An 88565-nucleotide genomic window follows, 5' to 3' on the forward strand; every position below is an offset into this window, starting at 1 on the left:
ACTTTATCAGGTGGGGCCAGCACCGCGATCTTTGGCTTGTTCGGAGCCTTTTTAGTGGTTGGTTTGCATTATCGTGATAACGGTGCGATACAAGCGTTGACTCGCCAATTTGCTTTGTTTATCATGATGAATCTCGTCTTCGGTTTGTTTGATTCAACAATCGATATCTGGGGGCATCTAGGCGGAATTATTGGAGGCGCATTGTCAGGCTGGGCGCTAGCCGTTCCTTATGCACAGGACCGATTTACTACACGTGCGCGAGTTACTTCAGTTTTATTCTTTATTTTTGCCATTGTTGTTTTTGTTTTCTTCGGTTTGAGAAAATTTAACATGTTTCTATGATCGCGGACAAAGCTGTCCGCTTTTTTGTTAGAAAGTATTTAACCTTATTAGAACAATAATCTTGATTCATTTGCGAGTGAGGAGCGAATACTATAAAATATAGGGTGGACAAAATAATCTATTTTAAAAAATAAACTAGGAAATTAAAAATAGGCTATAAAAAAAGTTTTTTTTTCTGTATAATACTAGGGATGTGGTTTGATGGAAAGTTTGTATGATGTGCAGCAGCTATTAAAACAATTTGGCATCTATGTTTACGTTGGAAAACGGATTTATGATATCGAATTGATGCAGATCGAATTGAAGAATTTATATGAGAGTCGCGTAATTGATCGGGACACTTATTTGCAAGGTTGGGGCATTTTAAAACGAGAACATCACATTGAAGAAAGTCGAGAAGGTGACTAGAGTGGATAAAAAATTATTAGGTATTGACTTAGGCGGAACGACAGTTAAATTTGCGATTTTGACTGAAGCCGGCGAAATTCAACAAAAATGGAGCATCGAAACGAATATTTTAGATGATGGGTCACACATAGTGCCAGACATTATCGATTCAATCAATCATCATTTGTCTTTATATGATATGAAGCCTGAGCAGTTTATCGGTATCGGTATGGGAACTCCTGGTAGTGTCGATATTGAAGCAGGGACTGTTATTGGTGCGTACAACCTGAACTGGACGACTCTACAACAAGTCAAAAGTGAGATTGAAAAGGGTACGAAAATTAAGTTTAGTATCGATAACGATGCCAATGTGGCAGCTTTAGGCGAACGTTGGAAAGGCGCTGGCGATAATGAACCAGATGTTGTCTTTATGACCTTAGGCACAGGCGTCGGCGGCGGGATCGTAATGAACGGCCAACTGCTTCACGGGATCGCAGGATGTGCAGGTGAAGTCGGTCACGTAACCGTTGATCCAAACGGCTTCGAGTGTACCTGTGGTAAACGCGGTTGTTTAGAAACTGTGGCGAGTGCAACAGGTGTCGTTCGCGTCGCTCGACAACTAGCTGAAGAATACGCTGGCGGTTCAGAATTGAAAGCTCGTTTAGACAATGGTGAAGACATCACTAGTAAAGATGTTTTTGAACTAGCTGAAAAAGCAAATGACGACCTTGCCTTAATGGTAGTTGATAAAGTAACGTTCTATTTAGGCTTAGCTTGTGGAAATATCGGAAACACATTAAATCCTTCAACGATCGTAATTGGTGGCGGCGTTTCAGCAGCTGGAGAGTTTTTACGCAGCCGGATCGAAAAATATTTCAAGGAGTTTACTTTCCCGCAAGTTCGCGAAAGTACAAAAATCAAACTAGCAGAGTTAGGAAATGAAGCTGGTGTCATCGGCGCGGCTTCATTGGCTAAATAGACTAAAGGTAAGAGAGGAATCAAGTAATGTCAATTTGGTGGAAAATTAATATTGTACTAATCTCGGTGATCGTCTTATACGGTCTTTATGAGCTATTTGTGCGGATCATGATGAGACGCTCAGCAAAAATTATTCCGCAAGAAGAATTTCAAGCAGGAATGCGCAAAGCACAAATCATCGATGTTCGTGAACGTGATGAGTTCAATGCAAAACATATTTTAGGAGCTCGTAGCTTTCCTTATAGTATGCTGAAAGAAACTTACAGCTCTTTAAGAAAAGACCAGCCTGTTTATATCTATGACCATAATAAAGCGGTCAGTGCTCGTGCAGCCAATCTGCTTCGTAAAAAAGGCTACAAAGATTTGTTCATTCTTAAAGGCGGCATGCAGGAATGGACTGGAAAAGTCAAACAGAAAAAAATCGATTAATCAGTGACGGCTGGATGCTTATCTAGCCGTTTTTTATAATTATCATTTTAGTAATAGTAATCCGGCTAGATTGATCGTTCAGTAGAAGATCAAAAGATAAAAAATTGAATCAATCTGCAGTTTTCAATAAATTGACTCAAAGTTGAATTACAATTATGATGGACTTTGGAGACTTTACAGAAAATATCATTGGAAAATGAAACGCTTTTTTTTTTTTTGAAAAGGCAAATTTTTATTAGAGACAGGAGAAACTTATGAGTATAAAACTTGTTGCCATCGATTTGGATGGAACACTATTGAATGACCACCACGAAATCAACCAACCAGTAGTCGACGCTATTAAGACCGCTCGCGAAGCAGGAGTCTATGTCGTTCTTTCGACGGGACGTCCGTTATCGGGAACAAGAGCCCAATTAGATGTTCTAGAGTTGAATCAAGCAGACGATTACATTATTACCTACAATGGTGCTTTGGTTTTAAATACGAAAACGTGGGATATTGTTTCTGAGCATAGCTTAACGCGGGAAGACTATTTAGAGATTGACCACTTAGCTCGATTATTAGATGTTCATCTTCATCTCGCGGATAAAAAAGAAATGTATACGTCAAATCGGGATATTAGTCCTTATACAATTTTGGAATCTTATTTGGTAAACATGCCTTTGCATTATCGGACACCTGAAGAGATCTCAGCTGAAAAAATTCTTCCAATCAAGATGATGATGATCGATGATCCGGAAATTTTAAGCGCAGCCTTCAAAAAAATTCCAGCTGAGTATTTTGAGAAATACACGATTGTTCGGAGTACCCCGTACTTTCTTGAAGTCTTAAATCCTAATGCAAGTAAAGGACTAGCATTGAAGGATTTAAGCGAACATTTAGGAATCAAGCAGTCTGAAGTTATGGCGATCGGCGATGCAGAGAATGATTTGTCAATGATCGAGTTCGCTGGAACTGGTATTGCAATGGGAAATGCCAGTGAAACAATTAAAGCTGCTGCTGATTACACAGTTGCAACAAACTTAGAAGATGGTGTCAAAGAAGCTTTTGAACGCTTTGTATTAAAATAGTTACTATGAATTTCTGGTGAAATAGTCATCAGAAATTTTTTTGTCTCAGACATAGCTGAGAATCAAGCTTTGCAAGATATTTCTGATCTAGCAATCAATTGTAGATCATGAGGTTAATCAGAATCCATGAAAAGAGAAAAATGATGTATCGAATCTAAGTTAGTCATTGCTTATTCGTTCATTTTTCACTACTCTAAAAGAGACGAAACTATATACAATGGAGAAAACCTATGAAAAAAATTGCAATTATTGGGGCGGGCCCGTATGGATTGATCGCATTAGATCGGTTAATCAAGCAAGCACCCAAGAGTGAAAAAATTGACTTGCTGCTTTTTGATCCAGATGGGCCAGGCGGCAATGTTTGGCGTAAAGATCAGAGTGATCAAGTTATCATGAACACGGTTATGCAGTATGTGACTTTATTTTCCGAGGATGAAGGGCCGAATTTGGCAGAATGGAATCGGAAAGAAGCACCTAGTTATTTAGAAACTTTCGAACGTGGAGAGGAATTCTTATCTGAAACAAATCTAGAAAAAAATGATTATTGTCAGCGGCGTTATTATGGGGTCTATCAATGCTGGTTTTTTGACGAACTACAAAAAAATCTACCGGTGAATGTCACAGTTCATCTGATTAAGGAAAAAGTCATAGATCTGACTTTTTCAAAAGGAACTGTAACTATTCAAACCAATAAGGATTATCAAGTAACAGATGTCATTTTAGCGACAGGACATTCTGCAAATTATTTGACTAGCGAGGAAGCAAAAAATCAAAATTTTGCTGAAGAAAATGGACTTTTCTATCAAGGCCCAGGAAATCCATCAGATACTCCGCTTGACTCTTTAGTGGATGGGGAAAACGTGGTTCTGCGCGGGTTAGGATTAAGCTTTTTTGATTATATTGCGCTATTCGTTGCCAAATGGGGTGGAAGTTTTATTGAAGAGAATGATTGTTTGCGTTATGAACCATCAGGAAATGAACAGCATTTGATTGTAGGATCTGGTAGAAGCTTGCCATATCATGCGCGTCCTAATAATCAGAAAAATCCTGGTGAAGACGCTAATCCGCAGATTTTGACAGAAGCATTTATGGAGCAGTTTCAGGGTAGTGCGGCAGAATTGTTTGATTTACTGAAAAAAGAAGCAGAGTTGGCCTATTATCAACAAAAACTAGCAGATGCAGAAATTGATTTAAACGAGTTTTTGAAAGATTATCGCACAGGAGATCGGGAAGTAGTTTTACAAAATTATCACATACCTATCGAGGATCGTCTGGACTGGACGGTACTATTTGACCCGGCGAAAGAAGTCGTTGCCCAAGATTTTCCAGCATTTATCCAAACATACTTGAAAAAGGACATCGCTGAGGCGGAGTTGGGTAATTGTAATGGGGCAGTTGCGACGGCCATCGACACCTACAAAGAAATACAAGACCCTTTTAACTACATGTTGGATCACGAAAAATTCTCTGCGAAAGAATATTATGATGATTTTTTTGGATCATTTAATCGAAGCTACAGTTTTCTGACGATTGGTGCCCCAGTGATTCGACAAAAACAATTACTTGCCTTGGTTGAGGCTGGAATTATCGAGTTCTTAGCACCAGAAATGGTTGTAGAAAGAAAAGCAGGTGACTTTTTTGTCTATAGTAAAAAGGATACTAAACGTTCATTTAAAACTAAAAACTTGATTGAAGCGCGTTTGCCTGCAACTACATTGAGGCGAACGAAGAATCCTTTATTGATTAAGATGCGGGAAAAGGGCTATATAGCACCGCATAGTTTAACTTTTGACGGTGAAGAACACGAGACCGGGGCCTTACAAGTTATGCGTAAAACCCACCAAGTAGTTGATCAAGCTGGGAATGTTCAGCCGCATATATTTTGTTACGGGATTCCCCTCGAAGGTTTGGACTGGTTGAACGCAGCCTCTCCTCGTCCAAAGAGCGATGATCGAGTTTTTTATTTAGCGAATCAAATTGTCTCTGGCATTTATCAATAAAAAAAAGAAAGCCGCGGGGCTTTCTTTTTTTATCGTGCGATTCGTTTTCTACGAGCTTTTTTACGATTTTCATCGATTTTTGATTCTTTTTCTTCGATCGGGTCGATCACTTTCTTTTTAACACCCATCACTACGCCCGCAACAACTGCTGCCGCAGCTAAAGTACCAGTAACGAATCCTGAAGCAAATTTACGCATCGTTTCATCACCCTTTCTTTCTATACCTTCATTATGAAGCAAAACTTCAAAAATGAAAAGTTTAACGAATGGAAAAACCACTTGATTTTATTTAGTAAACAAATTATAATTTGTTTACTAAATAAAAATAGAAATGACAGGAGTAGATCAAATGGCAATTTTAGTTTTAGGCGGCGCAGGGTACATTGGTTCTCATACGGTAGATAAATTGGCTTCACAAAAATATGATGTCGTAGTGGTGGATAATTTACTAACCGGTCATCGTGAAGCTGTACATCCAGATGCACGATTTTATGAAGGGGATTGTCGAGATAAAGCATTTATGAGGGAAGTCTTTACTAAAGAACCGATTGAAGGTGTTGTGCATTTTGCAGCTAGTTCATTAGTCGGCGAATCTGTTGAGAAACCTTTGAAATACTTCAATAATAATGTTGTTGGCATGGAAAGCTTACTAGAGGTGATGGAAGAATTTGGCGTTAAAAACATCGTCTTCTCTTCAACCGCTGCGACTTATGGCGAACCAGGTGTTTCACCGATTACTGAAGAAGTGCCAACGAATCCAACAAATCCTTATGGTGAGAGCAAGTTAATGATGGAGAAAATGATGAAATGGTGTGACAATGCTTATGGTATGCGTTATGTTGCCTTACGTTACTTCAATGTTGCTGGCGCAAAAGCTGATGCAAGCATTGGTGAAGATCACGATCCAGAAACGCATTTAGTACCAATCATTTTACAAGTTGCTCTAGGTCAAAGAGAGCATTTGACGATTTTTGGCGATGATTATGATACACCAGATGGTACTTGTATCCGCGATTACGTTCAAGTAGAAGACTTGGCTGCGGCGCATATCCTTGCTTTGGAATACTTAAAAGCCGGAAATCCAAGCAATTTCTTTAATCTTGGTTCAAACAATGGTTATTCAGTCAAAGAGATGCTAGATGCGGCTCGCGAAGTTACTGGCAAAGAGATTGCTGCGGAGATTGGTCCTCGCCGTGCGGGAGATCCAAGTCGTTTAGTGGCCTCAAGCGAGAAAGTCAAAGAAACATTGGGCTGGAATCCGGAATATACCGACATCAAAGCGATCATTGAAACAGCGTGGAATTGGCATGTCAGTCATCCACATGGGTATGAAGACTAGGAGGAAATTACGTGTCAATCAGTCAAACAATCAGAGATTTTATTTCGTTAGCCATTCAATCAGGCGGTTGGATGGAAATGGATCGTTTGTATTTAGAAAATCGGGTCATCGCTATGATTGGTGAAGATTCACTAGCAAAGGCAGAGGTTCAAGGTGTTTCTGCAAGTGCTGTCGAATTAGTGGATCAATTATTGATCCAAGCAGAAAAAAATAAAGTGATCAATGGCCTGCAGGCTGAAAAGGATATGCTGGAGGCGCAGCTGATGGATTTGATGACACCACCACCGTCTGTTGTGAATGCCTATTTCGCTCAGTATTATTCAAAAGATCCTGTTCAAGCAACAGATTATTTCTTCAAATTGAGTAAGGATAACGATTATATCAAGACTCGAGAGATCGCCCGCAACATTATTTTCCCAGCTAAAACAGCGTATGGCGAGTTGGAGATCACGATTAATCTGTCTAAACCTGAAAAGGATCCAAAGCAAATCGCGGCAGAACGACAAATGAAGAAGGTCGATTATCCCGAATGTATGTTGTGTATGGAAAATGAAGGTTATAAAGGCCGGATGAATTATCCAGCAAGGACCAATCATCGTATTATTCGAATGAATCTTGATGGCGAAAGCTGGGGTTTCCAATATTCACCTTATGCATACTATGATGAGCACTGCATTATCTTGTCAGAAGAACATCGTCCGATGAAAATCACAAAGGCAACGTTTCAACGTTTATTAAAAATTACTGAGGTCTTGCCGCATTATTTCGTCGGGTCAAATGCTGATTTGCCAATTGTTGGCGGTTCTATTCTTTCTCACGACCATTATCAAGGCGGACGGCATACATTCCCGATGGCTGTAGCTGAAATGGAACGAACGTTTGGACTGAAAGATTTCCCAAATGTCAAAGCAGGAATCGTCAAATGGCCGATGTCAGTCATTCGCTTACAAGGAAAAAATCAAAAAGACTTGATTGAAGCAAGTCAGATGATTTTTGAAAAATGGCAAGTTTATTCGGATGAAGCCTTGCAGATCGTTGCTCAGACAGCAGACGGAATCCCTCATCATACGATTACACCAATTGCTCGTCGTAAAGATGATTTATTTGAAATGGACCTGGTTTTACGTGACAACAATGTATCAGCTGAATTTCCCGATGGCATTTTTCATCCCCATCCTGATGTACAGCACATCAAGAAGGAAAACATCGGTTTGATTGAGGTGATGGGATTGGCTGTTCTGCCGCCGCGCTTAGAACCAGAACTAAAAGAGGTAGAAAAGTATTTATTGGCTGAAGAAAATGCGATCGCTGATTATCATGTAGAATGGGCCGGTCGATTGAAAGCTGAAAATCAAATAACATCTGAGAACGTGACCGAAATTGTAAAAAAAGCTGTAGGAGCAGTTTTCGCCCGGGTTCTAGAAGATGCGGGTGTCTTTAAGCGCGATGTTGAAGGTCAAGAAGGCTTTACACGCTTTATCCAAACTTTGTAGAAGGGGGCAGCGATGGCAACTATTCGAGATATTGCAAAGCTAGCGGGTGTTTCACCGGCAACGGTATCCCGTGTGTTGAATTATGATCAAGAATTATCCGTCGCTCAAGAAACGAAACAGCGCATCTTTGAAGTGGCGGAAGAATTGAATTATACCAAACATAAACGCGCCAACAAGATTGGCAAATCAGTGATTCGCTTAGTGCAATGGTATGATGAAGCTGAAGAGTTAGCTGATCTGTATTATTTGTCGATTCGTTTAGGGATAGAGAAAAAAGCGGAAGAGTTGAATATCCAGATTCGCAGAGAAGCATTGAACGAATTATCGGATATTCAGGTCAGCGGCACGATTGCTTTAGGAAAATTTGATGCGGAACAAATCCGTCAATTAAAGCAAATCGATGAAAATTTATTATTCGTTGATTTTGATGGAATGAATATGGGTGTGAATTCACTAGTAGTTGATTTTGATCAAAGTTTAGATCTTGTGATCGATTATTTTATCCAACAAGGGCATCAAAAAATCGGTATCCTTTCAGGCGAAGAAAAAACCAAACACAATTTACAGCCTATCGAAGATCCGCGTTTAAAAGCTTTCAAGACAAAGCTGAATCAGCTCAATCTTTACCGACCGGAATTTACTTTGTCTGCGGCCTTTTCAATGGAAGCGGGGAAAACGGCAATGGCGAAGTTCATTGCAAATAACCAAAAGCTGCCGAATGCGTTATTTGCTTCCAGTGATGCGTTAGCTGTAGGCGCCATGCAAGCGATCCAAGAAGCAGGTCTGCGTATTCCAGAAGATATTTCAGTAATCGGCTTCAACGATGTCAGTGTAGCGAAATACGTTTCGCCAGCTTTGTCGACGGTGAAAGTTGAAACTGAATGGATGGGAGAACTGGCTGTCTCGACGATTCTAGAGCTGGCTAAAGAATTTTCTCCAGTCCCACGAAAAATCATGCTGGGAACGAAGCTGATCCAACGAGATTCGACAAAATAATTTGATGTTGATTGTAAAGTTTTTTATGAGAAATACTTTACGAACGGAAACCGAATGTTCATATTACTATCTAATCGTATAGTATATGAACATTCGGCTTTTTTGCCAGTTCCACTTTCACAGTATATTGAGTGATAAAGTAAATAATGTTTTCTCGATGAATCATTGTTTAAGTGACATAGTGGAATGGTATGCGAAGCGAGAATAAGAGTATTTTTCACGCTTTTCGAAAAAAATCTCCTTACAAGGAGATAGCTGCCAGTTCCACTTTTCACAGTATGTTGAGTGATAAAATAAATAAAATTTTCTCGATGAATAATTGTTCTAGAAACTTAGTTGATTCCTTATCGCGAAGTGGCTGCGATTCAGGTGAAAAAAATTTAGCAGCAGAGTAATTTTCATAGGCTTTGAAAAATGATTTCATCATCACATGATAGCTGCATTTAAGGAAAGCAGAAATCTTTAAACAGTTAGTAGGAATGCAAATATACTTTGTGTTAAAATATTGCTATCTTATGTGCGAGGAAATGAATTTTATGAAGTTATTAGCGATGGATACATCCAATCAAACATTAGCCGTGGCAGTCTTAGAGGATGAGAAACTACTGGCTCAATTTCAATTAAATCGAAAAATGAATCACAGTTTAACTCTGATGCCGGCGATCGATTCAGTAATGCAGGCAAGTGGACTAAAACCAGCTGATTTAGATCGGATCGTTGTGGCGAAGGGGCCTGGATCATATACAGGTATCCGAATTGCTGTAACGACCGCTAAAACATTGGCGGATACATTGAAAATCGAGTTGGCTGCTGTTTCCAGTCTAGCTGTATTAGCTGGGAATACCGAAACCAGCAAATGGATCGTCCCACTGATGGATGCACGCAGAAATAATGTGTATGCAGGTGCGTATCGTTGGGAAAACCAGCAATTGATCACTGTTTTGCCTGACCAGCACATCGCGTTAACTAATTTGTTAGATCAAATCAAAGAACCAGCGATCTTTATTGGTGATACGGATAAATTCAAAGATCAAATAGCGTCCACATTACCAGAAGCGGAGATTTGTGAAGCAGACGAAGTGAATTTGCCCAATGGTATTGTTCTGGGGAAATTAGGGTTACATGCAGAACCGACTGAAAATATTCACGGATTGGTTCCAGAATATTTGAAACGAGTGGAGGCAGAAGAAAAATGGCTGGAGACACATCAGCCAGAGGACGATAATTATGTTGAAAAAATTTAGTGGTCTGGTAAGGACGATTCTTTATGGAAAGCAATATCCCTTTAATGAGAAAAATGTGACCTTAGGTGATGAAGATTTTTTGCTAAGGAAAATCATTGATCAGGATATCAAAGAATTGATCGCCTTAGAACGGGATGTCTACTTTGGAGAGACACCTTGGACGAAAAGCGCCTTTCTCTCAGAGATTCATTCACCGATTCCTCATCTCTACATCTGTATCGTCACTAAAACAGAAGAAATTGCCGGCTTTATCGGCAGTCGTCTTATTGGAAATGATACTCACATTACCAACATCGCGGTAGGAACAACGTTTCAAAATCGTGGGATCGGTAAGCTGTTGATTGACGAAGTAGAAAAATTCGCTATAATGAACGATTGTGAGACTCTATCTTTGGAGGTACGTCTCAGTAATACAGATGCCCAGCGACTGTATCGTCGACTTGGATTTTCAGCTCGTAATATTCGAAAGAATTATTACACTGAGAACAATGAGGATGCGCTGGACATGATCAAGCGTTTGGAAGTGAACTAATTGAAAGATGCAGCGAAAAGATTTTGGCAGATCAGTCAAAGAGCATATACGTTTGATTCTCCGTGGAACGAAGCTCAATTTGCTAGTGATTTAGAGCAGTCCCACAGCTTTTATTTCACAGAAGGCTCTGACATTACTGCATTTCTAGGTTTTCATCAAGTATGTGATGAAATTGAAATTACTAATATTGCCTCTGAAGAAAAAGGCCAAGGGCACGGCAGCAGGTTAATGGAACGTTTGATTGAGCATGCAGAATCGCAGGGAATAGCGAGTATTTTTTTAGAAGTACGTGCTTCGAATCAAGAGGCGCGTCTTTTTTATGAGAAGTTTGGCTTTCAGGTAGTTGGAAAGCGGAAAAATTATTATCAGCACCCCTCAGAAGATGCAGTGTTGATGTCTTTGAAAGTAGGAAATTCAAATGAATGAAACAGAACTTATTTTGGCGATTGAAAGCAGCTGCGATGAAACCAGTGTTGCAGTCGTAGAAAACGGCGAAAAAATTCTTTCAAATATTGTGGCGTCGCAAATCAAGAGTCACAAACGTTTTGGCGGGGTGGTACCTGAAGTAGCCAGCCGTCATCATGTCGAACAAATTACAATTTGTATTGAAGAAGCATTAGCTGAAGCTGATGTTTCCGCAAAAGACCTTAAGGCTGTTGCCGTAACTTATGGTCCAGGGTTGGTGGGCGCTTTATTGATCGGTCTAAGTGCCGCAAAAGCTTTTGCTTGGGCGAACGGACTGCCTTTGCTGCCAATCAATCATATGGCAGGGCACATTTATGCAGCTCGCTTAGTTGAGCCTTTAGAGTTTCCTTTAATGGCTTTACTTGTTAGCGGCGGACACACCGAATTAGTCTATATGGAGGAAGATGGTTCCTTTGAAATCATCGGCGAAACCCGGGATGATGCGGCTGGAGAGGCCTATGATAAGGTTGGACGTGTGTTGGGATTGAGCTATCCTAGCGGAAAAGAGATCGATGAATTAGCACATCAAGGTGAAGATACCTATGACTTTCCTCGTGCCATGATTAAAGAAGACAATTTTGATTTCAGCTTCAGTGGCTTAAAAAGTGCGTTTATCAATTTGACTCATAATGCCGAACAACGCGGCGAAGAATTGGATAGAAAAAATTTGGCTGCCAGCTTTCAGGCAAGTGTTGTTGAAGTATTAGTCACCAAAACGATTAAGGCCTGCAAAGCTTATCCAGTCAAACAATTGATCGTCGCCGGCGGTGTCGCAGCGAATCAAGGTTTGCGAGAAACAATGTCTGCTGTGATCAGCGCACAGCTGCCAGCTATGAAGTTGATCGTACCGCCATTACGCTTATGCGGCGACAATGCGGCGATGATAGGAGCGGCGGCTCATGTCGAATTGCAAAAAGGTCATTTTGCAGGAATGGGTTTGAACGCTGATCCAAGTTTAGCCTTTCAGCATATTTAATCGCTTGTTATAATGGAGCCGAGGAGGCGATTAGATGAACCAAACCTGGCAAGAAAAATACTCGATTGACACGCAACCGACATTGGATCAGATGAAAGAATTTGCGTCCGATACTTATTTTGAAAGATTATTGGACTATCTATCTGAAGAATACCAGCCAAAATTTTCCATTGAGTATTCAAAGGAAAAGGGGCGATTCGGTGGTTGGCATTTGAAGGCGAAAAAGTATGGCGTGAATTTTGGCACGATTTACCTTCAAGCGGACTATGTAAGAATGATGGTTGTCGTATCTGATCTTTTCGATGAGGAACTATCTAGAAATATTCCTTCAATGTCAAAATCAGTGCAGCAAACTTTTAATGAAAACAAAACTGTAATGGGTGGTCATTGGTTTGTCATTGAACTTGCTTCCGAACAAGATTTTACGGATCTAAAGTATCTGATTTCCTTGCGGGTTCGAAAACTGAGAAAAAAATAGTAGTTACAAGCAGCTTAAATTTTAGCTGCTTTTTTTTACGTGAAAAAATGATTTCACAAACTTATTCAAGCCTGACTGTTGCTATTGACGCAAGCCGATCTAAAGCTAGTACTCGATTCTTATGTCTAGAACATTCATCATTGCAAAATGACAATAATAAATTTTTTTGGAAGAGGTACTTTTTTTAATTTATAGATACGAAAAAAAGATGTGCTTTTTAGTGATAAATCTCTTATCTTAATTGTGTGATAGTTGTTATAGATTTATACTATTTTAGCAAGTGAGTAGTAATGGAATGGAGGATGAGAATGATGAATTTACGGCATCAGTGACTTTGATCAAAAGTAGAACTTAGAGTTTCTAAGGAAGTAGATTCATATTTTATAGATATCATTCATTATTTATGTGAAACAAATCACTTGCACGAAATGAAATCGCTTAAACAATGAAATGTTACCTCCTGTGGGAACTCAAATTGAAAGATCGGTGATCTTTATCAAACAATTTGAAATGGAGTGATTGGGTGTTATTAGCAGTATCGTTTTTAATCGTGTTGGCTTCTTTGTATGGATTAATCTACTTAAAGAAATTGAAATGGTCATTTTCTAAGCGAGTTGTCATTGCTTTAGCCATTGGGATTATTTTAGGTTTGGCTTTTAATCAAATTCTATCTGAGGCAGATGGTGTAGTTTTAGCAGATTGGATCGGAATTATTGGCAGTGTCTATGTAAAATTACTGCAAATGATCGCAGTTCCACTGATCCTTGTCTGTGTTCTATTGGCTTTTACGAAAATTGAAATCAAAACAAATGTATTGAAAGTCGGAATGTCGATTATTGGGACGTTGATTGTTACTGCCGGAGTTGCTGGAATGGTCGGAATCGTGACTGGCTATTTTTCAAATATTGATGGAAATTCCTTTAATATTTCTCAAACTGCGTTACATTCGGCTAACGAGATTCAGAAAAGTTATGTTTCTGGTGGAGAGCAGACATTAACGATGCCGCAAAAAATAATTGCGATCTTTCCATCGAATCCCTTCTTTGACTTAACGGGACAACGTGCTAGTGCTACTTTGGGTGTCGTGATTTTTGCTTTCTTCTTGGGGATCGCCTACCTGAAAATCAAAGATAAAAAAGTCAAAGAGGCACAATTATTCAAAGATTTTCTTGATAGTGCCTATGAAATTATTATGTCGGTGGTTCGTCTATTCATTTCCTATGCGCCGTATGCTGTTTTAGCGATCATGATTGCGACAATTGTCAATAATGATGTTACAGCGGTACTGAAGCTGGCGAAATTCTTTGCGGTTTCCTATATCGGAATGTTGATCATGTTCCTGATCCAGCTACTGATTCTATGGATTTGTGGACTGCCGCCAGTTCGATATTTGGCAAAAGCCTTCCCGGTTCTTTCTTTTGCCTTTATCACAGCGTCAAGTGCAGGATCGATGCCGATGAATATCGAGATGCAGGACGAATTGAATATTCCCCGCGGTGTATCAAGTTTGGCAGCTTCTTTTGCGACATCGATGGGAATGAATGGCTGCGCGGGTGTCTATCCCGGCATCATTATTGCGATTGTAGCTATGACACAAGGAATTAATCCGTTATCTCCGCAGTTCTTGCTTTATCATTGCTATGACTTCTTTTGGCATTGCAGGAACAGGCGGAGGCGGGACAGTAGCAACGATTATTTCTCTGTCGGCTTTAGGACTGCCTGTGGGATTAGTAGGTGTTTTTATCGCGGTAGAACCGCTGATCGATATGGGACGTACAGCAATCAACTTGAATGGCGGCGTGGTAGCTAGCGCGGTTACATGCAAGTTGAATCGCATTAAATTATCACAAGTAAAATAGATTGATGACTTCCTCGAATCTCATTGAGGAAGTTTTTTAAATAAATTGAAAAGGTGGGTTGCTACTTTCTTTTTATTCAGTTATTATGAATAAAAATGAATTATTATAAGATCGAGCGAATGAATATTCAAAAATGGAGGAGTTATGATGACGAGTATCTTTCAAGGAAAAAGTTTTTTAAAAGAGATTGATTTTACAAAGGATGAATTACTGTATTTGATTGATTTTGCTGCACACCTAAAAGGATTGAAGCAACAAAACATTCCGCATAAATATTTAGCGGGGAAAAATATTGCATTATTATTTGAGAAGACTTCTACTCGTACGCGGGCAGCCTTCACTACAGTAGCCACCGATTTAGGCGCGCATCCTGAATATTTAGGAAAAAATGATATTCAATTAGGTAAAAAAGAATCTGTTGAGGATACAGCAAAGGTTTTGGGCAGTATGTTTGATGGTATCGAATATCGTGGCTTTTCTCAAAAAGCGGTTGAAGCTTTAGCTGAGCATTCTGGTGTGCCAGTCTGGAATGGTCTGACTGATGAATGGCACCCAACGCAGATGTTGGCAGATTTTCTGACAATCAAAGAACACTTTGGCAAATTAGATGGGCTGACTTTAGCCTATGTGGGTGATGGACGAAACAATGTCGCGAATTCGCTTCTGATCACTAGTGCAATTTTAGGGGTGAATATCTCGATCGTTACACCAGAAAAATTATATCCAGAAAAAAGCTTAATCGCTATGGCTGAAAAATATGCCGAAGAATCTGAAGCAAAGGTTTTAATTACTGATGATATTGATCTAGGAGTCGTACAGGCGGATATTATTTATACAGATGTTTGGGTGTCGATGGGTGAAGAAGCTGCGTTTAAAGAACGCATCGACTTATTGCTGCCTTATCAAGTCAATCAAGAATTAATGGAGAAGACCAAAAAAGCTGAGACGATCTTCCTCCACTGTCTGCCAGCATTTCACGACTTGGAAACAGAGGTTGCGGAAGAAATCAAAGAAAAGTATGGGTTGGCTGAAATGGAAGTCACCGATGAAGTTTTTCGTGGAGAGAATGCACTGCAATTCCAACAAGCTGAAAATCGGATGCATACCATAAAAGCAGTAATGGCTGCGACTTTAGGAAATCTGTTTATCCCGAAAGCATAAAAATCTCCCCCTTGACTAGTCAGATGAAGATTTTTCTGTTAATATGAATGCCAGATAAATCATTCATCGATGATAAAGAGATATTTATGGTCTGTTTTGCAGCGAGTTCGGGCAGGTGAGAGCCGAGTAAACAAAAGTAGATGGCGCACTTTTGAGATGAAACGGCAGCTACCGTTATAGCCTGAGCTGGTCGTTTGACGACAATAAGAGTGGTACCGCGGGAATTCTCGTCTCTGATGTATTTATACATCAGAGACTTTTTTTGTGGTTTTGCTATTACTTTTAGTTCGAGTTGAATCGTTTTCCTTGAGCATACATTGCAGCGGTTGTTTGCTAGAATGATTTTCTCAAAGCCGGCTAGCTTTTAACAACCTAAAGGGAAGAATCAACCTTATTTTTGTAAACAGAGTCAAATATATAGAATATACTAGGGGGAATTTTGGATGAATAATAAAGAAATCGTCGCACAAGCTGTTTTTGAAGCCGTCAAAGAAAATTTGACGTTGTCGGAAGTAGAAGGGTTGTTGGAAAATCCTAAATCAGCGGATCATGGGGATGTAGCATTTCCAACTTTTACATTAGCAAAAGTATTCCGGAAAGCACCTCAACAAATCGCAGCGGAATTGGCAGAACAAATCAATCCGGAAGCATTTGAAAAAATTGAAGTCGTGGGTCCTTATCTAAACTTCTTCATGAAAAAAGAAGTCATTTCCAGCATGGTTTTGAAACAAATCGCAAAAGAGCAAAATCATTTTGGCGATAGCAATATTGGAAATGAAGGCAATGTGACGATCGATATGTCCTCACCAAATATTGCTAAACCTATTTCTATGGGCCATCTACGTTCAACCGTTATTGGGAATTCAATCAGCTTGATCCTAAGTAAAATCGGCTATAATCCGATCAAGATCAATCACTTGGGAGACTGGGGCACGCAATTTGGTAAATTGATCGTTGCTTATAAAAAATGGGGATCTGAAGAAAAGGTTAAGGCCGAACCAATCAATGAGCTGCTGCGTCTATATGTTGAGTTCCATGAAAAAGCAGAAGAAGAACCTGAATTGAATGATGAGGCACGGGCTTGGTTCAAGAAATTGGAAGAAAATGATCCAGAAGCTTTGGATCTATGGAAATGGTTCCGCAGCGAATCATTGAAAGAGTTCAATAAAATCTATGGCATGTTGGAAGTAGATTTTGATTCTTATAATGGTGAAGCCTTTTATAACGACAAGATGGATGAAGTCGTTACGATGTTAGAAGAAAAACATTTGTTGCAAACCAATGAAGGCGCAGAAATCGTTGACCTAGAAAAATATGATTTGAATCCAGCCTTGATTAAAAAATCTGATGGTGCAACCTTATACATCACGCGTGATTTAGCGGCAGCACTTTACCGTAAACGTGAATATAATTTTGTTAAATCATTGTACGTTGTAGGGAATGAACAAAGCGGACACTTTAAACAATTAAAAGCTGTCTTGAAGGAAATGGATTTCGATTGGTCGGATGAAATGATTCACGTTCCCTTCGGTTTGATTACCAAAGATGGTAAGAAATTATCGACTCGAAAAGGGAAAATCGTCTTATTAGAAGAAGTCTTGAATGAAGCGAACGGGTTAGCCTTGGCACAAATTCAAGAAAAGAATCCTGATCTGCCGGATAAGGAAGAAGTCGCTCATCAGGTTGGTGTGGGGGCAGTTATCTTCCATGACTTGAAGAACGATCGGTTGAACAACTTCGATTTCAGTTTAGAAGAAGTCGTACGTTTCGAGGGAGAGACAGGCCCTTATGTTCAATACACACATGCGCGGGCTATGACTGTTTTGGAAAAAGGAAACTTTACAGTTGATCCTGAAGCGGTTTATGCACTGAATGATCCCGATAGCTGGGAAATTATCAAATTATTACAAATTTATCCGGAAGTAGTTATGCAGGCAGCTAATCAATATGAACCGTCTGTAATTGCGAAACATTCAATCAGATTAGCTCAGGCGTTTAATAAGTATTATGCACATACGAAGATCCTAGTTGATGACGATCAAAAAGAGGCTCGATTGGCATTGGTACACGCATTAACTGTCATTTTAAAAGAAGACTTGCGTCTGCTAGGGGTTCACGCACCAAACAAAATGTAATAGAGTAAGAAAGTTGCAGGAGTGATTCTTGCAACTTTTTTTATTTTTTCAATCTTTTTTGCTGAAATATCATGATGTATGATACAATTTGAAAAAACATAATGTGTCAAGACATATGGAGGCGTATTAATGAAAAAATTCGTGTTAGGGCTAGGCTGTCTTGGTTTAGTAGGACTGTTAGCTGCTTGTGGCCAAGGTCAAGCTGAAAAGAACGCAGAGAAAGAAGAATCAAAGCAAAAGTTTGCTTTGATTTTGGGATTTGGCGGTGTTGATGATCGATCCTTTAACCAGGCTGGTTGGGAAGGCCTTGAAAAATGGGGAGAGGATAAGGGTCTGACCGCTAAAAAAGATTTTACCTATCTTGAAACAAATGACCCTCAGGAAAACAGTACGAATATCAGTCAGGCGGTTGAAAATGGCTTTACAACTGTTATTAGTTTGAGTTACCTGCAAGCCGATGCAATCAAGGAAGCTGCCGAGCAAAATCCAAAATTAAATTTTGCCTTGATTGATGGGGAGGTCTCTGATCAAAAAAATGTTGTTTCTGCGACGTTTAAGGACCAAGAAAGTGCTTATTTAGCTGGATTAGCGGCGGCTTATAGTACGAAGAAAAATCAAGTTGGATTCATAGGCGGGATGGAAGGGCCAGTTATCCAACGTTTTCAAAGTGGTTTTGAAGCAGGGGTGAAGGCCGGAGCGGAAGACTTAGGAAAAGAGATTTCAGTGAATGTGCAGTACGCTGCTTCTTATGACGCACCGGATAGAGGGAAAGCAATAGCCGCTTCAATGTATAAAGAAGGCGCGGATATTATATATCAGGCGGCAGGAAGTACCGGAGCAGGAGTTTTCCAAGAAGCAAAGGCTCGCAATGAAAATGACTATAGTCAAAAGGTTTGGGTGATCGGAGTAGACCGTGATCAAGCGGATGAAGGGGATTACCACATGGAAAATGGCAAAACTGGCAATTTCACTCTAACCTCTACTAAGAAGAATGTTGGAGCAGCAGTCACTGAAATCGCTGGAGCCGCGTATGACAACAAGTTTCCTGGCGGGGAGCATTTAGAATTTGGACTGAAAGAGGACGGAGTAAATCTAACCAAAGGTCAATTATCGAAAGAAGCCTATCAAGCTGTAACAACTGCTAAAAAACAAATTATTGCCGGTGAAATCACTGTACCGGAAAAATAGAAAATGCGTTCCTGATTGAATTCAGGAACGCATTTTTGCGCTGGTATCAAATTTAAGAGAAGATTGATTTTTGCGTCGGGTCTTGCAAAAAGGTAGTAACCTTCTGCGCATCTTCTGGCGTTCTTGAAATAATAATGATGGTATCAAAACTTGCCATCGTTGCTACGATCAGCTCGCTGGATAGGTCGTCTAAAACAGATGCCAATAGATGTGCATTGTCCGGCAAGGTGCTGACGATCGTCATAAATTGGACGGTATCCACTTTAACGATTACATTGTTTGTCATTCGAATCAAACGTTTGATGTCATCATCTTCGGTAGGCGCCTGTTGATCTTGGAACAACTCAAAGCGTGGTTTGCCTGTTTCATCGATTGTTTTAACGATTTTAAGATCACGAATATCCCGAGAGATCGTCGCTTGAGTCGCTGACACCTGGTATTGCTGCAAGTAATCCATCAATTCATTTTGGTTTCGAATGGGGTTCTCTGAAATGATTTTCTTGATTAGCTCGTGTCGATCTTTTTTTCGCATAAAAAAACTCCTTATTTATATGTAGTAGATTAATTTTTCAAAAAAATACTTTTAGTGTTAGGTCGAATAATGCTTGTCCGTCTTTTTCATTTTTAGAAAGAAGTCCGTAAAATGATAATTATGCACTCAGTATAGCAGAAAAAGTTTTTTTAAACAGTATTCCTTCATAAATATTAATCATAGAAAAGCAGAGTAAAAAAAGATTGATTTCTTAAAAATACTCTTGTATAATTACTAATTGTGTGTAGGCGACTACTCATAAAAAATCCACATTCTGGCTTGATTTATAAGGCGGTGCTGCTAGTCAGTTCCTTATAAAGAAGAGAGCAGGAGAGGAAAACAAAAAAACCAATTGGAGGAAACACAAATGTCAGTATTGTCTATGAAACAATTACTAGAAGCCGGCGTACACTTTGGTCACCAAACTCGTCGCTGGAACCCAAAAATGAAGAAATATATCTTCACAGAAAGAAACGGAATCTACATCATTGACTTGCAAAAAACAGTCAAATTAGTAGATGCAGCTTACGATTACATGAAAGATGTTGCTGAAGATGGCGGCGTTGCATTGTTCGTAGGTACTAAAAAACAAGCTCAAGAAGCAATCAAAGAAGAAGCTGTCCGCGCTGGTCAATACTATGTAAACCATCGTTGGTTAGGCGGAACTTTAACTAACTGGGATACAATCCAAAAACGTATCGCTCGTTTGAAACAAATCAACGCTATGGAACAAGACGGTACTTTCGAAGTATTGCCTAAAAAAGAAGTTGTTGGTTTGAATAAAGAACGTGAACGTTTAGAAAAATTCTTAGGCGGTATCGCTGATATGCCTCGCATCCCTGATGTTATGTATATTGTTGATCCTCGTAAAGAACGTATCGCTGTTCAAGAAGCACAAAAATTGAACATCCCGATCGTTGCTATGGTTGATACAAACTGTGATCCTGATGAAATCGACGTAGTAATCCCTTCAAATGATGATGCTATTCGTGCCGTGAAATTAATCACTGCTAAAATGGCTGATGCTTTCATCGAAGGTAACCAAGGTGAAGACCAAGTAGCAGAAGCAGACTTCGTTGCTGAAGATGGCGGACAAGCAACTTCAATCGAAGAAATCGTTGATGTAGTGGAAGGCGACAACGCTTCTACTGAATCAGCTGAATAATTTCGTAGCATATGCTGCTTCAAAGTAAATATTTTCCTTTGAAGCAGCTTTTTTAGAAAATCTAAGGAGGCCCTTAAAATGGCAGACGTAACAGCTAAAATGGTAAAAGAACTACGCGACATGACTGGCGTAGGGATGATGGATGCGAAACGCGCATTAGTAGAAGTAGAAGGCGACATTGAAAAAGCTGTTGATCTTTTACGCGAAAAAGGTATGGCTAAAGCAGCTAAGAAAAATGACCGTATCGCCGCTGAAGGTTTAGCTTCAGTTGCAATCCACGGAAATACTGCTGCAATCGTAGAAGTGAACTCTGAAACAGACTTCGTTTCTAAAAATGAAATGTTCCAAGATCTAGTTAAAGAAATCGCAGCATTAGTTGCTGAAAACAAACCTGCTGATATGGATGCAGCAATGAAATTAACAAACGCTAAAGGTGAAACTCTTGAAGCTGCGTTGATTGAAGCGACACAAGTTATCGGTGAAAGAATCAACTTCCGTCGTTTTGAAGTTGTTGAAAAAGAAGACAATGCAGCATTCGGCGGCTACCTTCACATGGGCGGACGCATCGCTGTTTTAGCTTTATTAAATGGCACAACTGACGAATCAGTGGCAAAAGATGTTGCAATGCACGTTGCTGCAATTAATCCTCGTTATGTAAACGAAAGCCAAATTCCAGAATCAGAATTAGAACATGAAAAAGCTGTTCTAACTGAACAAGCATTAAATGAAGGCAAACCAGCGAATATCGTTGAAAAAATGGTTATTGGCCGTTTGAACAAGTTTAAAGCAGAAATCGCTTTGGTTGACCAACCATTCGTTAAAGATCCTGATATGACTGTTGAAAAATATGTATCTTCTAAAGGTGCTACAGTTGCAAGCTTCGTTCGTTTCGAAGTTGGCGAAGGTATCGAAAAACGCGAAGATAACTTTGTTGAAGAAGTTATGAGCCAAATCAAAAAATAATTCTGTTTCTAAAAACAGTCGGGAACGCACGATTAAAAGTGCGCTCCCTTTTTTTAAGCAAATACAAATTTGGCTGGCTTCAAAGACAGAGTATGCTAAAATATCATTAGAGTGACAGTGGAGGTATTGAGATGAATGAACCAAAGTATAAACGTGTAGTATTGAAACTTAGTGGAGAAGCATTAGCGGGCGACGAAAAATTCGGTATTAATCCACCTGTGATCTCAGAGATCGTGGAAGAAATCAAAGAAGTTCATGATTTAGGAATCGAAATGGCAATCATTGTTGGCGGCGGAAACATTTGGCGCGGACAAATCGGTGCTCAAATGGGCATGGAACGTGCGCAAGCCGATTATATGGGGATGTTGGCAACTGTGATGAATGCTTTAGCGTTACAGGATGCGTTGGAAAACATTGATGTTCCAACTCGTGTTCAGACATCAATCGAGATGCGTCAAATCGCTGAACCTTATATTCGCCGTAAAGCAGAGCGCCACCTTGAAAAAGGTCGGATCGTGATTTTTGCTGGCGGAACAGGAAATCCTTACTTCTCAACAGATACAACAGCGGCTTTAAGAGCAGCGGAAGTGAATGCTGACGTGATCTTGATGGCCAAAAACAACGTCGATGGTGTTTATTCGGCTGATCCAAAACTTGATGTAAATGCTGTGAAATACGAAGAATTGACTCACTTAGACGTAATCGCGAAAGGATTGCAGGTCATGGATTCGACAGCAAGCTCATTGAGTATGGACAATGACATTCCACTTGTTGTCTTTAATTTGAATGAACCAGGAAATATTAAACGTGTTGTACTCGGTGAAAACATCGGGACAACGGTAAGGGGGAAATAACATGGCAGATGCAGTAATGAATGAAGCAAGAGACAGAATGAAGAAGGCTCAAGAAGCCTTGCAACGTCAACTAGGTCAAATTCGTGCAGGACGCGCGAATGCGAGTTTGCTTGATCGTATTACAGTTGATTACTACGGCGTACCAACACCTGTTAACCAAATGGCATCAATCACGATCCCAGAAGCACGCGTGTTAATGGTTACACCGTTTGATAAAAATATGATCAATGACGTGGAAAAAGCGATTATGGCTAGCGATATTGGCTTGAATCCAGCAAATGACGGCAACGTGATTCGTTTAGTGATTCCTCAATTAACGGAAGAACGACGTAAAGAATTGGCTAAAGAAGTGAAAAAAGAATCAGAAGGCGCAAAAGTTGCTGTCCGTAATATTCGCCGAGATGCGATGGATGATTACAAGAAGCAACAAAAAAATGGCGATCTAACTGAAGATGATCTACGCGACATGGAAAAAGAAATTCAAGCATTAACAGACGACAACATCAAAGCAATCGATTCGATCGTTGCCGAAAAAGAAAAAGAATTACTGGAAGTATAGTTTGTTGAAAAACCTGAAGAGCTACTCTTCAGGTTTTTTTGTGGAGATTTCGTGAACTAGAGATTGTCTGTAATTCATTGAAAAAGCCTAAAGGTATTTATTTTTCATAGGAATAACCGCATTTTATTGTTATAATGGCAGATGACTTTTCAAAAGTATTTTTAATTTGTTATCTTAATAGAGGAGGGAAAAACATGGTATTGCGATTTTTTCCGCAAAAACAAAAATATACACCGGAAGAAACGGCATTCGTTTTCGATCCTGATGGAGCTGTTCCAAAGCATATCGCGATTATTATGGACGGTAATGGTCGGTGGGCACAAAATCGCCGCCTGCCAAGAATTGCTGGCCATAAAGAAGGCATGGAGACTGTAAAAAAAATTACGAAGCATGCGAATCGTTTAGGTGTCAAAGTACTGACTTTGTATGCTTTCTCAACGGAAAATTGGAAGCGACCAGAAGAAGAAGTAAATTTCTTGATGCAGCTGCCGGTGGACTTTTTTGATACTTTCGTACCAGAGTTGATTGAGGAAAACGTTCAAGTCCATGTAATGGGCTACGAAGAATACTTGCCTGCACATACACAAGATGCCGTGAAACGAGCGATCGAACAAACGGCTCAAAATGATGGGTTAGTTTTGAATTTCGCTTTGAACTATGGCAGTCGCGCTGAGATTATTACGGCGATCCAACAAATGGCGCAAGAAGTCAAAGACGATAAACTTGCTATTGAAGCAATCAACGACGATATTGTCGGGGATCATTTAATGACTGGATTTTTACCAAAAGAGCTGAGAGATCCAGAGTTGGTTGTACGAACGAGTGGGGAAGAACGGATCAGCAATTTCTTGCTATGGCAGCTTGCTTATAGTGAGTTATATTTTACTAAAGCCTTATGGCCTGATTTTGATGGGGATCATTTAGAAGCGGCGATTGCTTCGTTCCAACAACGAAATCGGCGTTTTGGCGGCTTGGATAAGGGGGACAAAAAATGAGGCAGCGAGTTATTACCGCAGTTGTCGCGCTAGCAGTCTTTATTCCGATTCTTTATATTGGTGGAATTGCAGTTGAATTAGCAGCGGCTGTATTAGCAGGGATTGGTGTTTATGAATTATTCCGCATGAAGGGGCTTGCGATAGTCAGTTTTGAAGGTGTACTTTCGATCTTAGGGGCAGTTTTTCTAGTATTGCCAGCAGAACGATGGTTGCCATTTTTAAGCGGGGACAACAGCAATTTTCTATTATTCTATTTAACAGTCATGATCATTTTAGGTTTTTCTGTTGTTTCGAAAAATACTTATACGATTGATGAAGCTGGTTTTCCAGTTGTAGCTAGTCTTTATGTAGGTGTTGGTTTTCAAAATTTAGTTACAGCACGAGCTGAAGGATTAGCGATTTTGCTTTTCGCTTTCTTCGTGGTCTGGGCAACGGATATTGGCGCGTACATGGTTGGACGACAGTTTGGCAAGCACAAATTGTGGCCGGAAATCTCACCAAACAAAACAATTGAGGGTGCGTTAGGCGGGATCGCTAGTGCCGTTGTTGTTGCTGTCGTGTTTTTCTTAGTTAAGCCTGAGGTGTTTCAACATAATCTTGTGACGATGATTCTGTTCACGATCATCTTCTCTGTTGTTGGTCAATTTGGGGATTTAGTAGAGTCGGCAATCAAACGTCATTACGATGTTAAAGACTCAGGGAAAATTTTGCCAGGTCATGGCGGCATTTTGGATCGTTTTGACAGTATGCTGTTTGTCTTTCCAATGATGCATTTACTAGGGGTGTTTTAAAAGAGCGGTGACGCTCTTTTTTCTATCCGCTGTTTCTGAAATATTTTCTGAAAAGCTTTGAATCTATTCGGAGCTTTTTTTAAATTTTCTATGAATTGGTCAGGAAAGGAATATCTTTTTTAGAGACTGTGATAAACTATCTCTAAGAAACTAATGAAGGTAGGATAATTATGCGTACGATTATTACGTTTTTAATCGTTTTTGGTGTCTTAGTGATTGTTCATGAATTCGGACATTTTTTCTTTGCAAAACGCTCAGGAATTTTGGTTCGAGAATTTTCGATCGGTATGGGGCCAAAATTGATTGCTCATATGGGAAAAGATGGTACAACCTATACCTTGCGTCTGTTGCCAATCGGCGGTTATGTGCGGATGGCGGGCTTGGAGGATGAAGAGACAGAATTAAGTCCGGGTATGCCATTATCAGTTGAATTAAGTCCGAATAATGAAGTGCAACGAATCAATGTCAGTAAGAAAATCCAATTGCCAAATAGTGTTCCAATGGAACTGATTTCGGCAGATCTGATCGATGATTTAGTTATCAAGGGCTATGTTAATGGTGATGAGAGTCAAGAAACAATCTACAAAGTTCAGCATGATGCTACTGTGATTGAGGAAAGCGGTACGGAAGTGCGGATCGCTCCACGGGATGTACAATTTCAATCGGCGAAATTAAGTTCGCGTATCCTGACGAATTTTGCCGGACCAATGAACAATTTTATTTTGACGATCATCTTGTTTATCGCTTTAGCCTTTTTGCAAGGTGGCGTAGCGGTTTATGACACGAATCAGATTGGTGAGGTTCAAGCCGGCAGTCCTGCTGCCGAGGCTGGTTTAAAGGCGCATGATGAAATTCTTTCGATTGATGGAAAAAAGATCTCTTCGTGGGATGATTTAACGAATACTGTCACGAAAAAACCAGGAAAAGAACTAACAGTTGTCGTTGATCAAGACGGCAAAGAGAAAACTTTGCAAATGACACCGAAGACAATAAAGAGCAACGGTGAAAAGGTTGGGCAAATTGGAGTAGGACCTTATATGAAAACCGGATTTGGTGATAAAGTTGTTGGCGGCCTAACTCAATCATGGGATATGGTCACAAGAATCTTTGGTGCCTTAGGTTCGCTCTTTACAGGTTTTAGTTTAGATAAGCTGGGCGGTCCAGTAATGATGTATCAGATGTCAGCGGAAGCCTCACGGGCGGGAATTAAAACCGTCATTTATCTAATGGCATTACTCTCAGTCAACTTAGGAATTGTTAATTTGTTGCCGATACCGGCTTTTGATGGCGGGAAGATTCTATTGAATCTGATCGAAGGAATTCGCGGAAAACCGCTAGATCCTGATAAAGAAGGCATGATTACAATGATCGGTTTTGCCTTTATCATGCTGTTGATGATTCTCGTCACATGGAACGACATTCAGCGTTTCTTCTTTTAAATGAAAGGATCGAAATTTTTTCGATCCTTTTTCTAATGCAATCATAAAAGAAAACAGTTATACTGAAACATACTTGAAAAAGTGAAGGAGATGTCATTTTGTCTAAAAATCGCGAGCTATTTGAAAATTTATTACGACAAATTGAATTAGCCGAAACAGAGCAGCAGCATCCCATGATCCAAGCGTCAGAGATCAAGGAAGTGGTTGTTCACGAGAAATCCCGAGTGTGGGAATTTTTTATTCAAACACCGCAAATCTTACCGGCGAAATTATTTTATGCGTTTCATCAAAAGTTGCAAATTGCGTTCCAATCAATCGCGCAAGTGAAATTACATATTATTCCAGAGGACAATCAGTTTGAGGAGGAGCTTCTGCAAAACTATTGGCAATTAGCTTTGAGTGAACAGGATTGTGATACGCCGCTGGTCAAACAGGTTTTAAGCAAGCCGTTGCCAGTGATCCAAGGCAAACGAATCGTTTTACTGATTGATAATGAAACGGTTATTCCTTTTCTGAAACAGCAATATTTGCCGTTGATCGAAGAAAATTTAGTTTCTTATGGTTTCCCTCATTTGCGCGTCGATCCAGAAGTGGATAAAGAGCAGGCAGATAAGAAGTTGCAGGAATTTGAAGTACGGAAAGAAGCGCAAGCTCAAGCGATGCAGGAACAGGCAGCAGCTAGCTTGGCTCAGTATGAATCGAAGAAAAAAGAGCAGAAAGAAAATGCTGCTCATTTTGATGGACCGATTCAAATGGGACGGAATATTCCGGCTGACGAAGCCATTACACCAATGGGCAACATCATTGAAGAAGAACGACGGATCACAATCGAAGGATTTATTTTTGATAAAGAAGTTCGAGAATTACGTTCAAAACGTAAAATTTTGATCTTAAAAATGACTGACTATACGTCATCCTTCGTTGTGAAGAAATTTTCTAACGGTGAAAAGGACGAAGCAATCTTTGATGCGATTTCAAACAATAGTTGGATTCGTGTTCGGGGAAGTGTCCAAGAGGATACCTTTATGCGGGATCTAGTCATGAATGCTCAAGATATTCAAGAAGTGAAGCATCCGGAGCGACAAGATACAGCAAAGGAAAAACGTTCGGAATTACATTTACACACGAACATGAGTACAATGGATGCGATTAATAGTGCTAGTGATCTAGTTGCACAGGCTGGAAAATGGGAACACAGAGCTATCGCTATCACGGATCATGGTGGCGCGCAATCATTTCCGGAAGCTCATGCGGCAGGGAAGAAAGCCGGCGTTAAGATTCTCTATGGAGTAGAAGCAAATGTTGTCTCCGACGGGGTACCAATTGCTTACAATGATGCTCATGAATCGTTGACTGACGCTACTTATGTCGTATTTGACGTGGAAACTACTGGATTGTCGGCTGTTTATGACACGATCATCGAGTTAGCCGCGGTTAAAATGCATAAAGGAAATGTAATTGATACCTTTGAAGAATTTATCGATCCAGGTCATCCATTGTCAGAAACAACAATCAATCTGACCGGGATTACTGATGAAATGGTTCGAGGCTCAAAACCAGAAAAGGAAGTCATGGAATTATTTGAAAAATTCTGTGAAGGGACGATTCTGGTTGCCCATAACGCAACCTTCGATATTGGTTTTATCAATACGACTTATGTGCGACATGGGATGTCGGAAACACAAAATCCAGTCATCGATACGTTAGAATTGGCTCGTTTCCTTTATCCGGAGTATAAGCGTTTTGGCTTAGGTGTCTTAACGAAAAAATTCGGTATTAATTTGGAGCAACATCACCGCGCTGTTTATGATGCGGAGGCTACTGGACATTTAGGCTGGATTTTTGTCAAGGAAGCGATTGAAAAGCATGGAATGAATTATCATGACCAGTTAAACGATCATGTCGGTGAAGGCGATTCATATAAACGGGCGCGTCCATTCCATGTGACAATCTTAGCCAAGAACCAAGCTGGTCTAAAAGATTTATTCAAATTGATATCAATGTCTAACATTGATTATTTTGAAAGAGTACCACGGATTCCTCGCTCCCAACTAAATAAGTTACGAGAAAATCTATTAGTGGGATCGGCTTGTTCTCAAGGCGAGATCTTCGAAGCGATGATGCAAAAGGGTGTCGAAGAAGCAAAAAATCGAGCTGCTTTTTATGATTACATCGAAGTGATGCCTAAGGCGGTCTATGCCCCGTTAATCGAACAAGAATTAGTGAAGAACGAATCAGACTTGGAAGATATTTTACGCAATCTGATCCAGATTGGGAAAGATTTGAATAAAATGGTCGTTGCTACAGGGAATGTTCATTACTTGAACAAAGAAGACGCTATCTATCGGAAGATTCTAATTAGTTCTATGGGCGGTGCGAACCCGTTGAACCGTCACAGTTTGCCGGATGTTCATTTCCGTACGACAGATGAGATGCTGCAAGCGTTCAGTTTCTTAGGACCTGAGCTTGCTAAAGAGATCGTTGTTGACGGACCGAACGCCGTTGTTGATAGTTGTGAAGAGATTATTCCAGTCAAAGACGATTTATACACTCCGAAAATTCCGGGTTCAGAAGAAGAAATCAAAGATCTTAGTTATAATCGCGCGCGTGAATTGTATGGTGATCCATTACCGGATATTATCGAAAAACGCTTAGAAAAGGAATTGAATTCGATCATCGGGAATGGGTTTTCTGTAATTTATTTGATCTCACAAAAGCTCGTGCATAAGAGTAACGAAGACGGGTATCTCGTGGGTTCTCGTGGGTCTGTAGGCTCAAGTTTTGTGGCTACGATGACCGGGATTACCGAAGTAAATCCATTACCGCCGCATTACTATTGTCCTGAATGTCAATACTCGGAATTCTTCGAGGATGGGTCATATGGTTCAGGTTTTGATATGCCGGAAAAGGCTTGTCCTAAATGTGGCGCTCGTCTGAATAAAGACGGTCATGATATCCCATTTGAAACGTTCTTAGGCTTCCACGGAGATAAGGTTCCCGATATTGACTTGAACTTCTCAGGAGATTATCAAGCCGAAGCCCACAACTATACCAAAGTTTTATTCGGTGAAGAGTATGTTTATCGGGCAGGAACGATCGGTACAGTAGCGGATAAGACAGCGTATGGATTTGTTAAAGGGTACGAGCGTGATCACAATCTACACTTCCGTAATGCGGAAGTTGATCGCTTAGCGAAAGGCGCGACAGGGGTTAAACGAACAACTGGACAGCATCCAGGGGGGATCATTGTTATTCCTGATTATATGGATGTTTATGATTTCACGCCGATCCAATATCCGGCAGATGACCAAAATTCTGAATGGAAAACAACCCATTTTGATTTCCACTCGATCCATGATAACGTGTTGAAACTCGATATCCTTGGACATGATGATCCGACTGTAATCCGGATGCTGCAAGAATTATCGGGTATCGATCCTAAAACAATCCCAACTGATGATCCAGAAGTGATGAAAATTTTTGCTGGTCCGCAAGTTTTAGGAGTGGAACCTGATCAAATTTATTCCAAGACTGGAACCTTGGGAATCCCTGAGTTTGGGACACGATTCGTTCGCGGGATGTTGGAGGAGACGAGTCCAACGACTTTTGCTGAGTTACTGCAAATTTCCGGATTATCTCACGGTACTGATGTATGGTTGGGCAATGCTGAGGAATTAATCAGTCGCGGCGAAGCTAATCTGGCCGAAGTAATCGGTTGTCGGGATGACATCATGGTTTATTTGATCCATGCTGGACTTGATAGTGGGATGGCCTTCAAGATCATGGAGACCGTACGTAAAGGACAATGGAATAAAATCGATGATGAACTACGTGAAACCTATTTGACCGCCATGAAGGAAAACAATGTGCCTGACTGGTATATTGATTCATGTTCGAAGATCAAGTACATGTTCCCGAAAGCCCATGCGGCGGCCTATGTATTGATGGCGTTGCGGGTAGCTTATTTCAAAGTATATTTCCCGATTCTTTATTACTGTGCCTACTTCTCTGTCCGTGCTGACGATTTTGATTTAGTTGCGATGGCGAAAGGTAAAGATGCGGTGAAAGCGGCTATGAAAGCTATCACGGATAAAGGAATGGACGCGTCAACGAAAGAAAAGAATCAATTGACTGTTTTAGAGTTGTGTAATGAAATGTTGGAACGGGATTTTCATTTCGGTATGATTGACCTATATAAATCAGATGCGCAGGATTTCGTGATTGATGGCGATACATTGATTGCACCATTCCGTGCTGTACCTGGGCTTGGTCTAAACGTGGCAAAACAAATCGTTGAAGCACGCAAAGACGGCATCTTCTTATCGAAAGAGGATTTGGCTTCTCGCGGGAAAGTTTCTAAGACATTGATCGAGTACATGGATACTCATGGTGTTTTGAAGGATTTACCTGATGAAAACCAGCTTTCACTCTTCGATATGTAAAGAAAAAGATAAATTCAGCTTTAAAATGAAAGAAAATTCCATCATGAAAATGACACGGTTGAATTTTCAATAGAATTGTGCTAATATAACAATGTAATCATAGACTGATGGTGAGTGAGCGGATTTTTCGCTCACTCTTTTTAATGGAATTAAGGAGGCTGACAGTTTGAGTAGTGTTGTCGAAACAGTGACTGACTTAGTAACACCGATCTTAGATGAACAAAATTTTGAGTTAGTCGAGGTTGAGTTTGTCAAAGAAGGAAAAAGTTGGTTTTTAAGAGTATTTATTGATAAAGAGGGCGGTATCGACATTGAAGAGTGTGCCTTCGTTAGCGAAAAGCTTAGTGATAAGCTGGATTCGATCGACCCAGATCCGATCCCGCAAGCGTATTTCCTTGAGGTTTCTTCACCGGGAGCCGAACGTCCATTGAAAAAAGAAGAAGATTACCAAAAAGCAATGGGACAATATATCAACATCTCGCTTTATCAAAATATTGATGGCGAAAAACAATACCAAGGCTTCTTGAAAGAATTGACTGAGGATGAATTGACTCTGACAGTCAAAATCAAAACGCGGACAAAAGACATGGTCTTTGAACGCAAAAATATCGCCAAGGCGCGTTTTGCAATCGAATTTTAATTAATGGAAATCAAACCTATTTTTCTTTGAAAAATAGATTCGTTAATATGAACTAGGAGGAAAGTTGAAATGAGTAAAGAAATGCTGAATGCGTTGGATACTCTCGAAGCAGAAAAAGGTGTTTCAAAAGAAATCGTGATCGATGCGTTGGAGGCGGCTTTAGTCTCAGCTTATAAACGTCATTACGGACAATCACAAAATGTTGAAGTGGAATTCAACGAGAAAAAAGGTGACATCCATGTTTACGCCGTAAAAGAAGTAACGGAAGAAGTAATGGATTCACAATTAGAAGTTTCATTGAAGGATGCCATGGATATCAATCCAGCCTATGAAATCGGCGACACGATCCGTTTTGAAGTTACACCAAAAGATTTCGGCCGAATTGCAGCACAAACAGCGAAGCAAGTAATCTTGCAACGTGTGCGTGAAGCAGAACGCAGCATCATCTACAACGAATACAGTGCTTACGAAAAGGACATCATGCAAGGTATTGTAGAACGCCAAGATAATCGTTATATCTATGTCAACTTAGGTAAGATCGAAGCGGTTCTTTCAAAACAAGACCAAATGCCAAATGAGCATTACAAACCACATGACCGGATCAAGGTATATGTTTCTCGTGTAGAAAACACATCCAAAGGACCGCAAGTTTTTGTAAGTCGCAGCCATCCAGATTTATTGCGCCGCTTATTTGAACAAGAAATTCCGGAAGTCTATGATGGAATTGTTGAAATCGTCAGCATCGCTCGCGAAGCTGGGGATCGTGCGAAAGTTGCCGTTCGTTCAACTGACCCGAACATTGATCCAGTCGGAACATGTGTGGGACCAAAAGGACAACGTGTTCAAGCAATCGTAAATGAATTAAAAGGCGAAAATATGGATATCGTTGAGTGGGATGAAGATCCAGCAGTATTTATCGCGAACTCTTTAAATCCAGCTCAAGTTGAAGATGTGATCTTCGACATTGATAATCCAAAGGTATGTACTGTAGTCGTTCCAGATTATCAATTATCATTAGCCATCGGAAAACGCGGACAAAATGCACGTTTGGCAGCTAAGTTAACCGCGCACAAGATCGATATCAAGTCTGAGTCTGATATGGAAGAGTTTTATGCCAATTATGATGAATCAGAAATTGAAGAGATTGCAACTGAAATTGAAGAAATCAATTCAGAAGTGGAAGCAGTTGAAACTGAAGTAGAGGACATCGAATCAGAAGCAGAAGTAACTATTGATGATATGATTGAAGATGAAGAAAATATCGCTTCCGATCAGACTGACCAATAGTTCATTAGGAGGACAGCAAATGAAAAAAAGAAAAGTTCCTTTGCGTAAATCGGTTGTTTCCGGTGAAATGCTCCCTAAAAAAGAATTGATTCGTATCGCTAAGTCAAAAGAAGGGGAAGTTTCAATTGACCCTTCCGGGAAGAAACCCGGACGCGGCGCTTATGTCGCGTTAGAGCCAGCTGAAGTAGAAGAAGCGTGGAAAAAGCGAATCTTGGACCGAACACTCGGCATTGATTTAAGTGATGAGTTTTATCAAGAACTACTTGATTATGTGAAACACCAAAAAGCCAGAAAAGAGCTCTTCGGCAATGAATAAACAGAAGGCCTTGAACATGTTAGGCCTTGCAATGCGTGCAGGCAAACTGATCACAGGGGAAGAAATGACGATTAATGAGATCCGTAAGAAAAACGTGAAGCTCGTGATTGTCACTACTGATGCGAGTGAAAACACTCAAAAAAAAGTATCAGATAAAAGCAAATACTATCAAACGACATGTTTTGTCGAATTTACTCAAGGAGAGATTTTAGGAGCGATTGGTAAACCGCGAAAAGTTATCGGGGTATTAGATCAAGGCTTCGCCAACAAAATTATGACGTTAATAACAGGTTAGGAAGGTGATTGCATGGGAAATAAGAGAGTATACGAATTTGCCAAAGAAGTGAATCAATCAAGTAAGGATATCGTGGAAAAGGCACAGACTTTAGGGATTGATGTGAAAAATCATATGGGTTCATTATCTGGAGATGATGAATCAAAATTGAAGCAGGCTTTTTCTAGCAAACCGCAACAAACTACTCAAGCAAAACCATCAGCTAACCAGCACGAAAAACCAAAATTCCATGGAAAGAGCTCTAGGAATAATCCTAATTTCCAGAATAGAAAAGGGAATAAAGACTTGACACAAAATAATAGACAGAACAACTCAACGAACGCAAACCGTTCAAATCAAGGACAACAACGTCCAGCACAAGGCAACACAAACAATGCACAACGTTTAAGCCAAGGCCAACGTCCAGCGCAAAGTAACACAAACAATGCACAGCGTCAAAACCAAGGTCAACGCCCAGCGCAAAGTAATACGAATAATGCGCAACGTCAAAACCAAGGTCAACGTCCGGCACAAGGCAGTGGAAACAATGCACAACGCCAAAACCAAGGCCAACGTCCAGCGCAAGGGAATACAAACAATGCGCAACGCCAAAACCAAGGCCAACGTCCAGCACAAGGCAGTGGAAACAATGCACAACGTCAAAACCAAGGCCAACGTCCGGCACAAGGCAGCGCAAACAACGCACAACGTCAAAACCAAGGTCAACGTCCGGCACAAGGCAGTGCAAACAACACACAACGTCAAAACCAAGGTCAACGTCCAGCACAAGGCAGTGCGAACCAAGGACCTCGAACAAATCAAAGCAGTTCTAGCCAAGGTCAACGTTCGAATCAAGGCGGATCAAACCAAGGTGGAGGACAAAACCGCAATAAAAATAATTATGGCAACCAAAACCGCAACAATAGTTTTGGCGGTAATCAAAATCGCAACAAAAACAGATTCAACAAAAAAGGCAAAAAAGGTAAACAGCAACAAAGCAATAAACCTGCTGTTCCACCACGTAAATTCCGTGAATTACCAGAAGTATTGGAATACACAGAAGGTATGAACGTAGCGGATATCGCGAAGAAAATTTATCGTGAACCAGCAGAGATCATTAAAAAATTATTCATGATGGGTGTAATGGTTAACCAAAACCAACCGTTGGATAAGGACACTATTGAATTACTGGCGACAGATTACGGTATTGAACCACAAGAGAAAGTTACCATTGATATTGCGGATATTGACCGTTTCTTCGATGCAGAAGATGTAAACGAAGAAAACTTAGTTTCTCGTCCACCAGTTGTTACCATCATGGGTCACGTTGACCATGGTAAAACAACGTTGTTAGATACATTGCGTCATTCTCGTGTAACAAGCGGTGAAGCAGGCGGAATCACACAGCATATCGGTGCTTACCAAATCGATATTGACGGCAAACCAATCACTTTCTTGGATACACCAGGACACGCGGCCTTCACTAGTATGCGTGCTCGTGGGGCAAGTATCACTGATATCACGATTTTAGTCGTGGCAGCAGATGATGGTGTGATGCCGCAAACGATCGAAGCGATCAACCACGCGAAAGCGGCGAAAGTTCCGATCATCGTTGCAGTAAACAAAATTGATAAACCAGGTGCCAACCCTCAACATGTCATGCAAGAATTGAGTGAATATGAATTAATTCCTGAAGCATGGGGCGGCGATACGATTTTTGTAGAAATTTCTGCGAAGTTCAATCAAAACATCGACGAACTATTAGAAATGATTCTTTTAGTCGCTGAAGTGGAAGACTTGAAGGCTGATCCAACGCTGCACGGAATCGGAACAGTTATCGAAGCCCGTCTTGATAAAGGTAAAGGACCAGTTGCGACATTACTAGTTCAACAAGGTACGATGAGAGTCGGTGACCCAATCGTAGTTGGGAATACGTACGGTCGTGTTCGTGTAATGACGAATGATATTGGTCGTCGCGACAAGACTGCTGGACCAGCGACACCAGTTGAAATCACTGGATTGAATGATGTGCCGCAGGCCGGCGATCGTTTCGCAATCTTTGATGATGAAAAAACAGCTCGGGCTGCTGGGGAAGAACGTGCCAAACGTGCGTTGCTTGAACACCGCAGTGCAAGTGCTCGTGTGACATTGGACAACTTGTTCGAATCCCTTAAAGAAGGTGAATTGAAAGAAGTTAATGTCATCATCAAAGCGGATGTACAAGGTTCTGCTGAAGCATTAGCCGCGTCATTGAATAAGATTGATGTTGAAGGCGTACGTGTGAAGATCGTCCATTCAGCTGTAGGTGCCATCAACGAAAGCGATGTGACTCTAGCCGCAGCAAGTAATGCGATCATCATCGGATTTAACGTTCGTCCGACACCACAAGCGAAACAACAAGCAGCTGCTGAGGAAGTAGATATTCGTTTACACCGGATCATTTACAAGGCCATCGAAGAAATCGAAACAGCGATGAAAGGTCTGCTTGATCCTGAGTACGAAGAAAAAATTACGGGTCAAATGACTGTTCGTGAAACATACAAAGTTTCTAAAGTCGGTACGATCGCCGGATGTTATGTCACTGAAGGTTCGATTCAACGTGACAGCGGTGTGCGGATTATCCGTGACGGCATCGTCATCCTTGAAGGCAAACTTGCCAGCTTGAAACGCTTCAAAGACGATGTGAAAGAAGTCAAAATGGGCTTTGAATGTGGTGCAATGATCGAAAACTTTAACGACATCAAAGTAGATGATGTCATCGAAGGATTCGTTATGGAAGAAATTAAACCAAAATAACTATCAGTTCCGCTGCGTATTCACAATATGCAGCGGGGTATTGATAATAAAATGAATGAAGATGAACAGGAGGCAATCGTTATGCCAAATTATCGCGATCGTCGTCTCGCTCAAGAGATTTTGAAAGAAGTCAACGACATCTTACGAAAAAAAGTTCGTGATCCGCGGGTCCAAGATGTGAATATCACAGATGTTCATGTCACTGGCGACCTGCAGCAAGCGACGATTTATTATAGTCTCTTATCTGATAAAGCTTCAGACAAAGAAAAGGCGCAGGAAGGATTGAATAAAGCAAGTGGTTTAGTTCGTCGTGAACTAGGACATGCTTTGTCGATCTACAAGACACCGGAATTGTTTTTTGAATTAGATGAATCAGTTGAATATGGTTCTAAGATTGATCAAATGATTCGTGACTTAAATAAAGAATAAATTCGTTAGAACCTGAAAAATTTTTCGGGTTCTTTTTTGCATTATTGAACAAATCCTGTTAAAGTGTATGCAGTTTGTAATTAATCCTTTTGCTGGATATTTTTCAAGGAGGCATAGTCTAAAATGACTACGGAATTTGAAGAACGGATGAAGGCTCTCCATAAAGAATTTGAAAATTTGAGCCCTGAAGAACGTAAAGCCGTGAAACAAAAAATTAAGAGAATCAATGTGTTAACTTCTCGTAAATTAGAGCGAATGAAGCATGACCTGCTGCGTATGGAAACAAAACGCGCTCAGCTTTCACTAGATGGCGAGTCAAAGGAACTATCAGAGCTAGAAGACCGCATCATTAGTAAGAAAAGAGAGTTTTTAAAATTATTATTCAAAGCAAAAGAGAATTGTGCCAAGAGGTGAGTGAATGGGCTTAATTGAGATCATTATCATTTTAGCCATTGCCATTACCTTATCGAATGTTTTAGCAAAAGTTTTTCCATCTTTTCCCATTTTTATGATCCAGATTATTATTGGGATCATTCTTGGTTTTACCGAAGTCGGTACTTCAATCCATTTTGAACCAGAAGTTTTTCTTGTAATGATCATTGCACCGTTATTATTTCGCGAAGGTGAGACAGCAGATATTCCCTCAATATTAAAGCATTTTGGGTTGATTTTGCTGCTGGCCTTTGGCGGTGTGATTTTTACCCTCTTTGGTTTGGGGTTTGTTTTGCATAGTATTCTGCCAGCGATTCCGATCGCTGCTTGTTTGGCTTTTGGGGCCTCTTTAGGACCAACAGATGCGGTGGCGGTCAGTTCGCTGGCGAAGCGTCTAAATATCCCTGAATCTGTCATGCACGTTTTAGAAGGAGAAGGCCTGATTAACGACGCAACAGGAGTTACCGCCTTTCAGTTTGCGGTAGCGGCCCTGTTAACTGGTCAATTTTCGGCGACTGATGCATCGATATCCTTGATTGAATCAAGTATCGTAGGTGTATTAGTTGGTTTAGTGGTTATTTGGTTTAAAAATGAAGTGATAAAAATCATTGAGCGAATCTCTGCTCAGGATGTTTCAGCATATTTGCTGATAGAATTGATTTTACCGTTTGCAGCCTATTTTATTGCTGAATTGTTCCATGCTTCTGGAATTATCGCGGCTGTTGTAACAGGAGTGCTGCAAGCAACTGGATTTCGTCGTGTGAATCTATTTGAGGCACAGTTGTCTAACGTGACTGAAAGCTCTTGGAGTACCATCAGCTTCATGCTGAATGCCTTGGTTTTCATTTTTCTAGGGATCGAGTTGTCGCAAGTTTTTTCTCCTGTTTGGAATAGTCGCAATTATTCAAATATTCATTTGTTAGGAATCGTATTGCTGCTTACAGTGCTATTGTTCGTTCTACGCTTTATGTTCGTAAGTGGTTTTTATTTTGTGACTCAAGGCTGGAAGAAAAGTCATGCGCAACTAAGAGATCGATTATTGCTGACGTTTGGTGGAGTAAAAGGAACGGTCAGCATCGCCACGATTTTTATTTTACCTACAACAATCAACGGAATGGAATTTCCAGAACGCTCCTTACTACTTTTTATTACGGCTTCTGTGACCTTCTTGACCTTGATTATTGGTATGATCCTACTGCCGCTTCTATCGGAAGGTGAAGTTGTCCCACCAACGGATCCGAAATTGATGTTGATCTTGAGAGAGGTCATCAGTGAACTTTATGATGACTTAGATAATAAGAAGTTGAGTGAGAAGGAACGCTTTGCATTGCTTGCGGTGATTGCGAATTATCAAGGACGTATCCAAATGGTCTTTAATAATTCGATGCCGGAGAGCGCACAGCAGGAATTTCAAGAAATCCAAGCTTTGATCATTTCCGTTGAACGTGATGGACTAGATGAAAGCTTCAGAAGACATCAAATTGACTCAGGCGCCTATCGTTTATATTCGCGCTTCATTTCCAATGTGTCTGAATCTGTGACCAAGCAGATGCTGTCATTATTAAGTTTCTGGCTGATTTTTGTCCGCCGGATCATCCGTGTCATTATACATCCGAAAATGTTTTGGGAGCGTCGGCAAAAGCGCAAGGAAACGGTTGATAATGAAGATATTTCCTCACTCAGAAAAATATTTATTCGCAATAGCGAGGCGATACTGGACAGTTTGGAAAATCTGCGGGATGTTTACGATGAAGACTTAATTGATTTCTTTGTGGATGAACGAAAGAATTTGATGAATCAAGTCAGTGGTCATGGATTATTTGGAACCTATTTGATTCAGCAAGACCCGCTTTATGCAAAAGAGTTGATTCGCGGATTTTACTTGGAAAGAAAAATTATTGATAAGTACGAAGTAAGTGAGGATATTTCCAGTTTTGCTGCCAATAATTATCGTCATCAGGTGAATCAGTTGGAATCTTACGCAATACAGCAACCATCAGATCCAAGTATTTCATTTGTGATCAATCGGCAGCGGCAAAAGAAAAAGGCAAAAGAAAAGAATTATTAAAGAGGATCGTCATAGAAATATGACGGTTCTTTTTTGCATTTGAAGGAAGACAAACATTTTTTATCAGACTACAATCTAACCATTAAAGGATGTGTGAGCGACTTCTGCCTAAATTATCAAAAAGTTTAAACCAAGGTGTCAAGGCGAAAAAATAAGCGCCATATAGGCTATAAAACAACAATTTGGACTCTTGCTACGTGTTTATCTGATAGCTTTTGCAGGATTTTAAAATACCAGTTTGAGATACTGTCTGGTGGAGTAGTTTATTGAAAGTAAAAAATTAATAAACCAAATTTCTTTTTTCTAGAATAAGTCTCATTCTTGCAGCATTTATGGACTTGTTAAATAACGAAAAGGGCCTTTTGGTGGTTTGACAACTACTGATTTATAGGATTATAGTCGAGGCGTGATCACAGAGAAAAATGAAATAAGACAAAAAAGAATGTTTTTCAACTCGTACACTTTCGTTGAATGATACACGACATTCGAATCAAACAAGGAGGTACAACTATGGAAAAGCCACTATTTACACCAACTCAGTTCTTTTCGCTTAAACGCAAAACGATTGAAAAGCGAATGGATCGCTACTTTAACGACACCCATGACGCAAAACAAACGATCCAAATTCTGGTAGCGCTTCAGGTACGAGATGAACTGGCAGAAGAAGATTTTTCTTTCTGCATGATGGAACTAGTCCGGAGAATCCTGATGAAAAGCAAGACTTCGCGTACGCTGCGCCGCTATTATATTTATTTCAAGAATTATTTTTCTTCGAAGGAATGGAAAGTTGTCAGCCTGCGTTTATTTGCGGCCAAATCATTTATCAAAGAAAAAATCGAAAAAGTCATCAGCCAGTTTATTACAGAACCGTTGCAAGGTTTGGTGGGTTCGTGAACAGAACCAAAAAATTTAATGGATAAGGAGGGGAGATCATGGCAGATTTAGTCGCAAAATTTGAGAATAGTTTAGGCAGAAAACATAAGCTGCGGGTCAAAAAAGCCAATACCGATATTGAACCGGAAAAAATCAGAGCCTCACTGGAGAAACTAACAACGGTCGATCTTTTTCGAAATAAGAAGGACGCCCGATTATTTGATAAAGTCATCACCGCCAGCTTTTTCGAAGACTTCGACCGGATAATCTTTGATAATAGCAGTGATGAAGTGATTGAAGTGACCGTGGGAGAAGCTGCGCCTGTGAACACGCAGGTAATGGACGAGCACGTAGTTGTTAGTGAACAGCCAAAACCATCGTTTGAAGAGTTCAAGTTAACAGTCATTGAAGAGAAAATGGTCGAACCGACTGTATTGAAACAAGTGCTGGAGCTACCATTGGGTCTCAAGCTGAATCATTTATTCCAGGAACAGAAACGCGCATTAATCGTCTCTAAAGTGCCGGAGGGCGGCAAGCCGATTGAAGCGAATATCCACAATGAGGAGAATCCTGTCCGTATCGAGCTGCTGGTGGAGCTCAAAGAGGAAATAGAGGAGAAAGCCAACGCCTCACCGCCACAGGGGCAGCGAGAAAAACAGAGCCTCTGGGATCGTTTGAAAAAGCGAAGGTGGCTAGAATAAATCTATAAATACCCGAGATCCAGACCAGCCAATTACCGCGGATTGGCTGCAAGGACTACAGTGTATTAAAGCTGCCCTTTTGGTTGACTCAACAGACTCAACAGAGCGATCTAGGCGATAAGAACCGTTAATTCTTGTGAAGAACATCGAAGTGAATCCTCCAAAAAGAAATCAGAGGAGTGCGCGCTAATCTGGTTCCTGAGTAGAGGATCACGTCGATTTTGACTCACGAAGAATTTGCGGCAGGGCTATTGCATGAGCTTGTTCGCTTTGAGGATGGTCTCTATTATGAAGCTGTTCCTTTGTTAAAAAATTATGGAGACTGTTAGGCTTATTTGTGATGGGTTCCATTTGATCCAAAAGAAGGAAAGAACGCTTAATACCAGTTCGCAGGTATGCTGAAAGGCATATCTTTTTTGCCGTGGATTCGACTTTGTAAAATATCAGAACGAAAGAATAATGAGTCAGAGTTGGCTTGCCAATTCTCTGAAAAGCTATGCTATAATGGGAGCGTTGATTATATAAAATGAAATGAGGAAACAGCGATGGACGGTATCTTGCCGTTATGGAAGGAACGCGGCATGACAAGTCATGACTGTGTCTTTAAATTACGAAAGATTCTACAAACAAAAAAGATTGGACATGGAGGGACCCTGGATCCTGATGTCGATGGTGTACTGCCTATTTGCATTGGTAAAGGGACTAAAGTGATTGAATATTTACAGGATAGTGGAAAAATTTATGAAGGTGAAATCACTTTGGGCTTTTCTACGACAACGGAGGATCGCAGCGGTGAAGTTGTTGAGACTAAAACAGTCGAAACTCCTTTATCAATAGAAGAGATTGATCAGATGATGGCTACATTTATCGGAAAGATCACACAAGTACCACCGATGTATTCAGCGGTCAAAGTGAATGGCAGACGGCTCTATGAATATGCACGTGCAGGAGAAACGGTCGAGCGACCAAAGCGTGAAGCTGTGATCGAAAGCTTCCAACGAACAACAGATCCAAAATATAATGAAGAAACGAAAACACAAAGCTGGCGTTTTCAAGTTACCTGCGGCAAAGGGACCTATGTTCGGACGCTGGCAGTAGATCTTGGCGCCAAGCTGGGCTATCCTGCTCATATGTCAGACTTAACTCGTTTAGCTAGTGGTGGATTTTCCGTAGGTCAAGCAGTCACTTTGGTACAAGTCAGTGAGCTGATGGAAAAAGGGCAGATCGACCAAGCACTTCAGCCAATCGAGGAAGCGATGAAGGATTTTCCGAGAATTGATCTGACAGAAGCCCATTGGCAGAAAGTAAAAAATGGACAAGTGTTGCCTATGGCGACTTTTGGTCTGAAAAAAATGCCGGGGGATTTGATTGCATTTTTCTATCAGAACCAATTAGTCAGCCTCTACAGTCAGCATCCAGAAAAAGAATGGCTATTAAAGCCTAGCAAAGTGATTAGAAATGAGATTAGTCCGGCTCTTCAAAAATAGTATAGCGGTGAAAAAAAACATTCGATTAATATGAATTAGGTGTCAGTCCAACTTTTCACAGTACGTCTTGCCAGAAAACGAATCCCTAGCTAAGATAAACCGAAGTTAAAAGATCTAGTTGGATGATATACGGCATGAAGATCAGCTTTATTTTTCTGTAAGAAAAATAATTACATTAATATGAATTAGGAGCTATAGCAAATGGAAATTGTTAAATTACGTCATCCTTATAAACCAGAAGAAATTCCAGCAGGAGACTGTGTACTAGTCTTAGGCTTCTTCGATGGTGTTCATCGAGGCCATCAAGAGGTGATCAATACTGGGAAGAAAATTGCGCAAGAAAAGAATTTAAAATTGGCAGTAATGACCTTCAATCAACATCCGGCGATCGTCTTTCAGCAAGTGCAGAGCAAGCCAATCCAATATCTTTCAACCTTGAAACAAAAAGAAGAACGCATGGCAGAGCTAGGCGTAGACCTTTTATATGAAGTTGCGTTCACTTCATCGTTTGCGGCGTTAGAGCCGCAAGCATTTGTTGATCAGTATATTGTTGGACTGCATGCAAAGGTGGCAGTCTCAGGCTTTGATTACAACTTTGGCAAAGACCAGACAGCGGATGCCGAGAATTTGCCTAAATATGCGAAGGATCGTTTCGAAGTGGTGATCGTCGCGAAAAAAACGGAAGGCCATGAGACGGAAAAAATCAGCTCGTCACGGATTCGTCGTTTGTTATCTGAGGGACGACTAGATGAAGCCAACCATCTGTTAGGCTATGTCTACGAGATCAGTGGTACGGTGATTCATGGCGAAGCACGGGGAAGAACTCTAGGCTATCCAACAGCGAATATCCAAGTACCTGATGACATGAAGTTGCCTAAAGAGGGTGTCTACGTCAACAAAATCAAAGTTGGCGATCAATGGTATCCGGCGATGGGCTCAATTGGACACAATGATACCTTCGGAACGAATCGCATCTTAACAGTTGAGATCAATATCTTGGATTTTAATCAAGAAATCTATGGTGAAAAAGTAAAAGTACGCTGGTACCATATGCTGCGGGGACAAGTGGCATTTGAATCCGCTGATGGATTGATCCGACAGCTTGAAGCAGATGAGCAAGCAACGAGAGATTATTTTAAAAAGTAAAATTATATATAAGCCGAGTGAATGTATTTTATTGAGTTTGATAGAATATGTCCATTCGGTTTTTTATTTTTCTTTGGCTACTTTTTTGATTATAGGGATATCTCATATGCTATCATTAAAATAAAAAGGAGTTCTTCATGGATAAAACTTGGTACATTCGACCTTATCAAAAAGGTGATACAGAGGAATTGTTCGCGATGATGGAAAAAGAAGCCGATTGGGATGAATACTGTAACGAGAAGAATAAAGAAAACTATTTACGTGCGATTCAAACATCGATCACCTACTTGCTTTTTGAAGAAGAAAAAATCTGTGGGTATGCTCGCTGCCGCGAAGATGACGGCTTTGGCGTATATGTTTATGATCTATTAATAGATCATAAGTGTCGCGGGAAAAATTATGGGCGCTATTTGATGGAGCAAGCCTGTAAAGATTTTCCTGAGCAAACGGTTTATGTAATGAGTGATGTTGATCCTTATTATGAAAAACAAGGGTATCAAAAAGAGGGAACGATCTTTATTGTGAAGCCGCAATAAAAGTTTCAGAAAGTCGTTGACTCTCCCTTAACAGGAGACAGTATTCTGTTGATGAAAGGGGAGGATCATGTGAGTACAGCTATCGTAGCAGATCAACTAACAAAAGAAATCGGCGGAAAGAAAATCGTCAACCAACTCTCCTTCACCATTAACAAAGGTGAAGTTTTTGGTCTATTGGGGCCAAATGGAGCGGGGAAAACAACCACTATCGAAACACTTTTGGGCATCAAACGACCAGATCAGGGTTCGACCAGAATTTTAGGATTAGATCCACGAAAACGGCGCCGGGAAGTTTTTGAGAAAGTTGGGGTTCAGCTTCAATCTTCCAGTTATCAGAATAATATTCGGGTAGGTGAATTGTGTCGAGAGCTTTCGAGTTTGTATCAGCAACCGCGAGATTATCAAGAGTTATTGAAATTATTCAAATTAGGAAAGTTTGAAACTCAATTTGTTGAGAAGTTGTCTGGCGGTGAAAGACAAAAATTGTCGATCGTCTTAGCTTTGATACCTGATCCGGAGATTATCTTCTTAGATGAATTGACGACGGGATTGGATACTGAGGCTCGCCGGAATGTTTGGCAGACGTTGCTGAAACTTAAAGAAACAAATTTGACGATCTTTTTGACGACCCACTACATGGAAGAGGCCGAGATCTTGTGTGATCGGATCTTTCTGATTAAGCGCGGCAGCGTAGTTGTAGAAGGAACGATTCCTGAACTGTTGGCCGAGAGCTCTCAGGACAATTTGGAGGATGCTTATCTTTGGTTTGTGGGGGAGGATGACGATGAATAAAGTACTTAGTTTGGCAAAGGTTGAAGGAAAGCTGGCCCTTCGTTCAATTGATGGTGTTTTGTTTGGAATCGGGATGCCCTTAGGAGTCTTGCTGTTAACGACTATGATCGCTGGAAACAAGCAGGCGGGCAATGCTTCCTATACATTTTTAGACAGCAGCTTCAGCTCATTATTAGTCGTTGGTATCTGTGCAACTGCATTCATGGGCATCCCGTTAACGATATGTGATTATCGTGATAAGAAAATTTTGAAGCACTTCTTCGTGACACCTGCGTCTCCGGGACATTTGATTGCTACCCAGGTATTGATTGCAATGGCTACTGCTGTGATCTCAGCTAGTTTGGTCGCTTTGGTATCAGTCTTCTTTCTTGGCTACCGAATCCAGGGCAGTTGGATGTTATTGATAGCCAGCTATTTTTTGGTTATGATTGCGATGTATAGCTTGGGATTGTTGATCGCGAGTTTATGTAAAAATATGAAGATTGCGAATCTGGTCTGCAGTCTGGTTTATTTTCCGATGCTGTTTTTGTCCGGAGCCGTGATTCCGTTTGAACTTTTTCCAAGCGGCATGCAGAAAGTAGCGAGTGTTCTACCGCTGACGCAAGGAGTGCAGCTTTTAAAAAGTGTCAGCCTCAATCAACCAGTTGGGAATCCTCAATTTGTCTTGATTCTTTTGGTTGCGATCAGTATTATCGGATTTGGCTTAGCGGCGAAATTCTTCCGTTGGGAATAGAGAGGAAAAGAGGGGATTGCATGGAGCGTGAATGTGAAAAGGTCGAGGAGAAATTATATCGGATCGGCATGTTTTCAAAAATGAATCAGGTGACGATCAAAGCGTTGCGTTACTATGATGAAGTGGGGCTGTTGCGTCCCCGCTTCATTGATCCTGATAATGGGTATCGTTATTACAGTTCTAGTCAATTGGAACCACTGCATCGCTTGATGGCTCTTCGTCGGATCGGCTACAGCATCGAAGAGATCAAACGTGTTCAGGACGGAGAAAGTGAACAACGAATACTACAAAAAAAGAAGCAGCAATTAATGAAGGAAATATCTGAGCGGATGTCGATGCTCTCCCAGATCGAAGGATACCTGCAGCAAGAAGAAGAAAATTATCATATGGTGATCAAAAGATTACCTGAAGTTATTGTTGCATCCACACGGAAAGTCATTCCTGATTTTGAGTTTCTTTCTTCAATGATTCCAGAAATGGGGGCTATGATGGAGAAAGCCGGTTGCATTTGTACAATGCCCGAATATTGCTTTAATATTTATCACGATGGTGAATACAAAGAAGAGAACATTGATATTGAAATTTGTGAAGCAGTGACCGAAATGAAAGAAGACTTCGGTGACTTGAAATTCAAAAAGATTGATGAAATACCTACTGCAATCTGTACGATGCACAAGGGACCGTACACTTCAATACCGAATGCATTTGCTGCAGCGATTAAATTTGCTGAGGATAATGGATACGAGATCATCGATTATGTACGCGAAAATTATATCGATGGGATGTGGAATAAGGACAGTGAAGAAGAGTGGCTGACTGAGATTCAGATTCCAGTAAAGAAAATATAATCAATCAAAAGAAATCTTTGTAAAAGGGTTTCTTTTTTTGCGTAGCCTGCCGAATACATAGAAAAATAATCTCATTGAAGCTTATATAATTGTGATTTTTTGAAGAATAATGACAATAAGTAATTGTTTGGCTTAGTTTGTTATGCTACGCTAGGTTTAGTTTTAATGAAAGCGTTACAGCGAAAAAACAGAAAGAAGGAATGAAAAATGGCAAAGGATCGTTTTGTAAGGGTATATTCTCAAGGAAAATTGGATGCAATCATGATATTCGTTGATCGAGAGACGGGTGTGAACTACATGTTCAATAAAGTAGGCTATGCTGGCGGTTTAACGCCTTTACTAGATCAAGATGGCAAACCAATCATTACTCCAGTAGAAGAGTTAGATAAAAAATAGACAGCACTAGCGAACAAGCTTGCTCTTCATTCTTATGCTAAACTTTTATTATAAAGTAATCCAACAAATCATCATTTGCCAGCACGTCCAATCAAATTTTTTTGAAACGTTTCGTTGGATGAGGTCAGTGATATTACTTAATTAGGGGGAATGGATAAGATGCATGCTTGGGAAGCTATTCAAAAATCAGTGGACTATATCGAAGAGAATATCAAAGAGGAAATGACAATTGAAGAATTGGCGCAGGTTTCTTTTTTATCCATGTATTATTTTCAAAAATTGTTTAGCCGCTTAGTCGGAAAAACAGTGAATGAATACATCAAAGCTCGGAGAGTCGCGAATGCAAAGCCTGTACTGAAATCAACCGATCGCAGGATTGCCGATATTGCTGTTGAGTATGGCTTTAACAGTCATGAGACTTTCACAAAAGCGTTCAAAGAGCTTTATGGTGTGACACCTGAAGCTTATCGTAAAAACAAAATACTTTTGACGGACTTTTTGAAGCCGGATCTGTCCATTTATTATACGATGGTGGATGAAAGTGTTCCATTAATGGTGGATGATATGGTGCTTGAAGTGAATCAACGGAGACTTGATGAAGAGGAATATTACACAGGTGTTTCCAGCCAAGTTGATTCCCGTGAAATGAATAATGTTGGCGTGAATACGTTGATTGAACTGTGGGATGAATTTCATGAGAAGAAGGACGCTATTCCGAATTTATTTGAGGATGCGCTGGAAATTGATTATTTTACTTATGACACAACACCGGGAAAAGTTCTGTATTTTGTCGGTGGTCAATCTGATGACAGTAAGGTAGAAAACTTTCATCAATTTTGTATTAAGCCAGGTGAGTATTATGTTTGCTCTTTTGAGGCAGAGAACTTTGAATATTTAGTCGAAGATGCTTTATATAAAGCGAATAACTATTTCTTTGAAACCTGGCTTAAAAGGCATGGAATCGGGATGGAGGATATGGAGCCGTTCCTGATTCAAAAATATGTCAATGTGACAGACGAGCCAAAAATTGAAATCTGGATTAAGCCAACAAAAGAACTAGTCGGTTAAGTTAAAAAAAACTTCGGATTTTTTACGATCCGAAGTTTTTTATTGTCTTTTTTCTTTGCTGATTGATAATGAGCTTTCTTTTCGAAGAATGTAGCCCCAAAAAATACCCGTCAGCTGAGTAATCAGAAAAAGAGCGATCAATGGAATAGCAGCTTCGAAGGGTGAAGAGGAATGATACAAGCTGACTAAAGGACTTTTGAAAACAATCAACGAGCAGCTCAAAATAATATTGATGAGATTACCAAAAATCAATAAAGCAAGCTGCTTGGTCATTTTAGCGTAGAAACCAATAATTATCGTAAGCAGTAAAAATAAGAAAATACCTATGATCGAGTCAAATAGATAGTCAATGGCTAAGGATAGGTGAACATAAGGAATCAAATAGAATATGAAGGGTAATTGTACGAGTTTTATCTTGCGCAAGGTGAAATGCCTCCTTTAGATATTCTTCTATTGTTATTTTATGACTGTCAAATGGTCAATTCAACGAAAACAGAAAAAAAGAGTGGATAATGAAAGTTATTTTATACTGCTATCAACAAACCATTACCTTTTTGGAATCAAATTTTTTTATTGAGAAAATATTTTTGCGATTCTAAAAAGGAAATAGACATTATAGTTGAGAAAGTAAAAAAATGACTCGTCCTTGATATTTTAAAGAGGAAAGATTGCTTCTGCTTTTCGAATCGCTGCGCTGACGCAGAATATTTTTTCTTTACTATCTGAGAGATTGTGATAATATGATTAGAAATGGAGGGGTTATATGAATAAATTGCAAGATCGATTTAACAAAAATGTGTATGAAATCGCCGTCTCATTGATTCGTCAATTTGATGAAAAAGTCTCTGGAATTCCTAATATGCTGAAGCTGACATTAGGCGAGCCGGATTTTAATACCCCTGAGCACGTAAAAGAAGCAGGGCAGCAGGCGATCAAAGATAATTTCAGCCATTATACCGGCATGTCTGGCTTGATCGATGTTCGAGAAGCAGCGAGCCGTTTTTTATCTGAAAAATATACGGTCAATTATGAACCAACAACGGAAGTTTTGGTGACAGTGGGGGCCACGGAAGCATTATCGGCGAGCTTGCTATCCATTTTGGAGGCTGGCGACAAGGTGTTATTACCGGCACCAACTTATCCGGGATACGAACCATTAATCTTATTAGCCGGAGCGGAACCTGTTTATATTGACACTAGAGAAACGGGATTTGTTTTGACGCCGGAGCAAATTGATCAGGCGATGGCAGAGCACGGAGATAAAGTAAAAGCGGTCATCATTACATCACCATCTAATCCGACAGGGGTTGCCTACAATGAGGCAGAAGTTTCCGCATTAAGTGAGACATTGAAAAAATATCCTGTTTTTGTGATCAGTGATGAGATTTATAGTGAATTGAATTATGAGACGAAGCATGTCTCGTTTGGAAAATATTTACGTGAACAAACAATCGTTATCAACGGCTTGTCTAAATCCCATGCGATGACCGGCTGGCGGATCGGCTTCATTTTTGCACCAGCAGAACTGGTCGAACAGATCATCAAAGTTCACCAATATTTAGTAACAGCGGCTTCGACGATCTCGCAAAAAGCAGCAGTTCGGGCGTTGGTACAAGGGATTTCTGACGCGGAAGTGATGCGGGAGGAATACCGTGAACGTCGAGATTATGTTTATCAGGCGATGACAAAACTTGGCTTTGAGGTGGCTCGTCCGTCAGGAGCGTTTTACATTTTCGCTAGGATTCCAGCCGGGTATGAGCAAGACTCAATGGCCTTCTGTATTGATTTAGCCGAAATAAATCAATTAGCAATTATTCCAGGGATTGCCTTTGGACCAGAGGGTGAAGGCTATGTCCGAATCAGTTATGCGGCTTCGATGGAAAATCTAGTTGAAGCGATGAACCGTTTAGCAACTTATCTAGGCAAATAGAAGAAACGATCAAATCTTTTTCGATTTGATCGTTTCTTTTATTTGTTTAAGTAGTTGAATAAGCCGCTGATAGTTTTGTCATCCAAGTTGATTTCTTTACCATCGACACTGGCTTTTACGACATGATAATAATCTGGCAGATCGGGTACTTCTTTTAATTGTGCAGCGACAAAATCATTGGCACTGGCATAAGTTTTTTCTTTTTCTGAGTCGTTTAATTCATAAGTAATCACTAACATCTTGTTTCGCTTCTCTCATTTGGATTTTTCATTGCAACAGTATTGTACACCAGAACTAATAAAAAGTAAGAGATTTTGTCTTTACCAAACATTTACAGTTCTTTACCGATCGTTTACATCCCTTCAATCAGATATTTACGTTCCATTGGTAAAGTAACGGTGTACTAAAAATAAGAGATACGGTCGTTAATCACTACCGATTTTCTTATAAAAATCTATTGATTATCTAAACTGAGGAGTGTACATGATGAAGAAAATTATTTTGGCATTAGCATTTTCAGGGGTTCTTTTAGCCGGTTGCGGCAGCGGAAACGCAGCGAAGGATTCCGACTCAACAAAAGAGGAAATGACAAAAATTACAGCGGTTGGTTCAACAGCGCTGCAGCCGTTAGTGGATGCGGCACAGGAAAGCTATACGCAGGATCATCCGAATGTTCAAATCTCTGTTCAAGGGGGCGGCAGCGGCACCGGCTTGAGCCAAGTTGAGAGCGGTTCTGTTGAAATCGGAAACTCCGATGTTTTCGCTGAGGAAAAAGACGGAGTGGATGCAAGTAAGCTAGTCGATCATAAAGTAGCAGTCGTTGGGTTTGTGCCAGTCGTTAATAAAGATGTTGGTGTAAAAGATATCACTAAACAACAATTGATCGATATCTTTACTGGCAAAATCAAAAACTGGAATGAGCTTGGCGGAAAAGACGAAGCAATCCAAGTAGTTAACCGTGCTTCAGGCAGCGGAACGCGTGCGACTTTTGAAAAATGGGGATTAGACGGCAAAGAGCCGATCCAGTCACAAGAACAGGATTCATCGGGAACGGTGAAAAAAATCGTGGCACAAACTCCAGGAGCAATCAGCTACTTAGCACTATCTTATGTTGATGACAGTCTGCAAGCTTTGCAGCTAGATGGAGTAACAGCCAATGACAAAAATATTACCACCAACAAATGGCCAATCTGGTCTTATGAACACATGTATACAAATGGAAAACCAGATAAATCTTTGGCAGATTTCTTGGAGTATATGACAAGTGATGATATCCAAAATGGTCCTGTTAAAGAATTGGGCTATCTACCAATCACTTCTATGAAGGTAGAACGCTCTGCTGACGGAACAGTGAAATAAAAATAAAGAGAGCCGAACAGTGATTTACTTTCAAAGTAGAAAGTAATTCGCTGTTCGGCTTTTCTTCTGTTCAGTAATGTAGGAAAAAGATACATTTACACCTTATTTGTTAGGTAATTTAATGGTAAAGGTAGAACCTAATTGTGGGTGACTTTCGACTTCTACCGTTCCACCAAGAATTTCGCTGTATTCCTTAACGATTGCCAGCCCCAATCCTGTTCCGCCCGAGTGACGTGCGCGAGCTTTATCTACTCGATAGAATCGTTCAAAGATCCTTTTTTGGTCTTCTCTAGACATCCCGATGCCGTGATCGATGACCGTTATTTCTAATTGATCCGTCAAACGGTACTTCAATTCGATCTGACTTTCTTCAGGGGAATACTGGATCGCATTCTCCAAAAGATTTTTGATGATCGGCTGGAAGAAGGTTAACCGCGTTTGATAGAAGCAATTCTCAGCCCCATCGATCGTAACAGTGATTTGTTTATCCTTCAGTAAATGCTGATACAAATCAATCTGCTGCTGCAGGAAGTAATTCAGTTCAATCGTTTGCCGATCATCGGCAAGATCCTCGCTGTCTTTTGATAATTCGATAATATCTTGGATCAGACGCTGCAGGCGTTTGGCATCGTTTTGCATGATCGTTAAAAATTCTGCGGTCAATTCAGGATCGTCCTTCGCTCCATCTAATAGTGTTTCGGTGAAACCTAGTAAAGAGGTGACGGGTGTTTTTAACTCATGGGAAACATTGCCGACAAAATCTTTCTGGATTTTTTCTAAGCGACGAACATGGGTTAAATCATAGACGGTCCCCATGATTTGATCTCCCTTGAGCTCATTTTCAATATAACGTAAACGAATATCCAAATTCATCGAGCTGGGAAGCTTGGTCGCGATTTCCTGATGGACTTGATTCTTATCCACTAGGACCTGTTGGATTAACTGGATGAATTTATTGTCTTCAATCACTTGCCAATAATAATGCTGACTCGCGCCGCCGATTTGCAACAGTTCTTCCATCGCTGGATTGATCATTACAAAACGTCCTTCGGTATCAATGATGAAAACACCGATAGTTAACTCGTGAAAAAGCGTTGAAAATTGCTCTTCAGTGGAGGTGTACGCGGCATATGTTTCATTCAATTGTTCGCCGATTTGATTAACCGTCAGATAGAGCTCTTGCCATTGTGGTGAATTCTGCATAACATAATTGCTCTTTTCTGGTTCTTTCAGCATTCGCTGTAAGACAGGCAGTACCGTTTCAATTGGGCGATTCCGTTGATACGTCAAGTAGCAGATAATCAAATAGATAAATGCATAAAAAAGAAGTAAAACAATAAACATGGATCGCTGAAAATTCCGCGTTTTCGGTTGAAAAGCGGAAGTTCTTTTTGCCACCCGTAAAATACCGACCGTCTTGTCCCCAGATCTGATTGGCTGGGCTGTATACAGCAACTCAGTTTTTAGTGTGGTACTGTAACGAACCGAGGACCCAACATCGTTGCTGTTTAAAACGATTTTTACTTCCGGACGATTTTCTCGACTGCCAGAAAGATGAGGCTCAGAACTGTCAAAAATGATTCTCCCTTTGGCATCTAATAAGGTGATTCGATCATTGGCTTCCTTAGAAAAACGTTCGATCGCCTGCTTATTGTCTTCTGAATTCAGCTCTTCCAAATTAAGTCGGTGGATCATCAGCTCACCATTACTGGTCAAGAATTCTTCTTGTTGTTCCAATAGTTCCTTCGTATAAAAATGGTTGGCCAATTTCCAACTACCAAAGAAAAGCAGACAGATCAATAGAAGCGGAACAAGGTAATCTAGGTGTTTGCGCTTCATTGTTCCGGCACCTGAAACTTATAGCCGAAGCCCCGCACGGTTTGCAGATACTGTGGATGTTTAGGATCGACTTCGATTTTTTCCCGGAGATGAGACACATGGACATCCACGATCCGACTCTGTCCAGAAAAATCATATTGCCAGATCCGATCAAGCAGGGTGTCGCGATCAATCACTCGTTCTTTGCGTTTCATGAAATAAACCAGCAATTCAAATTCTTTCGGTGTCAGCTCAATTTTTTCCCCACGAACAGTCACTTGATAATTCGATAGGTCAGCCTTAATCTCACCGGCTGACAAATATTCATGTTCAACTGATTCCTGCCGTGGTTCTACGCGTCGGAAGATGGCCTTCATTCGAGCCAAGACTTCTCGAGGAGAAAACGGCTTGGTCAAATAGTCGTCGGCTCCAATCTCCAATCCCAATATCCGGTCAATCGCATCATCTTTGGCTGTCAGCATCAAAATTGGCGTGTCAACTTTTTCTTGCCGCAGCTTTTTGGCGATCTCCAGACCATCCATCGAGGGAAGCATCACGTCTAAAATAATAAAATCAAATTTCTCATTCAAGGCTAGCTCATAGCCTTCTTTTCCGTCTTCGGCGGTAGTGACGGCGTAGCCTTCTTTTTCTAAATTAAAGCTCAATAACTTTACGATCGAAATCTCATCGTCTACAACTAATACACGTTTCATAAGTGTCTCCTTTTTATTAAGAACATTGATGAAAGACTATTTCCATACCTGAATAAATGGTATAATGGGAAGGCAGTTTTGTCACCTATTTTCTATTAATTTGTTAGGAGAAATAACAATGTTAGGAATCAGTGCTTGTTTGGGCGGCATTGCTTGTCGTTATGATGGCGGATCAAATGAGATTACGGCGTTGAAGGAATTAGTTGAAACAGGCCAAGCGGTCATGATTTGTCCAGAAGTTTTAGGCGGACTGCCCACACCGCGGCATCCAGCTGAGATACAAGGCGGCAATGGCTTCGATGTGTGGCTCGATCAAGCCAAAGTTATGGATAATGCAGGTAATGATGTAACTGAAGCTTTTAAACAAGGGGCGATCAAAGCTTTGGAAGAAATGCAAAAGCAAGGAATCACTGGTCTTGTTTTAAAAGAAAGAAGTCCATCCTGCGGCAGCAGGTTGATCTATGACGGCAGCTTTTCCGGCACCCGCATCAAAGGAGTGGGCGTGGCAACAGCATACTTTATAAAGCAGGGATTACCGGTATACTCCGAAGAAAATTGGCAAGAAATGAGGATGACGTAATGGAGCTTGAAAAAACGAATCGCATGAACGCATTGTTTGAATTTTACGCGACGCTTTTAACTGAGAAGCAAATGAATTATATGGAGCTTTATTACGCCGATGATTTTTCTTTAGGCGAGATCGCTGAGGAATATCAGGTGAGTCGTCAGGCGGTTTATGATAATATCAAAAGAACAGAAAAAATCTTGGAGGATTACGAGCGCAAGCTGCATTTGTTCTCTGATTACATCGTAAGAGAAGAGCAATTAGACAAACTGGCGCTGTATGTGACTGAACATTATCCCAAGGATGAGTTTTTAGCCGAAGCAATCACCGGCTTGCAAGATTTAGATGAATAGAAAGGAAAGTAAGCAATGGCATTTGAAAGTTTAACGCAGCGTCTACAAGCTGCGATGGGGAAATTACGGAAAAAAGGAAAGGTCACCGAAGCTGATATCACAGAAATGATGCGTGAGATCCGTTTGGCTCTATTAGAAGCCGACGTAAACTTACAAGTCGTGAAGCAGTTTACTAAAGAAGTCCGCACCCGTGCTTTGGGCGTAGAAGTTTTAGAGAGCTTGACGCCTGCGCAACAAATCGTAAAAATCGTTGATGAAGAATTAACGAAGACTTTGGGATCAGAAGCGGTCGGGATTGAGAAATCACCAAAGATTCCAACAGTTATCATGATGGCTGGTTTGCAAGGGGCTGGTAAAACAACCTTTGCTGGAAAACTAGCAAATCAATTAATTAAAAACGAAAAAGCGCGTCCATTAATGATCGCAGGAGACGTATACCGTCCAGCGGCCATCGACCAATTAAAGGTATTAGGACAACAATTAAGTGTTCCTGTTTTTGATATGGGGACCGATGTCAGCCCGGTTGAGATCGTGCGTAAAGGGATGGAACAAGCCCGCGAAAATAAAAACGATTATGTCTTGATTGATACGGCCGGTCGTCTGCATATTGACGAAGCCTTAATGGATGAATTGAAGCAAATCAAGGAAATCGCGCAACCAAACGAAATTCTGCTAGTTGTTGATGCCATGACTGGTCAAGATGCAGTTAATGTGGCTCAAAGCTTTAATGAACAGCTAGGAATCACTGGGGTCGTTATCACTAAATTAGATGGTGACACACGTGGTGGTGCGGCGCTATCAATCCGGGCGGTAACAGGTGCGCCAATCAAGTTCATCGGTTCTGGTGAAAAATTAACTGACTTGGAAGTCTTCCATCCAGATCGGATGTCTAGCCGAATCTTAGGTATGGGGGATATGCTGACCCTGATCGAAAAAGCCCAGCAAGATTACGACGAACAAAAAGCTGAAGAACTTGCTCGCAAGATGAAGGAAAACAGCTTTGACTTTAATGACTTTATCGAACAATTGGATCAAGTAATGGGCATGGGACCAATCGAGGATCTGTTGAAGATGATTCCTGGAATGAGCCAAATGCCGGGTATCGAAAATGTGAAAGTTGATCCTAAAGACGTTGAACGGAAAAAAGCGATGGTCTACTCTATGACTCCAGCTGAGCGGGAAGATCCAGATTTGTTAAATCCTAGCCGCCGTCGTCGGATCGCTGCCGGTTCAGGAAACTCAGTTGTCGAAGTCAACCGCATGATCAAACAGTTCAAGGAATCCCGGAAAATGATGCAGCAAATGAGCAAAGGCAGCATGCCTGCCGGAATGGATCAAATGTTCGGCAATGGGATCAAAGGCAAAATGGGTAAGATGGCTATGAACCGCATGGTCAAAAAAAATAAGAAGAAAAAAAAGAAACGCAAATAAACTAGAAAAAACAGCGTCTGTCTCGTTTTTGAGACAGACGCTATTTTTTATAGAAAGAAACGCCAATGATAAAGGAAGAACACACCAAGAAGACTCAAAATTAGATAAATTTGCGGTTCTCGCTTGGAGAAGGCATTAATCTGTTGAAGTGTTTTTCTGAATAATTTCTGGTAGAGCAACCAGATCAGAAAACCAATCAGTGCCCCAACCGTATTCATCAGCAAATCATCGATATCCGTTGCCCGCCGATTAAATAGCTGAAGCAGCTCGATCATCAATGAGAACTGAAAGCCTAACAAAACAGTAGAAGATAATTTACGACACTGTTTCCAGATCAACGGTAATAAAAATCCCAACGGCGCAAACATGATAATATTCAAAACATTTAACAGTCCGACACCTGACTGAAAAGGAATAAGATTGATTTCACCGGGACGAATCAGTTCCGGGTAACTGAAAATATCCTCTAATGTACCAACACCAGTCACATCAATTACTAAATAAAGATAGAACAAGAAGATGTAGCGCCAAAGCATGGATGAAATGAAAATTTGCTCCTGCTTCTTCCTTAGTGAAAAGTACTGATAAATCAGGCAAGGCAAAAAGATACACCCGATTCGATAAAGAGGAAATAGAATATCCAAAGCAGTCATGGAATCACCCCGTTCGATGGTTTAGCTTGTCAAATGTCTTTGCTGCCTTTCTTGTTATTCCACTGAAGAATACAACAATGGCGCAGATACAGCCAACGGTCAAAGTGACCGAGACATTTACTAGGATAGGACCGATGATTGACTCATTTACATGTTCAAAGATTTTTCTAATTAAAAAGTTAGACCAAGGATCAAAAACATTCAGGTTAAGAATGAATGAAGTGAAAAGTGTCATTAACCACCAAATCGACCAACGTGATTCCTTGTGAAGAAGATAGGCGTTGTCATTTTCTAATGATAGACTCTGATATTTTTTATAGGCCCAGAACATAAGAAATAGACCGAATAAGACCAGAATTACATTCGCCCATATGCTCCCACCCATTTTGCCGACAAAATCAACAAATAAAGTTCTTGAAAATGGTTTGTTGATAGTGCCTCTTGCTAATTTGATATTATCCACTAGGGAGTAAATGGAGTTTGGCAGCCAACTTCTCAAAAGCAAAAAAACAGCCAAGGTCAATGAACCAAAGAAAATGTTTCCCACCATTGATCCGATAAAAGCACTGGAACAAAATAAAAAGAATAACAAAGAAAAATTACTGATTACTGAGGTAAACAACTGCCCCAAAGTAGCGTTCATATAAGGCGCTGGAATCAAACTATGAATCAATAAAGCATATAATGATTGTCCAACTAAGATAGATAAAAGAACAGGTATGGCAAGGTAGATAATTTTTTTCTTAAATAACTCTTTCCGTGACGCTCCTAAAGAAAAAAGGAATTGGTTGAAGCCCGTTTTTTGATCAATAAAGAAAAGTAGAAAGCCGATTAGTGGAACGAGCAGTAACAATGCACTGTTAAAATATGTCGTAAAGTGTGACTGATAAGAGGTACCTGAAGAATAGTCTGACGCTCTTAATGATTTAGAGTAAGGCAAATAGGACGTATAAAACAACAATTGAGAATTTCGGTACTCTTGATAAGAGGCATAAGGGACGTTTTCCTCTTTTTCCTCATCCCAGTAGGTTATTTCATTACGATTCTCTTCAAAACTGGCTTTCACATTCGGATCATTATAAAGTTCTTTCCATTGATTATTTTGGTTCAGCGCATTAAAAACTCCTATACCAATCACCAGCAAACAAGTGGCAATCAACACCTTCTTATAGCGTTCTGCAAAAATTGATCGAATCATTTTAGACTCCCCTTTCTATGTGGTTTTAGATTAGCTTCGAAAAGATCTTCCAAGGATAGGGGCAATTCTTCGTACACCAATGGCTCGAATTCTTTGATGTCTTGCTCGAGTTCTTCCGAGAAATTTTCGAAGACGACAGTAACCACACGCCCTTGAAAGTCGAGCATCTTAGAATTTTTCTTCACAACCGCTGGCACTTTTTTCGTTTTGAAAACTAATTGCAGCTTTTTAGCTGTTTCCCGCATTTCTTCTAAACGGTAATCTTTGATGATCGTTTGTTCTTTTAATAGTAGGACACGATCAACTAAGTTTTCTAATTCTGTTAAGTTATGTGAGGCAATCAACGCGGTTCTTGAATGCTCGCTCAAATGTTCCATCAATAGCCCGATCATTTCTTTTTTTATAATGATATCTAAACCATCAAAGGGTTCATCCAGCAATAGATATTGCGCATTGGAGCATACAGCTAAAATAATTTGAAACAAACCCTGCTGACCTTTTGAAAGCTGTCGATAATTGCTCTTTAATGAAAATTCATGTTTGCTTATTAAATCTGTAAATAATGGCTGATCGAATTTTGGATAAGCGAATTGATAGAATACAGCGATCTTTTTAAGTGAATAGGTTCGTAAGAAATTTTCCTTTTCATCGATAAAGAAGATGTCCTGCTTGACTGACGGGTGTTCATAAACCGATTTTTGATCGATCATGATATCGCCAGCATCAGGTAGATAATGATTTGCTAATATGCGAAAAAGCGTTGTCTTACCTGAGCCATTACGGCCGACTAAGCCAACGATTTCATTTTCTGATAACTCAAAGTCGATATTTTTAAGGATCATATGCTGATCGATTGTTTTGTTCAAATTTTTGACAATCATGTTGACTGACCTCCCAAACTCTTTTCTGCTTCTTGTATCCAAGTTACTAATTCTTCTTGAGTAATCTGTAAATGACGCGCTTCGATAACCAGCTCGTTCAGATTGTTTTTCAATTCTTGGACACGGATTTCATCTCTAGGTGTTTCCTCTATCGCTCGCACAAAGGTGCCTTTACCTTTGACGGTGACTAAGACTTTCTCTGATTCAAGAACTTTATACGCTTTACTGATGGTATTCGGATTCATTAACAGCTGTTTAGCCATCTCTCTGACGGAAGGAATCTTATCTCCCGGTTGCAAGATTCCATGCAAAATATCTTCTTTGATTCCTAATACAAGCTGTTCATAGTAGGCACGGCTGCTATTTTTATCGATATGAACCATACACTCACCTCCATATAACTACGTGTGCTAGTATACACAGTACACGCAAATTAGGCAATGACTTTTTTTCAATTTCTGCTATACTATAGGGGAGCGTATGTTCGTTTTTCGAGCTGGAAATAGGATGTCAGTCCAACTTTTTGCAGTTTGCATAGTGCGAAATAGAAATTTAATAAGCAATAGGAGTGATAAGGATGTATCGTTGTAAATGGTCAGGTAGTAATGAAAATATGCAGGTGTATCATGATACGGTGTGGGGTGTTCCTGAATATGATGATCAGCGCCTTTTCCGTAAGCTGGTTTTGGATATGAACCAAGCAGGTTTAAGCTGGCAGACGATTTTGAACAAGATGGACAATTTTGATCAAGCGTATGAACAATTTGAGATTGAAAAAGTGGCGAATTTTGATGAAGCCAAAGTGGAAGCTTTGATGCAGGATGCGGGGATTATTCGTAATCGCCGGAAAATCGAGGCGGCAATCATTAATGCGCAAAAAGTATTAGAAATGCAGGCGGAGGGATTAAGTTTCTCTGATTACTTATGGGGCTACGTTGATCATCAGGTAGTAGATAATAAAATTAGTAATGTTTCAGAAGTTCCCGCTAAAACAGAGCTATCCGATCGAATTGCCAAAGACCTGAAGAAACGCGGCTTCAAATTTGTCGGCAGTACGACTATCTACGCATTTTTGCAGGCGGTAGGAATCGTCAATGACCATGAGATGGCTTGCTTTCGTTATAAAGAATTGCACGGTGCGAAATAAGCAGTTGGGTTCTTAAGCAATAAAGTTGAACAGAATCTTTTGCTTGATACAATGAGTTTACTAACAAAGCGAGGTGCAGGTTATGGCGAGAGCAGTCTTTTACGGAGCGATCAGTTTAGATGGTTATTTAGCAGATAAAAAAGATGGTTTAGAATGGTTGTATCATCAAGAGGGGGGCGAGCTGGTTCCTTATGATGCGTTTTATCAGACGATCGACTATACGATGATGGGGCGGCGAACGTACGAAGTAGTGAAGCGTGATGCGGAGCTGGAAGAGATTTATCCAGAAAAGGAGAACTTTATTTTCAGTCATTCGGATATTCAAGTCGATGAGAATATGCAGGTGGTCAGTGAAGACCCTGTGACATTCATTCAGAAATTACCCGCGGACAAAACTGTTTGGGTCGTTGGCGGCGGTGCCTTATTGCAGCCAGTGATCGAAGCTGGGTTAATCGACGAGTGGTGGATTCAAATCGTACCAATCCTTTTAGGGGAAGGGGTGCCGCTGTTCCTGCCGCAAACGAACCAGCAAAAATTACAATTGCTTGAAACAGAACAGTTCGGACAGTTTGCACAATTACATTTAAAAAAATAAACGCTGAACAAAAAAGCGAACGCTGATATGACTTTCTATTAGGAAAGTAGATCAGCGTTCGACTTTTTTTATTTAATTAATATTCGTTGTCATCGATCTGACTTGCAGCGGCTTCAAATTTTGCTTGGCGTGGTTCGACTTTTTTCTCTTTTGCAGGGAAGGTCTGGTCATAGGCTTCCAGTCCGTCGTGGTCAGGATACATTCCTTCTGAGAAAATGATATGACCGCTGACATTGTCGAGTGCACCTTCTTTTAACGGCAATGCCATGATACCTGTATAAAACTTTCCGTCCGGCATAGAGATATTGTATTTTTTCGAACCGATAAAGCCATAGGGATGATAGTGGTAAGGGAAGCCGCCAATGACAATCGCTTCATAGCCTAAGCGTTTTGCTTCTTTAATTGAGTGTTCGATCAGCCGCCGCCCATACCCTTGTCGATGGTACTGAGGGGCGATACTGACAGGACCAAAGGAAATTACTGGGTATTCATTGCCTTCAGTATCAACGATATTCGCTTTACTATAAAAAATACTGCCGATAATTTTCCCATCTATTTCAATTACAAAGGTCAATTCTGGAATAAAATCGGGATGTTTGCGAAGCGTGTGTGCAAGGTAGTGTTCCTCGGCACCTGGTACATATAAATTCCAGAAAGCTTCACGCGTGATTTCCTCTACGATGCGATAATCCTTTGGTTCTTCCAATCTAATAGTAACAGTCAAATAATTCCCTCCAATACGTCTTATTCATTTCAGTATAGCACAGGATAAGTTGAAGAAATCAGCCGAATAGCACAAAAAAAGGATGCAGCAATATATGCGTGCATCCTCATTCATGGCTTATTTTACTAATTTATTGAAGAACTCAATATACTTATCAGTAATTGTCTTGAAAAATTCAACAGTTCCATCAGCGATATGACCATCGTTATCCACTAGGTTCATGATGCCGCCGATGTATGCTTCTGGCTGTTGCAAAGTAGGAACATCCAAGAAGACTAATGATTGACGTAATGCGTGGTTAGCACCGAATCCACCAGGACCACCAGGAGAGACAGTCACGACTAGACCAGGTTTACCGCCCCAAACGCTGCTGCCCATTGGACGAGAACCAACATCTAACGCATTTTTTAACGCTGCAGGTACAGAACGGTTGTATTCTGGAGTTACGAAGAACAAGCCATCGACGCTGTTAACATCCTTACGGAATCGTGTCCATGTTTCTGGAATAGAACCTTCAACATCAAGATCCTCATTATAAAAAGGAAGGTCACCAATCTCAATAAATTTTGCTTCAAATCCATCAGGCAATAATTCTGCAAATTTCTTAGCAACAATTTTATTGTAAGAATCTTTGCGCAGGCTGCCTACTAAAATACCAATTGTTTTTGTCATTATAATTCCTCCAATTTTTTTGATTGAAATACATAAGTTATCTTATGAATGTATCTTACAAAAAATAAGTAAATCATGCAAAGGATATGCTTTGGAAGAAAAAACAGACTGTAAAGAAAAAACTCTTTACAGCTAATCAAAAGCGTGTTAGACTACATCTTGTGATTAATTATATGGAGGTGTAGTTATACAATGGCAGTTAAAATCCGCTTGAAACGTATGGGTTCTAAAAAGAAACCTTTCTACCGTATCGTTGTTGCTGATTCTCGTTCTCCTCGTGATGGACGTTTTATCGAAACTGTGGGTACTTACAATCCTTTGAAGAACCCTGCAGAAGTCGTATTAAAAGAAGAAGATGTTTTAAACTGGTTACAAAAAGGTGCACAACCTTCTGATACCGTTCGCAACATCCTTTCTAAAGAAGGCATCATGCAAAAACACCACGACGCTAAATTCGCTAAGAAGTAAGGTGATCAATTATGCAAGATTTAACTAACCTTGTGTTGACCATTGTCCACCCTTTGGTGACAAAACCTGAAGAAGTGAAGTTAGAGATCGAAGAATCGAAAGATTTCTTTGAGTACAACCTAACCGTTGCACCTGAAGATATCGGCAGAATCATCGGAAAACAAGGTCGAGTAGCGAAAGCAATCCGTACGATCGTGTATAGCGTTCGAACCAATGGACCGAAAAAAGTTCGTCTCAACATCGTGGATGGTAAATAAAGCAAGAACACTCGAGTCAGTTTGATTCGGGTGTTTTTTCATTAGAAGTACGGTAAACTAGGGGTGGAGGTGTTCCATCATGAAAAAATATTTGTTGTTGTTCAGTGCGTTGTTTGTATTAGCTGCTTGTAATTCTGGAAACAATGATTCAAAAGATAGCACCACGAAGTCGACAGCTGCCGCAACTGAAAAGACCAGTTCGAAGGTAAGTACGTCTAGTTCAGAAAGCAATTCAATTTCTAGTTCAAATACGTCCAGCACGAAAACTCAAACAAGTTCGTCCAAAACAGATTCATCTCATGGCAATCATGCGATGTCAGCCATGGATGAGCTTCAAGCCAACTACCCAAATGACACGTTCCCTGATCCTGCAACCATCAGTGGAGGGAAAGAAATCGGCATCGCCGCTTCTGAAGAGCAAGGTATACTAAAGGTCAGTTATTATGAGGTTAATGAAGAAACACCGTTTAACGATCCGGCCTTGAAGAATCAGACACCAGTTGCTGAGTTCCAGCGTCAAGCCTTTGATTCAAAAGAAACGGCGCAAAATGAAGTTGGTCAAACTTTTGATCCAAATGGGCAACAGGTGGATATAGGGCATAACATTACTGGCTATCGAAGTGCAGGTGCGGGCTCTAGTTTTCTTATGTGGAAAGAAGGCAATTGGAGTCTTGCGGTAAGAGCGAACAACCTTGAAGAAGAAGATCCTGTTCCGTTAGCGAAACAAACGGTTGAATATCTGGAAGGAGCTTTCTTGCCAGTACCTCATGATGCTGGACAGATCTCATTGCGGGTTGCCAAGGGTGATCTTCAATCCAATAGTGTGGTTTGGCAGGATAATCAAACTGTTTATAAAATCATGAATGCCGATTCAATGAGCGCCCTGAAGATGGCTGTCTCAATGGCAAAATAGCTGAAGCAGAAAGAGGAAACTACGTGACTAATTATTACAAAGTCGGAAAGATCGTCAATACTCACGGGATTCGCGGAGAAGTACGGGTAATTTCTACCACTGATTTTACCGAAGAACGTTATCAAGTCGGAGAACAGCTGTTTCTATTCCGTGACAATCAAGATGTTCTTCCTTTAACGATCGCGAGCTATCGCAGACATAAAAATTTTGATTTGCTTAGCTTTGAAGGTTATCCCAATATCAATGATGTTGAAGCCTTTCGCGATGGTATTTTAAAAATCTCAGAAAAACAAATGGGTGAGTTGGATGAGCATGAATATTATTATCATGAGATCATCGGACTAGTCGTTGTAGATGAGAATGATAAAGAAATCGGTAAAATCACCGAAATTCTATCTCCTGGCGCCAATGATGTCTGGGTAGTCAAACGAAAAGGAAAAAAAGATGCATTGATTCCTTACATCGAATCCGTCGTTAAGGACATTGACCTAACAGAAGGAGTCGTCCATGTGGAGATTCCGGAAGGGTTGTTGGACGATGCGGATTGATGTATTGACGATTTTTCCTAAAATGATCGAAGGGCCGCTTGGTGAATCAATCATTGGAAAAGCCGTTGAAAAAGACTTGTTAGAGATTAATGTTCATGATTTCCGCCAATATTCGGATAACAAACACAAACAAGTCGATGACTATCCCTATGGCGGCGGAGCAGGAATGCTGCTGAAGGTCCAGCCAATCTATGATAATCTGAAAGCCATCGAAGCAGAAACCGGCGAACAAAAGAAACGAGTAATCTTGCTTGATCCAGCGGGGAAACCCTTCAATCAAAAGATGGCGGAGGAATTTTCGCAGGAAGAACAATTGGTGTTCATCTGCGGACATTATGAAGGCTATGATGAGCGAATTCGTTCATTGGTGACAGATGAAGTTTCACTAGGGGATTATGTTCTAACTGGCGGCGAACTTGGTGCGATGGTGATGGTCGATGCGACGGTTCGTCTATTACCGGATGTTTTAGGAAACCAGACTTCAGCGAAAACCGATTCCCATTCGACTGGATTGCTGGAGCATCCGCAATATACCCGTCCAGCAGAATTTGAAGGAATGGGTGTGCCGGAGGTCCTGATGAATGGTAATCATCGCTTGATCGAAGAATGGCAATTGAAGGAATCCCTGCGCCGTACTTATTTACGACGACCAGATATGCTAGAAAATTTAGAATTGACACCAGAGATGGAAAAATTCTTAAAAGAGATAAAACAAGAAGAGAAGTAATGAATAGATATGTTCAACAAGTCGAATGACTATTTACTTTCCGAAAAGAAAGTAAACGGTCATTCGACTTTACTTTTATAAAGTATTTCAAGTTTTTCTCTTAAAATTCAATGTGCTACGATACGTAACCATCCTGCTACAAAGAGTATCTTTCCATAACCACTGAAATGATTGTATGATAAAGACAGAAAAAGAGGTGGGGGGAAGCAGATGCTTAGCGGAGAAAAAATCCAGCGATTGCGAACAGAACAAAACTTATCACAAAAAGAGTTAGCAGAGAAATTAGAGGTTTCAAGACAAGCGATTGCCAAATGGGAAACCAATCGCGGCATTCCAGATATCGATAACTTAAAAAGAATCGCGCAACTCTTTAATGTGAGCATTGACTATCTAGTGTATGAAGAGGAATCGATTCAAGACTATATGATGAAAATTCCGATCGATATCGAACAGTATCCGATGCCCAAAGGAAATGCGGTGAGAGAAGATCAGGTGGTTTTAGAAAACTATCCTAATGCTCAAGCAATCCGTGAACTATATCGGCAAAAGAAAATGACGAATAAGGAGAAGATGGTCGATTTTCTATTAATTCCGGGGTTGCATGAAGTAGAGGACCATTGGCGTGATCCAAGCAGATACTATTTAGTAGAGGAGAAGGGAATCAATTATTTAGTGAATGTCACCAAAAGTGAACTTCTTACCCGCAGACTAGATATTGATATCAGCGAAAAGTTTTTTGAATTTGCTGATGATCGATTCATGAAGACCCGCCGCAAACTAAAATAAAGTCCTTCTGACAAGAATTTTATCTTTACAGATAGATGTTCCTCTGTTAGAATATTCGAGTGAGTGTAAAGCTCATCTATTATACGATATTCCGCTGGGACCGATGTCCTAAGAATGTTTGGAATAAGGAGAATGATAAATATGAATCCATTGATTCAAGAACTAACTCAAGAACAATTACGTACTGACATCCCAGCTTTCCGTCCTGGGGACACTGTTCGCGTTCACGCGAAAGTTGTCGAAGGAACTCGCGAACGTATCCAGTTATTCGAAGGCGTTGTAATCAAACGTCGTGGAGCTGGCATCAGCGAAACTTACACTGTACGTAAAATCTCTAACGGTGTTGGTGTGGAACGTACTTACCCACTACACACTCCACGTGTTGCGAAAATCGAAGTTGTTCGTTACGGTAAAGTGCGTCGTGCAAAACTTTACTACCTACGTGCATTACACGGAAAAGCAGCTCGTATCAAAGAAATTCGTCGTTAACCTATTGTTATCAGATGAAGCAAAGCCCTTGGTTATCAAGGGCTTTTTCTTTTTGCCAGTTCGATTTTTCGCAGTTTGTAATGATTGCTGGAAAGTCTGTTGGTCAAGGAAACATATGCTCGCTAAGCATAGATGAATCGATTGCGAAGCGAAAAATAGGACTCATTTTTCTGATCTTTAGAAAAATGAATCCTTTATTAAGAGATAGCTGCGACTCCACTTTTCACAGATTACTTGGTAAAAGAATAAATAGTAAATTTTCAGTGGATAAACGATCAAGCAGCTTAGTGGAATTGGTAAGCGTGGTAAAAATAAATCTCATATATTTTGAGCTAGCTATTTCAATTATTAAAAAAGTGAACTCCCGCAAATAAGGAGTTCACTTTTGGATTTATTGAATTTTATCCAAGATCAATTGCGCACAGTCGATTTGATTCGGAATATTGCCCTCTTCATCTTTGACGCGCCAGATGTCTGGAGTGATTTCATCCACGACGTACATTTTGCCGTCTTCGTCATAACCGATTTCGATTTTGAAATCTATCAAGGTCAAGTTCATTTTGGCCAATTCTTCTCTAAGAACAGCACCGACTTTTGTTAGAATTTCCAATCCTTCGTTGTATTGCTTCGGTTTTAAAATGCCTTTAATTTGGCATAAACGGTCAGTAATTAATGGATCGCCTTGTTCATCGTCTTTCAAGGTTACTTCCAAATAAGGCGGTTCGAAAGACAATCCCTCTGGCAAGGTGAAACGGCGACACATACTGCCAGCGGTGAAGTAACGTAAAACAAATTCTAAATTCGGTACAGTCAATTGACGAACCTTCATCATTCCTTTGTCGATATCAGCATCAAGGTAATGAGTAGGGATGTCATTTTTTTCCATTAATTCAAAAAAGTATTTTGATACGGTCAAACCGATTTTTCCTTTACCGTCAACGCTGCCGCCGACAGTGTTGGAGCCTGGATCAAAGACACCATCTTCACCCGTCGCGCTATCTTTAAAAAATAAGTACACTTCCTTATTTTCTTCATCTAGTAAGACTGTTTTAGTTTTCCCATCGTACAATTCTTTCATTTTTTCCCGCCTTCTCTGAAATATACAGTGTTTTCAAAAATGATAACATCTGATATTTTTACTGTCGATGGTTTTTCGAGGTTTAGCTAAAAATAAATGATAAATGTTCGTGTTTGGGCAGCTAATCGTTTTAAACGCATACTTTTACAACTATTTGTTCGGTTTTTAATCTGGCAGCTGCCCATCATGAGCAGGCCATTGGCAGTCCAGCAGCTACATATTGGTAAAAATTGCTTTAAATGAAGAGGCTTCAGGAGAGCACGCGTAAACACCGAAACGCACTTTATCGTTTCCCTTTAACATATGACAAATCCGCATTTGTTGAAAAACTTTTCCGTCAGTTGAGCACTCGATACAAAAATCATCCTCCCGCCGGCTTAGGCGATACCACATTGACTTGATCGAGGCATCAATTTCCGTGGTGGCCCAATCGGCAAAGCCCTGATTGGTCACAACACTACCTAGGTGCTGATAGTCTTCGTTTTCATATTCGATGGAGCCTTTTAGCCAGTTTTCACTATCCAAATACATGACGATCCCACATTGGTCAAAGCGCTGATGACTATCTTCAAAGTTCGTTTTTACAACGAAGCTGAAAAATTTTTCATCAGTTTCCATTTGAAAAACCGGTGCATTGTCATTTTGGAAATGGTAGTAGGTGTTTTGCCAAAGATCAGTGTGGGGTTTTGAAATGATCTCGATTCTATCATCGGCTAGGCGATAGCTTTCTGGAAAACGGGTCCATTTGAAATTCTTTAAATCCATAAGAGGCCTCCTGAGATTTTGTCTTACCAAAATGGTAGCAGAAAAACGTCCGGCTCGCTATGGCAAAGTGTTTTGAACAGGGTGATTATGTTTATTTGAATATTCTCTAGCTTTGCAAACGTTCTTCTAAATGCTATTCTATGATAGGAAGAACAGTCATGGGGAAAGGTGGAAGGTATGAAGAAGACTCGAGTACTGTATTTAGAAGTCGCGGAAAAGATCAAAGAAGATATTTTTTCCGGTAAATATCCGGTTGGAACGATGCTGCCGACAGAAACAGAGTTTGAACAGCTTTTTGATGTCAGTAAGATCACTGTGAGAAAAGCGATTGAGCTATTAGCCGCGGATGAATATGTGGAGAAAAAGAGCGGAAAAGGAACAACGGTTCTCAGCGAACGTCCTTATAATAAATTATCAAAGGCTATCAGTTTTACGCAAATACTTGAAAATTCAGATTTGTCTGTAGAAAAGGTCGTTTTATCGGTCAATCGAGTAAAGGTTAAGGAAACGGACCCGGCATACGAATATTTTGGCTCAGAGGCGGTTTGCTTCGAACGGATGTATTTATTAGGGGACAAGCCCTATATCTATTTTAAGCATTTTTTACCGATTGGATTGAAAAGAGTCACCAAAAAGGTCTTGGAGAAGGAATCACTGTATCGGATTCTTTATCAAAATGGTCTGGATATTGAACGCTTCAGGGATAACTTCATCGCGATTCCTTTGAATTCGGAGCAACAGCAGCTGCTTCAAACAGAAGAGACACTGGCTTTAAAACGAATCAGAAAGTCCTATGATTATGAGGAGCAGGTTGTGGAATATTCAGAGGCTCTTTACAATACCAATAACCATGCGTATCAAATTGAATATGAGACTTAATAAGTAAGCTATGACGCGATAATGTCATAGCTTTTTTGTTTATGTTTTTTTTACTGAAAGGAGTGGTCATTGAAGAAATGTCTGAGCTATCATGGCTTCAGCGGAAATAATCAAAATTTCTTAAATGATGGAAAAAAATAAAATTAAAAAAGCGTTTACGAAAGTGGATCGATGTGTTATTATTTCATCTGTAAACATTATAACGTTATAAACGGAGGTAGAAAAATGGACAAATTAGTTAGCACGATTGAACAAAAGCTGATGCCTTTCGCGAATAAGATCGGCACGCAGCGACACATGATGGCAATCAGAAAGGGAATCGTGGCGACGATGCCGCTGACGATCGTTGGATCATTTTTCACTATTTTCTTGAATTTCCCGATTCCTTCTATTGCCGCAATGATTGAACCGTATTTAGCAATTTTAGACATTCCTTTTCGCTACACCGTTGGTATTTTAGCACTTTATGCGACCTTTGGGATTGCCTCTCAATTAGCAAAAAGCTACAAGGTGGACTCATTAACGGCTGGAATCTTGTCAGTTATGGCATTTCTAGTGACTGCGGCTCCGCCTTTACGGGTCTTCGACAATGTTGAAGGTGTGATCGACGCTGGTCGTTATATCAACATTGCCAATCTTGGCGCAGCATCACTATTTGGCGCGATTGTTACTGCTCTTATTTCGGTTGAGATCTATCGTATTTTCATTGAAAAGAACATTACGATCAAAATGCCTGACGGTGTTCCGCCTGAAGTGACGAACTCATTCATGGCTTTGATCCCTGGTGGCGCGATTCTTTTACTTTTCTGGGTTGTTCGTCATATGATCGGCTTTGATATCAATGGTTTCTTGAGTAACCTGTTGATGCCGTTCAAAGATGTTTTAGCTGGAAATAGTTTGTTTGGCGGGTTGTTGACGGTATTCTTGATCTGTTTCTTCTGGGTTCTTGGTATTCATGGTCCAGCGATTATGGGTCCTGTGATTCGTCCTTTCTGGGAATTGTCGATCGCTGAAAATATGGAAGCTTTCGCAGACGGCGCAAGCGCTCATGCTATGCCAAACATTTTCACTGAACAATTCTTACAATGGTTTATCTGGATCGGCGGAGCAGGAACGACGTTAGCGTTAGTTGTCTTCTTCATGTTCTCGAAATCTAAATACTTGAAGAGTCTAGGTCGTTTATCATTCTTGCCAGGATTATTCAACATCAATGAACCAATGATCTTCGGTGCTCCGATCGTAATGAACCCATTACTTGGGATTCCATTCATCTTGGCACCATTAGTAACAACGACATTATCGTACTTCTTAACAGTCTCAGGCTTGATTCCAATGATGGTAGCTCGTTACGGCTTCACGATTCCAGCGCCAATTGCCGCTTGGATGAGTACGGACTGGAGCATTGGTGCAGCGATCCTAGTTCTGGTGAACTTCGGAATTTCGATGGGTATCTACTATCCATTCTTCAAAGTATTTGAAAAACAACAATTAGCCCGTGAAGCGGCTGAGTTGGAAGCAGAAGAACAAGCGAAAAAAGAGAAAGCGGCAGCTTTACAAGGTGCTACTTCTTCTAACTAGTCAAAAGCAAGTCCGAACGTTCTTTAAAATAAGAAAGGATTGAGAGGGTAGTCGGATGACTATCCTCTTCGGTGATACTATGAATTTAATTTATTTAGTTTTACTTTTTTTCGCAAGCCATATCTACTTGGAAAAAGGCAAGCTACCACAAAGAGTGGAAGAATTGAAGCTTAGATATATTTTATTAGGCTCTTTAGGCGCGATTATCGCAGCGATCGTATTAGGAGTACTTTTACATATTGCGTCATTTTTGGTGATGACCGTGACCGTTTGCGCGGCTTCGCTCATCGCTTATAAATATCGCGCAAAATTTGATGACATGGAACGAGGGAAAAGTGTATGAAACGTGTATTAGGAATTTCAGTTTATCCGGATCATAGTGATATCGAACAGGATAAAGCATATATTGAACTGGCTCATAAATATGGCTTTGGTCGGATTTTTATGAGTATGCTGGAGGTCACAGAAGGTAAAGAAGTCGTTAAAAAGAAATTTAAAGACCTGATCTTCTTTGCGAAAGACTTGGGTTATGAAACCATTTTAGACGTCGCACCGAATATTTTTGAAGAATTAGGTATTTCTTATGATGATATGAGCTTCTTCCATGAATTAGGTGCAGACGGGATTCGTTTGGACTTAGGTTTTGACGGCAGTAAAGAAGCGATGTTGACCTATAATCCTTTCGGCGTGGCGATCGAGTTGAATATGAGTAATGATGTTGCTTATTTAGATAATATCTTGACCTATGAAGCCAACACGCCTTTCTTATATGGCTGTCATAATTTTTATCCGCAGGAAGGAACGGCTTTGCCATTTGACTTCTTTGTAAAATGTAGTGAGCGTTTCAAAGCGCATGGTATCAGAACCGCGGCTTTTGTTACTTCACAAGTCGGCGATATTGGTCCGTGGGATATCAATGATGGGTTGCCAACCTTGGAAATGCATCGTCATATGCCAGTGGAAGCTGCAACGAAGCATCTATTCGCGACGAAGCTGATTGATGATGTGATCATCGGCAATGCCTATGCTTCGGAAGAAGAGCTGAAGGCGATGGGTGAAGTCGATCGCTATCAAACAGAATTGTCTGTTGAATTTGTTTCTGGTGTCAATGAAGTCGAAAAACAAATCGTGCTGAATGAACAGCATTACCGCCGTGGCGATATCACGGATCAAATGGTTCGTTCGACAAATGTGCGGAAACTCTATAGCAAAGAAGCGAATCCAGCGCATGACAATGAGATCGAATTCCAGCCAGGCGATATCGTGATCGGCAACGATGGCTTTGGCAAGTATAAGAATGAGCTGCAAATCGTTTTAGAGGCTCATAAGGATTTACGCAAGAATAAAGTGGGACAGATTATTGCAGATGAGCAAATCTTATTACCATTTATTCATGCTTGGTCAAAATTTAAATTTACAGAAAAGTAGGAACGAAATATGTTGGACTTAGTTGTAAGAAATGGCAAAACGATTGATGGGCAGAAGTTCGAAGTTGGAATTTCTGATGGGAAAATAGTTGAGATTGCAGATCGTATTGATAGTGAGAGTCAACGTGAATTTGTCTTGACGGAAGATCAGTACATGTCTCCAGGATGGATCGATGATCATGTGCATTGCTATGAGAAGATGACGCTGTATTATGATTATCCCGATGAAGTGGGAGTAAAACGCGGAGTCACAACAGTGATTGATGCTGGGACGACGGGTGCTGAAAATATTGGTGATTTTTGTGAATTAGCCAAGAAATCGAAAACGAATGTCTATGCGCTGTTGAACATCTCAAAATGGGGCATCGTGGAACAGGATGAGCTGGCAGATCTGACAAAAATTCAACGGGATGCGGTCAGAACAGCGATTGAGAAATTTCCTGAGTTTATCGTTGGCTTGAAGGCTCGTATGAGTAAAACGGTGATTGGTTCAAGCGGGATCGAACCGCTGAGACTCGCGAAAAAGTTCCAAAGCGAATACGGTGAGCTGCCTCTAATGGTTCATGTGGGTTCTGCTCCGCCGGAATTATCTGAAATCATGGAGTTGATGGAAAATGGCGATGTGCTGACCCATTGCTTCAATGGCAAAGAAAACGGGATTTTTGACCGCGAGAAGCATCAAATCAAGGATTTTGTTTGGGAAGCTTACAACAAAGGCATCATTTTCGATATCGGTCATGGAACCGACAGCTTTAATTTCGAAGTAGCAAAGCAAGCCTTGAACGAAGGCATGAAAAGTACGTCGATCAGCTCCGACATCTATGTGCGTAACAGAGAGAACGGCCCCGTCTATGATCTAGCCACGACGATGGAAAAACTTTTCGTGGTAGGGTATTCTTGGGAGGAGATCATCCAGCAAGTAACCGAACGACCAGCTGAAAATTTCCACCTAAAAGGCAAAGGGAAACTGGATGTCGGTTATGATGCGGATCTGACGATTTTTACGATCAAGGAATCAGAAAAAGAATTGATCGATTCCAACGGAAATACCCAGATAGCTAGACAGGAAATTGTTCCTATGGAAACGATTATTGGAGGTCAGATCTATGACAATTAGTTTAGACAAGCTAGGATTAAAGGAAGTCATCAACGCCTCTGGACGGATGACGATCCTAGGTGTTTCGAAGGTATCAGAATCAGTCATGGCAGCCCAGCGCTTTGGCGGCGAACATTTTTTTGAAATGGCTGATTTGAGCGAAAAAACGGGTGCTTATATCGCCAATCTTTTGCAGGTGGAGGATGCGCAGATCGTTTCTTCTGCCTCTGCGGGAATCGCTCAAAGTGTCGCGGCAGTGATTGGGCAGGGGGATATTTACCATGCGTATCATCCCTACACTGAGCGAATCACGAAACGAGAAATTGTTTTGCCGAAAGGGCACAATGTCGATTACGGGACACCAGTCGAGGTGATGGTGGAGCAAGGCGGCGGAAAAGTTGTCGAAGCCGGCTATGCAAATATGTGTTCAGCGGACCATTTGGAAATGATGATCACCGAAAATACAGCGGCGATTCTTTACATCAAGAGTCATCATACCGTTCAAAAAAGTATGCTGACGGTTGAGGAAGCAGCTGCTGTTGCGAAAAGAAATCAGCTGCCATTAATCGTGGATGCGGCGGCTGAAGAAGATTTATTCTTCTATTATAAGGCAGGTGCTGATCTAGTCATCTATTCTGGCGCAAAAGCGATTGAAGGACCAAGTGCTGGCTTAGTGATCGGTAAGAAAAATAAAATAGAGTGGGTTCGCTTGCAGGGCAAAGGGATCGGCAGAGCGATGAAGATCGGCAAAGACAATATCCTAGGCTTTACTCAAGCAATTGAAGACTATTTGACCAATGGCAGTGAGTCTGGGGAATCAATGCAAAGCAGATTGGCACCATTCATTGAGTCAGTCAATCAAATCAAAGGCTTAACTGCAAAGATTGTTCAAGATGGCGCAGGCCGTGATATCTATCGCGCAAGTGTTCATGTTTCAGGCAGTCATACAGCGAAAGAAGTGATCGCCGAGCTGAAGCAGGAATCACCCGCTGTTTATACGCGAGAGTATCAAGTCAATAATGGTATCATCGAATTTGATATCCGTTCTGTGAATGCAAATGAAATGATTATGATCGAAGCACGTTTACGCGAGATTATGGAATAGGAAGGGAACAAATAAATGTCACTACAACCAAATTATTTAGAAGATCGAATTTGTTTAAATGTATTAGCGAACTCAGTGGAGAACGCCAAAGATTGTTATGAAGCAGCAGAAGGACAAGTAGTTTTGGGTGTGCTATCGAAGAATTACGAGAGTGACGAAGTAGCGATCGCTGATATGAAAAACTATCAAGCAGCAACCAACAATGCTCTGTCTGTTGGATTGGGCGCCGGTGATCCGAATCAGAGTCAAATGGTTTCCCGCATTTCGGGCGAATTACAGCCGCAGCATGTGAACCAAGTCTTCACTGGTGTTGGTACATCGAGAGCGTTGCTTGGTCAATCTGATACAGTCATCAACGGATTGGTGTCACCAACTGGTAAAGTCGGCTATGTGAATATCGCGACTGGACCTTTGAGCTCCCAAGGTGCAGAAGGGATTGTTCCAATTGAAACGGCGATCAAGCTGCTTCAAGATATGGGCGGGAGCTCAATCAAGTATTTCCCAATGAAGGGCCTTGCTCATAAAGAAGAATTCAAAGCAGTGGCGGAGGCTTGCGCCAAATATGATTTCTATTTGGAACCAACTGGTGGTATTGATTTAGAAAACTTTGAAGAAATCGTTCAAATTGCTGTCGACGCTGGTGTGAAAAAGATCATTCCCCATGTTTACAGCTCGATCATCGATTCTGAAACGGGTGATACACGTCCTGAAGATGTTAAAACGTTGCTTGAAATGTGCAAGAATACGTTGAAGTAAGAAGAAGGGAGTTACCAATGAAATTTGCAGCTTTTGGCGAGGTGATGCTGCGGTTATCACCGCCAGAATATTTGTTGTTGGATCAAACGAATGAATTGCGGATGGATTACACCGGCACCGGTGTCAACATTATGGCGAATCTGGCTCAGTTTGGTTATGAAACTTCTTTAGTGACTGTGTTGCCAGATAATCGGTTAGGCCAAGTGGCTAAATCAGCGATTGCTAAATATGGGATCAAGACTGATTTATTATCATTCGCCCATCAGCATATTGGCAGCTACTTCGCGGAGAATGGGTATGGTGCACGACCAACACAGGTAACCTATCAAAATCGTCACCACAGTTCATTCGGTGTCAGCAATCATGAGGCTTATGATTTCGAGAAGGTGCTTGCTGAAAATGACCTGATCCAGATTTGCGGAATTTCCTTAAGTTTGACCGATGAGACACGAGATGCAGCCCATACTTTGGCGAAAAAAGCGGCTGATGCTGGAAAAAAAGTCTGTTTTGATTTTAATTTTCGTCCCAGCTTGAATACTGAGCCGAATAAAGTTGCTTTCATGAAGGAACAGTATGAAGAAATCCTGCCTTATTGCGATATTGTCTTTGGCAGTGTGCGGGATCTGACTGACCTGCTTCAAATGGAGATGACAGGTACGGCGGATGAATTGATTTTACAATTTATGGAGAAGTATCAGATTGATTGGTTTGCAGGAACAAAGCGCTTTTCCGAAAAGAGTCAAAAACAGCAGCAAGGCTTTCTTTACAGTCGTGAAACACAGGCGGTTAGTACGAAGCATGAGCTGACTATCTTGGATCGAATCGGTGCCGGAGATGCCTACGCTGCCGGTGTTTTGACCGGATATGCGGAAAACTGGAGTCTAGCAGAAACAGTTGAGTTTGCAGCTATGAATGCCGTGCTAGCTTATACGATCCACGGAGATGTACCGTTGACAACGAAGGAGCAGGTGTTCACCGTTTTGGAGAATCCTGGGATTGATTTGATTCGCTAAGAATAAAAAGTGAGCAGCCTCGTTTTGGTTGCTCACTTTTTTTGTTTATCTGACCGCAAAAATTTTTTAAACAATTACTCGATGAAAGGATAGCATACGGAAAACTGAATCCAAAAAATATTGTGAACGTTCGAATTTCTGTCCTTTTCGTCATTAGTTGACAGTTACTGCCACTATTTTGAATCATTCTATGCGAATAAGTAATAAAAGATCGCAAAAATTGGTTTTCTTTCTGCTAGTTGAATCTGGTACAATTGTAGTAGAAATGGATAGCATTTATTAATTATTGCGTATTTTAGTAAAACAGGTACCTAAATTGAAATGAGAAGGGAAGTGAAGGATAACTATTTGTGAATCGCTAAACAAATAGGGTTTCCGAAGGTATGAATCGAAAAGCACTATGGGTTACACAGACTGGGGTATTATTAGCTTTATTAATCGTGGTACAAGCAGTGACATCGGGGTTAGGCAACACTTTAGTAACAGGTTCTTTGGTCAACTTGATCTTGATTGTAGCTGTAACAACAGGCGGGTTTGCTAGTGGATTCACCATTGCGTTGCTTTCACCATTATTTGCTTTTATGTTTGGCATTGGGCCAGCATTCCCGCAGATTGTGGTTTGTGTCGCGCTTGGTAATGCAGTCTTGGTAACGATTTGGCATTTGATTGCCGGCATTAATAAAAAGCAAGGAGTCATGAACTTTGCGATGGCGACCTTAGTCGGAGCGCTTGCCAAGTTTGGCGTGTTGTATCTATCAATCGTTCAATTCGTTGTTCCAATCCTGCTTAAAATGCCTGCACCGAAAGCGGCGATGGTCTCAGGCGCATTCTCATTCCCACAATTAATCACAGCTTTGATCGGCGGAGGTTTATCAATCTTAGTTGTTCCAGTTCTTTCTAAAGCATTGAATCGTCAAAGAGTGAGATAATAAACTAAAAAACGAGGACCCTAATCTAATTTCGATTAGGGTCCTCATTTTTTATTAAACTCCTACATTCATCCGATCGCGATAGCTGGTGTGGAGAATGTGATGAGCTTTCAAGCTGCCTGGTTTTTCCAGGAATTCTTGATAGATTTTTTGGACAATCGGATTATCATTTGATTTACGCAAGCCTTTGTCCTTATCTTCCGCGTATAATGCTGCAGCTCGTTTGGTTTTCAAGTCAACAAAGTTGCGCACGGCTGCTGGTTGAACCGGTTGTCCGCCACCGTTGATACAGCCGCCAGGGCAGCCCATGATCTCAACGAAATGATAGAATTTTTCACCGGATTCGATTTTTTCCAGTAATTTCTTCGCGTTGCCGATTCCTGATGCGACAGCGACATTGATCGTTGCGCCGCTCATTTCGTAGGTTGCTTCTTTGATTCCTGACATTCCGCGAACTTCAGTGAATTCCACTTGTTCTAGTGAATGACCAGCTAATGTTTCCGCAGCTGTTCTCAAAGCCGCTTCCATAACGCCACCGGTAGCACCGAAGATATAACCGGCACCAGTTGCTTCACCTAATGGATTATCGAAGGCTTCGTCTTCTAATTCGACGAAACGAACACCGGCTTTATCAATCATTCGAGCCAATTCGCGTGTCGTCAAGGCAACATCACAGTCAGAGTAACCAGCTGCGGCCTCGTCTTCTCGGGTGACTTCGAATTTTTTCGCTGTACATGGCATGATTCCAACTACAAAGATATCTTTTGGATCGATGCCTTCTTTTTCCGCATACCACGTTTTGGCTAAGGCACCAAACATCTGCTGCGGAGATTTACAGGTCGACAGGTTCGGAATCAATTCTGGATGATAATGTTCACAATATTTGACCCAGCCTGGTGAGCACGAGGTAAACATTGGGAATGGTCCATTGTTTCCGACCCGCTCCAAGAATTCATTGGCTTCTTCCATGATGGTAAAGTCAGCGGCCACGTTGGTATCGAAGACTTTATCAAAGCCGATCCGACGTAAAGCTGAGACCATTTTCCCTTCAACATTGGTACCGATCGGCATATTGAAGGCTTCACCTAAGGTTACTCGAATAGAAGGAGCTGTCTGAACGATCACGTGTTTCGTTGGATCTTCCAACGCATCCCAGACTTCTTGGGTCTGATCTTTTTCATGGATCGCGCCTGTCGGACAAACCACGATACATTGTCCGCAAGAAATACAAGGCACTTCGCTTAGGTTTTGTTCATAAGCGCTGCCAATATGGGTGTCAAATCCGCGATTATTCGGACCGATTACGCCAACTGCCTGCCATTTCGAACAAGCGGCTACACAACGGCGGCAAAGGATACATTTATTGTTGTTGCGGACCATGTGTACGGCACTGTCATCAAACTCGTATTCACAGTTTTCGCCATTGAAGTAATCTTCATCCGCGACATTGAACTCTTTGCAAAGCTTTTGCAGCTCACAATTTCCGCTGCGGATACATGACAGACATTTTCTTTCGTGAGTAGAGAGAATCAACTCTAATGTAGTTTTCCGTGAATTGAAGACTTTTTGTGAATTTGTTTTAATCTCCATGCCTTCACTGATTGGATAGACACAGGCTGTCACTAGGCTGCGGGCACCTTTAACTTCCACCACACACATGCGGCAGGCACCGATTTCGTTAATTTCCTTTAAGAAGCAAAGGGTAGGGATCTCAATATTGTTTACACGTGCTGCTTCGAGAATAGTCGATCCTTCTGGAGCAGTACAGATTTTTCCGTTGATGGTAATCATAACTTCTTTCACTTGCTCCACCTCCTATATGACTGTGATCGCATCGTAGCGACAAGTATCAATACATAAGCCACATTTCGTACAGATCGACTGATCGATTTCGTGGACTTGTTTCACTTCACCACTGATCGCACTTACTGGACAACCTTTCGCACAGGCTCTACAGCCGGTACATTTATCTGGCAGGATCCGATATTGGATCAAGTTCTTACATACACCAGATGGACAACGACGTTCTAAGACATGGGCTTCGTACTCCTCTCTGAAATAGCGCAGGGTAGAGAGCACAGGATTTGGCGCGGTTTGTCCCAGTCCACATAGTGAGTTTTCTTGGATGTGGTGACAAAGCTCTTCCATCTTATCCAAATCCTCCAATGTTGCTTTACCGATCGTGATCTTATCCAATAGTTCAAGCAGGCGTTTGGTTCCGACCCGACACGGCACACATTTTCCACAGCTTTCTTCCACGGTAAATTCCAAGAAGAATTTGGCGATGTCTACCATACAGTTATCTTCATCCATGACGATTAATCCGCCGGAACCCATCATCGAACCGATCTTCTTCAAGTTTTCATAATCGATCGGCACATCATAATGTTCAGAAGGGATACAGCCACCTGAAGGGCCACCGGTTTGAGCGGCCTTGAATTTCTTGCCGTTAGGAATCCCACCGCCGATATCTTCAACGATTTCGCGTAAAGTCGTTCCCATCGGAATCTCTACCAGACCGGTATTCTGAATTTTACCGCCCAAGGCAAAGACTTTGGTTCCTTTTGATTGCTCCGTTCCGAAGCCAGCAAACCATTCAGGACCTTTGAGAATAATCTGTGGAATGTTCGCCAGAGTTTCAACGTTATTGACGATCGTTGGTTTGCCAAATAGACCTTTGACCGCAGGGAATGGGGGACGTGGACGCGGTTCGCCGCGATGACCTTCGATACTTTCCAGCAAGGCCGTTTCCTCACCACAGACGAAAGCACCAGCCCCTAAACGCAGATCCAAATCGAACGAGAAATCGCTACCAAAGATGTGCTTGCCTAGTACGCCTTCTTCTCGTGCTTGCTTGATGGCGATACGTAATCGATTGACAGCGATTGGATATTCAGCCCGAACATAGATGTAGCCTTGATTTGCGCCAATCGTATAGCCGGCGATCGCCATTGCTTCAATGACTGCATGTGGATCGCCTTCTAATACAGAACGGTCCATAAATGCACCCGGGTCGCCTTCATCGGCGTTACAGATGACATATTTCTGATCCGACTGACTCGCTTTGGCGAAGGACCATTTCATGAAGGTAGGGAAGCCGGCACCGCCGCGTCCCCGCAAGCCGGAAGTTTCCAGCGTACTCAATACATCGTCACGGGAATACTCGTTAACGACGGTAGCTAAAGCTTGATAGCCGTCAAAGGCGATATATTCTTCGATTCTTTCAGGATTGATACGTCCACAGTTTCGCAGAGCCACTCGCTTTTGTTTATGGTAGAAAGGTGTGTCCATCAGTTTGTTGATGACTTCTTTGGTTTCTGAATCATGATACAATAATTTCTCGACTAGTTTTCCTTTGATTAAGTGTTCTGAGACGATCTTCTTCGCATGCTTCGCCTGAACATGATGATAAAAGACCGCTTCTGGATAAATAATAACGATCGGTCCTTGGGCACAAAGCCCGAAGCAGCCGGTTTTAACGATATTTACTTTGTCTGTTAACTCGTTTTTCGCTAATTCCTCTTTCAAAGCCTCGACAAATTCAATACTCTTAGATGAAATACAACCAGTTCCGGCACATACAAGAATCTCTTTCTCGTATTGCTTGTCTTCGGCTGCCGCATCAACCAAACGCATCGTGACCGTCTGACGATAGGTGTCTCGAAGTTCTTTTAACTCATTCCAATCTTTCATATTTTTTACTCCTGACTCTTGAAGTTTTATTTAACAACAATACATTTCCAAAAATTTTTATATTTTTGGAAAGGGAGGATCGATGGTTTTCTACTCTTGCTTTTGGTAGGTAACTAGTACTTTGTCGGCTTTTTTCTTCGTCAAACGACCATAGACTTCTTCATTGACTGTTAATACAGGCGCTAAACCACAAGCGCCAATACAACGACAAGACTCTAAAGTGAATTTTCGATCGGCCGTTGTTTGACCAGGTTCGATATTTAGCTCAGTCGCATAGGAATCTAAAATGTCTCCGGCGCCCTTAACATAGCAGGCTGTTCCCATACATACACTGATCGTGTACTCTCCCTTAGGCACAAAGGTAAATTGGCCATAGAAGGTCGCTGTACTGTAAAGCTCTTCCATCGGAATCTTTAATTCAGTAGAAAGCCTTTTCAAAACCTCGATCGGCAAATAGCCATAAATCCTCTGTGCATCCTGCAAAGCCGGCATCTGTGCACCGCGCTGTCCCTTCAATTCCTCTATGCAAGCTTGGAATTCTTGTTTTTGACTTTCTGTTTCAATAAACTCAAACGCTACTTCTGTACTCATATATCTCTGTATCCTCCTTTCTGACGCTTAATCAAAATCATGAACGATCACAATACATCCAATTAAGAAAGTTATTGTTTATAGAACAAGTATATCAAAAATGAAGTCATGTTTGTGATTAAATAGACAAATGAGAATGAGAACTGTTCTCGCATGAAATAACTAGGGTTATCTTTGATAAATCAAAGCTGGATAAGCCATAAAGGGAACGATCCAAAGTCAAAAAAATATTTATCTGTGGTTATTAAAAAGAATGAATGGGTTTTCAAAAAGTGAAATATAATATAGTATTGGCTGTGAATTCTCCTCTCTAATTCAATTTGTTGTTATTTTTAAAATAATTGTGAGGACTAGTTGGAACAGAAAAACTAAAAAGCTATTGTTCGCATTTTCTTCAAAATAATAATAATTTTAGATTGGAATTGGAATAATTCTAGACGTATGATGGATTTGAGTATAAGTAAATGCAAATCGCTTTGGAATATTCATTGTAAGCGATCGCATAAAAATGGGAAGTGAGTGGTGAGGTATGTTAACGAAGCAACTGCAGCGAACTTTATTTTCAATGAAGCGAGTCAATTTGGAAAAGAAAATCGAATCGTATTATTAGGATACAGATTTTGTCGTGGAGTATGTCATTGCGGTACTCGTGCGGGTAGTGCTGACGACGAGTGATTTTTCTTTTTATTTGAGGATGCAAATGGGAAAAAGCAAACGTGGCGACTACGTGATGCTGATTCGAAAAACACGGTGAAGGAAACTAGAAGAATATTGAAAATACTGACTACTTTGTCGATCTTTCAAAAGGATAGAACCCAAAAAAAAGATCAATTCTTCCGCTCCACCGATTGAAAAGAATCTAACTCCAGCTATGGCCGCAGCAGGCGAAGTGCAAGAAGGGAGCAATGAGCAAAAAGAAAAATTAACATCGAAAAAATCGAAGAAAAAAATGACGAAAGCAGATCAAAGGCTGGTGAACAGTTTTTTGGCAGGGTAAAAAGAAAGGGAGGTAATGAGAAAATTTCCTAAGAGAGGTAGTTTTACTTGTTGTGGATTGAAAGAATAATGAGGGGGACTTTTAGGATCAGTGGTTTCATAGATCAAGGTAGCTTATTGAGTGTTCTTAATACGAGAAATTGGATTGCCTTGTTTTTCTTTGCTTGTGCGTCAAAACTTCCTATATAATAGAATAAATGAATCGATAGAGGGTGGAAGCTTCATGAGTCGGGAGGACATATTTTTTACAAGAAAGAAAATCAATCGTAAGAAAATACTGGCTTATGGCTTTAAGAAAAATACTGAACTCTACATATATGAGACCAAGATCATGGACGATGAGTTCAAGTTGACCATCTCAATCTCTAACAAAGGGGCGATCGATACTGAGCTGATCGAAATTGCCAGCGGCGAAGAGTATGTGCTGCATCGAACTTCGGCTGGTGGCTCGTTTGTTGGTTCAGTGAAGGCAGAATATCAGGCGATTCTCCAAGACATTGCTGAGAGCTGTTTCGATACAGAAGTTTTTCAAAGCGCTGCAGCAAAGGAAGTCATCTACTATATCCGAGAGACGTATCATGATGAATTGGAATTTCTCTGGGCTAAGTCTCCTGGAAACGCGATTTTTAGAAGGAAGGATTCAAAAAAATGGTATGCGGCTTTATTAACGATTCAAAAAAACAAACTAGGTTTGCCATCAGATGAACAGATTGAGATTTTGGATTTAAGAAACCTGCCAGAAAAAGTCGCCGCGTTAGTGGACGGACAGAAGTTTTTTCCTGGCTATCATATGAATAAGAAATATTGGTTAACAGTCTGTCTGGATGGTTCTGTTCCCTTTGAGGAAATCAAAACACTCATTGATGAAAGCTTTTTGTTGGCTGTTAAGTAAAAGCAGTAGCTGAAAAATCGGCTACTGCTTTTTAATTGGGATTCGAACTTCGAAGGCTGGCTCAGCCGTGGCAGACTGATCCTGATACATCTCCAGCTCGAAAAGGATCGACTCTGTTTGGTTTTCTAATAATTCCTTTGACTCATGATAAACAGCTTGGATAGTTGCTTGAGTAGTCACTTTGGTCAAATAGCGAGTTTTGGGCAAACTATGTACGTTTTTATGTAATCTGGGCTTTTTTTGGAGGTTAATAGTTGTTAATTTACTTATTTAGAAAAGATGATTGACATGGGACGCGTCCCATAGTTTATATTCTATGTAGAGGAAGTAAGATATGATAAAGGGAGGTGGGGATTCCTTTGGCAAATATTCGCGATATCGCTGAAATGACTGGCGTATCTAAGACCACTGTTTCAAGGGTGATCAATAATCATCAATATGTTTCAGAGGATATCAGAGAAAAGGTCCAAGCAGCGATCGAGAAGACCGGCTATGTGGTTAATGGCAATGCGGTGAAACTGAGTATGGGAAAAAATTACACGCTGGGAGTGACGCTGCCCTACAACAGCTCCTGTTATGATCGTCTTGTAAACAGCTTGCTGTTTCATGCGCGAGAAAAGGGCTATCAGGTTCTGCTTTTGCCTACCTATTATGATGAAAAGACGGAGAACGAGTATTATTCCCTGCTGGAAAAGCGAATGATCGACGGTTTGATTTTGTCTTCCCGCGCGAGTAATTTAGACAATTGGACCAAGCTTAAATCACGAGGACGGATTGTCTCCACAGAAAAGGTCTCGAACCCTAAGATACCCATGATCTATCCTGATCGAAAGAAGGTCTATGATGCTCTTTTTCGGGAGTTAGCGGAACAGGGCTTTACCAAGGTTGTTTTCACGAATAAACGAGATCTCTCTCAAAGCACCAGTGCCAAAGATAAAGCTGAATGCTATGAGAAGTATTTTGGAAAAGTAGTTGAAGGACAGAACTTTTTTACGGGTATTGAAGGCTATGACAGCGGCTATTATTGGGCAAAGGAAACCTTTAAGGTCCTGCCGATTCCTGAAGTAATCTATGCAAACGCCGATGACACAGCGGCTGGGATAATCAGCGCTTTGCAGGAATTGGGCTTTACTCATAAGCAAGACTATCAAATCATTGGTGAGGGCAATCTGCCATACAGTCAGTTGCTGAATTTTTCCACGATTGATTTTTTACCGAATGAAGTGGGCTCAGCGGTGATCGATTATATTTTATCAGATCAAGGGATGGTAAACGTGGCGCTGGAGCCGCGCTTTATTAAAAGATAGCTTTTAACCAAAAAATGGATTCAAGAAAGGAAAGTTAACGATGCATATTGAACACGTAGCAGTTTACACAAAGGATTTAGAAAAAATGAAGGCGTTCTATGAAAAATACTTTAACGTCAGCAGTACCGAGCTTTACCACAATAAAAGGACCGGCTTCAAATCATATTTTGTCAGCTTTGATTCAGGCAGCCGCTTGGAGCTGACGTCTAAACAGCATCTATCAAATCGTGTAGCAGAAAGTTTAGGCTATACCCACATGGCAATTTCTGTGGGAACAAAGGATGATGTCGATAACTATGTCGAGCAATTCTTAGCTGACGGCTTCCCGTTATTGAACGGACCGAGAACCACTGGTGACGGCTATTATGAAGCAGTGATTCAGGATCCAGAAGGTAATTTGATTGAATTGACAACAGATTAAAACTACGAGCAGCAGTCGAAGAACAATCGGCTGCTGCTTTTTGGTCGCAGAACGAGTTTGAAAAATTGAATAATCAGCAGTAGGATTGAAAGAGTAAAAAGAGAGGGGAGTACGAATGGAACAAAAGAATGAACGAAAATTGTATAATGAGCGTTTAGCACAAGAAGATGATTTCTTTAAACAATTTGCTGCACTGGATAATGAAACGTATCAAGCCAATGTACTAGATAAGAGTCAAAAGGAACTGATCGGCTTGACGATTTCGATCATGTCGAGATGCGAAGAGTGTATCCTTTACCATTTGGAGGAATGCCAAAAGGCAGGTGTCACGCGAGCGGAAGTGCTGGAGGTGGTCAAGCTGACTGTCATCGGAGGCGGCTCTGTGCTGTATCCTATTGCTCGGAAAATTTTGTGGATGCTGGATGAATTGAAGTATGATCAGGTTTAGGTTGATTTCTCTCTCTTCGTTTTGCTATACTATTGGTGAAAATAAATCAAACACCTATATAACGAATGGAGTATGTTTTGTGAGTGTCACAGGTATCTAATCAATAAGCTGAATAGCCGAATGAACGTTGTTTTATTTGGTGTGCTTGTAGAAGTGATATCTGTCGAATGAATCGTATTTTTGTATTCTCAAGGCGATAGTATGACTATCGTCTTTTTTGTCTATTTTTAGGTGAAGAATTTATTTTCGAGGCAGATATCTCTGGAAAAAATGAATATCTAAAAAGGAGAATGGTCTATGCTATCGGAAGTAAATGCATTTTACATGAATAGGAGAGAAAAGAATATGAAATTAGGAGAAAAACAACTATATGAATTCAAACACTATCGGAAACGCCCCAGCTGAAACAATCGCACAAATTACAGCTGTTTATAAAGATCTATTTGAAATCTCCACTGAAAAAGGTCAAGGCTTCGCCAGAGTCAAGCGTGGACGCTATGATAATAAACAAGAAGTTTATCCAACTACTGGTGATTATGTTGCTGTTGATTGGCGAGGAGCGGATCAAAGTATTATTTTACGGACGCTGCCACGAACGTCAGCGTTGTCACGGCTAGATTCTTTTAATGGCAAAGAACAAATGATCGCAGCCAATTTTGATTATATTTTCATCATGCAATCGTTGACTCATGACTTTAATCTACGGCGTATGGAACGCTATCTGACACTTGCCTGGCAATCAGGCGGAATACCGATTATCTTGTTGACTAAAATGGATCAGGTGAAAGGTTATTCTGACCAACTCAAGGCGACACAAGAGATTGCCTTGGGAGCAAATGTTCACGCAATCAGTGCGCAAACAGGTGAAGGAATTGCCGAACTAGATCCATATTTTCAATCAGACAAAACAATCGTATTGGTAGGTTCCTCTGGAGTAGGAAAATCTACCTTAATCAATCGCCTATTAGGAAAAGAAGTGATGGAGACACAGACGATTCGCGAAAAAGATGGTCGCGGACGCCATACGACGAGCCATCGCAAATTATTTACGTTGGATAATGGAACGAAATTGATAGATACTCCCGGGATGCGTGAAGTTGGCATGTGGGATGTTCGTCAAGGTCTGGAAGAAAGCTTTGCGGATGTTGAAGCGTACTTTGGCAAATGCAAATTCAACGACTGTCGCCATAAAAGTGAGCCGGGCTGTGCCGTCAAAGAAGCGTTGCGTAATCAAGAACTATCGCCAGATCGTTGGGAAAGCTATTTGAAGCTTCATGCAGAAGCAAAATATACTAATGATAAAACGGCTTATTTACGAGAAAAAGAGATCTGGCTGAAAGATATCAGTAAATTTGTGCGTCAATTAAAAAATAATTATCAAATGAATGCCTGTACCGAAAGTTTTATTTGCCAAGAATGTGGCATGCCGGCGAATCCAGAAAGTGCCGGCAGTCAGCATCGCAATCACTGCCCACATTGTTTGGTTAGTCTCCATGTAGACAACCGGCCAGGCGATCGTTCCTCTTTATGTAAAGGAAAGATGGAACCGATTAGTATTTGGTCAAAAGCAGATGGCGAATGGGCCATCATTCATCGCTGCCGAGATTGTGGGACGCTAAAAACGAATCGCGTCGCGGCGGATGACAATCAGAAGTTGTTGATCGGCATAGCTGAAAAAGCCTTGAAGCATCCGCCGTTTAAATTAGGATAAGAAGAAGCCCCTCAGATTTTTTTCTGAGCGGCTTCTTTTTTCTAAATAGAGTCATTGGCGGCAGAGGAGAAAACGATATGAGTGGAAGGCGTGCCAAAACGCATCGTTTCGTCAATGAATGCCTCTAAATGTTCCATGTTATCAGCCACGACCTTTACTAAATAACTATAATGCCCAGCGATGTGGTAGTATTTCAATACCATTTTTTGTTTGGCACAAAATTCGCGAAAGGCTTTGCAATTGACCGTTTCAAATAGGATGAAAGCCGTAATGCTTTTTCCCATCTTCTGATAGTTGATATTAATGGTGTATTTGTCGATGATGCCCTGTTCTTCCATTTTAGTGATGCGTTCTTTTACAGCAGGAGAACTAAGGGAGACTTGCTGAGCAATTTCGCTATAAGGAGCACGGGCGTTTTCTTTCAGCAGATTCAATATTTTTTTATCTGTTTTATCCATTTTGCATCAACCTTTCATATGTTAAGTAAAACCCCTAAAAACTTTCTTTTTGCAAAGTGATTAGCCTAAAAGACTTTACAAACAGACTGTCGATTCAATTATTTATACTTTATCATAGATGAAACGAAAGGGAGGAAGTCAAATGAAAAAAGTCTTATTATTATTAGCCAATGGTTTTGAATCTTACGAAGCGAGTGTTTTCACCGATGTGTTTGGCTGGAATCTTTATGAAGGGGATCGGAGCACAGAGCTTGTTTCGGTTGGATTTTATCCTGTTTTAGAGTGTACTTGGGGGTACTCTTGTATTCCTATGCGTCAGCTTGATGAAATTGATTTAGCTGAGTTTGATGCATTAGCGATTCCCGGCGGATTTGAGCAAGCGAACTTCTATGAAGATGCGTTTAGCGAAGAATTTTTGACCGTTATCCGTTATTTCAATCAACAGGAGAAACCAATCGCTGCTATTTGTGTCGCGGGGTTGGCTGTCGCCAAAAGCGGTGTTTTAACGAATCGGGCAGGCACGACCTATCGCTTCGAAAATAATCCCCGACAGGATCAAATGCGAGAATTAGGGGTACAGGTTAAGTCAGATGAGCGAATTGTCGAAGACCGCAACATCATTACTTCCTCCTCTCCTGAAACGGCATTAGATGTTGCTTTTCTTTTATTAGAGAAGCTGACTGATCAAGAAAATACACAGGAAGTAAAAAGAAGAATGGGCTTCTCTCTTTAAGAACTCGCAAATTCGGGCAAAATTGGCGAGCATTTGAAAGCTCTGTCATGATAAAATTATTTTTGTACTAAAGATGACAGGAGGAAACCGAATGAAATTTAAAGGACCAATGCTAGTAGTCAAGGATATGGAAAAAGCCAAAAAGTTTTACACCGAAGTGATCGGGATTCGTGTAATTGCCGACCTAGATGAAAATGTGACATTAACTGGTGGACTATCTTTACAAACGGAAAGCTCATGGTCGACATTCACGAATTGTACCAGTGATTTTTTCACGTATCATGGCAATGATACCGAGATGTATTTTGAAGAGGAAGACTTCGACGGCTTTCTAGAAAAAATTGCCTCTTTGGATGTCGAGCGTGTGGGTGAAGATATGGAAATGCCGTGGGGACAAAAAGTAGTCCGGCTTTATGATCCAGATAAGCATATCATTGAGATTGGGGAAGACTTGAAGGTCATGATGAAACGATTGCATGCGACTGGTTTAACGGTCGAACAGCTATCTGAAAAAACATTCATGTCGCCAAAAATGGTGGAACGGCTGTTGAAATAAAGGGAATAATTTAAATACTTTACATTTGGAAAGAAAAACTACTCAACACTTTACTATTGGAAAGTATTGAGTTTTTTTTGATTTTTAAATCATCGTTCATCATTATATATTCCTCCTAAATTCATCTTCTGTATTACTAATGACAACATTACTAAAATAATGTTAAAGAACCTGTGAAAACTTTTTTTGATTTTTGATTGACTCCCACGTTACGTGTGACTCTATACTATAAGTATGGATCTGTGTCAATAAAGTGGACTCATTTTTTGAGAT

The 88565-nt window shown here is 40.7% G+C and carries 93 protein-coding genes and 1 pseudogene (1 of these 94 cut by a window edge); 75 read left to right on the forward strand and 19 right to left on the reverse strand.

The window, feature by feature from the left end; all coding sequences use genetic code 11:
* The 6 genes from AC4J95_RS02285 to AC4J95_RS02310 all read left to right on the forward strand — a co-directional run.
* Positions 1 to 342, forward strand: the 3' portion of a protein-coding gene (locus AC4J95_RS02285) for a rhomboid family intramembrane serine protease (protein WP_494548439.1). It extends 327 nt beyond the left edge of the window; 342 of the gene's 669 nt are visible here — the last part of the coding sequence; its start codon lies off the left edge, out of view; the stop codon is at positions 340 to 342.
* 201 nt (positions 343 to 543) lie between these two features.
* The gene (locus AC4J95_RS02290) at positions 544 to 750 is read left to right on the forward strand and encodes a YqgQ family protein (RefSeq protein WP_010746043.1); all 207 of its coding nucleotides are present in this window, start codon (positions 544 to 546) and stop codon (positions 748 to 750) included.
* Between the two features lies 1 nt (position 751).
* A complete protein-coding gene (locus AC4J95_RS02295; protein ID WP_316403392.1) occupies positions 752 to 1708 on the forward strand; it encodes an ROK family glucokinase in 957 nt (318 codons plus the stop codon).
* A gap of 26 nt (positions 1709 to 1734) precedes the next feature.
* Positions 1735 to 2136 (forward strand): rhodanese-like domain-containing protein, encoded by a 402-nt coding sequence (locus AC4J95_RS02300; RefSeq protein WP_316403393.1) that lies wholly within the window; start codon positions 1735 to 1737, stop codon positions 2134 to 2136.
* A gap of 254 nt (positions 2137 to 2390) precedes the next feature.
* On the forward strand, positions 2391 to 3206 hold the full coding sequence (gene yidA, locus AC4J95_RS02305; RefSeq protein WP_494548440.1) for a sugar-phosphatase: 816 nt from the start codon (positions 2391 to 2393) through the stop codon (positions 3204 to 3206).
* A 230-nt stretch (positions 3207 to 3436) separates the two neighbouring features.
* Positions 3437 to 5206, forward strand: coding sequence for an FAD/NAD(P)-binding protein (locus AC4J95_RS02310; protein ID WP_494548441.1), 1770 nt, complete (start codon positions 3437 to 3439; stop codon positions 5204 to 5206).
* A gap of 29 nt (positions 5207 to 5235) precedes the next feature.
* Here the strand turns inward: AC4J95_RS02310 and AC4J95_RS02315 are convergent, their stop codons facing one another.
* Positions 5236 to 5403 (reverse strand): DUF3042 family protein, encoded by a 168-nt coding sequence (locus tag AC4J95_RS02315; RefSeq protein ID WP_102872638.1) that lies wholly within the window; start codon positions 5401 to 5403, stop codon positions 5236 to 5238.
* Positions 5404 to 5554: 151 nt separating this feature from the next.
* Between AC4J95_RS02315 and galE the strand changes: the two genes are divergently transcribed.
* From galE to AC4J95_RS02375, 12 genes and pseudogenes are all read left to right on the forward strand, one after another.
* On the forward strand, positions 5555 to 6544 hold the full coding sequence (galE, locus tag AC4J95_RS02320) for a UDP-glucose 4-epimerase GalE (protein WP_494548442.1): 990 nt from the start codon (positions 5555 to 5557) through the stop codon (positions 6542 to 6544).
* A gap of 11 nt (positions 6545 to 6555) precedes the next feature.
* Positions 6556 to 8037: a UDP-glucose--hexose-1-phosphate uridylyltransferase gene (galT, locus tag AC4J95_RS02325; RefSeq protein ID WP_494548443.1), complete on the forward strand. Its 1482-nt coding sequence runs from the start codon at positions 6556 to 6558 to the stop codon at positions 8035 to 8037.
* A 12-nt stretch (positions 8038 to 8049) separates the two neighbouring features.
* Positions 8050 to 9033, forward strand: a complete 984-nt coding sequence (locus AC4J95_RS02330) for a LacI family DNA-binding transcriptional regulator (protein WP_494548444.1) — start codon at positions 8050 to 8052, stop codon at positions 9031 to 9033.
* A gap of 536 nt (positions 9034 to 9569) precedes the next feature.
* Positions 9570 to 10277 (forward strand): tRNA (adenosine(37)-N6)-threonylcarbamoyltransferase complex dimerization subunit type 1 TsaB, encoded by a 708-nt coding sequence (tsaB, locus tag AC4J95_RS02335; RefSeq protein ID WP_494548445.1) that lies wholly within the window; start codon positions 9570 to 9572, stop codon positions 10275 to 10277.
* A complete protein-coding gene (gene rimI, locus AC4J95_RS02340) occupies positions 10261 to 10809 on the forward strand; it encodes a ribosomal protein S18-alanine N-acetyltransferase (protein ID WP_494548446.1) in 549 nt (182 codons plus the stop codon). The genes tsaB and rimI (AC4J95_RS02340) overlap by 17 nt, the downstream gene beginning before the upstream one ends.
* The gene (gene rimI / locus AC4J95_RS02345; RefSeq protein WP_494548447.1) at positions 10810 to 11235 is read left to right on the forward strand and encodes a ribosomal protein S18-alanine N-acetyltransferase; all 426 of its coding nucleotides are present in this window, start codon (positions 10810 to 10812) and stop codon (positions 11233 to 11235) included.
* On the forward strand, positions 11228 to 12250 hold the full coding sequence (gene tsaD, locus AC4J95_RS02350; RefSeq protein WP_494548448.1) for a tRNA (adenosine(37)-N6)-threonylcarbamoyltransferase complex transferase subunit TsaD: 1023 nt from the start codon (positions 11228 to 11230) through the stop codon (positions 12248 to 12250). Before rimI (AC4J95_RS02345) ends, tsaD begins: the two co-directional genes overlap by 8 nt.
* Before the next feature lie 34 nt (positions 12251 to 12284).
* Positions 12285 to 12728, forward strand: coding sequence for a DUF3788 family protein (locus tag AC4J95_RS02355; protein WP_494548449.1), 444 nt, complete (start codon positions 12285 to 12287; stop codon positions 12726 to 12728).
* A 550-nt stretch (positions 12729 to 13278) separates the two neighbouring features.
* A pseudogene (locus AC4J95_RS02360) lies at positions 13279 to 14587 on the forward strand (cation:dicarboxylate symporter family transporter).
* A gap of 147 nt (positions 14588 to 14734) precedes the next feature.
* Entirely contained in the window at positions 14735 to 15748 is a 1014-nt protein-coding gene (argF, locus tag AC4J95_RS02365; protein ID WP_494548450.1) for an ornithine carbamoyltransferase, read from the forward strand.
* Positions 15749 to 16191: 443 nt separating this feature from the next.
* Entirely contained in the window at positions 16192 to 17883 is a 1692-nt protein-coding gene (gene argS / locus AC4J95_RS02370; protein WP_494548451.1) for an arginine--tRNA ligase, read from the forward strand.
* A 129-nt stretch (positions 17884 to 18012) separates the two neighbouring features.
* Entirely contained in the window at positions 18013 to 19071 is a 1059-nt protein-coding gene (locus AC4J95_RS02375; protein ID WP_494548452.1) for a BMP family lipoprotein, read from the forward strand.
* Between the two features lie 52 nt (positions 19072 to 19123).
* Here the strand turns inward: AC4J95_RS02375 and AC4J95_RS02380 are convergent, their stop codons facing one another.
* Positions 19124 to 19603 carry an arginine repressor gene (locus AC4J95_RS02380; RefSeq protein ID WP_494548453.1) on the reverse strand — a complete coding sequence of 160 codons (480 nt, stop codon included), beginning with the start codon at positions 19601 to 19603 and terminating at the stop codon, positions 19124 to 19126.
* A 367-nt stretch (positions 19604 to 19970) separates the two neighbouring features.
* Here AC4J95_RS02380 and rpsB point away from each other — a divergent pair, with 367 nt between their 5' ends.
* From rpsB to AC4J95_RS02510, 26 genes are all read left to right on the forward strand, one after another.
* The gene (gene rpsB, locus AC4J95_RS02385; RefSeq protein WP_316405550.1) at positions 19971 to 20768 is read left to right on the forward strand and encodes a 30S ribosomal protein S2; all 798 of its coding nucleotides are present in this window, start codon (positions 19971 to 19973) and stop codon (positions 20766 to 20768) included.
* Positions 20769 to 20846: 78 nt separating this feature from the next.
* On the forward strand, positions 20847 to 21731 hold the full coding sequence (gene tsf / locus AC4J95_RS02390; RefSeq protein WP_494548454.1) for a translation elongation factor Ts: 885 nt from the start codon (positions 20847 to 20849) through the stop codon (positions 21729 to 21731).
* 131 nt (positions 21732 to 21862) lie between these two features.
* Positions 21863 to 22585: a UMP kinase gene (gene pyrH, locus AC4J95_RS02395; RefSeq protein WP_316405548.1), complete on the forward strand. Its 723-nt coding sequence runs from the start codon at positions 21863 to 21865 to the stop codon at positions 22583 to 22585.
* 1 nt (position 22586) lies between these two features.
* The gene (gene frr, locus AC4J95_RS02400) at positions 22587 to 23144 is read left to right on the forward strand and encodes a ribosome recycling factor (RefSeq protein ID WP_494548455.1); all 558 of its coding nucleotides are present in this window, start codon (positions 22587 to 22589) and stop codon (positions 23142 to 23144) included.
* A 194-nt stretch (positions 23145 to 23338) separates the two neighbouring features.
* Positions 23339 to 24139, forward strand: a complete 801-nt coding sequence (gene uppS / locus AC4J95_RS02405) for an undecaprenyl pyrophosphate synthase (protein ID WP_494548456.1) — start codon at positions 23339 to 23341, stop codon at positions 24137 to 24139.
* Positions 24136 to 24930: a phosphatidate cytidylyltransferase gene (locus tag AC4J95_RS02410; RefSeq protein ID WP_316405545.1), complete on the forward strand. Its 795-nt coding sequence runs from the start codon at positions 24136 to 24138 to the stop codon at positions 24928 to 24930. The genes uppS and AC4J95_RS02410 overlap by 4 nt, the downstream gene beginning before the upstream one ends.
* A gap of 170 nt (positions 24931 to 25100) precedes the next feature.
* A complete protein-coding gene (gene rseP / locus AC4J95_RS02415; protein ID WP_494548457.1) occupies positions 25101 to 26369 on the forward strand; it encodes an RIP metalloprotease RseP in 1269 nt (422 codons plus the stop codon).
* A gap of 98 nt (positions 26370 to 26467) precedes the next feature.
* Complete coding sequence (locus tag AC4J95_RS02420; protein ID WP_494548458.1) at positions 26468 to 30811, forward strand: PolC-type DNA polymerase III; 4344 nt, start codon at positions 26468 to 26470, stop codon at positions 30809 to 30811.
* A 166-nt stretch (positions 30812 to 30977) separates the two neighbouring features.
* A complete protein-coding gene (rimP, locus tag AC4J95_RS02425; RefSeq protein ID WP_316405542.1) occupies positions 30978 to 31451 on the forward strand; it encodes a ribosome maturation factor RimP in 474 nt (157 codons plus the stop codon).
* Between the two features lie 69 nt (positions 31452 to 31520).
* Positions 31521 to 32738, forward strand: coding sequence for a transcription termination factor NusA (gene nusA / locus AC4J95_RS02430; RefSeq protein ID WP_316405541.1), 1218 nt, complete (start codon positions 31521 to 31523; stop codon positions 32736 to 32738).
* A 19-nt stretch (positions 32739 to 32757) separates the two neighbouring features.
* Complete coding sequence (gene rnpM / locus AC4J95_RS02435) at positions 32758 to 33054, forward strand: RNase P modulator RnpM (RefSeq protein ID WP_316405540.1); 297 nt, start codon at positions 32758 to 32760, stop codon at positions 33052 to 33054.
* A complete protein-coding gene (locus AC4J95_RS02440; RefSeq protein ID WP_316405539.1) occupies positions 33047 to 33349 on the forward strand; it encodes a L7Ae/L30e/S12e/Gadd45 family ribosomal protein in 303 nt (100 codons plus the stop codon). Before rnpM ends, AC4J95_RS02440 begins: the two co-directional genes overlap by 8 nt.
* Before the next feature lie 12 nt (positions 33350 to 33361).
* Positions 33362 to 36124, forward strand: a complete 2763-nt coding sequence (infB, locus tag AC4J95_RS02445) for a translation initiation factor IF-2 (protein WP_494548459.1) — start codon at positions 33362 to 33364, stop codon at positions 36122 to 36124.
* A gap of 81 nt (positions 36125 to 36205) precedes the next feature.
* Entirely contained in the window at positions 36206 to 36553 is a 348-nt protein-coding gene (gene rbfA / locus AC4J95_RS02450) for a 30S ribosome-binding factor RbfA (protein WP_088932914.1), read from the forward strand.
* 123 nt (positions 36554 to 36676) lie between these two features.
* Positions 36677 to 36967 carry a hypothetical protein gene (locus tag AC4J95_RS02455; protein WP_316405536.1) on the forward strand — a complete coding sequence of 97 codons (291 nt, stop codon included), beginning with the start codon at positions 36677 to 36679 and terminating at the stop codon, positions 36965 to 36967.
* 4 nt (positions 36968 to 36971) lie between these two features.
* Positions 36972 to 39053: a cation:proton antiporter gene (locus tag AC4J95_RS02460; protein ID WP_494548460.1), complete on the forward strand. Its 2082-nt coding sequence runs from the start codon at positions 36972 to 36974 to the stop codon at positions 39051 to 39053.
* A 510-nt stretch (positions 39054 to 39563) separates the two neighbouring features.
* On the forward strand, positions 39564 to 39947 hold the full coding sequence (locus AC4J95_RS02465; RefSeq protein WP_494548461.1) for a hypothetical protein: 384 nt from the start codon (positions 39564 to 39566) through the stop codon (positions 39945 to 39947).
* 38 nt (positions 39948 to 39985) lie between these two features.
* Entirely contained in the window at positions 39986 to 40627 is a 642-nt protein-coding gene (locus AC4J95_RS02470) for a DUF2922 family protein (protein WP_494548462.1), read from the forward strand.
* Between the two features lie 545 nt (positions 40628 to 41172).
* The gene (gene truB, locus AC4J95_RS02475; RefSeq protein ID WP_494548463.1) at positions 41173 to 42114 is read left to right on the forward strand and encodes a tRNA pseudouridine(55) synthase TruB; all 942 of its coding nucleotides are present in this window, start codon (positions 41173 to 41175) and stop codon (positions 42112 to 42114) included.
* A 201-nt stretch (positions 42115 to 42315) separates the two neighbouring features.
* Positions 42316 to 43260: a riboflavin biosynthesis protein RibF gene (ribF, locus tag AC4J95_RS02480; RefSeq protein WP_494548464.1), complete on the forward strand. Its 945-nt coding sequence runs from the start codon at positions 42316 to 42318 to the stop codon at positions 43258 to 43260.
* Positions 43261 to 43397: 137 nt separating this feature from the next.
* Positions 43398 to 43796 carry a GNAT family N-acetyltransferase gene (locus AC4J95_RS02485; protein WP_494548465.1) on the forward strand — a complete coding sequence of 133 codons (399 nt, stop codon included), beginning with the start codon at positions 43398 to 43400 and terminating at the stop codon, positions 43794 to 43796.
* Positions 43797 to 43865: 69 nt separating this feature from the next.
* A complete protein-coding gene (locus AC4J95_RS02490) occupies positions 43866 to 44588 on the forward strand; it encodes an ABC transporter ATP-binding protein (RefSeq protein ID WP_494548466.1) in 723 nt (240 codons plus the stop codon).
* Entirely contained in the window at positions 44581 to 45321 is a 741-nt protein-coding gene (locus AC4J95_RS02495; protein ID WP_494548467.1) for an ABC transporter permease, read from the forward strand. Before AC4J95_RS02490 ends, AC4J95_RS02495 begins: the two co-directional genes overlap by 8 nt.
* A gap of 20 nt (positions 45322 to 45341) precedes the next feature.
* A complete protein-coding gene (locus tag AC4J95_RS02500) occupies positions 45342 to 46169 on the forward strand; it encodes a MerR family transcriptional regulator (RefSeq protein WP_494548468.1) in 828 nt (275 codons plus the stop codon).
* A 207-nt stretch (positions 46170 to 46376) separates the two neighbouring features.
* Positions 46377 to 46565, forward strand: a complete 189-nt coding sequence (locus tag AC4J95_RS02505; RefSeq protein WP_316401616.1) for a DUF6440 family protein — start codon at positions 46377 to 46379, stop codon at positions 46563 to 46565.
* Between the two features lie 159 nt (positions 46566 to 46724).
* Positions 46725 to 47633 (forward strand): helix-turn-helix transcriptional regulator, encoded by a 909-nt coding sequence (locus AC4J95_RS02510; protein ID WP_494548469.1) that lies wholly within the window; start codon positions 46725 to 46727, stop codon positions 47631 to 47633.
* 39 nt (positions 47634 to 47672) lie between these two features.
* Here the strand turns inward: AC4J95_RS02510 and AC4J95_RS02515 are convergent, their stop codons facing one another.
* Entirely contained in the window at positions 47673 to 48056 is a 384-nt protein-coding gene (locus AC4J95_RS02515; RefSeq protein ID WP_316401614.1) for a hypothetical protein, read from the reverse strand.
* 340 nt (positions 48057 to 48396) lie between these two features.
* Here AC4J95_RS02515 and AC4J95_RS02520 point away from each other — a divergent pair, with 340 nt between their 5' ends.
* Positions 48397 to 49563 carry a pyridoxal phosphate-dependent aminotransferase gene (locus AC4J95_RS02520; RefSeq protein WP_494548470.1) on the forward strand — a complete coding sequence of 389 codons (1167 nt, stop codon included), beginning with the start codon at positions 48397 to 48399 and terminating at the stop codon, positions 49561 to 49563.
* Between the two features lie 38 nt (positions 49564 to 49601).
* Here AC4J95_RS02520 and AC4J95_RS02525 read toward each other — a convergent pair whose 3' ends face one another.
* Positions 49602 to 49802: a DUF4649 family protein gene (locus AC4J95_RS02525; protein ID WP_494548471.1), complete on the reverse strand. Its 201-nt coding sequence runs from the start codon at positions 49800 to 49802 to the stop codon at positions 49602 to 49604.
* A 247-nt stretch (positions 49803 to 50049) separates the two neighbouring features.
* Between AC4J95_RS02525 and AC4J95_RS02530 the strand changes: the two genes are divergently transcribed.
* The gene (locus AC4J95_RS02530) at positions 50050 to 50922 is read left to right on the forward strand and encodes a phosphate ABC transporter substrate-binding protein PstS family protein (RefSeq protein WP_494548472.1); all 873 of its coding nucleotides are present in this window, start codon (positions 50050 to 50052) and stop codon (positions 50920 to 50922) included.
* Between the two features lie 102 nt (positions 50923 to 51024).
* On the opposite strand, the gene AC4J95_RS02535 is transcribed toward AC4J95_RS02530, so the two are convergent.
* On the reverse strand, positions 51025 to 52761 hold the full coding sequence (locus AC4J95_RS02535; protein ID WP_494548473.1) for a sensor histidine kinase: 1737 nt from the start codon (positions 52759 to 52761) through the stop codon (positions 51025 to 51027).
* On the reverse strand, positions 52758 to 53453 hold the full coding sequence (locus AC4J95_RS02540; protein WP_316401609.1) for a response regulator transcription factor: 696 nt from the start codon (positions 53451 to 53453) through the stop codon (positions 52758 to 52760). The genes AC4J95_RS02535 and AC4J95_RS02540 overlap by 4 nt, the downstream gene beginning before the upstream one ends.
* 118 nt (positions 53454 to 53571) lie before the next feature.
* Here AC4J95_RS02540 and AC4J95_RS02545 point away from each other — a divergent pair, with 118 nt between their 5' ends.
* The 3 genes from AC4J95_RS02545 to ffh are packed head-to-tail and all read left to right on the forward strand — an operon-like array spanning position 53572 to position 55802.
* Positions 53572 to 54033 (forward strand): 2-thiouracil desulfurase family protein, encoded by a 462-nt coding sequence (locus tag AC4J95_RS02545; RefSeq protein WP_494548474.1) that lies wholly within the window; start codon positions 53572 to 53574, stop codon positions 54031 to 54033.
* Positions 54033 to 54371, forward strand: coding sequence for a putative DNA-binding protein (locus AC4J95_RS02550; protein WP_316401607.1), 339 nt, complete (start codon positions 54033 to 54035; stop codon positions 54369 to 54371). The genes AC4J95_RS02545 and AC4J95_RS02550 overlap by 1 nt, the downstream gene beginning before the upstream one ends.
* Before the next feature lie 15 nt (positions 54372 to 54386).
* On the forward strand, positions 54387 to 55802 hold the full coding sequence (gene ffh / locus AC4J95_RS02555) for a signal recognition particle protein (RefSeq protein WP_494548475.1): 1416 nt from the start codon (positions 54387 to 54389) through the stop codon (positions 55800 to 55802).
* A 47-nt stretch (positions 55803 to 55849) separates the two neighbouring features.
* Here the strand turns inward: ffh and AC4J95_RS02560 are convergent, their stop codons facing one another.
* The 4 genes from AC4J95_RS02560 to AC4J95_RS02575 are packed head-to-tail and all read right to left on the reverse strand — an operon-like array spanning position 55850 to position 58917.
* On the reverse strand, positions 55850 to 56455 hold the full coding sequence (locus tag AC4J95_RS02560) for a VanZ family protein (RefSeq protein WP_494548476.1): 606 nt from the start codon (positions 56453 to 56455) through the stop codon (positions 55850 to 55852).
* Between the two features lie 4 nt (positions 56456 to 56459).
* Positions 56460 to 57653: an ABC transporter permease gene (locus AC4J95_RS02565; RefSeq protein ID WP_494548477.1), complete on the reverse strand. Its 1194-nt coding sequence runs from the start codon at positions 57651 to 57653 to the stop codon at positions 56460 to 56462.
* Positions 57650 to 58534: an ATP-binding cassette domain-containing protein gene (locus AC4J95_RS02570; protein WP_494548478.1), complete on the reverse strand. Its 885-nt coding sequence runs from the start codon at positions 58532 to 58534 to the stop codon at positions 57650 to 57652. Before AC4J95_RS02570 ends, AC4J95_RS02565 begins: the two co-directional genes overlap by 4 nt.
* Positions 58531 to 58917, reverse strand: a complete 387-nt coding sequence (locus tag AC4J95_RS02575) for a GntR family transcriptional regulator (RefSeq protein ID WP_494548479.1) — start codon at positions 58915 to 58917, stop codon at positions 58531 to 58533. Before AC4J95_RS02575 ends, AC4J95_RS02570 begins: the two co-directional genes overlap by 4 nt.
* Positions 58918 to 59111: 194 nt before the next feature.
* On the opposite strand from AC4J95_RS02575, the gene AC4J95_RS02580 reads away from it, so the two are divergent.
* Together AC4J95_RS02580 and AC4J95_RS02585 are read left to right on the forward strand one after the other, a co-directional pair.
* On the forward strand, positions 59112 to 59681 hold the full coding sequence (locus AC4J95_RS02580) for a DNA-3-methyladenine glycosylase I (RefSeq protein WP_494548480.1): 570 nt from the start codon (positions 59112 to 59114) through the stop codon (positions 59679 to 59681).
* Positions 59682 to 59763: 82 nt separating this feature from the next.
* Entirely contained in the window at positions 59764 to 60276 is a 513-nt protein-coding gene (locus AC4J95_RS02585) for a dihydrofolate reductase family protein (RefSeq protein ID WP_494548481.1), read from the forward strand.
* A 76-nt stretch (positions 60277 to 60352) separates the two neighbouring features.
* Here the strand turns inward: AC4J95_RS02585 and AC4J95_RS02590 are convergent, their stop codons facing one another.
* Positions 60353 to 61000, reverse strand: a complete 648-nt coding sequence (locus AC4J95_RS02590; RefSeq protein WP_494548482.1) for a GNAT family N-acetyltransferase — start codon at positions 60998 to 61000, stop codon at positions 60353 to 60355.
* Between the two features lie 117 nt (positions 61001 to 61117).
* The gene (locus tag AC4J95_RS02595; protein WP_316401596.1) at positions 61118 to 61672 is read right to left on the reverse strand and encodes an NADPH-dependent FMN reductase; all 555 of its coding nucleotides are present in this window, start codon (positions 61670 to 61672) and stop codon (positions 61118 to 61120) included.
* 192 nt (positions 61673 to 61864) lie between these two features.
* Between AC4J95_RS02595 and rpsP the strand changes: the two genes are divergently transcribed.
* The 7 genes from rpsP (at position 61865) to rplS (ending at position 65860) form a co-directional block, all read left to right on the forward strand.
* Positions 61865 to 62140, forward strand: coding sequence for a 30S ribosomal protein S16 (gene rpsP / locus AC4J95_RS02600; RefSeq protein ID WP_010740297.1), 276 nt, complete (start codon positions 61865 to 61867; stop codon positions 62138 to 62140).
* An 11-nt stretch (positions 62141 to 62151) separates the two neighbouring features.
* Positions 62152 to 62397 (forward strand): KH domain-containing protein, encoded by a 246-nt coding sequence (locus AC4J95_RS02605; RefSeq protein ID WP_216410318.1) that lies wholly within the window; start codon positions 62152 to 62154, stop codon positions 62395 to 62397.
* A 79-nt stretch (positions 62398 to 62476) separates the two neighbouring features.
* Complete coding sequence (locus AC4J95_RS02610) at positions 62477 to 63310, forward strand: membrane lipoprotein lipid attachment site-containing protein (RefSeq protein ID WP_494548483.1); 834 nt, start codon at positions 62477 to 62479, stop codon at positions 63308 to 63310.
* A gap of 23 nt (positions 63311 to 63333) precedes the next feature.
* Positions 63334 to 63858, forward strand: a complete 525-nt coding sequence (gene rimM / locus AC4J95_RS02615) for a ribosome maturation factor RimM (protein ID WP_316401594.1) — start codon at positions 63334 to 63336, stop codon at positions 63856 to 63858.
* Positions 63848 to 64585 (forward strand): tRNA (guanosine(37)-N1)-methyltransferase TrmD, encoded by a 738-nt coding sequence (trmD, locus tag AC4J95_RS02620; protein ID WP_494548484.1) that lies wholly within the window; start codon positions 63848 to 63850, stop codon positions 64583 to 64585. The genes rimM and trmD overlap by 11 nt, the downstream gene beginning before the upstream one ends.
* Positions 64586 to 64795: 210 nt before the next feature.
* A complete protein-coding gene (locus AC4J95_RS02625) occupies positions 64796 to 65371 on the forward strand; it encodes a helix-turn-helix domain-containing protein (protein WP_494548485.1) in 576 nt (191 codons plus the stop codon).
* A 141-nt stretch (positions 65372 to 65512) separates the two neighbouring features.
* Positions 65513 to 65860, forward strand: coding sequence for a 50S ribosomal protein L19 (rplS, locus tag AC4J95_RS02630; RefSeq protein WP_010740291.1), 348 nt, complete (start codon positions 65513 to 65515; stop codon positions 65858 to 65860).
* 391 nt (positions 65861 to 66251) lie between these two features.
* Here the strand turns inward: rplS and AC4J95_RS02635 are convergent, their stop codons facing one another.
* The gene (locus AC4J95_RS02635) at positions 66252 to 66938 is read right to left on the reverse strand and encodes a phosphoribosylaminoimidazolesuccinocarboxamide synthase (protein WP_494548486.1); all 687 of its coding nucleotides are present in this window, start codon (positions 66936 to 66938) and stop codon (positions 66252 to 66254) included.
* 213 nt (positions 66939 to 67151) lie between these two features.
* Positions 67152 to 67703 (reverse strand): DUF1349 domain-containing protein, encoded by a 552-nt coding sequence (locus AC4J95_RS02640; protein WP_494548487.1) that lies wholly within the window; start codon positions 67701 to 67703, stop codon positions 67152 to 67154.
* 177 nt (positions 67704 to 67880) lie between these two features.
* Here AC4J95_RS02640 and AC4J95_RS02645 point away from each other — a divergent pair, with 177 nt between their 5' ends.
* The 9 genes from AC4J95_RS02645 (at position 67881) to AC4J95_RS02685 (ending at position 76486) form a co-directional block, all read left to right on the forward strand.
* Positions 67881 to 68582: a GntR family transcriptional regulator gene (locus AC4J95_RS02645; RefSeq protein WP_494548488.1), complete on the forward strand. Its 702-nt coding sequence runs from the start codon at positions 67881 to 67883 to the stop codon at positions 68580 to 68582.
* 225 nt (positions 68583 to 68807) lie between these two features.
* On the forward strand, positions 68808 to 70160 hold the full coding sequence (locus AC4J95_RS02650) for a PTS sugar transporter subunit IIC (RefSeq protein WP_494548489.1): 1353 nt from the start codon (positions 68808 to 68810) through the stop codon (positions 70158 to 70160).
* A gap of 55 nt (positions 70161 to 70215) precedes the next feature.
* Positions 70216 to 70503 carry a hypothetical protein gene (locus AC4J95_RS02655; protein ID WP_494548490.1) on the forward strand — a complete coding sequence of 96 codons (288 nt, stop codon included), beginning with the start codon at positions 70216 to 70218 and terminating at the stop codon, positions 70501 to 70503.
* Positions 70500 to 71588 carry a DUF871 domain-containing protein gene (locus AC4J95_RS02660; RefSeq protein WP_494548491.1) on the forward strand — a complete coding sequence of 363 codons (1089 nt, stop codon included), beginning with the start codon at positions 70500 to 70502 and terminating at the stop codon, positions 71586 to 71588. The genes AC4J95_RS02655 and AC4J95_RS02660 overlap by 4 nt, the downstream gene beginning before the upstream one ends.
* Before the next feature lie 9 nt (positions 71589 to 71597).
* Entirely contained in the window at positions 71598 to 72704 is a 1107-nt protein-coding gene (locus AC4J95_RS02665) for an amidohydrolase/deacetylase family metallohydrolase (protein ID WP_494548492.1), read from the forward strand.
* Positions 72694 to 73788, forward strand: a complete 1095-nt coding sequence (locus AC4J95_RS02670) for a DgaE family pyridoxal phosphate-dependent ammonia lyase (RefSeq protein WP_494548493.1) — start codon at positions 72694 to 72696, stop codon at positions 73786 to 73788. The genes AC4J95_RS02665 and AC4J95_RS02670 overlap by 11 nt, the downstream gene beginning before the upstream one ends.
* Positions 73789 to 73803: 15 nt before the next feature.
* Complete coding sequence (dagF, locus tag AC4J95_RS02675; RefSeq protein WP_494548494.1) at positions 73804 to 74544, forward strand: 2-dehydro-3-deoxy-phosphogluconate aldolase; 741 nt, start codon at positions 73804 to 73806, stop codon at positions 74542 to 74544.
* A gap of 17 nt (positions 74545 to 74561) precedes the next feature.
* Positions 74562 to 75557 carry a sugar kinase gene (locus AC4J95_RS02680; RefSeq protein WP_494548495.1) on the forward strand — a complete coding sequence of 332 codons (996 nt, stop codon included), beginning with the start codon at positions 74562 to 74564 and terminating at the stop codon, positions 75555 to 75557.
* 383 nt (positions 75558 to 75940) lie between these two features.
* Positions 75941 to 76486, forward strand: coding sequence for an ECF transporter S component (locus tag AC4J95_RS02685; RefSeq protein ID WP_494548496.1), 546 nt, complete (start codon positions 75941 to 75943; stop codon positions 76484 to 76486).
* A gap of 54 nt (positions 76487 to 76540) precedes the next feature.
* Here the strand turns inward: AC4J95_RS02685 and AC4J95_RS02690 are convergent, their stop codons facing one another.
* The 3 genes from AC4J95_RS02690 to AC4J95_RS02700 form a co-directional block, all read right to left on the reverse strand.
* Entirely contained in the window at positions 76541 to 78289 is a 1749-nt protein-coding gene (locus tag AC4J95_RS02690) for an NADH-dependent [FeFe] hydrogenase, group A6 (protein ID WP_494548497.1), read from the reverse strand.
* A gap of 12 nt (positions 78290 to 78301) precedes the next feature.
* Positions 78302 to 80179 carry an NADH-quinone oxidoreductase subunit NuoF gene (gene nuoF, locus AC4J95_RS02695; RefSeq protein WP_494548498.1) on the reverse strand — a complete coding sequence of 626 codons (1878 nt, stop codon included), beginning with the start codon at positions 80177 to 80179 and terminating at the stop codon, positions 78302 to 78304.
* A gap of 90 nt (positions 80180 to 80269) precedes the next feature.
* Entirely contained in the window at positions 80270 to 80770 is a 501-nt protein-coding gene (locus AC4J95_RS02700; protein WP_494548499.1) for an NADH-quinone oxidoreductase subunit NuoE family protein, read from the reverse strand.
* Positions 80771 to 81395: 625 nt separating this feature from the next.
* Here AC4J95_RS02700 and AC4J95_RS02705 point away from each other — a divergent pair.
* Complete coding sequence (locus AC4J95_RS02705) at positions 81396 to 81524, forward strand: hypothetical protein (protein WP_494548500.1); 129 nt, start codon at positions 81396 to 81398, stop codon at positions 81522 to 81524.
* Positions 81525 to 81989: 465 nt separating this feature from the next.
* Positions 81990 to 82658: an MmcQ/YjbR family DNA-binding protein gene (locus AC4J95_RS02710; RefSeq protein ID WP_494548501.1), complete on the forward strand. Its 669-nt coding sequence runs from the start codon at positions 81990 to 81992 to the stop codon at positions 82656 to 82658.
* A gap of 21 nt (positions 82659 to 82679) precedes the next feature.
* On the opposite strand, the gene AC4J95_RS02715 is transcribed toward AC4J95_RS02710, so the two are convergent.
* The gene (locus AC4J95_RS02715; protein WP_494548502.1) at positions 82680 to 82865 is read right to left on the reverse strand and encodes a hypothetical protein; all 186 of its coding nucleotides are present in this window, start codon (positions 82863 to 82865) and stop codon (positions 82680 to 82682) included.
* 152 nt (positions 82866 to 83017) lie between these two features.
* Here AC4J95_RS02715 and AC4J95_RS02720 point away from each other — a divergent pair, with 152 nt between their 5' ends.
* From AC4J95_RS02720 to rsgA, 4 genes are all read left to right on the forward strand, one after another.
* Positions 83018 to 83965: a LacI family DNA-binding transcriptional regulator gene (locus AC4J95_RS02720; protein ID WP_494548503.1), complete on the forward strand. Its 948-nt coding sequence runs from the start codon at positions 83018 to 83020 to the stop codon at positions 83963 to 83965.
* Between the two features lie 40 nt (positions 83966 to 84005).
* Positions 84006 to 84386 carry a VOC family protein gene (locus AC4J95_RS02725; protein WP_494548504.1) on the forward strand — a complete coding sequence of 127 codons (381 nt, stop codon included), beginning with the start codon at positions 84006 to 84008 and terminating at the stop codon, positions 84384 to 84386.
* Positions 84387 to 84501: 115 nt separating this feature from the next.
* Positions 84502 to 84834, forward strand: a complete 333-nt coding sequence (locus AC4J95_RS02730; RefSeq protein ID WP_494548505.1) for a carboxymuconolactone decarboxylase family protein — start codon at positions 84502 to 84504, stop codon at positions 84832 to 84834.
* 370 nt (positions 84835 to 85204) lie between these two features.
* Entirely contained in the window at positions 85205 to 86545 is a 1341-nt protein-coding gene (rsgA, locus tag AC4J95_RS02735) for a ribosome small subunit-dependent GTPase A (RefSeq protein ID WP_494548506.1), read from the forward strand.
* Between the two features lie 41 nt (positions 86546 to 86586).
* On the opposite strand, the gene AC4J95_RS02740 is transcribed toward rsgA, so the two are convergent.
* On the reverse strand, positions 86587 to 87003 hold the full coding sequence (locus AC4J95_RS02740; protein ID WP_494548507.1) for an Lrp/AsnC family transcriptional regulator: 417 nt from the start codon (positions 87001 to 87003) through the stop codon (positions 86587 to 86589).
* Between the two features lie 142 nt (positions 87004 to 87145).
* On the opposite strand from AC4J95_RS02740, the gene AC4J95_RS02745 reads away from it, so the two are divergent.
* A complete protein-coding gene (locus tag AC4J95_RS02745; RefSeq protein WP_494548508.1) occupies positions 87146 to 87736 on the forward strand; it encodes a DJ-1/PfpI family protein in 591 nt (196 codons plus the stop codon).
* A 91-nt stretch (positions 87737 to 87827) separates the two neighbouring features.
* Positions 87828 to 88292, forward strand: coding sequence for a VOC family protein (locus AC4J95_RS02750; protein ID WP_494548509.1), 465 nt, complete (start codon positions 87828 to 87830; stop codon positions 88290 to 88292).
* Positions 88293 to 88565 lie beyond the last annotated feature (273 nt).

Source organism: Enterococcus sp. GPZ-007 (assembly GCF_059374735.1).

What these genes read in the sequence shown, in the direction of transcription:
- AC4J95_RS02290 (WP_010746043.1), top strand. Translation starts at nt 544, where the DNA reads ATGGAAAGTTTGTATGATGTGCAGCAGCTATTAAAACAATTTGGCATC.
- AC4J95_RS02300 (WP_316403393.1), top strand. Translation starts at nt 1,735, where the DNA reads ATGTCAATTTGGTGGAAAATTAATATTGTACTAATCTCGGTGATCGTC.
- yidA (WP_494548440.1), top strand. Translation starts at nt 2,391, where the DNA reads ATGAGTATAAAACTTGTTGCCATCGATTTGGATGGAACACTATTGAAT.
- AC4J95_RS02310 (WP_494548441.1), top strand. Translation starts at nt 3,437, where the DNA reads ATGAAAAAAATTGCAATTATTGGGGCGGGCCCGTATGGATTGATCGCA.
- AC4J95_RS02315 (WP_102872638.1), bottom strand. Translation starts at nt 5,403, where the DNA reads ATGCGTAAATTTGCTTCAGGATTCGTTACTGGTACTTTAGCTGCGGCA.
- galE (WP_494548442.1), top strand. Translation starts at nt 5,555, where the DNA reads ATGGCAATTTTAGTTTTAGGCGGCGCAGGGTACATTGGTTCTCATACG.
- AC4J95_RS02330 (WP_494548444.1), top strand. Translation starts at nt 8,050, where the DNA reads ATGGCAACTATTCGAGATATTGCAAAGCTAGCGGGTGTTTCACCGGCA.
- tsaB (WP_494548445.1), top strand. Translation starts at nt 9,570, where the DNA reads ATGAAGTTATTAGCGATGGATACATCCAATCAAACATTAGCCGTGGCA.
- rimI (WP_494548446.1), top strand. Translation starts at nt 10,261, where the DNA reads ATGTTGAAAAAATTTAGTGGTCTGGTAAGGACGATTCTTTATGGAAAG.
- tsaD (WP_494548448.1), top strand. Translation starts at nt 11,228, where the DNA reads ATGAATGAAACAGAACTTATTTTGGCGATTGAAAGCAGCTGCGATGAA.
- AC4J95_RS02355 (WP_494548449.1), top strand. Translation starts at nt 12,285, where the DNA reads ATGAACCAAACCTGGCAAGAAAAATACTCGATTGACACGCAACCGACA.
- argF (WP_494548450.1), top strand. Translation starts at nt 14,735, where the DNA reads ATGACGAGTATCTTTCAAGGAAAAAGTTTTTTAAAAGAGATTGATTTT.
- argS (WP_494548451.1), top strand. Translation starts at nt 16,192, where the DNA reads ATGAATAATAAAGAAATCGTCGCACAAGCTGTTTTTGAAGCCGTCAAA.
- AC4J95_RS02375 (WP_494548452.1), top strand. Translation starts at nt 18,013, where the DNA reads ATGAAAAAATTCGTGTTAGGGCTAGGCTGTCTTGGTTTAGTAGGACTG.
- AC4J95_RS02380 (WP_494548453.1), bottom strand. Translation starts at nt 19,603, where the DNA reads ATGCGAAAAAAAGATCGACACGAGCTAATCAAGAAAATCATTTCAGAG.
- rpsB (WP_316405550.1), top strand. Translation starts at nt 19,971, where the DNA reads ATGTCAGTATTGTCTATGAAACAATTACTAGAAGCCGGCGTACACTTT.
- tsf (WP_494548454.1), top strand. Translation starts at nt 20,847, where the DNA reads ATGGCAGACGTAACAGCTAAAATGGTAAAAGAACTACGCGACATGACT.
- pyrH (WP_316405548.1), top strand. Translation starts at nt 21,863, where the DNA reads ATGAATGAACCAAAGTATAAACGTGTAGTATTGAAACTTAGTGGAGAA.
- frr (WP_494548455.1), top strand. Translation starts at nt 22,587, where the DNA reads ATGGCAGATGCAGTAATGAATGAAGCAAGAGACAGAATGAAGAAGGCT.
- uppS (WP_494548456.1), top strand. Translation starts at nt 23,339, where the DNA reads ATGGTATTGCGATTTTTTCCGCAAAAACAAAAATATACACCGGAAGAA.
- AC4J95_RS02410 (WP_316405545.1), top strand. Translation starts at nt 24,136, where the DNA reads ATGAGGCAGCGAGTTATTACCGCAGTTGTCGCGCTAGCAGTCTTTATT.
- rseP (WP_494548457.1), top strand. Translation starts at nt 25,101, where the DNA reads ATGCGTACGATTATTACGTTTTTAATCGTTTTTGGTGTCTTAGTGATT.
- nusA (WP_316405541.1), top strand. Translation starts at nt 31,521, where the DNA reads ATGAGTAAAGAAATGCTGAATGCGTTGGATACTCTCGAAGCAGAAAAA.
- rnpM (WP_316405540.1), top strand. Translation starts at nt 32,758, where the DNA reads ATGAAAAAAAGAAAAGTTCCTTTGCGTAAATCGGTTGTTTCCGGTGAA.
- AC4J95_RS02440 (WP_316405539.1), top strand. Translation starts at nt 33,047, where the DNA reads ATGAATAAACAGAAGGCCTTGAACATGTTAGGCCTTGCAATGCGTGCA.
- infB (WP_494548459.1), top strand. Translation starts at nt 33,362, where the DNA reads ATGGGAAATAAGAGAGTATACGAATTTGCCAAAGAAGTGAATCAATCA.
- rbfA (WP_088932914.1), top strand. Translation starts at nt 36,206, where the DNA reads ATGCCAAATTATCGCGATCGTCGTCTCGCTCAAGAGATTTTGAAAGAA.
- AC4J95_RS02455 (WP_316405536.1), top strand. Translation starts at nt 36,677, where the DNA reads ATGACTACGGAATTTGAAGAACGGATGAAGGCTCTCCATAAAGAATTT.
- AC4J95_RS02460 (WP_494548460.1), top strand. Translation starts at nt 36,972, where the DNA reads ATGGGCTTAATTGAGATCATTATCATTTTAGCCATTGCCATTACCTTA.
- AC4J95_RS02465 (WP_494548461.1), top strand. Translation starts at nt 39,564, where the DNA reads ATGGAAAAGCCACTATTTACACCAACTCAGTTCTTTTCGCTTAAACGC.
- AC4J95_RS02470 (WP_494548462.1), top strand. Translation starts at nt 39,986, where the DNA reads ATGGCAGATTTAGTCGCAAAATTTGAGAATAGTTTAGGCAGAAAACAT.
- truB (WP_494548463.1), top strand. Translation starts at nt 41,173, where the DNA reads ATGGACGGTATCTTGCCGTTATGGAAGGAACGCGGCATGACAAGTCAT.
- ribF (WP_494548464.1), top strand. Translation starts at nt 42,316, where the DNA reads ATGGAAATTGTTAAATTACGTCATCCTTATAAACCAGAAGAAATTCCA.
- AC4J95_RS02485 (WP_494548465.1), top strand. Translation starts at nt 43,398, where the DNA reads ATGGATAAAACTTGGTACATTCGACCTTATCAAAAAGGTGATACAGAG.
- AC4J95_RS02495 (WP_494548467.1), top strand. Translation starts at nt 44,581, where the DNA reads ATGAATAAAGTACTTAGTTTGGCAAAGGTTGAAGGAAAGCTGGCCCTT.
- AC4J95_RS02500 (WP_494548468.1), top strand. Translation starts at nt 45,342, where the DNA reads ATGGAGCGTGAATGTGAAAAGGTCGAGGAGAAATTATATCGGATCGGC.
- AC4J95_RS02505 (WP_316401616.1), top strand. Translation starts at nt 46,377, where the DNA reads ATGGCAAAGGATCGTTTTGTAAGGGTATATTCTCAAGGAAAATTGGAT.
- AC4J95_RS02510 (WP_494548469.1), top strand. Translation starts at nt 46,725, where the DNA reads ATGCATGCTTGGGAAGCTATTCAAAAATCAGTGGACTATATCGAAGAG.
- AC4J95_RS02520 (WP_494548470.1), top strand. Translation starts at nt 48,397, where the DNA reads ATGAATAAATTGCAAGATCGATTTAACAAAAATGTGTATGAAATCGCC.
- AC4J95_RS02525 (WP_494548471.1), bottom strand. Translation starts at nt 49,802, where the DNA reads ATGTTAGTGATTACTTATGAATTAAACGACTCAGAAAAAGAAAAAACT.
- AC4J95_RS02530 (WP_494548472.1), top strand. Translation starts at nt 50,050, where the DNA reads ATGAAGAAAATTATTTTGGCATTAGCATTTTCAGGGGTTCTTTTAGCC.
- AC4J95_RS02535 (WP_494548473.1), bottom strand. Translation starts at nt 52,761, where the DNA reads ATGAAGCGCAAACACCTAGATTACCTTGTTCCGCTTCTATTGATCTGT.
- AC4J95_RS02540 (WP_316401609.1), bottom strand. Translation starts at nt 53,453, where the DNA reads ATGAAACGTGTATTAGTTGTAGACGATGAGATTTCGATCGTAAAGTTA.
- AC4J95_RS02545 (WP_494548474.1), top strand. Translation starts at nt 53,572, where the DNA reads ATGTTAGGAATCAGTGCTTGTTTGGGCGGCATTGCTTGTCGTTATGAT.
- AC4J95_RS02550 (WP_316401607.1), top strand. Translation starts at nt 54,033, where the DNA reads ATGGAGCTTGAAAAAACGAATCGCATGAACGCATTGTTTGAATTTTAC.
- ffh (WP_494548475.1), top strand. Translation starts at nt 54,387, where the DNA reads ATGGCATTTGAAAGTTTAACGCAGCGTCTACAAGCTGCGATGGGGAAA.
- AC4J95_RS02560 (WP_494548476.1), bottom strand. Translation starts at nt 56,455, where the DNA reads ATGACTGCTTTGGATATTCTATTTCCTCTTTATCGAATCGGGTGTATC.
- AC4J95_RS02565 (WP_494548477.1), bottom strand. Translation starts at nt 57,653, where the DNA reads ATGATTCGATCAATTTTTGCAGAACGCTATAAGAAGGTGTTGATTGCC.
- AC4J95_RS02570 (WP_494548478.1), bottom strand. Translation starts at nt 58,534, where the DNA reads ATGATTGTCAAAAATTTGAACAAAACAATCGATCAGCATATGATCCTT.
- AC4J95_RS02575 (WP_494548479.1), bottom strand. Translation starts at nt 58,917, where the DNA reads ATGGTTCATATCGATAAAAATAGCAGCCGTGCCTACTATGAACAGCTT.
- AC4J95_RS02580 (WP_494548480.1), top strand. Translation starts at nt 59,112, where the DNA reads ATGTATCGTTGTAAATGGTCAGGTAGTAATGAAAATATGCAGGTGTAT.
- AC4J95_RS02585 (WP_494548481.1), top strand. Translation starts at nt 59,764, where the DNA reads ATGGCGAGAGCAGTCTTTTACGGAGCGATCAGTTTAGATGGTTATTTA.
- AC4J95_RS02595 (WP_316401596.1), bottom strand. Translation starts at nt 61,672, where the DNA reads ATGACAAAAACAATTGGTATTTTAGTAGGCAGCCTGCGCAAAGATTCT.
- rpsP (WP_010740297.1), top strand. Translation starts at nt 61,865, where the DNA reads ATGGCAGTTAAAATCCGCTTGAAACGTATGGGTTCTAAAAAGAAACCT.
- AC4J95_RS02605 (WP_216410318.1), top strand. Translation starts at nt 62,152, where the DNA reads ATGCAAGATTTAACTAACCTTGTGTTGACCATTGTCCACCCTTTGGTG.
- AC4J95_RS02610 (WP_494548483.1), top strand. Translation starts at nt 62,477, where the DNA reads ATGAAAAAATATTTGTTGTTGTTCAGTGCGTTGTTTGTATTAGCTGCT.
- trmD (WP_494548484.1), top strand. Translation starts at nt 63,848, where the DNA reads ATGCGGATTGATGTATTGACGATTTTTCCTAAAATGATCGAAGGGCCG.
- AC4J95_RS02625 (WP_494548485.1), top strand. Translation starts at nt 64,796, where the DNA reads ATGCTTAGCGGAGAAAAAATCCAGCGATTGCGAACAGAACAAAACTTA.
- rplS (WP_010740291.1), top strand. Translation starts at nt 65,513, where the DNA reads ATGAATCCATTGATTCAAGAACTAACTCAAGAACAATTACGTACTGAC.
- AC4J95_RS02635 (WP_494548486.1), bottom strand. Translation starts at nt 66,938, where the DNA reads ATGAAAGAATTGTACGATGGGAAAACTAAAACAGTCTTACTAGATGAA.
- AC4J95_RS02640 (WP_494548487.1), bottom strand. Translation starts at nt 67,703, where the DNA reads ATGGATTTAAAGAATTTCAAATGGACCCGTTTTCCAGAAAGCTATCGC.
- AC4J95_RS02645 (WP_494548488.1), top strand. Translation starts at nt 67,881, where the DNA reads ATGAAGAAGACTCGAGTACTGTATTTAGAAGTCGCGGAAAAGATCAAA.
- AC4J95_RS02650 (WP_494548489.1), top strand. Translation starts at nt 68,808, where the DNA reads ATGGACAAATTAGTTAGCACGATTGAACAAAAGCTGATGCCTTTCGCG.
- AC4J95_RS02655 (WP_494548490.1), top strand. Translation starts at nt 70,216, where the DNA reads ATGACTATCCTCTTCGGTGATACTATGAATTTAATTTATTTAGTTTTA.
- AC4J95_RS02660 (WP_494548491.1), top strand. Translation starts at nt 70,500, where the DNA reads ATGAAACGTGTATTAGGAATTTCAGTTTATCCGGATCATAGTGATATC.
- AC4J95_RS02665 (WP_494548492.1), top strand. Translation starts at nt 71,598, where the DNA reads ATGTTGGACTTAGTTGTAAGAAATGGCAAAACGATTGATGGGCAGAAG.
- AC4J95_RS02670 (WP_494548493.1), top strand. Translation starts at nt 72,694, where the DNA reads ATGACAATTAGTTTAGACAAGCTAGGATTAAAGGAAGTCATCAACGCC.
- dagF (WP_494548494.1), top strand. Translation starts at nt 73,804, where the DNA reads ATGTCACTACAACCAAATTATTTAGAAGATCGAATTTGTTTAAATGTA.
- AC4J95_RS02680 (WP_494548495.1), top strand. Translation starts at nt 74,562, where the DNA reads ATGAAATTTGCAGCTTTTGGCGAGGTGATGCTGCGGTTATCACCGCCA.
- AC4J95_RS02685 (WP_494548496.1), top strand. Translation starts at nt 75,941, where the DNA reads ATGAATCGAAAAGCACTATGGGTTACACAGACTGGGGTATTATTAGCT.
- nuoF (WP_494548498.1), bottom strand. Translation starts at nt 80,179, where the DNA reads ATGAAAGATTGGAATGAGTTAAAAGAACTTCGAGACACCTATCGTCAG.
- AC4J95_RS02700 (WP_494548499.1), bottom strand. Translation starts at nt 80,770, where the DNA reads ATGAGTACAGAAGTAGCGTTTGAGTTTATTGAAACAGAAAGTCAAAAA.
- AC4J95_RS02710 (WP_494548501.1), top strand. Translation starts at nt 81,990, where the DNA reads ATGAGTCGGGAGGACATATTTTTTACAAGAAAGAAAATCAATCGTAAG.
- AC4J95_RS02725 (WP_494548504.1), top strand. Translation starts at nt 84,006, where the DNA reads ATGCATATTGAACACGTAGCAGTTTACACAAAGGATTTAGAAAAAATG.
- AC4J95_RS02730 (WP_494548505.1), top strand. Translation starts at nt 84,502, where the DNA reads ATGGAACAAAAGAATGAACGAAAATTGTATAATGAGCGTTTAGCACAA.
- rsgA (WP_494548506.1), top strand. Translation starts at nt 85,205, where the DNA reads ATGAATTCAAACACTATCGGAAACGCCCCAGCTGAAACAATCGCACAA.
- AC4J95_RS02740 (WP_494548507.1), bottom strand. Translation starts at nt 87,003, where the DNA reads ATGGATAAAACAGATAAAAAAATATTGAATCTGCTGAAAGAAAACGCC.
- AC4J95_RS02745 (WP_494548508.1), top strand. Translation starts at nt 87,146, where the DNA reads ATGAAAAAAGTCTTATTATTATTAGCCAATGGTTTTGAATCTTACGAA.
- AC4J95_RS02750 (WP_494548509.1), top strand. Translation starts at nt 87,828, where the DNA reads ATGAAATTTAAAGGACCAATGCTAGTAGTCAAGGATATGGAAAAAGCC.